The 115,343-nt window shown below is 41.9% G+C and carries 118 protein-coding genes and 1 other RNA gene (1 of these 119 running past the window's edge); 75 read left to right on the top strand and 44 right to left on the bottom strand.

Annotated elements, in window-relative coordinates; genetic code table 11:
• Positions 1 to 563, top strand: the 3' portion of a protein-coding gene (locus tag LCH52_05875; protein MCA0388007.1) for an LD-carboxypeptidase. 361 nt of this gene lie to the left of the window's left edge; 563 of the gene's 924 nt are visible here — the last part of the coding sequence; its start codon lies beyond the left edge, outside the window; the stop codon is at positions 561 to 563.
• On the opposite strand, the gene purE is transcribed toward LCH52_05875, so the two are convergent.
• From purE to prmC, 6 genes are read right to left on the bottom strand one after another with little or no spacing between them, the layout of a single operon-like run.
• Positions 560 to 1,057: a 5-(carboxyamino)imidazole ribonucleotide mutase gene (gene purE, locus LCH52_05870; GenBank protein MCA0388006.1), complete on the bottom strand. Its 498-nt coding sequence runs from the start codon at positions 1,055 to 1,057 to the stop codon at positions 560 to 562. The genes LCH52_05875 and purE overlap by 4 nt on opposite strands.
• Entirely contained in the window at positions 1,058 to 2,194 is a 1,137-nt protein-coding gene (locus LCH52_05865; protein ID MCA0388005.1) for a 5-(carboxyamino)imidazole ribonucleotide synthase, read from the bottom strand. It lies immediately after the preceding gene.
• A gap of 6 nt (positions 2,195 to 2,200) precedes the next feature.
• The gene (locus LCH52_05860) at positions 2,201 to 4,708 is read right to left on the bottom strand and encodes a DNA internalization-related competence protein ComEC/Rec2 (GenBank protein MCA0388004.1); all 2,508 of its coding nucleotides are present in this window, start codon (positions 4,706 to 4,708) and stop codon (positions 2,201 to 2,203) included.
• Positions 4,689 to 5,633 (bottom strand): metalloenzyme, encoded by a 945-nt coding sequence (locus tag LCH52_05855; protein MCA0388003.1) that lies wholly within the window; start codon positions 5,631 to 5,633, stop codon positions 4,689 to 4,691. The genes LCH52_05860 and LCH52_05855 overlap by 20 nt, the downstream gene beginning before the upstream one ends.
• A 1-nt stretch (position 5,634) precedes the next feature.
• Positions 5,635 to 6,084: a D-tyrosyl-tRNA(Tyr) deacylase gene (dtd, locus tag LCH52_05850; GenBank protein ID MCA0388002.1), complete on the bottom strand. Its 450-nt coding sequence runs from the start codon at positions 6,082 to 6,084 to the stop codon at positions 5,635 to 5,637.
• Complete coding sequence (gene prmC / locus LCH52_05845) at positions 6,081 to 6,944, bottom strand: peptide chain release factor N(5)-glutamine methyltransferase (protein MCA0388001.1); 864 nt, start codon at positions 6,942 to 6,944, stop codon at positions 6,081 to 6,083. The genes dtd and prmC overlap by 4 nt, the downstream gene beginning before the upstream one ends.
• 121 nt (positions 6,945 to 7,065) lie before the next feature.
• On the opposite strand from prmC, the gene LCH52_05840 reads away from it, so the two are divergent.
• Genes LCH52_05840 through ispE form a run of 4 tightly spaced genes read left to right on the top strand, consistent with a single transcriptional unit; the run spans position 7,066 to position 11,132 of the window.
• Complete coding sequence (locus LCH52_05840; protein MCA0388000.1) at positions 7,066 to 8,076, top strand: glycosyltransferase family 9 protein; 1,011 nt, start codon at positions 7,066 to 7,068, stop codon at positions 8,074 to 8,076.
• Complete coding sequence (locus LCH52_05835) at positions 8,063 to 9,163, top strand: hypothetical protein (GenBank protein ID MCA0387999.1); 1,101 nt, start codon at positions 8,063 to 8,065, stop codon at positions 9,161 to 9,163. Before LCH52_05840 ends, LCH52_05835 begins: the two co-directional genes overlap by 14 nt.
• Positions 9,144 to 10,265, top strand: coding sequence for a glycosyltransferase family 9 protein (locus LCH52_05830; protein MCA0387998.1), 1,122 nt, complete (start codon positions 9,144 to 9,146; stop codon positions 10,263 to 10,265). The genes LCH52_05835 and LCH52_05830 overlap by 20 nt, the downstream gene beginning before the upstream one ends.
• A gap of 33 nt (positions 10,266 to 10,298) precedes the next feature.
• A complete protein-coding gene (gene ispE, locus LCH52_05825) occupies positions 10,299 to 11,132 on the top strand; it encodes a 4-(cytidine 5'-diphospho)-2-C-methyl-D-erythritol kinase (protein ID MCA0387997.1) in 834 nt (277 codons plus the stop codon).
• Between the two features lie 12 nt (positions 11,133 to 11,144).
• On the opposite strand, the gene LCH52_05820 is transcribed toward ispE, so the two are convergent.
• On the bottom strand, positions 11,145 to 12,128 hold the full coding sequence (locus tag LCH52_05820; GenBank protein MCA0387996.1) for a dihydroorotate dehydrogenase-like protein: 984 nt from the start codon (positions 12,126 to 12,128) through the stop codon (positions 11,145 to 11,147).
• Between the two features lie 19 nt (positions 12,129 to 12,147).
• Positions 12,148 to 13,128, bottom strand: coding sequence for a cation diffusion facilitator family transporter (locus LCH52_05815; GenBank protein MCA0387995.1), 981 nt, complete (start codon positions 13,126 to 13,128; stop codon positions 12,148 to 12,150).
• Between the two features lie 212 nt (positions 13,129 to 13,340).
• Here LCH52_05815 and LCH52_05810 point away from each other — a divergent pair, with 212 nt between their 5' ends.
• Positions 13,341 to 14,594: a choice-of-anchor J domain-containing protein gene (locus LCH52_05810; protein MCA0387994.1), complete on the top strand. Its 1,254-nt coding sequence runs from the start codon at positions 13,341 to 13,343 to the stop codon at positions 14,592 to 14,594.
• A 167-nt stretch (positions 14,595 to 14,761) separates the two neighbouring features.
• Positions 14,762 to 16,357, top strand: a complete 1,596-nt coding sequence (locus tag LCH52_05805; protein ID MCA0387993.1) for an amidohydrolase — start codon at positions 14,762 to 14,764, stop codon at positions 16,355 to 16,357.
• A 64-nt stretch (positions 16,358 to 16,421) separates the two neighbouring features.
• Here LCH52_05805 and prmA read toward each other — a convergent pair whose 3' ends face one another.
• Positions 16,422 to 17,273: a 50S ribosomal protein L11 methyltransferase gene (gene prmA / locus LCH52_05800; GenBank protein MCA0387992.1), complete on the bottom strand. Its 852-nt coding sequence runs from the start codon at positions 17,271 to 17,273 to the stop codon at positions 16,422 to 16,424.
• 108 nt (positions 17,274 to 17,381) lie between these two features.
• Here prmA and LCH52_05795 point away from each other — a divergent pair, with 108 nt between their 5' ends.
• The 7 genes from LCH52_05795 to LCH52_05765 are packed head-to-tail and all read left to right on the top strand — an operon-like array spanning position 17,382 to position 27,964.
• Positions 17,382 to 20,435, top strand: a complete 3,054-nt coding sequence (locus tag LCH52_05795; protein MCA0387991.1) for a TonB-dependent receptor — start codon at positions 17,382 to 17,384, stop codon at positions 20,433 to 20,435.
• A 22-nt stretch (positions 20,436 to 20,457) separates the two neighbouring features.
• Entirely contained in the window at positions 20,458 to 22,494 is a 2,037-nt protein-coding gene (locus tag LCH52_05790) for a hypothetical protein (GenBank protein ID MCA0387990.1), read from the top strand.
• Positions 22,495 to 22,502: 8 nt separating this feature from the next.
• Positions 22,503 to 23,441 (top strand): PorV/PorQ family protein, encoded by a 939-nt coding sequence (locus LCH52_05785; GenBank protein MCA0387989.1) that lies wholly within the window; start codon positions 22,503 to 22,505, stop codon positions 23,439 to 23,441.
• Between the two features lie 10 nt (positions 23,442 to 23,451).
• Complete coding sequence (locus LCH52_05780) at positions 23,452 to 24,171, top strand: outer membrane beta-barrel protein (protein MCA0387988.1); 720 nt, start codon at positions 23,452 to 23,454, stop codon at positions 24,169 to 24,171.
• 7 nt (positions 24,172 to 24,178) lie between these two features.
• Entirely contained in the window at positions 24,179 to 24,874 is a 696-nt protein-coding gene (locus LCH52_05775) for a hypothetical protein (protein MCA0387987.1), read from the top strand.
• On the top strand, positions 24,874 to 26,076 hold the full coding sequence (locus tag LCH52_05770; protein MCA0387986.1) for a family 10 glycosylhydrolase: 1,203 nt from the start codon (positions 24,874 to 24,876) through the stop codon (positions 26,074 to 26,076). Before LCH52_05775 ends, LCH52_05770 begins: the two co-directional genes overlap by 1 nt.
• Positions 26,077 to 26,080: 4 nt before the next feature.
• Entirely contained in the window at positions 26,081 to 27,964 is a 1,884-nt protein-coding gene (locus LCH52_05765) for a family 10 glycosylhydrolase (protein MCA0387985.1), read from the top strand.
• A gap of 61 nt (positions 27,965 to 28,025) precedes the next feature.
• On the opposite strand, the gene LCH52_05760 is transcribed toward LCH52_05765, so the two are convergent.
• Positions 28,026 to 28,640: a DedA family protein gene (locus LCH52_05760; protein MCA0387984.1), complete on the bottom strand. Its 615-nt coding sequence runs from the start codon at positions 28,638 to 28,640 to the stop codon at positions 28,026 to 28,028.
• An 83-nt stretch (positions 28,641 to 28,723) separates the two neighbouring features.
• Between LCH52_05760 and LCH52_05755 the strand changes: the two genes are divergently transcribed.
• Positions 28,724 to 29,845, top strand: coding sequence for a DUF5009 domain-containing protein (locus LCH52_05755; GenBank protein ID MCA0387983.1), 1,122 nt, complete (start codon positions 28,724 to 28,726; stop codon positions 29,843 to 29,845).
• Between the two features lie 2 nt (positions 29,846 to 29,847).
• Here the strand turns inward: LCH52_05755 and menD are convergent, their stop codons facing one another.
• From menD to LCH52_05705, 10 genes are all read right to left on the bottom strand, one after another.
• The gene (gene menD, locus LCH52_05750; GenBank protein ID MCA0387982.1) at positions 29,848 to 31,593 is read right to left on the bottom strand and encodes a 2-succinyl-5-enolpyruvyl-6-hydroxy-3-cyclohexene-1-carboxylic-acid synthase; all 1,746 of its coding nucleotides are present in this window, start codon (positions 31,591 to 31,593) and stop codon (positions 29,848 to 29,850) included.
• Positions 31,577 to 32,920 (bottom strand): chorismate-binding protein, encoded by a 1,344-nt coding sequence (locus LCH52_05745; protein ID MCA0387981.1) that lies wholly within the window; start codon positions 32,918 to 32,920, stop codon positions 31,577 to 31,579. The genes menD and LCH52_05745 overlap by 17 nt, the downstream gene beginning before the upstream one ends.
• A 6-nt stretch (positions 32,921 to 32,926) precedes the next feature.
• Complete coding sequence (locus LCH52_05740; GenBank protein MCA0387980.1) at positions 32,927 to 33,901, bottom strand: two-component sensor histidine kinase; 975 nt, start codon at positions 33,899 to 33,901, stop codon at positions 32,927 to 32,929.
• 34 nt (positions 33,902 to 33,935) lie between these two features.
• Positions 33,936 to 34,631 (bottom strand): response regulator transcription factor, encoded by a 696-nt coding sequence (locus LCH52_05735; protein ID MCA0387979.1) that lies wholly within the window; start codon positions 34,629 to 34,631, stop codon positions 33,936 to 33,938.
• Between the two features lie 2 nt (positions 34,632 to 34,633).
• Positions 34,634 to 35,635, bottom strand: a complete 1,002-nt coding sequence (locus LCH52_05730; protein ID MCA0387978.1) for a Gfo/Idh/MocA family oxidoreductase — start codon at positions 35,633 to 35,635, stop codon at positions 34,634 to 34,636.
• A complete protein-coding gene (dxs, locus tag LCH52_05725; protein ID MCA0387977.1) occupies positions 35,635 to 37,554 on the bottom strand; it encodes a 1-deoxy-D-xylulose-5-phosphate synthase in 1,920 nt (639 codons plus the stop codon). Before dxs ends, LCH52_05730 begins: the two co-directional genes overlap by 1 nt.
• A gap of 39 nt (positions 37,555 to 37,593) precedes the next feature.
• Positions 37,594 to 37,806 carry an exodeoxyribonuclease VII small subunit gene (gene xseB, locus LCH52_05720; protein MCA0387976.1) on the bottom strand — a complete coding sequence of 71 codons (213 nt, stop codon included), beginning with the start codon at positions 37,804 to 37,806 and terminating at the stop codon, positions 37,594 to 37,596.
• Positions 37,799 to 38,989 (bottom strand): exodeoxyribonuclease VII large subunit, encoded by a 1,191-nt coding sequence (xseA, locus tag LCH52_05715; protein MCA0387975.1) that lies wholly within the window; start codon positions 38,987 to 38,989, stop codon positions 37,799 to 37,801. Before xseA ends, xseB begins: the two co-directional genes overlap by 8 nt.
• Before the next feature lie 35 nt (positions 38,990 to 39,024).
• The gene (locus LCH52_05710) at positions 39,025 to 41,553 is read right to left on the bottom strand and encodes a TonB-dependent receptor (GenBank protein MCA0387974.1); all 2,529 of its coding nucleotides are present in this window, start codon (positions 41,551 to 41,553) and stop codon (positions 39,025 to 39,027) included.
• Between the two features lie 81 nt (positions 41,554 to 41,634).
• Entirely contained in the window at positions 41,635 to 42,537 is a 903-nt protein-coding gene (locus LCH52_05705; protein ID MCA0387973.1) for a hypothetical protein, read from the bottom strand.
• A gap of 178 nt (positions 42,538 to 42,715) precedes the next feature.
• Between LCH52_05705 and LCH52_05700 the strand changes: the two genes are divergently transcribed.
• The 14 genes from LCH52_05700 (at position 42,716) to LCH52_05635 (ending at position 55,839) form a co-directional block, all read left to right on the top strand.
• Positions 42,716 to 43,060, top strand: coding sequence for a hypothetical protein (locus LCH52_05700; protein ID MCA0387972.1), 345 nt, complete (start codon positions 42,716 to 42,718; stop codon positions 43,058 to 43,060).
• Between the two features lie 202 nt (positions 43,061 to 43,262).
• A complete protein-coding gene (locus LCH52_05695) occupies positions 43,263 to 44,558 on the top strand; it encodes a hypothetical protein (protein MCA0387971.1) in 1,296 nt (431 codons plus the stop codon).
• A gap of 11 nt (positions 44,559 to 44,569) precedes the next feature.
• Entirely contained in the window at positions 44,570 to 45,118 is a 549-nt protein-coding gene (locus LCH52_05690; GenBank protein MCA0387970.1) for a hypothetical protein, read from the top strand.
• Entirely contained in the window at positions 45,115 to 46,530 is a 1,416-nt protein-coding gene (locus LCH52_05685) for an outer membrane protein transport protein (protein ID MCA0387969.1), read from the top strand. The genes LCH52_05690 and LCH52_05685 overlap by 4 nt, the downstream gene beginning before the upstream one ends.
• Before the next feature lie 125 nt (positions 46,531 to 46,655).
• Complete coding sequence (gene rsgA / locus LCH52_05680; GenBank protein MCA0387968.1) at positions 46,656 to 47,504, top strand: ribosome small subunit-dependent GTPase A; 849 nt, start codon at positions 46,656 to 46,658, stop codon at positions 47,502 to 47,504.
• A 142-nt stretch (positions 47,505 to 47,646) separates the two neighbouring features.
• Positions 47,647 to 48,042, top strand: coding sequence for a hypothetical protein (locus LCH52_05675; GenBank protein ID MCA0387967.1), 396 nt, complete (start codon positions 47,647 to 47,649; stop codon positions 48,040 to 48,042).
• 181 nt (positions 48,043 to 48,223) lie between these two features.
• Positions 48,224 to 49,327, top strand: coding sequence for a SpoIID/LytB domain-containing protein (locus tag LCH52_05670; protein MCA0387966.1), 1,104 nt, complete (start codon positions 48,224 to 48,226; stop codon positions 49,325 to 49,327).
• Positions 49,317 to 49,895, top strand: a complete 579-nt coding sequence (locus tag LCH52_05665) for a Maf family protein (GenBank protein ID MCA0387965.1) — start codon at positions 49,317 to 49,319, stop codon at positions 49,893 to 49,895. The genes LCH52_05670 and LCH52_05665 overlap by 11 nt, the downstream gene beginning before the upstream one ends.
• On the top strand, positions 49,892 to 50,860 hold the full coding sequence (locus LCH52_05660) for a flippase-like domain-containing protein (protein ID MCA0387964.1): 969 nt from the start codon (positions 49,892 to 49,894) through the stop codon (positions 50,858 to 50,860). Before LCH52_05665 ends, LCH52_05660 begins: the two co-directional genes overlap by 4 nt.
• Positions 50,860 to 52,113 (top strand): isocitrate dehydrogenase (NADP(+)), encoded by a 1,254-nt coding sequence (gene icd / locus LCH52_05655; protein MCA0387963.1) that lies wholly within the window; start codon positions 50,860 to 50,862, stop codon positions 52,111 to 52,113. Before LCH52_05660 ends, icd begins: the two co-directional genes overlap by 1 nt.
• Before the next feature lie 242 nt (positions 52,114 to 52,355).
• Positions 52,356 to 52,694 (top strand): YtxH domain-containing protein, encoded by a 339-nt coding sequence (locus LCH52_05650; GenBank protein MCA0387962.1) that lies wholly within the window; start codon positions 52,356 to 52,358, stop codon positions 52,692 to 52,694.
• Between the two features lie 23 nt (positions 52,695 to 52,717).
• Complete coding sequence (locus tag LCH52_05645) at positions 52,718 to 53,104, top strand: hypothetical protein (GenBank protein MCA0387961.1); 387 nt, start codon at positions 52,718 to 52,720, stop codon at positions 53,102 to 53,104.
• Between the two features lie 12 nt (positions 53,105 to 53,116).
• Positions 53,117 to 55,207: an elongation factor G gene (fusA, locus tag LCH52_05640; GenBank protein ID MCA0387960.1), complete on the top strand. Its 2,091-nt coding sequence runs from the start codon at positions 53,117 to 53,119 to the stop codon at positions 55,205 to 55,207.
• A gap of 131 nt (positions 55,208 to 55,338) precedes the next feature.
• Positions 55,339 to 55,839, top strand: coding sequence for an HIT domain-containing protein (locus LCH52_05635; protein MCA0387959.1), 501 nt, complete (start codon positions 55,339 to 55,341; stop codon positions 55,837 to 55,839).
• A gap of 90 nt (positions 55,840 to 55,929) precedes the next feature.
• Here the strand turns inward: LCH52_05635 and LCH52_05630 are convergent, their stop codons facing one another.
• Positions 55,930 to 57,018: a T9SS type A sorting domain-containing protein gene (locus LCH52_05630; protein ID MCA0387958.1), complete on the bottom strand. Its 1,089-nt coding sequence runs from the start codon at positions 57,016 to 57,018 to the stop codon at positions 55,930 to 55,932.
• Positions 57,019 to 57,139: 121 nt separating this feature from the next.
• Positions 57,140 to 57,472 (bottom strand): DUF4286 family protein, encoded by a 333-nt coding sequence (locus tag LCH52_05625; GenBank protein MCA0387957.1) that lies wholly within the window; start codon positions 57,470 to 57,472, stop codon positions 57,140 to 57,142.
• Between the two features lie 290 nt (positions 57,473 to 57,762).
• On the opposite strand from LCH52_05625, the gene LCH52_05620 reads away from it, so the two are divergent.
• Positions 57,763 to 58,779 (top strand): site-specific integrase, encoded by a 1,017-nt coding sequence (locus LCH52_05620; GenBank protein ID MCA0387956.1) that lies wholly within the window; start codon positions 57,763 to 57,765, stop codon positions 58,777 to 58,779.
• Positions 58,780 to 58,781: 2 nt separating this feature from the next.
• Here the strand turns inward: LCH52_05620 and LCH52_05615 are convergent, their stop codons facing one another.
• From LCH52_05615 to LCH52_05595, 5 genes are all read right to left on the bottom strand, one after another.
• Entirely contained in the window at positions 58,782 to 58,994 is a 213-nt protein-coding gene (locus LCH52_05615; GenBank protein ID MCA0387955.1) for a hypothetical protein, read from the bottom strand.
• 59 nt (positions 58,995 to 59,053) lie between these two features.
• A complete protein-coding gene (locus LCH52_05610) occupies positions 59,054 to 59,320 on the bottom strand; it encodes a hypothetical protein (protein ID MCA0387954.1) in 267 nt (88 codons plus the stop codon).
• 170 nt (positions 59,321 to 59,490) lie between these two features.
• Positions 59,491 to 60,360 carry a hypothetical protein gene (locus LCH52_05605; protein MCA0387953.1) on the bottom strand — a complete coding sequence of 290 codons (870 nt, stop codon included), beginning with the start codon at positions 60,358 to 60,360 and terminating at the stop codon, positions 59,491 to 59,493.
• Positions 60,361 to 60,445: 85 nt separating this feature from the next.
• The gene (locus tag LCH52_05600; protein ID MCA0387952.1) at positions 60,446 to 60,775 is read right to left on the bottom strand and encodes a hypothetical protein; all 330 of its coding nucleotides are present in this window, start codon (positions 60,773 to 60,775) and stop codon (positions 60,446 to 60,448) included.
• Between the two features lie 22 nt (positions 60,776 to 60,797).
• Entirely contained in the window at positions 60,798 to 61,472 is a 675-nt protein-coding gene (locus LCH52_05595; GenBank protein ID MCA0387951.1) for a helix-turn-helix domain-containing protein, read from the bottom strand.
• Positions 61,473 to 61,590: 118 nt separating this feature from the next.
• On the opposite strand from LCH52_05595, the gene LCH52_05590 reads away from it, so the two are divergent.
• Entirely contained in the window at positions 61,591 to 61,809 is a 219-nt protein-coding gene (locus tag LCH52_05590; GenBank protein MCA0387950.1) for a hypothetical protein, read from the top strand.
• A 210-nt stretch (positions 61,810 to 62,019) separates the two neighbouring features.
• On the opposite strand, the gene LCH52_05585 is transcribed toward LCH52_05590, so the two are convergent.
• Complete coding sequence (locus LCH52_05585; protein ID MCA0387949.1) at positions 62,020 to 62,448, bottom strand: hypothetical protein; 429 nt, start codon at positions 62,446 to 62,448, stop codon at positions 62,020 to 62,022.
• An 87-nt stretch (positions 62,449 to 62,535) separates the two neighbouring features.
• Between LCH52_05585 and LCH52_05580 the strand changes: the two genes are divergently transcribed.
• A complete protein-coding gene (locus LCH52_05580) occupies positions 62,536 to 62,763 on the top strand; it encodes a hypothetical protein (GenBank protein MCA0387948.1) in 228 nt (75 codons plus the stop codon).
• On the opposite strand, the gene LCH52_05575 is transcribed toward LCH52_05580, so the two are convergent.
• Complete coding sequence (locus tag LCH52_05575) at positions 62,760 to 62,975, bottom strand: hypothetical protein (GenBank protein ID MCA0387947.1); 216 nt, start codon at positions 62,973 to 62,975, stop codon at positions 62,760 to 62,762. The two genes, LCH52_05580 and LCH52_05575, sit on opposite strands and share 4 nt — an antisense overlap.
• Before the next feature lie 182 nt (positions 62,976 to 63,157).
• On the opposite strand from LCH52_05575, the gene LCH52_05570 reads away from it, so the two are divergent.
• The 36 genes from LCH52_05570 (at position 63,158) to LCH52_05395 (ending at position 89,738) form a co-directional block, all read left to right on the top strand.
• A complete protein-coding gene (locus LCH52_05570) occupies positions 63,158 to 63,535 on the top strand; it encodes a hypothetical protein (GenBank protein MCA0387946.1) in 378 nt (125 codons plus the stop codon).
• 1 nt (position 63,536) lies between these two features.
• A complete protein-coding gene (locus LCH52_05565) occupies positions 63,537 to 63,812 on the top strand; it encodes a helix-turn-helix domain-containing protein (GenBank protein ID MCA0387945.1) in 276 nt (91 codons plus the stop codon).
• A 1-nt stretch (position 63,813) separates the two neighbouring features.
• The gene (locus LCH52_05560; protein MCA0387944.1) at positions 63,814 to 64,206 is read left to right on the top strand and encodes a hypothetical protein; all 393 of its coding nucleotides are present in this window, start codon (positions 63,814 to 63,816) and stop codon (positions 64,204 to 64,206) included.
• Positions 64,190 to 64,456, top strand: a complete 267-nt coding sequence (locus tag LCH52_05555; protein MCA0387943.1) for a hypothetical protein — start codon at positions 64,190 to 64,192, stop codon at positions 64,454 to 64,456. Before LCH52_05560 ends, LCH52_05555 begins: the two co-directional genes overlap by 17 nt.
• A complete protein-coding gene (locus LCH52_05550; GenBank protein ID MCA0387942.1) occupies positions 64,446 to 64,676 on the top strand; it encodes a hypothetical protein in 231 nt (76 codons plus the stop codon). The genes LCH52_05555 and LCH52_05550 overlap by 11 nt, the downstream gene beginning before the upstream one ends.
• A gap of 1 nt (position 64,677) precedes the next feature.
• On the top strand, positions 64,678 to 64,818 hold the full coding sequence (locus LCH52_05545; protein ID MCA0387941.1) for a hypothetical protein: 141 nt from the start codon (positions 64,678 to 64,680) through the stop codon (positions 64,816 to 64,818).
• A 173-nt stretch (positions 64,819 to 64,991) separates the two neighbouring features.
• Positions 64,992 to 66,122 carry a toprim domain-containing protein gene (locus tag LCH52_05540; GenBank protein MCA0387940.1) on the top strand — a complete coding sequence of 377 codons (1,131 nt, stop codon included), beginning with the start codon at positions 64,992 to 64,994 and terminating at the stop codon, positions 66,120 to 66,122.
• Positions 66,115 to 67,386 (top strand): virulence-associated E family protein, encoded by a 1,272-nt coding sequence (locus LCH52_05535; GenBank protein ID MCA0387939.1) that lies wholly within the window; start codon positions 66,115 to 66,117, stop codon positions 67,384 to 67,386. The genes LCH52_05540 and LCH52_05535 overlap by 8 nt, the downstream gene beginning before the upstream one ends.
• Positions 67,387 to 67,634: 248 nt before the next feature.
• Positions 67,635 to 68,243 (top strand): hypothetical protein, encoded by a 609-nt coding sequence (locus tag LCH52_05530; GenBank protein MCA0387938.1) that lies wholly within the window; start codon positions 67,635 to 67,637, stop codon positions 68,241 to 68,243.
• Positions 68,244 to 68,368: 125 nt separating this feature from the next.
• Positions 68,369 to 68,914, top strand: coding sequence for a hypothetical protein (locus tag LCH52_05525; GenBank protein MCA0387937.1), 546 nt, complete (start codon positions 68,369 to 68,371; stop codon positions 68,912 to 68,914).
• Entirely contained in the window at positions 68,859 to 70,802 is a 1,944-nt protein-coding gene (locus LCH52_05520; protein ID MCA0387936.1) for a phage terminase large subunit family protein, read from the top strand. Before LCH52_05525 ends, LCH52_05520 begins: the two co-directional genes overlap by 56 nt.
• A gap of 10 nt (positions 70,803 to 70,812) precedes the next feature.
• The gene (locus LCH52_05515) at positions 70,813 to 71,025 is read left to right on the top strand and encodes a hypothetical protein (GenBank protein MCA0387935.1); all 213 of its coding nucleotides are present in this window, start codon (positions 70,813 to 70,815) and stop codon (positions 71,023 to 71,025) included.
• Between the two features lie 174 nt (positions 71,026 to 71,199).
• Entirely contained in the window at positions 71,200 to 71,457 is a 258-nt protein-coding gene (locus LCH52_05510; GenBank protein ID MCA0387934.1) for a hypothetical protein, read from the top strand.
• A 1-nt stretch (position 71,458) separates the two neighbouring features.
• Positions 71,459 to 71,836 carry a hypothetical protein gene (locus LCH52_05505; protein MCA0387933.1) on the top strand — a complete coding sequence of 126 codons (378 nt, stop codon included), beginning with the start codon at positions 71,459 to 71,461 and terminating at the stop codon, positions 71,834 to 71,836.
• A 256-nt stretch (positions 71,837 to 72,092) separates the two neighbouring features.
• Complete coding sequence (locus LCH52_05500) at positions 72,093 to 72,578, top strand: hypothetical protein (GenBank protein MCA0387932.1); 486 nt, start codon at positions 72,093 to 72,095, stop codon at positions 72,576 to 72,578.
• Between the two features lie 13 nt (positions 72,579 to 72,591).
• Positions 72,592 to 73,044 (top strand): hypothetical protein, encoded by a 453-nt coding sequence (locus LCH52_05495; protein MCA0387931.1) that lies wholly within the window; start codon positions 72,592 to 72,594, stop codon positions 73,042 to 73,044.
• 7 nt (positions 73,045 to 73,051) lie between these two features.
• Positions 73,052 to 74,842 carry a phage major capsid protein gene (locus LCH52_05490; protein MCA0387930.1) on the top strand — a complete coding sequence of 597 codons (1,791 nt, stop codon included), beginning with the start codon at positions 73,052 to 73,054 and terminating at the stop codon, positions 74,840 to 74,842.
• Between the two features lie 79 nt (positions 74,843 to 74,921).
• A complete protein-coding gene (locus LCH52_05485; GenBank protein MCA0387929.1) occupies positions 74,922 to 75,269 on the top strand; it encodes a hypothetical protein in 348 nt (115 codons plus the stop codon).
• 1 nt (position 75,270) lies between these two features.
• Positions 75,271 to 75,924 carry an N-acetylmuramoyl-L-alanine amidase gene (locus tag LCH52_05480; GenBank protein MCA0387928.1) on the top strand — a complete coding sequence of 218 codons (654 nt, stop codon included), beginning with the start codon at positions 75,271 to 75,273 and terminating at the stop codon, positions 75,922 to 75,924.
• Positions 75,921 to 76,364: a hypothetical protein gene (locus LCH52_05475; GenBank protein ID MCA0387927.1), complete on the top strand. Its 444-nt coding sequence runs from the start codon at positions 75,921 to 75,923 to the stop codon at positions 76,362 to 76,364. The genes LCH52_05480 and LCH52_05475 overlap by 4 nt, the downstream gene beginning before the upstream one ends.
• Complete coding sequence (locus LCH52_05470; GenBank protein ID MCA0387926.1) at positions 76,354 to 76,566, top strand: hypothetical protein; 213 nt, start codon at positions 76,354 to 76,356, stop codon at positions 76,564 to 76,566. Before LCH52_05475 ends, LCH52_05470 begins: the two co-directional genes overlap by 11 nt.
• Positions 76,559 to 77,056: a hypothetical protein gene (locus LCH52_05465; protein MCA0387925.1), complete on the top strand. Its 498-nt coding sequence runs from the start codon at positions 76,559 to 76,561 to the stop codon at positions 77,054 to 77,056. Before LCH52_05470 ends, LCH52_05465 begins: the two co-directional genes overlap by 8 nt.
• Positions 77,056 to 78,492, top strand: a complete 1,437-nt coding sequence (locus LCH52_05460) for a phage portal protein (protein ID MCA0387924.1) — start codon at positions 77,056 to 77,058, stop codon at positions 78,490 to 78,492. Before LCH52_05465 ends, LCH52_05460 begins: the two co-directional genes overlap by 1 nt.
• Positions 78,479 to 78,961: a hypothetical protein gene (locus LCH52_05455; protein MCA0387923.1), complete on the top strand. Its 483-nt coding sequence runs from the start codon at positions 78,479 to 78,481 to the stop codon at positions 78,959 to 78,961. Before LCH52_05460 ends, LCH52_05455 begins: the two co-directional genes overlap by 14 nt.
• Positions 78,958 to 79,254: a hypothetical protein gene (locus LCH52_05450; protein ID MCA0387922.1), complete on the top strand. Its 297-nt coding sequence runs from the start codon at positions 78,958 to 78,960 to the stop codon at positions 79,252 to 79,254. Before LCH52_05455 ends, LCH52_05450 begins: the two co-directional genes overlap by 4 nt.
• A gap of 13 nt (positions 79,255 to 79,267) precedes the next feature.
• Entirely contained in the window at positions 79,268 to 80,215 is a 948-nt protein-coding gene (locus LCH52_05445) for a hypothetical protein (protein MCA0387921.1), read from the top strand.
• Positions 80,216 to 80,224: 9 nt separating this feature from the next.
• Positions 80,225 to 80,725 carry a hypothetical protein gene (locus LCH52_05440; protein MCA0387920.1) on the top strand — a complete coding sequence of 167 codons (501 nt, stop codon included), beginning with the start codon at positions 80,225 to 80,227 and terminating at the stop codon, positions 80,723 to 80,725.
• Between the two features lie 3 nt (positions 80,726 to 80,728).
• Entirely contained in the window at positions 80,729 to 81,022 is a 294-nt protein-coding gene (locus LCH52_05435; protein ID MCA0387919.1) for a hypothetical protein, read from the top strand.
• Entirely contained in the window at positions 81,022 to 82,566 is a 1,545-nt protein-coding gene (locus LCH52_05430) for a hypothetical protein (protein MCA0387918.1), read from the top strand. The genes LCH52_05435 and LCH52_05430 overlap by 1 nt, the downstream gene beginning before the upstream one ends.
• Positions 82,566 to 82,790: a hypothetical protein gene (locus LCH52_05425; protein MCA0387917.1), complete on the top strand. Its 225-nt coding sequence runs from the start codon at positions 82,566 to 82,568 to the stop codon at positions 82,788 to 82,790. The genes LCH52_05430 and LCH52_05425 overlap by 1 nt, the downstream gene beginning before the upstream one ends.
• Position 82,791: 1 nt before the next feature.
• Positions 82,792 to 83,115 carry a hypothetical protein gene (locus tag LCH52_05420; protein ID MCA0387916.1) on the top strand — a complete coding sequence of 108 codons (324 nt, stop codon included), beginning with the start codon at positions 82,792 to 82,794 and terminating at the stop codon, positions 83,113 to 83,115.
• A gap of 8 nt (positions 83,116 to 83,123) precedes the next feature.
• The gene (locus tag LCH52_05415; GenBank protein MCA0387915.1) at positions 83,124 to 83,333 is read left to right on the top strand and encodes a hypothetical protein; all 210 of its coding nucleotides are present in this window, start codon (positions 83,124 to 83,126) and stop codon (positions 83,331 to 83,333) included.
• Positions 83,330 to 86,428: a hypothetical protein gene (locus LCH52_05410; GenBank protein MCA0387914.1), complete on the top strand. Its 3,099-nt coding sequence runs from the start codon at positions 83,330 to 83,332 to the stop codon at positions 86,426 to 86,428. The genes LCH52_05415 and LCH52_05410 overlap by 4 nt, the downstream gene beginning before the upstream one ends.
• On the top strand, positions 86,425 to 87,813 hold the full coding sequence (locus LCH52_05405; protein MCA0387913.1) for a hypothetical protein: 1,389 nt from the start codon (positions 86,425 to 86,427) through the stop codon (positions 87,811 to 87,813). The genes LCH52_05410 and LCH52_05405 overlap by 4 nt, the downstream gene beginning before the upstream one ends.
• Positions 87,814 to 88,034: 221 nt before the next feature.
• Positions 88,035 to 88,529, top strand: a complete 495-nt coding sequence (gene coaD / locus LCH52_05400) for a pantetheine-phosphate adenylyltransferase (protein MCA0387912.1) — start codon at positions 88,035 to 88,037, stop codon at positions 88,527 to 88,529.
• A 15-nt stretch (positions 88,530 to 88,544) separates the two neighbouring features.
• Positions 88,545 to 89,738, top strand: coding sequence for a pyridoxal phosphate-dependent aminotransferase (locus LCH52_05395; GenBank protein ID MCA0387911.1), 1,194 nt, complete (start codon positions 88,545 to 88,547; stop codon positions 89,736 to 89,738).
• Between the two features lie 5 nt (positions 89,739 to 89,743).
• Here LCH52_05395 and aroE read toward each other — a convergent pair whose 3' ends face one another.
• Genes aroE through pruA form a run of 4 tightly spaced genes read right to left on the bottom strand, consistent with a single transcriptional unit; the run spans position 89,744 to position 94,868 of the window.
• Positions 89,744 to 90,610, bottom strand: a complete 867-nt coding sequence (gene aroE / locus LCH52_05390; protein ID MCA0387910.1) for a shikimate dehydrogenase — start codon at positions 90,608 to 90,610, stop codon at positions 89,744 to 89,746.
• A complete protein-coding gene (locus LCH52_05385; protein ID MCA0387909.1) occupies positions 90,610 to 92,043 on the bottom strand; it encodes a tetratricopeptide repeat protein in 1,434 nt (477 codons plus the stop codon). The genes aroE and LCH52_05385 overlap by 1 nt, the downstream gene beginning before the upstream one ends.
• Before the next feature lie 49 nt (positions 92,044 to 92,092).
• The gene (gene sucC, locus LCH52_05380; protein MCA0387908.1) at positions 92,093 to 93,265 is read right to left on the bottom strand and encodes an ADP-forming succinate--CoA ligase subunit beta; all 1,173 of its coding nucleotides are present in this window, start codon (positions 93,263 to 93,265) and stop codon (positions 92,093 to 92,095) included.
• A gap of 52 nt (positions 93,266 to 93,317) precedes the next feature.
• Positions 93,318 to 94,868, bottom strand: coding sequence for an L-glutamate gamma-semialdehyde dehydrogenase (pruA, locus tag LCH52_05375; protein ID MCA0387907.1), 1,551 nt, complete (start codon positions 94,866 to 94,868; stop codon positions 93,318 to 93,320).
• Between the two features lie 208 nt (positions 94,869 to 95,076).
• Between pruA and ffs the strand changes: the two genes are divergently transcribed.
• Positions 95,077 to 95,167: signal recognition particle sRNA small type (gene ffs, locus LCH52_05370), an RNA gene on the top strand.
• On the opposite strand, the gene LCH52_05365 is transcribed toward ffs, so the two are convergent.
• The 6 genes from LCH52_05365 to glgC all read right to left on the bottom strand — a co-directional run bounded on the left by LCH52_05365 (position 95,166) and on the right by glgC (position 102,230).
• The gene (locus tag LCH52_05365; GenBank protein MCA0387906.1) at positions 95,166 to 95,645 is read right to left on the bottom strand and encodes a histidine phosphatase family protein; all 480 of its coding nucleotides are present in this window, start codon (positions 95,643 to 95,645) and stop codon (positions 95,166 to 95,168) included. The genes ffs and LCH52_05365 overlap by 2 nt on opposite strands.
• Before the next feature lie 13 nt (positions 95,646 to 95,658).
• Positions 95,659 to 96,816: a hypothetical protein gene (locus tag LCH52_05360; protein MCA0387905.1), complete on the bottom strand. Its 1,158-nt coding sequence runs from the start codon at positions 96,814 to 96,816 to the stop codon at positions 95,659 to 95,661.
• A complete protein-coding gene (locus tag LCH52_05355) occupies positions 96,791 to 97,720 on the bottom strand; it encodes a L,D-transpeptidase (protein ID MCA0387904.1) in 930 nt (309 codons plus the stop codon). Before LCH52_05355 ends, LCH52_05360 begins: the two co-directional genes overlap by 26 nt.
• Positions 97,717 to 99,537: an excinuclease ABC subunit UvrC gene (gene uvrC / locus LCH52_05350; GenBank protein ID MCA0387903.1), complete on the bottom strand. Its 1,821-nt coding sequence runs from the start codon at positions 99,535 to 99,537 to the stop codon at positions 97,717 to 97,719. The genes LCH52_05355 and uvrC overlap by 4 nt, the downstream gene beginning before the upstream one ends.
• Before the next feature lie 143 nt (positions 99,538 to 99,680).
• On the bottom strand, positions 99,681 to 100,925 hold the full coding sequence (locus LCH52_05345) for a hypothetical protein (protein MCA0387902.1): 1,245 nt from the start codon (positions 100,923 to 100,925) through the stop codon (positions 99,681 to 99,683).
• Between the two features lie 66 nt (positions 100,926 to 100,991).
• The gene (glgC, locus tag LCH52_05340; protein MCA0387901.1) at positions 100,992 to 102,230 is read right to left on the bottom strand and encodes a glucose-1-phosphate adenylyltransferase; all 1,239 of its coding nucleotides are present in this window, start codon (positions 102,228 to 102,230) and stop codon (positions 100,992 to 100,994) included.
• 202 nt (positions 102,231 to 102,432) lie between these two features.
• On the opposite strand from glgC, the gene ychF reads away from it, so the two are divergent.
• The 3 genes from ychF to LCH52_05325 are packed head-to-tail and all read left to right on the top strand — an operon-like array spanning position 102,433 to position 107,347.
• Complete coding sequence (ychF, locus tag LCH52_05335; protein MCA0387900.1) at positions 102,433 to 103,497, top strand: redox-regulated ATPase YchF; 1,065 nt, start codon at positions 102,433 to 102,435, stop codon at positions 103,495 to 103,497.
• A gap of 16 nt (positions 103,498 to 103,513) precedes the next feature.
• Positions 103,514 to 105,358, top strand: coding sequence for a translational GTPase TypA (gene typA, locus LCH52_05330; GenBank protein MCA0387899.1), 1,845 nt, complete (start codon positions 103,514 to 103,516; stop codon positions 105,356 to 105,358).
• 6 nt (positions 105,359 to 105,364) lie between these two features.
• Complete coding sequence (locus LCH52_05325; protein MCA0387898.1) at positions 105,365 to 107,347, top strand: PAS domain S-box protein; 1,983 nt, start codon at positions 105,365 to 105,367, stop codon at positions 107,345 to 107,347.
• Here LCH52_05325 and LCH52_05320 read toward each other — a convergent pair.
• Complete coding sequence (locus LCH52_05320) at positions 107,344 to 107,796, bottom strand: hypothetical protein (GenBank protein ID MCA0387897.1); 453 nt, start codon at positions 107,794 to 107,796, stop codon at positions 107,344 to 107,346. The genes LCH52_05325 and LCH52_05320 overlap by 4 nt on opposite strands.
• Positions 107,797 to 107,866: 70 nt before the next feature.
• Between LCH52_05320 and LCH52_05315 the strand changes: the two genes are divergently transcribed.
• From LCH52_05315 to LCH52_05305, 3 genes are read left to right on the top strand one after another with little or no spacing between them, the layout of a single operon-like run.
• The gene (locus LCH52_05315; GenBank protein ID MCA0387896.1) at positions 107,867 to 108,634 is read left to right on the top strand and encodes a DUF3298 and DUF4163 domain-containing protein; all 768 of its coding nucleotides are present in this window, start codon (positions 107,867 to 107,869) and stop codon (positions 108,632 to 108,634) included.
• A gap of 46 nt (positions 108,635 to 108,680) precedes the next feature.
• Positions 108,681 to 110,762: a thioredoxin domain-containing protein gene (locus tag LCH52_05310; protein MCA0387895.1), complete on the top strand. Its 2,082-nt coding sequence runs from the start codon at positions 108,681 to 108,683 to the stop codon at positions 110,760 to 110,762.
• A 60-nt stretch (positions 110,763 to 110,822) separates the two neighbouring features.
• Positions 110,823 to 112,067: a T9SS type A sorting domain-containing protein gene (locus LCH52_05305; protein MCA0387894.1), complete on the top strand. Its 1,245-nt coding sequence runs from the start codon at positions 110,823 to 110,825 to the stop codon at positions 112,065 to 112,067.
• A gap of 63 nt (positions 112,068 to 112,130) precedes the next feature.
• Here the strand turns inward: LCH52_05305 and LCH52_05300 are convergent, their stop codons facing one another.
• The 4 genes from LCH52_05300 to LCH52_05285 form a co-directional block, all read right to left on the bottom strand.
• Positions 112,131 to 113,243 carry an ATP-dependent 6-phosphofructokinase gene (locus tag LCH52_05300; GenBank protein ID MCA0387893.1) on the bottom strand — a complete coding sequence of 371 codons (1,113 nt, stop codon included), beginning with the start codon at positions 113,241 to 113,243 and terminating at the stop codon, positions 112,131 to 112,133.
• Positions 113,244 to 113,281: 38 nt separating this feature from the next.
• Positions 113,282 to 113,632 carry a VOC family protein gene (locus LCH52_05295; GenBank protein ID MCA0387892.1) on the bottom strand — a complete coding sequence of 117 codons (351 nt, stop codon included), beginning with the start codon at positions 113,630 to 113,632 and terminating at the stop codon, positions 113,282 to 113,284.
• A gap of 194 nt (positions 113,633 to 113,826) precedes the next feature.
• Positions 113,827 to 114,255 (bottom strand): OsmC family protein, encoded by a 429-nt coding sequence (locus LCH52_05290; protein MCA0387891.1) that lies wholly within the window; start codon positions 114,253 to 114,255, stop codon positions 113,827 to 113,829.
• A 306-nt stretch (positions 114,256 to 114,561) separates the two neighbouring features.
• Positions 114,562 to 115,343 (bottom strand): transposase (locus LCH52_05285; GenBank protein ID MCA0387890.1); only part of this gene is annotated, 782 nt, incomplete at its 5' end.

The raw sequence follows: 115,343 nt of genomic DNA, 5'->3' as shown, positions 1-115,343 counted from the left end.
AAACTGGTCTGGTATCGTTCGCAGCACCAATGGCAGCAGTCGATTTTGCGGGTGAAACAAGCGAATATACTTTGAAAAGTTTTTTTGACATAGTTGAAGCCGGGAAAAGCGGGGAAGTGATCCCACCAAACGGGACTGCCATGTCAGGAAACCGGAAGGGCGCGGCATGCGGAAAGATTTACGGTGGCAATCTCGCCGTTTATTGCTCCATGCTGGGAAGTGAATATTTACCGGATCCAACCGGTAAAATTTTCTTTTTTGAGGATGTTTCAGAACCTCCCTACAGGATCGACCGTTTTCTGAATCAACTCTTTCTAAACGGATATTTCGAAAAAGCGGCAGGATTTATTTTTGGTCAGTTTACTGACGGAGATCCCGGAGACGGACCAACACTTACCCAGTCAGAGGTATTTGAGCATTACATTTCTAATATTAACAAGCCGGTGATAACCAATTTCCCGTTTGGTCATGTAAAGGATCTTTACACAATACCTTTCGGGATTGAAGTGGAGATAGATTCAGACTCGGGTCTCGTTGTTTATAAGGAGAGTGCCGTCAGCTAAGTTGTCAGATTTTTGTTTCTCGTAACCACCATTTCGCTGAGGGAGTTCTTGTATTTGATGATTTTTTGCAACAGAGAGCTGTCGGATGTTGCGAGTATCTGAGCAGCGAGAATTCCTGCATTTTTTGCCTGATCTATTGCAACAGTAGCCACGGGCACTCCACCGGGCATTTGAACAATCGACATCAGTGAATCGAGTCCGTCAAGCGATTTTAATTTTACAGGTACGCCGATAACAGGAAGCGGGGAATAAGCCGCGGTCATACCCGGAAGGTGTGCTGCGCCACCTGCACCTGCAATAATCACCTTAATACCCCTAAGATGAGCATTAGAAGCGTATTCTGCCATTAATTCCGGAGTTCTGTGTGCGGATACGATATTGATCTCATACTCTATCCCAAAAATTTCGAGAACAGTAGCAGCTTCTTTCATGACCGGAAGGTCAGAATCGCTGCCCATTATAATACCTACGAGTGGTGCGGCTGATTTTGTCATTTAAGGCTTTCCAATTTTAATTTTGTTTTCGAGTTTTTCGAGTTCAAGTCGTGTTCGGGCAATATTCTCTCCAGTTTTGGTAAGATGGCCCATTTTTCTTCCTTTTCGTGATTCCGACTTGCCATAAAAGTGGAGATGAACTGATGAATCAAATAAAATTTCGTCGTAGTTGAATATCCTACCCTCACCATCCGCTTTTCCGAGAGTATTCACCATCACCGCACAATTCTTCAACAGCGAAGTGTTTCCCAAAGGGAGCTCAAGGATGGCTCTGATGTGATTTTCAAATTGTGATGTTACACATCCTTCTATTGAATAGTGCCCTGAATTGTGAGGTCTGGGAGCTATTTCATTTATATAAATTTCGTTAGCCTCTGTCAGAAAAAGCTCGACACCAAATATACCTTTTCCGTGGACACTTCTTATGGCATTCACCGCTGTATCCAAAATCCGCGATTCCGTCGCCTTGCTTATCTCTGCCGGAGCGAGTACGAATTTGCAGATGTGATTTTCCTGAATGGTTTCAACAACAGGATAGACCGCAACTTCATGAGTATTTATTGCAACCATTACTGCAAGTTCCTTGGAAAACCGTATGACTTCTTCAGCCATTACTGCCGAGTGTCTTGAAGAAAGTTTCTTCATCCCCTCAAGAAAATCCTGTTCGGTCCTGACAAAGTGGTTCCCGTAACCATCATATCCCATCTTTCTTGATTTCAGGATGAATTCAGAACCAAAAACAGAGTTCAGGTCTGAATAATTATCTGAATCTGAAACAGGTAGAAAACGGGGGACAGGCAGACCTGCAGCCTGAAAAGTCATTTTCTGAGTAAGTTTGTCTTGAATAAGTCCAATCGTCTCCGGAGTCGGATATACTTCTTTCCCCAGTGATTTTAAAAACCGTAACCTGTCGGGGTTAATGAATTCATTTTCCAAAGTTATAATATCGCAGGCATCAGCGAAATTGCTTAGAGCTGCGTCATCATCTATCGATCCTGCAAAGTCCAGTTTTGTCATCATACCAGCAGGAGAGTCAAGTTTGGCATCATACACAGCAACTTTAAAGCCGAGTCTGTATGCTGCCATGGCAGACATTCGTGCGAGCTGACCACCACCCAAAAAACCTATTGTATACACTTCCGGCTATCTCCAGTCAATTTTATGCAATTTTTTTTCATCATCAATTTCAACAATTATACATCCTTCAAGGTCAGTTCGTAAAATCGAACATCCCGAATTCTCAAGCCTTTCTATTACAAGGGGGTGTGGAAGATTATACCTGTTCGCTACACCGGCGCTGATTATTGCAACCTTTGGTCTTACTGCATCCAGGAAGAGATTCGTCGTTGCTGAATTGCTGCCGTGGTGACTAACTTTTAACAAATCACAATTCAAATTTATATTATTTTTGATTAACTTCCTTTCTCCAACTCTGTCAAGATCACCCGTAAACAACATTTTTAAGTTATTCACAGAAATACTTAAAACCATGCTTCTTCGGTTGCTTTCACTGTTTTCATCCAAAGAATCAGTGTGGATCAGTGATTTTATGGTGAATTCACCTGTTCTAAGAATTTCTCCCTCTCTAAAAACTGTCGGAGTAATAAATTTTGAAAAGAGTGCAAAAAGCGACAGAGCAGAAATGTCAGATGAATCGGGAGGGGGCAGGAACAGTTTTTTTATTATACCCTGCCTCAGAAGGGTCACCATTCCTCCGGCATGATCGGTATCGTAGTGGGAGATAAAAGCAATGTCGATTGAGTCGACTCCCAGTCGTTTGAGTGTGGGGAAAACCGTTGATTTTCCTGCATCATACCGTTCAGTAAGAACACCTGCATCTATCAGAACCGTTTTTCCTGATTTGTCTTTAAGGAGATAACAATCGCCCTGACCGGTGTCTATTGCCACCAGGTGTGACGCGGTTTTGCTTAACCCTGTGGCTGCAAATGCAGAGTGAGTAAAAACCATTATGAGTAAGGAAATTATGACAGATGACAACCTCCATTTCAGATCCCTTTTTCTTGAAAAGATCATAATCAGGACGAAAATCAAGAGATAAAAGACAATTCCTTCTTCAAATGAAAAATTTTGCAGTTCCATTTTGCCCCAATTTGTATCTTTTAAGGCGAGGATTGTAATATTCAAGAGCTTATTGAGCAGCCCGGAAACTGAAGCAAAGAGGCCCGCCAAAGAAGCGGAAAAAACGGAAACAAACAGTGTCAATAGGCCATTTAGTAACATAACCGAGGATACCGGAACAGCCACAATATTTGCGGGTAACGAGAGGAAGGTAATCTTTCCGAAGTAAATGAGTAAAAACGGTAACATCCCAAGTTGAACGAAAAAAGTCACAATCACGAGTTCTGATAAATTTCTGAAAACAAATGAATCAAAAAACGAGTGTGCTTTTCTATAGACCTCCTCCTTTTTTGATTTAAGAATTGAGCTTAGGGAAAATCTGAAAGATGAGTAGATTGATTCTGCAATAAAAAGGCTTGCCACGGCGGCGGCTGAAAGTTGAAAACTGGTGCTGAAAAGATCCTGAGGATTAAGCAGCAGAATTATAAAAACAGAGATTGCAAGGGTATTCCATCGGTTTGTCGGTCGTCCGGAAAATTTTAAAATGGAGTGGACTGAGAACATTATCACCGCCCTTAACACGGTAACCTGAAATTGAGTGAGCATAAGGAAAAGAAACAATATTATCAAGCGGGCAATTATATCGAACCATCTGCTGCGGGGTTTTATTTTTTGAAAGAGAAGTAGCGTTAAAAGATAAATGATACCGACATTGAAACCAGAAACCGCCAGAATATGAGCAATTCCGGTATCGATGTAAGTATTAACTGTCTCTTCATCGATTTCGCTCCTGTCAGCAATGATCAACCCTTTTAGAATGGCAGCAGTTGCGGGATCATGCAGTGAGTCGAGTATTTCGGCAATACTTTTTCTCAGATCGAAGATGTTTCCGGTTATAAAATCCTTTTCTCCTGAAATTTCAATTACTGAGTCGGAATAAACTGAGAAAGTTCCGGAAATCATTTCATTCTTCAGATATGCAGCATAATCAAATCCACCAGGGTTTCGTTTACCCTGTGGAAGAGTAAATGTGCCAAATAGATGGACATTTCTGCCGGGTTTGAGATTTTGTTTCACATAGTTAAAGACTTCCGGTTCTGCATCTCTTATTTTAAATATAAGTTTGGGAGCAGGGTCGTAAGTATGAGAGACTCTTTTTTTGTTTTTCTTCCCATTTTGATTAAATTGTGATGAATCGAAACTTGCTGATGTTACCTCACCGGTGAAAATGAAGTTTTCCCTGTTCATCTCTCTCACTTCATTAATTTTTGCATACACCTCCATACCCGATTTTCTTGGTGTGTTAAACGGGTTCAACATAAGCGAATCATTGGAAATCTTTAATGCTGAGATACCAAACCCGAATCCCGACAGGAATGCAAAAAGCAATACGATTTTTTCAAGATTTCTTAACTTAAGAAGGAAAAAAAGTGTGGTTGAAATGACAAAAAGAGGAATTGAGAACCAGAGGGGGAAAGGTGAAACATTTGCGATTATTATCCCAAAACAAAGTGTTATTGTGAAAGGGATAGCCGGAAAATATTTTATATCATCAAGACTCAGTTTTTTCATTTTCTTTCAATTTTCGAAAGATGAAAGGGGTTATATCAGACAGGTTTTTTATTTCATTTTGTGCATCTGAGGCATATTTTCCGGAGGCGATGAACATCGCCGGATTCTTTGTATGTGTCTTTATCGAGATGTCTTCGAAGTTTCCATGATCTGAGCAGACAAGAAGGGTATCGTTTTCATTGTCGAGATTCATCAGGAGGTGCAGCAGAAACCTGTCGATAATTTCACATATTTCTTCGATCTTTCCATCATATCTCCGGTGACCGGCATAGTCAGTGAGATAGTATTCGAAAACAGAAATGTCCGCTTTTCGCGAATTTCTTAAAAATATCTTTCCTGCTTCTTCCGGAGTGATTTCAGGCAGTTTTGAACCAAGTTTTTGCCTCCAGCGATAGTTTGTTACTTCGGCGGTAAGTGCTTGTTTATCATATACTTGTCTTGAATTGTTGAATGCTCTTTCTGAGGAGATCATACAGTGAGCAGTTACATTCAACCGTTTTGGCTTCTTACGCAAATAGTTAAAAAACGGACGGGGATATGCGTTCAGAAATTTGAAATTATAGCCATTGGAGATGGCATTTTTGAACAGATTTGACTCATAAATTCTGTCGACTTGAGACAGAGGTGCATAAGGACCAAAGTGACCTCCAAATGATTCTATGGCGTCATATCCACCAAAAATGGAAAGTTGTCCGGTTCCACTCTGTGGAAAACCGGGGTATCCATGAGAAGCATCCACGGGGAACAGCGCCGCTCTACCTGCTGACAAAGGCACATTCTCCAAATGTGGTATTTGGGTGAAAAATTCAGAAAAGACTTTGAAGGGATAAGAGAAAAATGGATTTTTGTCGAGATCCGGTTCACCAATGCCCACACCATCGATGAAAAACAGTAAAATTGACCCGTTACATTTTTTTCCGTCCATTTTACTTCGATTCAACAATCAGGGTCACAGGACCGTCGTTAATTATTTTTACCGTCATCATGGCAGCAAACACACCTGTTTTTACTTTTTCACTTCCCAGGTTTTGTCTCATTCTTTCAACGAATGCTTCATAAAGAGTATTTGCGACATCAGGTTTTGCTGCTTTTGTGAAATTTGGACGGTTACCTTTTGCGGTCTCACCATACAGCGTAAATTGAGAGATAATGAGCACCTCACCCTGTGTTTCTTTTATGGAGATGTTCATTTTACCCTCTGAATCCTCGAAAATACGGAGGTTGGAGCATTTATCGGCGGTGAAGAGAACATCACTTGGCGTGTCTCCTTCCTTTACACCCAACAGAATCACCATACCCGGTCCTGTTTCTGCCGTATAGGCAGGTTCTTCGATATAAACTCCGGCTTCCGAGACTCTTTGCACGAGTGCTATCATTTTGATTTTACCCCTCTGATAAACCGGCTGATGCGATTATAATCCTTGTAGATCTCGATAGCCGAGTAACCTTCGCTCTCCATCATTTCCTTCAGCAAAGTGTCCTGTCCAAGCGCCATCTCGAGATATACTTTCCCGTTCATTTTGAGAATCTCTCCGGCGTTTTTAATAATTTCCGAGTGAAACTTGTAACCATCTGAAAAATCTGTAACAGCTATCGAAGGCTCGTATCGAAGCACTTCTTCTTGTACCGTTTTGTAGTCAAGTTCCGATACATACGGCGGGTTTGAGATGACAAGATCGAAAATCCGGTTCGGTTCTCCACTGTAGTGGAAAAAATCAAACATATCGGAGTTGATAAAGGAGATGTTTTCCACACCGTTGTCGACTGCATTTTTTTTTGCGATCTGAATTGACTCATTGCTGATCTCCAAAGCGGTAACTTCAGAACCGGGGAGTGATCTGGCAAGCGCAATCGAAATGTTGCCACTTCCACAACCCAGATCGAGTATTTTCAGGTTTGGAATATCTTTGTTTTCGTTGACGATGATCTCGACGAGGAGTTCGGTCTCCTGTCTGGGGATCAGTACTGCGGGGGTAACTGTGAGATTTAATCCGAAAAATTCAACATTTCCGACAATGTACTGAAGCGGTTCAAATTTAATTCGCCTCCTGATAAAATCCCTGTATTTTTCCAGTTCATTCTCCTTAAGAGGACGGTCGAACATAAGATACAGGTCTAGTCTTCTGCAATTCAAAACATTTGCCATTAACAGATCGGCATTCAGTCTTGGCGATTCAATACCTTTTTCGTTTAAAAAAGTGGTGGATTTGTCTAAAATTTCCAGTACAGTGGGCATTGGGCTCTTCAATAATTGTATAACTAATTCAGAATTTATAGATTTGCAACGGTGAAATATATGAACAAGGTTAAGAAAATCAGCCATGCTAACTCCGAAATCTCCTGTAAAGAAAATATTATTGATAAAATTCAAAGGAATTGGCGATGTAATCCTGAGCACGGTTGTGCTAAAGAACATCAGGGCGATGTATCCGGATGCAAAAATTGATTTCCTGACCGAAAAACCTTCTGCTCCGTTATTGACCGAAATACCTTTGATCAATGAGGTTTTTGTCTATAATACAAAGAACAAATTTGAAATCGTAAAACAGATACTTGCAGTACGAAAGAACAGATACGATCTTGTGCTCGACCTTTATTCGAATCCAAAATCTGCACAACTGACATTTGCGAGTGGTGCCAGGTTCAGAGCAGGTTTTCCCTACAGAGGGAGGAAATATGCATATAACCTTTTTGGACCTGAAGAGAGAGGAATTCACCACGCGGGTGATCTTCATCTAAAGTTCCTCGAGAAAATCGGGATTCCCGTAAGGCACAGAGCACAATACATCGTAATACCCGGGGAAGCCAAAAACTTTGCAAGAAACTATTTCAATACAACCGACACCGGTAAAAATTTTGTTGCTCTTGTTCCGGGCGGTGGCTGGGAATCTAAAAGATGTGATCCTGTTAAGTTTGCGGAGATCGGGAATGCTGTTTATGACAGATTTGGGGTAAAGTGCCTGATACTTTGGGGTAAAGGGGACCTTGAGGAAGCTGAAGAAATAAAGAAATTCATGGGGGAGAGGGCTTTCCTTGCACCAAAAACGACATTCATTGAGATGGGTGCTGTAGCTGAGTTCTGCAAATTTGCCGTTGCCAACGACAGCGGGCCCATGCACCTTATTTCATCACTCGGAGTCCCAGTGCTGGCTCTGCATGGTCCAACAGACCCGTCACTGCAGGGACCATTTGGGAAAAATCATGAAACTGTACGATTGGATGAACTGGACTGTATCTGCTGTAATCTTCTTGTTTGCAATCGAAAACATGAATGTTTTCTTGATCTGCCCCTGGAGAGGATTATGTCGAAGATTGATGTCCTCATCAACAAAAACCAAATAAACATGAATACAGATGAAAAAAATTGAAATATTCTTTAAAAATCTATTTTTAAAGTGGATTCTTTTTATCGGGAAAAGAAAAAAAGAAACCGGTAAAATCGTGTTAAATGAGGGAGATAAGATCCTGTGTGTCAGATTAAACAGGATTGGGGATGCTTTAGTGGTTACCCCGCTGCTCCACAAAATAAAAAAAATTACCGGGTGCAGTATTTCAGTATTGGCTGACCGGCACAACCACTTTGTTTTCAGAAACAATCCCGACATCGACGAGGTGATCATTTTTGAGAAGGGAAGTAAAGGGACAAAAAAGATTATCAGGCAGGTCAAAAAATCGGGTTTTAAAGCTGTACTGGATCTGCATGACGATGTCTCTGTAACGGTCAGTTTTCTTCTTACGAAGTTGAAAACTGAATATATTGCCGGGTTGGAAAAGGGGAACGGTGCGATATATACCCACCTGGCACCCAGACTAAGTTCCATCGATCATCATGTTATAGAACGATCTCTCGGACTGGCTGACTTATTCGAAGTTACGACCGGTATGGATCCGGATGAAAACATCGAAGACCTTAGCCGGATCAGATATTTTCCGACCAAAGAGAATATTTCGGTCACCAAAAAATATTTTGAGTCAAAATTTGAACCGGGAAAATTCGTAGTTGGAATCAATATTTCAGCAGGGAGTCTGGCAAGATACTGGGGTACAGAAAATTTCAGACACCTGGTGAAGTATCTTAAAGAAAAAAATATTGAATATCTTTTGTTATGTTCGACCAGAGATATTAAATTGAGCCTCGAAATTGATCCATATTCCGAGAGAACCTACTATACACCGGATTTTGGTGAGTTTTGTGCCATGATCGGGAGAATAAACCTCTTGTTTAGTCCTGATACGGCAACAGTTCACCTGGCTTCCATTTATGGTGTACCTGTTTTTGGGTTATATGTAAAATATGACACCGAGGATGTTATCTGGTATCCGTATAATACGCGTTACGACGCGGTTGTAACCAGGGAGCCCACTTTAAAATTCGTACAGTGGCATAAAGTAATTGAAAAATTCGAACCATTTCTAAATCGTGAAGTAAAGACCTATGAAGATTCCAAATTGTAAAAACTTCAACGGATATAAACCGTGTTTCCCCGGATATAACTGCCTTGAACAAGGATGCAAAGAAGATAACCCGATAGGTGTGAAGATACTTATCATCAATCTGGATGCGATGGGCGATGTAATTATGACAACCGCCCAGTTGCCGTTGCTTAAGAAAAAATATCCTGTTTCTTCAATTTATTGGGTCACCGACAAGATTTCTGCCCCGTTGCTTGAGAATAATCCTTTGTTGGAAAGAGTTTTCGTTTACAATTTTGAATCCCTGAATGTAATGAGGAACATGCAGTTTGATTTTGCAGCCAATCTCGACAAATCTCACAGGGCGTGCGCACTCCTTAATTCAATTCATGCAAATGAAAAGAAGGGATTCGGACTGAATCCTGACGGAAAAATTGTTCCCGTAAATGACGGAGCGTGGTATAACTACCGGCTTGGGCTGGATGATCATCTAAAATTCAGGGTGAACAGACGCACGAAACAGGAATATGTAGCTGAAACACTCGATTTGGAATACGAAAGAACCAGATATGTTTTCGAATTAACCGAAAAAGAGAAGGAGAAGGTAGAGAGCTTAAGGAAACGCTTCAGTTTCAATAAAAAAGAGATAGTTATCGGATTTAATACAGGCTGTTCCACCCTTTTTCCGAACAAAAAAATGAGGGTCGACCAGCACATCAAGATTATCGACAGATTGTTGAAAGAGACAGATTACAGGATAATACTTCTTGGGGGTCCCGAGGATGCAGAAAGAAACAAAGAGATAGCAAATGCATTTCCTCTCGAAGTCATCAGTACTCCCACAAATGAAGGCGTTCGTATGGGTGCTGTCTATGAGGCATTGGCAGACATAATCGTGACAGGTGATTCATTTGGGATGCATCTGGGTATTGCACTTGAAAAATATATTGTTTCCTGGTTTGGTTTAAGTTGCTGGACAGAGATCGATCTTTATGGTCACGGAGTAATGTTCTATCCGAAAGATCTTGAGTGTGCCCCGTGCTGGAAGAAAAGCTGTCCTTACAAGCTGGAATGCATCGATCAAATTGATCTTGATGGAATGTATAATTCCGTAATTGACGCAGCCTCCAGGTTGATTAAATAGCTTTAAGAGGGAGCATTTCCGGGATATCACAGAATGAAGCTAATAATAAACTCACCTGCAAAAATAAATTTTGGACTTTTCATCACGCAAAAACGCGCAGATGGTTTTCATAACATTGAAACGATTTTTTACCCGTTGGAGTTGTGTGACCAGATCATAATGCGGGAATGTGATCACCTTCTGATAGAGACAGACAGTCCTGACCTGAATATTGATATTGAAAACAATCTCATTTTTAAAGCAGTAAAACTGATGGAATCGAAGACAGGCAGGCAGCTTAATTGCAGGATAAGTCTGGAAAAAAGAATTCCGATGGGAGCCGGTCTTGGAGGGGGATCCTCAAATGCTGCATCGGTTTTACTTGGTTTGAATGACCTTTTTGATCTCAAATATACAAAGGAAGATTTACGCGGGTTTGGAGCGGAACTTGGTTCTGATGTGCCGTTTTTTATTCATCCGGTTCCTTCATTCGGATCAGGCAGGGGTGAGATACTCACACCTCTGGATTTTGAACTCGCGGGTGTGATGGTTGTTGTAAACCCGGGTATTCATGTTGCAACGGGACCCGCTTATAAAAACTGTAAACCGGGGAAAGCACCATTCAACCTGCTTGAGTTAAATCAGCAAAAGTCATATGATTACAACAAGTTACAGCAAATGATTAAAAACGCATTTGAAGAGACGGTTTTTATTGACCACCCGGAAATCGGCGGACTTAAAGAGTTGTTCTATAAAGAGAGTGCAGAATTTGCTCTAATGAGTGGCAGTGGTTCGACTGTTTTTGGGATTTTTGACAGTATAAAAAAAGCGGAAGAATTCGCAAAAACTCTTCCGCAAAATTATTTTGTTTATTTCGAGGAACTTTAGAAAAAGAGGATTCTACTCCACTTTAGTAATTTTTTCCATGAATTGCGAGCGCATATAGTAGTTCGCAATCCCTTCTGCATCCTGAGAGAAACTCAATTTCCCTTTTAAGCTATCGAGTTTATCGATATTGTGTTCTCCCATCCATTTTTCAATATTCTTCAGAATTTCTGAAACAACCGAAGGTCCTTTTTGGTAGATTACAGAAGCAAGTTGCACAGTGGATGCGCCGGCAAGCAGGAATTTAATGATTTCTTCGTGGCTTTTGGCTCCCGTGGAAGCGCTCAGGCTGCACTTCACCTGTCTGTAGAGTATCGCAATCCATCTCAATGGTACAAAAAATTCGTGTCTGTCACTGAATTCAAATGTCGTTTTAAATTTAAATGTGTTGATGTCAATATCAAGATCTGTGAATCGGTTGAAAAGGACAATTCCGTTTACACCGTTCCGTTCTAGGGATGAGACAAAGTTTGGGAGACTGCTGAAATTCTGTCCTATTTTGATTGCAACCGGTATTTTTACGGTATTTTTAACACCTTTCACAATATCAAGATATATCTTTTCGATATTCGGAGATGCAAAATTTTTCGACGATGCATAATTAAACACATTCAATTCGATGGCATCAGCTCCAGCTGCTTCAAGTTGTTCAGAGAACCGGAACCACCAGTCGGCACTTACACAATTGATACTTGCTATTACCGGAACCGACAATTTTGATTTTGCTGTTGAGACAAGTTCACAATAATCCTTCAACCCAAAGTATTTATCATGTTCGTAACCGAAATATTCATAAATCTCGGGGTGATAATTTTCGGCAGGATCCAGTTTTTGCGATTTGGGAAGAGACTCCTCAAAGAAACTCTTTAGAACCACAGCACCAATTCCGTTATCCTGTAATTTTACGAGATTATCAAGAGTTTTCGTTTGGCCGGAAGATGCAGCAATTACCGGATTTTTAAGTTTTAGATTCAGATAATTTACACTAAGATCAGGCATATACAGTCCTGTTTAATAGTTAAGTTAAAAATTCATAAATTGGTCGACCGGCAGTTTTTTCCTCGTTCCAGTCAAAATTAACCGAATATGGTTCGGTTCTGTCTGTACAATTTGCATACGAACAGTATTTACATAATTTTGGCTGGCAATAATCGAAGTGTATTTTTACATCAGACTCGCTGAATTTTTCCCGCAGGTCATTCTTGATTCTCGTTTCTTCATCGTGTGACTCTTTAATGGTCCGGTAGAAGGGGAGAATCAGATGAAAATCGATAGATATGAAACTGCCTGATCGTCTGCATCTTAGTTCATGGACATCAATCCAGTCTTCTTTTCGAAGAGAGACAATTTCTTTTGATACCTTGGTAACAGTCCCTGGATCGGCTTCATGCATCAGTCCACCAAAGGCTTCTCTTAGCAGTTTGTAGCCAGTATAGATAATATTCATACCAACAAAAATTGCAAAAAGTGGGTCAATGATTGCGAAATCTGTAAAGTAAACTATGGTTAAACCAATAATCACACCCAGACTCGTATATGAATCTGTCAGCACATGTTTACCATCAGCAATCAGAGTGATCGAGTTTGTTTTTTTTCCGGTACGAATAAGGAAAAGCCCTAAAAAGAGGTTGATCAGACCGGCAAAGGCAATGATTCCCATACCGATATCCAGTTTTTTGATCTCCGGAGGATAGATAATATCCATAGTGGCATAGTAGATTATCCCGATTGCTGCAATCAGGATTAAGAGCCCCTCAACTCCGGCTGAAAAATATTCCATATTGCCGTGACCGTACGGATGTTCCTTGTCAGGTGGCTTTGAAGAATAGATTATGCTGAAAAGTGCCATGGAAGTGGCAGCGATATGAACAACTGATTCGAGGGCGTCAGAAAAGATGGCTGCGGAATCTGTGAGGAGGTAGGCACCAAATTTCATAATTAACATGGAGATACCGACAAAAAGAGATATCTGACCGGCTTTTAATCTTTGAGCGTACATAATATTTGCAATAAATCTTTAAATAGACCGATACGAATGTAGCTATAAAATCAAAAATAAACGAAATTAATAGAAAAATCTTTAAAAAATTTGGACAAATAAAAAAAAAGCCGTAATATTAGCAGCGGAATTTATTTGAAATTCCAACTGACAAGAACTGCGAACGAATTTATATCAATCAATAATCTCATCATCAATCAAAGGAACAATCCATGAAAAAAATCTTCAGTATTTTCATGTTAACCGTTTTTGTTTTCACTTATGCTCAGGCACAGCAAAAAGCTGAAAATACAAAAAGAGGCGCAAAATCCGAAGCTCCTGAATTTATCAAAGGACCATGGGCAGAGAGCACCAACTCAATCAATGAGAACTTCGAAGGTGCAACATTCCCACCAGCCGGATGGGCAAAACTGACACCTGACGGTGGCACAGGCTGGTCAAACGGCATTGTTGGAACAACCCCAATTCCAGGATGGAACGGCGGTACTGTCATTAACTACCCGGGTAACGGAGGAACAGGCATGGCTTTTATGTCATATCAGTTCGGTGGTGCCACATCCAACGATTCATGGTTAATCACACCACAGCTTCTGAATGTTCAGGCTGGTGATTCATTGAAATTCTGGTTCAGAAAATTCGGAACATATGCTGACAATCTTGATATAAAGATTTCGACAACAACCAATTCTTCGACTGCTGCTTTCACAGTAAACCTTGTTACTCTCGCTCTTACTGCTGCTGACTCAGGCTGGTCATTGAAATCTTATGCTTTGGTTCCTGCAGTTCCTGCCGGATCAAACATCTACATTGCTTTCAGAGAAAGAGTTACCGACAACCTCAACGACGGTGCAGCATTCTTTATTGATGATGTACAAGCAGGTGGCGGTGTTGTTCCAGTTGAATTTGTTTCCTTTAATGCAGCTTCAGTTGGTTCAGATGTTCAGCTTAGCTGGTCAACTGCAACAGAAACCAACAATCAGGGTTTCTTTGTTGAAAGAAAAACCGCTAACGGTGAATTTGCAAATATCGGATTTATCGCCGGCGCAGGTTCTTCCACCTCAAACAGAGAATACAGCTTTACAGATAAAGGCGTGAATGTTGGTACATATACATACAGACTGAAACAGGTTGATTTTGACGGAACATCCGCATACTCAAAATCAGTTGAAGTTGATGTAGCTGCTCCAAACACATATTCACTTAGCCAGAACTATCCTAACCCGTTCAACCCTTCAACCAAGATCAGCTTTAGCCTCGCTTCAGATGCAAAAGTTACTCTTTCTGTATTCAATGTACTTGGTCAGGAAGTTGCAACACTCGTAAACGGTAACATCTCAGCCGGCGTTCACAGTGTAAACTTTGATGCCTCAGCTCTCGTTTCCGGTCTTTACATTGCAAAAATCAATGCTATCGGTGTTGATGGACAGAATTTTGTTTCGAACATCAAAATGATGCTTAACAAATAAAAATTCTTTCTTAAAGATTGAAAAGGCTGCCCGAAACGGCAGCCTTTTTTTATGCCATTTTTTGCAGAATTTGCTTAAATTAGACTTTCCCAACAAAAAACATTCTTAACATGCGACAACTGATTTTATTCTTTGTATTTATTCTTTCAGTCGAAGGAGTCTGCCAGATGCCACGAGTTTTATATAAGAACGGTATAATCTACACTGGTGACAGTCAAAAGAAATTCGTGGAATGCGTTGTCACCGAGGCGAACAGGATTGTTTACACCGGAGATTTGAGAGAGGTAAATAAACAGTTTCCACAAATCGAAACGACAATTGATCTTCAGGGTGCCCTTATGCTTCCAGGATTGACAGATAACCATGTCCACTTTACCGCAGGTGGATTTTATCTTGGGGGACTGGATCTCAGACCTGCAAAGTCGACATCAGAATTTAAATCACTGTTGAAAGCATATGTCGCTAAAAAGGAAAAAGGGGAATGGATCACCGGTGGTGACTGGGATCATGAAGCATGGGAAGTGAAAAATCTCCCGACAAAAGAGATGATAGATGAATTTACCGGAGATAATCCCGTTTTTATAAACAGGTTTGACGGGCACCTTGCACTTGCAAACAGTGCTGCACTTCGCCTTGCAGGCATAAATTCCAAAACTCCTGTTCCTGCCGGGGGAGAGATTGTCCTCGACAAAACCACGGGAGAGCCAACAGGGATACTTAAAGACAACGCTATGGACCTTGTTTCGAAGTTGATTCCTGCTTCATCGCCAAAAGAGATGGAATCCGCCCTGACTCTCGCACTCCAGGAAGCTGCAAGACTTGGTGTAACCATGGTGCACGATATAACCTACAGAAACGATCTGAGGGTATATCAAAAATTTGAGAAAGAGGGAAAACTTTCATGCAGAATATATTGCAGACTGCCGATTGCTGAAGTAAGAAAGCACTCGGAACTTGGTATCGAAAACGGGTTTGGTAGCGATTTTCTGAAGATTGGTTCGTTAAAGGCTTTTGCAGATGGTTCTTTGGGTTCATCCACAGCCTGGTTCTTTGATCCTTATGAAAGTGATCACTCAACCTGTGGTTTGCCTATGGAGATTGTCACTACTGACAGCCTAAGAGTCTGGTCACTCGAGGCTGACAAAGCGGGATTACAGCTCTCAATTCATGCGATAGGGGACAGGGCTAACAGTTTCGTTCTGGATATGTTTGAAGAAATTGTTAAAACCAACCCCGCAAGAGACAGAAGATTCAGGATAGAACATGCTCAACATCTGAGAGTGGAGGATGTTAAAAGATTTAAGGAACTGGGTGTGATTGCCTCTGCTCAGCCTTATCATTGCATCGATGATGGTGTCTGGGCACACAAAAGAATTGGAAAGAAAAGAATTTCCTCATCCTACCGATTCAAACAGATGATAGATGAAGGAGTAAATCTCTGTTTTGGTTCTGACTGGACAGTTGCTCCACTGAATCCATTGTCAGGAATTTATGCTGCTGTGACAAGAAGAACACTTGACGGCAAGAACCCCGAGGGCTGGATACCCGACCAAAAAATAAGTGTTGAGGATGCGGTAAGAGGTTATACCATTAACAATGCTTATGCCGCTTTTATGGAGGATAAACTCGGTACAATTGAAACGGGGAAGTATGCCGATTTTACAATTTTGGACCGGAATATATTCAAAATTGATCTTGAGGAAATTAAAGAAACTAAAGTTCTTTACACAATTGTTGACGGCAGGATTGTCTACAAAAGATAGGTCATCGATTTAAGGGAAAGAGTTAAAGCCGGATATCTTTAACTCTTTCCTGATGAAACTGAATTTATAAAGCCAATTCCATGACGAGGCTGATCCACTCGTTCTCGCCCGTTTTCTCAATCAACCTGTAACCAAGGGATTCATATGCCGGCATAATAATCTCTTCATCGGTAATCAGAAGACCTGAGAGGATAAGGGTTCCACCGGGTTTTTGTCTTTTCTGCAATTCCCCGGCTATAACCAGAAGCACATCTCTTTGAATATTCGCAAGAATCAGATCAAAATTATTTTCAGAAATGTCGCTTGTCTCGCATATCCTGATTTCAACCTGCTCTTCAACATTGTTCAACTTTACATTTTCAATACCGTTCTCGAGACACCAGTCATCGTTGTCAAATGCGATTGCTTTTTTGCTTCCGAGTTTCACGGCTGCTATTGCAAGTATTGCAGTTCCGGCACCTGCATCGAGAACGAATTCCCTGTTGTGACCATATTTTTCGAGGAGAGAAAGAATCAGTCTTGTTGTTTCGTGCTCTCCTGTTCCAAATGACATTTTCGGATCAATTTCTATCACAATCTCATTTTCGGCAGGGGTATAGTCCACAAAAGTAGGCTTAATTGCGAAGTGTTTGCCGGCTTTCAGCACTTTTAGATTTTTCTGCCACTCCTCGTTCCAGTTTTTCTGGAGCTCTTTGGTTACGGAAATATCAAATTTTTCAACGATATTCGAGGAGAGAAGATCATTCATTCCTGACCTTAACTGATCGATCACGCCGTCGGGCAATTCAGAGAAGAAAAGCCTTGTGGTGTTGTTTTCGAAATTAATACCGTCTGGATTGAACATCCAAAGAAAGGCTGCATCCTCATCATTCAATGCGGGATCAGAAATGATATCTACTTGATAAAAATATTTCATAATTGTAAAAAGTGCTTGTTAGTTAAGGAATAAATTTGGAGATTTAGATACTGATAATTATTTATTTTTAAATGAAAATATTTCATAATATGTAGAAACGAAGACACTATGGAGAATAATCTACACTATTATCGGGAAAAAAGACAATTTGTGCCGGCTAAAATACTATTTTTATTGATACTTTTAACGGGAGTATCATTAGTCCACGCACAAAGAGGAAAGCTGTCAGGCGAAATTAAAGATGCACAGACGGGCGACAGGCTTCCCGGAGTGGCTGTCAGGATTGACGGAACCACTCTTGGTGGCGTATCAGACCTGAACGGGAAATTTTTCGTTCTGAATATTCCGGCAGGCAAGTACACAGTTACTGCCAGTTATGTCGGATATGCAAAGTACATTGTCTCCAATGTTGATATCAATGTTGACCGAACCACCGAACTTGATATCAAGCTCAAACAATCTACGATGGAGATGGATGAAGTGATCGTCGTCGCTGAAAAGCCGAAGATCATAAAAGATCAAACCTCCTCCTCATCCACAATTGACGATGAACAAATATCTGCAGCTCCTATTGAAGGATTAAGGGGTATCCTTGACCTTACTGCCGGTTTCCAGAAAAATGAAAAAGGAACCTACTCTGTAAGAGGTTCCGGTTCATATGAGGTGAATTACCAGATTAACGGGGTTGATCAAATAAATTCCACCACTACTTCACCCGGATCTTTTGGAGTTGAAAAAGCCAATAACTCCTGGAAATATGATGTAAATCCTATCGGTGTTCAGCAGATGCAGTTGATATCCGGTGGTTTTTCCGCGGAATATGGAAATGCTCAAGCCGGTGTTGTGAAAGTTGTTCTTAAGGAAGGTTCACCACGCCTATCGGGTGAGGTCAGGGTTGAATACAGACCACCCGGTCAGTACCACTTCGGAAAATATATCTATGATCCTTCCACTTACGAGTGGCAGAGGTGGGGCAATATCGACCGGTGGATGGCGTACAAAGATTCTTCGTTTTTCCTTCAGGATCTCGGAATCACTTCCGAAGGGAGATACAAATGGCTTTATGATAAAGTGAAAAACGGTACAGCCACTCCGGATCAGGTTGCAGCGTGGAATGAAGTTTTGAATCGTGAAATAAACTGGGCTTTCAATACCTGGCTAAACAACCACATGCCCGGTGACAACAATCCCCTTGGCGTTTATGACTACAGAGAACGCGGATATGCAAGAGTGATGGTCGGTTTTGGCGGTCCGTTAGGGAAAAATCCTGACAAACTGAAGTTTTTCTTCTCAGGTGAGTATAAAAAGAATCCAACAAGACTGCCAACCGCAGAGAAAGATCAGATTTTTCAGAATTACATCCTGAACCTTACCTGGACACCACTTTCTGCTCATAAATTTAAACTCATGCTCGGATATCAGAATTACCGTGGTGGTATCTGGTCAGGTTCTGATGACATAAGATGGTCGGGTCTGGCTTTTTCACCTCCCTCCACTTCTTACAAATATTATGTTTTGATTGATCCGATCAGAACTGAACAGACTGTAACGCAAAGTCTTAATTATGTTTATACCATCGACGCAAAGTCGTTCTTTGAGGCCACCATTACACATATGAGCGAGAAGTATGAACTGCCCTACGAATATCTGACAAGCTATTCTCAGGAAAGAGACAGATTGGACAGTTTGTATGACAGGCAGGGGAATCTGCTTAAAGCAGGTGCCTGGTGGGATACTCAATATTTCAGAGCTCCCGATGCATTCAGTACTCTGTATTATCAGGATACAAGGACAGAATACCTTGCATCCAATCTCGATTTTACAAGTCAGATAAACCAGGGAAACCTCTTAAAAGCCGGATTAAGATTCTATTACTGGGATCTCTACAATAATGGAGTAAATTCCCGTTTCAAAGCAAATGCCCTTGTAGCAACGACAGGCGTTGCAGAATATTACACTGCAAAACCATACAACATCGCCTTCTACATTCAGGATAAAATGGAATATGAAGGAATGATAGCCAACATCGGTGTCAGGGCAGAAGCATACAATTTTGGTGCAGATGTACCGGTCGACCCCTTCAATATCGTATACATCGGAACCGAGGGACCTGAGAACGGTAACCTGAATACCGAAAAATCAAAAACTTATTTTATGTTGCTTCCCCGTGTCGGACTTTCATTCCCGATTGGAGAAAACACTGCCTTCAGGCTACAGTATGGTCATTTTACCTCCATGCCTACCTTTAGTCAGGCTCTCTCGAACCGTGGCAATAAAGGTATAACCGGTTTCGGTAATGCCAACCTTGAGCCCAAGAAGACCATTCAATATGAATTCGGACTTCAGCAGGTGATTGATGATGATAACAGAATCGACATGGCTCTCTATTATAATGACAGAGTGACCCAAATCGGACTTCTCCGTTACGCAGCCTTTACAGGAACCGTGTTGAACAGTCCCTCTGCCTACACATCAGATAACACACCGTTGTTCAACTACACCACATTTTCGAACAATGCCTTTGGAGCCACACTTGGTTTCGAGATTTCACTCGAGAAAGTAAATGCCAGAAACTGGATGTACAGGCTGACTTACAGCATTTCACAGACATCGGAAGGAAATTACGGACCTCAGGTAATATACCCCGTTACTTCTGCTGCAGGTGAATCGAGAGACTATACCGGTGAGTTTATTTCAGGCAACGACAGAACCCATAATTTCAGGGCATTGCTTCAGTACAACTGGGGCACAGGTGAGGGACCTGAACTGTTTGGTATAAATCTGCTTGAAAACTCAAGTATAAGTTTTACTTATTCTGTTCAGTCGGGTACACCTTTCACTTATCGCACCTCTTTCGACCTGAAGGATGTAGTGAATAACAGAAGGTATCCTCTTGAATCGATGTTTGATCTTAATTTCACAAAGAATGTGGTGCTCGAAGGGGGTTACAGATTCGTAATCGGACTCAGAGTCATGAACCTGTTCGAGAACAAATGGCTTACACCTGTATCAGGAAATGATCTTATTAACTGGGTTGACTATGGAACCACAATCGACCAGCCGGGCAATGATCCCTACAGGATAAGCTATATTTCATCATTCTATAAAGCTTACAGAAATGTTCCAAGACAGGTGTATCTGACACTTGGATTTGGATTCTAACAATAAAGGCAGTGAAATAAAGATGAACAACATAAAGATTAAATTAACAGTATTTCTTTTAATTGCGACCACCGGTTTGATGGCACAAGTGGAATCTCCACTTCTCATTTTTAACCGTGGTTCCCTTTGGCATTCACTCTCTCCGTCAAAATCGGGTCCTGCTTACAATAACTGGGCTCCAACCGGACCTACATTGGACTGGCCCGGATTCGATGCTTCGTGGATCGGTGAAAACATTGGCGGTACCGCCAGTCATATGGCTACGGGCGGCTTTTGGATCGGTGCCAAAAATAAAAAAGACTCGGTGATTACAGTTGAAGACTGGGCAATTTACGGCTCTACAGTCTCCACAGAACAGTCATCAAAATATACTCTGAAAACCCACAGGAAGCTCTTTCCGAATGGTGAAAACTACTGGCTACAGGCTAATCCTCTCGTCGGTGAAGAAGTGATAGAGTCGGTTTGGGAATACAACCCCAATTATTACACTCCAAGCCAGGAAGACGAACTTCAGTTGCCAATGAGAGTGGTGAGACGGGCTCATCAGTGGAGCGGTTCGAAGAGAGATGAAAATTACATTTTGTACGAATATTATTTCATTAACATCTCTGACGAAATAAAAGCTGCATATCCGCAGAAGAAGGTTTCTGATACACTTTATGGAGTCCAGATGCTTCTTACATATGCGATGCAGGCAAATTCCCGCTCATGGCGTGTACTGTTTCCGCAGGAGACAAATGGAGCGAGGAACACAAAAGTTGTCTATGATCGTGTGAACAAGATGTTTCAGGCAGAGAACGCCAATTATGGCTTTACGAATTCATTAGGCAGGGTTGTAAACGGCAATCCGCAGGGAGAATGGCTTGCACCCGGTTACGCGGGCGTAAAGCTTATTTACTCTTCTCCTGACTCATCAGGAATTGCAACCAGAGTTGATGAAACAAAAGTTGGCTGGTCACAAGGTGAGGCTACACTCGATCTGAGTGGTCCCTTCAATGGTGTCTCCGGATTCAACGAAGTAAAGTATCAGGTTCTTAAGTATCCGACAAATGCATTCCGGTTTGTTCAGTTTCCCAGAAATCTCACGGATACCACCTTCATTAATAACGCGAGGAAATGGTCATTGATGTCTTTGGGTCCCTGGACAATGAAGCCTAAGGACACTATTAAGATTGTATTGGCAGAAATCGTTGCGGGAATGGATTATTCCTATGCTCTTGACAAGTCGATTTCCCCAAGCCTGATCTTCAATTTAAGCTATACCCAGAATTTTATTCCGGCGATGAGAAGGGCGCAGTTGACCTATGAAAACAAGTTCAACCACCCCGATCCACCTGCGGCACCAAAATTCAATGTCAATTTTTACTCGGGAGCCGATCGGAAAGTTGCTAATGTGGTGACATGGGACAACAGTTCTGAATCCCTCCCTGATCCCGATGACGGTCTGTTTGATCTCGCGGGGTACAGGATTTACAGATCCGACTTCCTGCCGATGGGTCCCTGGACACAGATTGCAGACATAAAAAAAGGTGATGCCGGCTACATTTCAGGCAATAAATACACATTCATCGACTCAACGGTACAAATCGGAACAGGTTATTATTACTCGATCACAGCTTACGACACAGGAAAGGTGAACTGGGCAATCAATCCGACTCAGAGATTCCCTGAAACGGGAAATACCGTACGGGTGCCTGCCATGGAATCGTCACTGTTTGCCAACAGGACGACCAGACCATTTCTTGCCACACTTCCTGCCCCGAACAGCGTGAATGAGGTACTTGTGGTTCCCAATCCGTTCGTAATTGGTGAAGGATCAAGCCAGCCCGGAGAGTCTGACCAGATTCAGTTTGTGAATGTGCCGAATCCATGTACCATAAGAATTTACAGCGTCAGGGGCGACCTCGTAAAAACGATTGCAGTCAGCGATGCCAGAGGTGGAATCGTTACTTGGAATCAGGTTACAGATTTTGGTCAGTATGTCGAAAGCGGCGTTTATATTTTCCATATTGAATCACAGTATGGAAACTCAACCGGTAAATTCGCAATTATAAGGTGAGCGCTGATATGAAAATTAGAACAATAATATTTTTTGTGATGCTCTGCTCGCTTTTGAACTACGGGCAGGAATTTAAGAAGACCGCAACTGCAGGATTTGTGTTTCTGCAACTGCCGGTAACTGCGAGAAGCGCCTCACTCGGTGAGTCCTCTGTCGCTTTGGCAGATATGGGTTCTGCATCCTTTTTTACCAACCCTGCCGGGATGGGATTCAATGAGAAGCAGCATTCATTTTCAGCTTCCTACTCTCCCTGGATAGCGGAAATCAAACACTATGCTGCAGCATACTCGATCAACACTGATTTTGGCGTTATTGCTCTCGGTGCACTCGCTGTGGATTATGGTACGATGCCGAAGACCAAAAGGACTGCGGGACAAAAAGTCTACGAAGTCATTGGTAATTTCAGCGCCAATGCCATTGCCGTGGGATTAAGTTATTCCCGGGCTCTTACAGACAAATTCTCGTTTGGTGTTACCGTAAAATATGTAAGAGAGGGGATTGATGACTATTCAGCGAGCAACATCCTGTTCGATGGAGGAGTGTTGTATTACACAGGACTTTCTTCTCTCAGGATCGGAGCTTCCATCCAAAACTTTGGGGTGGAGACCAAGTACATTAATGATCCATTCAAGATGCCATCAGTACTTAAACTTGGACTTGCAGCCGAACTTCTTGGTGATATGAAATCGGAATACCGGGTTACCGGGATAGTAGAGGCATTGCATCCTAATGATGGTGATGAAAAAATGAATGCCGGTCTCGAAGTTGGCTGGAAGAATATGGTTTTTCTGCGGGGTGGCTATAAATTCTTCTACGATGAAGAAACCTGGAGCTTTGGTGTTGGTTTGACTCCTTCGGCTCAAATTCCGGTCGGTGTTGATTTTTCATTTGCCGACTATGGAAGGCTTGGAAATATTCTCCGTTTTACTCTTAATCTGAATTATTAGGGAGGAGAAAATGAAATCAAGAATTTTACTTTTGTGCATTATCTCGCTGGTTGTGTCACCGGCACTTTTTGCCCAGCTAACCACCATCGAAACCACAGGATCATTTTCGACAGCAGGTTCACTTAAAAATGCCGTAACCAAAGCCAGTGGTTTTGGGGGCGGTATAAAAGTGAATTTTAAGACATTTGATAATTTTTATGTCTCTCTCTCTGCCGGTTATCAGTCATTTTCGATCGACCAGGATTCCGCATTAACACAGTGGAAGTGGTACTTTTGGGATAACAGGTACTACGGAAGCATACGGGCTGATCTTACCGATACAGCAAAGTATCAGTTAGTCCTTACTCCAAACCAGGGAATCAGCAGCATCCCTGTTTCTGTACTCATTGGTTATGAGACAAAGTTGGGCGATTTAAAAATAAAGCCATATGCAGGAGCGGGTATCTTTTTCTTCACGCGCTGGTTTTATGTTGTGGAAGACTGGACCAAGAAATTGACTAAACTTAATTCAACTTTCAACTACAACTATCGGAACTTCGCTCCTTCCAAGCAGGGTAACCCGATAATGTTGCACGGAGGAATATCCCTGGAATATCCATTGATCGATTTTGTCAATTTGACGGGTGAGTTTAATTACACTCATTTCGTTGAGACTGACGGGATGGGTTATTCGGAACTTCCATTCGGAAACAATTTAAACTTTAAATTCGGTTTATCATTCAGTTATTGATCAGATTATGAAAAAGATATTTACAATACTACTACTGCTGTCAACAGGATTGCTCGCACAGGGCAAATATTTTGCGGGTGCCGGTTACTCCTACCTCACTCCCGTTGGTGAGCTGAAGAACCGGTTTAGTCCTGGTTATGGTGCCTCGGTGTTCTTCGGAAAGGATATGTCTGCCAAATGGACTTTAAGCGGAAAGCTTGAGTATCTGGTCTTCGATAAGATAAACGAAGATAAGATGAACATCAAACGGGAATACCTGATTGGAACACAAAATAAATCATTCACTTACCCGATAAAGTCCCTGAAAATGGATTTGAAGGCTTACGGAGCGTCTTTTCAGGCTGACTACCATATTTTACGGGATACATGGTATGATGTTAAATTGAATCTTGGTTTTGGTATCTACAAATGGAATTTCAGCAGAGGAAGTTACTCTGATTCACTTTTTGCCCCTGATACAGCTGGAGTCAGCAAACTGCAGGAAGCTCTTCAGGTACCGACTCTCGATCAGGATGACTGGAGCGGAACATTCAATGTTGGGGCTGAATTTGGAGTTCAGATTGTTGATCCGTTGTGGTTTTCAATTTCCGCTGGCTATAAAAACATTCTCGGTGAATTGTGGTCGACACTGAAACTCGATTTTGAGAATGTGGCTTCAATGCAGATGATCGACATAAAAGCCACGCTTAGAGCGAGGTTTTAGTGGTTCGTGAACTTTTTCGCTTGTCTCTTGCTCTGTTTCTCGCTTTGCTAATCCAGGGTTGCAGCTCCTACTCAGACACTTCCCAAGGGAGCGGGGGAAGTGGTGGTGCACCACCTCCACCCGCAACTGAGCGAACCGGAGTTCCGGCTGTCAGGGGAGTCTGGTTGACCAATGTTGACAGCAAGGTTCTCAATTCACGGGAAGGAATAAAAGAGGCGGTAACTCTTTGCAAAAAGCTCGGGATAAACACAATTTTTTCCGTAGTTTGGAACAAAGGATTCACTCTCTACCCGAGCAAGGTAATGAAGAACACTTTCGGCATTGAAATTGATACTGCACTAACCGGAAGGGATCCTTTAAAGGAACTCATTGAAGAAGCTCATGCTCAGAATATTAAGGTTTTCGCATGGTTTGAGTTTGGATTTGCTTCCTCTTTCAAACTGGGTGGTGGCCATCTTCTTCAGGCAAAACCGGAGTGGGCGTCGAAGGACAAACAGGGAAACCTGACCATGAAAAACGGTTTTGAATGGATGAACGGATTTCATCCCGATGTCCAAAGTTTCATGCTCTCACTAATTGCCGAAGTGGTTGCAAACTATGAAGTCGACGGTATCCAGGGAGACGATAGACTGCCCGCAATGCCAAGTGAAGCAGGTTATGACATTTACACGACCAACCTGTACAAACAACAAAACAATGGAGCATTGCCTCCCGAAGACTCAAAAAATGAGAAATGGGTTCAGTGGCGTGCGAACATCCTGACAGAATTTGGAGGGAAAATATTTAAAACTGTGAAAGCGATAAATCCAAAGTGTATCGTTTCCATGTCTCCAAGTATCTACCCCTGGAGTAAGGAGGAATACCTTCAGGACTGGCCCGAGTGGGTACTAAGGGGTTATGTTGAGCTCCTCTGTCCTCAGGTGTACAGATATAAAATTGAAGAATATTCAAGCACACTCTCTGAGGCTTATTTGACCTGGCTCCCCAAGGGATATGAAAATATATTCTTTCCGGGAGTTCTCATCAAAGTTGGAGGTTACCAACCAACGGATGAGCTTTTTGTTCAGATGATTGAAGAGAACAGGAAACTTGGAATTCAGGGAGAAGTCTTTTTCTTCTATGAAGGCATTAAGAAATACTCTGATTTATTGAAAAATGAGATTTATACTGAGAGAGTCGATTTTCCGAAATTATTAAAGTGAGTTTATGATCAAGAAGTTGTTAGTTGTTTTGATTGTTTTACCTTTTGTCCTCTTGGCACAGCCTAAAAAGGAGATGAGGGCAGTTTGGATCACGAATGTTGACAGCGATGTCCTTTTTGACGATGCAAAAATTGCATCTGCAATGGACTACCTTGCATCAATCGGAATAAATGTTGTTTTCCCGGTGGTTTGGAATAAAGGATACACTCTCTATCCGAGCAGGATAATGGATTCAATTTTTCAGAAACCGATCATTCCTCAGTTTGCCGGCAGAGACCCCCTTAAAAAAATTATTATCGAAGCTCACAGAAATGGTATCGAAGTGATACCATGGTTCGAGTTTGGTTTCTCTTGTGGTTATTCCGAAAATGGCGGACATATACTCGCAACAAAGCCCTCCTGGGCAGCGAAAAAATATAACGGTGAACTGGTTGTAAAAAACGGTTTTGACTGGATGGCGGGAACCAACCCCGAGGTTCAGGATTTTCTTATCTCACTGACAACCGAAGTACTCGACAATTACGAGGTTGACGGAGTTCAGGGAGACGACAGACTGCCCGCAATGCCATTTGAGGGAGGGTACGACAGTACCACTGTGGCAATCTATAAACTTGAGAATTCCGGACAGAATCCACCTGCTAATGAATATGATGCAAACTGGAAAAAGTGGCGGGCAAATAAACTCAGCAGCTTTTTGAAAAGATGGCGCGACAGTGTAAAAACACGAAGCGAGAACTACATTCTGTCAGTTGCTCCAAGTGTTTACCCATGGGGTTATGACAACTATCTTCAGGATTCCAAGGCATGGATGGACTCTTCACTTCTGGATAATTTTATTCCTCAACTCTACCGTCAGGATATTATTTCGTATCGTTACGAGCTTGGTCAGGCATTGACTTATATACCGGCGGGTAAAAAGAATATTTTCTTTGCGGGTGTACTGGCAAAAGCCGGCTCATATGTCGTGAATCAGCAACTGCTGAAAGACTGCATACAGGAAAACAGATTTCAGGGTGTGAATGGGGAAAGTCTTTTCTTTTATGAGGCTCTAAAAGCCAATAACGGAGCACTTGGAGATACACTCAAACGGATTTACAGGGAGAGGGCTACGCTTCCTTACCGGGGAGACAATCTCTGGCGACCGAAGGCTTCCATAATTAACGAAGACAGCTCTTCCAACACAATGAGGAAGGGTAACTGGGAGCAGGTAAGCGTCCTGGGATACAATCCCAAAATATACTGGACTAAAGATACAAGTTATGCATCTTTTGAATGGCAGTTTGATGTTGCGGTTCCGGCATGGTACAGCCTGTATGCTTATTTTATCCCCAATTTTACTTTCACAGACAGTGCTTACTATACAATGTACAGCAACAATGATTCGCTAAAGTTTCTCTTCAGCCAGCGTAGTACCGCGAACAAATCATGGATAAAACTCGGTGATGTCTATGTCACTCCCGGTAAAAAGACCGTACTTAAAGTTGATAACAGTTTTGTGGAAAACGGGAAGTACCTGATAGCAGATGCGACAATGCTTATTTTGAACAGAAAATTATCACCCAATATCGTCGTTACCTCAACTGAAAATGACAATGTAACCGACGACGACGAGATCCCGTCAGGTTTTTCTTTGCAACAAAATTATCCGAATCCGTTTAATCCTGAGACAAGAATTCCGTATTCACTTTCAGCAGGATCAGTTGTTTCACTCGATATTTACGACATCACAGGAAGTTTGGTTGTGAAGCTGACTGAAGGATTTAAGCAGGCAGGAAAACATGAGATTGTGTTCGATGCGGCAAAGTATTCGTTACCAAGTGGTGTCTATTTTTACCGGTTATCGACGGGGGAAACAAGGATCACGCGAAAAATGGTTCTTTTGAAATAGAGATAAAAAAAAGGATATCGGTCGATTTAACGATATCCTTTTTTTAATTTAGAACGGACTGTCAGATCGCAAATTTTATTACAACAAAGCCACCGATTAGCAGCAGTGTAAATCCGATTGCGAGCCAGTCAAAATATTTGTCAATGAATGCCTTAATCGGTTCACCATATTTCCATAAAAGAGTGGCAACAAGGAAGAATCTTGCCCCACGGCTTATGACTGATGCAAGCATAAACATTACAAAATTTACATCGAATGCACCTGCAGCAATGGTGAAAACCTTATAGGGGATAGGGGTGAATCCGGCGGTAAAGACGATCCAAAAATTATATTGTTCGAACAGTTTTTGGATGTCGTAAAAAAGTGCATGAGTGAAACTTGGGATGTAAGCAAAAAAGAAGTTTGCAACTCCGGAGAATTCTCCCGGGGATGACCACCATACCAGGAAACCGATAAGGTACCCGGCAATTCCTCCGAGGACTGAACCAATCGTACAGTTCAGGGCAAATTTGAAGGCTTTGGCTTTAGCTCCAAGCACAAGTGCTATTAGAAGAGCATCCGGGGGAATCGGGAAAAATGAGGATTCTGCAAAGGCAATAAGGAACAATGCTACAGGACCGTAGGGAGTGTCCGCCCAGTGCAGCATCCAGTCATATAATCGTCTAATGTATTTCATAAGGCTCGAAATTATTTTTATACAAACTTCTAATATGCTAAAACGATGGCATATAGACAACTTAACGAACAACCGGAAACAAAATGGAAGAAGTAAAAACCACGCGCCTGATTTCTCTTGATATTTTTAGAGGAATCACAATTGCCGGAATGATAATGGTGAACAATCCCGGCTCATGGAGTGCTATTTATCCACCCTTGAAACATGCCGAATGGCATGGATGTACACCAACAGACTGGATTTTCCCGTTTTTTCTTTTCATTGTCGGTGTGGCAGTTACCCTGTCGCTGACAAAACGAAAAGAAAGAGGCGACGATCAGAATAAACTCATTCTGAACATTTTCAGAAGAGGATCGATGATTTTTCTCGTTGGTCTGTTTCTCAATGCCTTCCCTTATTTCAATATTGCAGAACTCCGTATTCCTGGAGTTTTACAAAGAATAGGAATAGTATATTTTATAACTGCCGTCATTTTTCTTAAAGCCTCGCTTAAAAGTCAGATTTATATCGCAATCGGATTACTGGTGGTTTACTGGCTCGCGATGGCACTGATACCTGTGCCGGGTGTGGGCGATGCTAATTATGAAATGGGGAAAAACCTTGCTGCCTGGGTGGACAGTCAAATTCTCACCGGGCATATGTGGAAAGTGACAAAAACATGGGATCCTGAAGGAGTTCTCTCCACCATCCCCGCGATTTCAACCTGCTTGAGTGGCGTTCTTCTTGGTCATTTTCTACGAACGAAACTCAGCGATGCTGAAAAGGTCTCCTGGATATTTACTGCGGGAGCTTTCCTTATTTTCGCCGGTTCAATCTGGAGTATTTTCTTCCCGTTGAATAAAGGTCTTTGGAGCAGTTCATATGTCGTTTACACAACGGGTGTGGCTTTGATATTCTTCGGCTTTTGTTATTGGATAGCAGATGTTCAAGGTTATAAGAAGTGGGCAAAACCATTCGTCGTTTACGGAATGAATGCAATCACAGTTTTTGCGGGTTCCGGTTTGATGGCGAAAATAATGGGAATGATAAAGGTTACAGGACTGGACGGAAAAGAAATAAATTCAAAGGATTACATTTATCAGGCGTTACTTCTCCCTTACTTCGATCCGATTAACGCATCACTGGTCTTTGCAATACTCTTTATCACATTCTGGCTGGGAATATTGTGGATACTTTATCATTATAAGATATTTATAAAGATATAGATTTAATTGACTTTAAGAGAGGAAATGATATCATTTTTTATGGTATCTTTCCTCTTTTTTGATATTTGGGAGTCAAATTGAATCTCAATCACCCTCGGTGAAGGAGACTCGAAAAAATTATCAACGCTCTCTTTGAATTCGCCAACACTTCCAATCAAATTATAATTGATACCATAAGCCTTCACCAGATTTCCAAAATTCAAACCGGTTTCAGTTTTAAAGTAGGTCGAAAATTCTTCCGATTGTTTATAGACGGGTAGGTATTCAAATATACTGCCACCGCCATTATTAATCAAAATGATTAACAAAGGAATGGAGTATTTCTTAATAAACTGAAGTGAATTTGAATCGTAGTGAAATGCTATATCACCAATAACCAGGACGGTCGGTTGGTTCAACCCTGTTGAAATACCTCCAGCAGTTGCCAAGATACCATCAATTCCACTCGCGCCTCTGCTGACGAGCACAGGATTGTGGAAGAATTCTTTCAGATAGTCGTAATCCCTGACAGGGAGACTGTTTGAAAAAAAGACGGGTGCAGAACTGAATTTATTCAGCAGATGAGCCAGCGATGAAATTGCCTCCAATTCAGAGGAGATTTTATCCTCGCCAAACTGCTTCCCCAATTGAGCAGAGAATTGTGAATCAAAAGACTGGAGCAAATTGTGAAAGGCGGTTCTTTTCTCTGGAGGATCTGTTAAAAGACTGTCAAGAATTTTAATTGCTTCTTCATTCGAAAGCCTTGCAGTCTCCCTTTGTTCGGAGAACTCCCCAAAACCTTCACCTTTTTGACTGATCTTTAGTATTTCCTTTTCAAACCTGTCAAGGAATCTTTCAATGTTTTTGGATGTGAAATTGCGTCCAAAAATAATGATTTTATCGATATCAAGTTTTTTAACAAATTCTGCTGACTGAAGGAGATTACCAAAATTCCTGATCATTCCGGGTTCGAGTATCACCGGGTTAAGGAGTGGTGACTCAACACAAACCGGTATTGAATATTTTTGACTTAACCGCAAGCAATCCTGAATAAAGTCATCAGAATAGTTATCGTTTCCGAGCAAAATGAGGATGTTACTGTTTCTGGAAATATCAAATTCATTCCCGGGACGATATTCAAGGTCTTTATAAAAATTTAAAACCTTCTGTTTAGAAACGGAGTCTCTCAGTCTTGATTCAGTTTCATCGTCGATTTCCACATTGAAGGTATCAGGCTCCAAAGGCTTTTCGAAAGGAAGATTGATATGAACGGGACCAGGATAGGGGAACAGCGAGTTACTCCAAGCAGTACCGAGTTCGAAAATTGTTTCCAAAAATCCCGATTCTGAAGGATTATCTACCTTTAAATTATAGAAGAATTCACAATTGGAATTAAAAATTCCGATCTGGTTAATTGTTTGGTTCGAGCCGGTATTTAAAAGCCTTGAAGGTCTGTCGGCTGTAAGAATAATCAACGGAATTTGAGAGTTATATGCCTCGATTATAGCAGGGTATAATTCTGCAACAGCAGTTCCCGATGTACACACAATTGCCACAGGTTCTCTCGTAATTTTTGCAATCCCCAATGCAAAAAATGCGGAAGCTCTTTCATCTATTATCAGATGTTTTTTTATTGAGTCATTTGCTGCAAAGGCGAGTGTAATTGGCGTATTTCGCGAACCAGGGGATATACACACATGTTTGAGTCCTAATTCCTTTAGGGTACTGACAATAATTGAAGAAAAGAAATAATTAAGATTGGTTTTCATCGAGAAACAGTGCAGTGAGTGGAATGAACTTCAGTTCTGTCTCGGAATATTCACTTTGCGGGTCGGATTCACCAACAATGCCGCCTCCTGCATAAAGTGTTGCAGACCCTTCATCAATATATCCGCAGCGGATGGAAACAAAAAATTCTGTTACACCCCCGGCAGAAGTGTAGCCCAAAACTCCGCCGTAGAGATCGCGCGGTTTCCCCTCTATTTTGTTAATTATCCGTGCAGCTTCCATTTTTGGCTCACCACAAAGTGCAGGTGTGGGGAAGAGAAGATTCAAAGGCACGAGAGGTGCTATCTCTTTATCAACAATTGCAGTTACAGGAGTCCTTAAGTGAGTCACATTCGAAAGTCTTTTGGTTGTAGGCATCTCATCGTATCTTATGTCATCGGATATTTTTCTTAGATTTGAGACGATAAAATCCCTCACAATCATGTGCTCCAGAAGGTTTTTTGAAGAACCAAGTAATTCATCTTCCAGAGTATCCTGTAAACGGGGTTTCTCGGAAGATCTGATAGAACCGGCCAATGCTTCAGCCGTAAGTTTACCGCTCTGCAGTTTAAAAAGCTTTTCAGGGGTTGCGCAAAGGAAATATCTACCTGAGTAATTGGTAAGGATAATTGTACACTCCGGATAAGAGAGTGCGAGTGATGATACGGCAGCTTCAAAATCAAAATCACCTGAGAATTTAATTTTCCTTTCTCTCGAGATAACTCCTTTTGAAATTTTTCCTGCAGCTATTTCGGCTTTCATTTCAGAAATTTTATATGCAAATATTTCAAAAGATTCATCGTTAATTCCCTCAACAAATATTTGCTGCTTTGTCCGGGGAGAGAAGTCGCTATTAAAATCTGGAGGTGAAAAGAAATTGTGGATGAATTCCGGTATGGTCTCGTCACCATCAGGCGTGTTCAGCCTGATATGATATTTATTTCCTTTTCTTCTGATCACAGAAACGGGCATTATCCAGCGTGAAAAGAGTGAGTTTTCCGAACTGTGCCAAGGGAAAGAAATGTAAGAAAAGAAATCGGGAAGCGGTGAGCCGGAATGGCTGAAATCTTCGACCGCTTTTGGTAATACAAGCTTCTGTAAACCGTTATAATCATCCACTGAAATATCTTCAACGATCCCAAATGCAATTATTTCAGAATCTTCTTCCGGTGAGGCTACATAGAATGTCGCTAAATCGGGATCATTGAGCAGGGAAGACAGTTTTCTTCCTGAGTGTTCTGTCTCGAATATGCGTGCGGTAATTTTGTTTATTGAACAGAACCTTCGGGATTCTTTTAATTCGAAAACCCGGTCCTTGATGTCTCTCATAATAGTCTATTTTTTAAGTCTGAAGTAAAAAGTGGAGCCTTCGCCAAATTTGCTTTCAACTTCGATTTTTGAATCATGTGCTTCGAGAATATGCTTAACAATCGCAAGCCCCAAACCGGTTCCGCCGACATCTCTCGATCTTGCCTTATCTATGCGATAAAATCTTTCAAAGATACGGGAAAGATCCTCGGAATGAATGCCGACACCTGAATCTTTCACTTTGATGATACAATCGCTCTCTTCTTCCTCAACAATTATTTCAACTTTTCCTTCGTTCGTGTATTTCACAGCATTCTGAAGCAAGTTGACCATTACCTGACGAAATCTCGCTTTGTCACTGTAAATTTGTAAACCCTTTCTTACAGGGTGAAGGAGCAGCTCGATATTATCATTTTCGATTGTTGGTTCAAACTCGTCCAACAACTCATCGAGTGAGTTTTTCAGGTTAAAATATCTGAAACTCATCTTCATCTGACCGGATTCAATCAAAGAGATGTCGATCAAATCGTTCAGGAGGTTGCTCAGATTTCCCGTGTGCTCATAAGCCTTTCTCAGGAAATGCATATTTACTTTGGGATCTGCTATCGCCCCATTTAAAAGCGTTTCGATGTATCCACTGATGGCAAAAATGGGTGTTTTCAATTCATGGGAAACATTTCCCAGAAACTCTTTCCTCATTTGTTCAAGTTTTTTGAGATAGATAAAATCGGACTGAATTTTTTTTACCATCTCATTCATTTCAAGCTGGATATCTTCAAGACCCTCGTTCAAAACAAGTTCGGCTGTAAGGTCAATCTCCTTGGAAGCAATCAAATTCAGAGTTTGCTTTATATTGGAAAGATCAGACTGTCTTTTTTTACCAATATAATAAAAGAAGAAAGCAAGCGAAACAAGACCCGGGAGGAGCATAAAGATGGAATCGAGTTTGAGAATGAATACACACAACGACAACAAAAGGAAGATGCCTAGCGAATAGATCATTTCCTCCGTGTATCGTGACGCAGCACGAAGGCTGTTAATCAAGCTCTTTGAACCGGTATCCGACACCCTTGACAGTCTCTATGAGATCCTGAAATGCACCCAGTTTTTCCCTTATTTTTCTTACATGAACATCGACAGTTCTTTCAACTACGAACACATCGGAACCCCATACATATTTAAGCAGAGCAGTTCTGCTGTGAACGATACCCGGACTGTTCAGGAGGAAAAAAAGAAGTTCAAATTCTTTTCTCGGAAAAATCTTTTCCTCAGAATCAACAACCACAATGTATTTATCACGGTCAATCTCTATGGGCCCGTATTTGATAAGGTTTGCGGCATCCTCAAAACTGAATTCTGCCCTGGTGGAGTTTCTGAGAGTGGCTTTGATTCTGGCGACAAGTTTGGTAGGGGAAATTGGTTTTGTAATGAAGTCATTGGCACCAAGTTCCAGGCCTTTTATCTCATCATACTCACTTGATTTGGCAGTAAGGAAAATAACGGGAGTTTTTTCAGTTGCTTTGTTGGCTCGTATCTTACGACAGACTTCATACCCGTCAAGTTTTGGCATCATTATATCAAGCAAAACGAGATCAGGGTCGTGACTCATCATCTTCAGTCCTTCTTCACCATCGGTTGCAGAAATTACTTCGAATCCATCTTCTTCCAAATTGTATTTGATGAACTCAATAATATCTTTTTCGTCCTCAATGATGAGTATTTTAGTTGCCATTGTTAAACCAAGACCTCTTTTCTGGTGGAAGCTGACAAATACATGTTTTGGATAATTTTTAATCGTGCGACCGAATCTTCTGCAGAGGAGAGTACAGGGTTAAGTCCTTTTATTGCACCAATGAAATGATTCAGTTCATTCTGATATGATTTTTCCAGATGGGCTTTCCTGTTGTCATTCAGCATTGGTTTCAACTCGACATCCTGCCCGTCAATATTTTTGATAATCCTGAGAGGATTAATCAGAGCATTCCCTTTAGTACAGTAGATTTCCAAATCGAAAGTATTCTTTTGAGAAGCGATCGCCCAGGATGATTCGAGGTAAATCATCGAGTTTGACTTGGCTCTAATCATACTTACGGAGGAATCCTCAACATTTTTAGTGTTAATGAAAAAATTATGGGTAGAGACCGAAAGTATCTCGGGAAAATTAAGAAACCACAGTGCTACATCAAGCAAAACAATGCCAAGGTCAAAAATTACACCTCCTCCGGATTCATCTTTTTTGGTAAACCATTTTGCAGAACTTGACTGGGACTTGAACCAGGAACACTTAACAAAGAATGGATCGCCAAGTTCTCCTGAGTTGATGATACCCTTCAGGAGCATGATGTCCGGTCTGTATCTCATGTTCATCCCCACCATTGCTATGAGCCCCTTTTCTTTGGCGGTGTCAGCAATTTTTTGTGCTTCTTCAATGGTTCTGGCAAGGGGTTTTTCAACAAGTATGTGTTTACCTGCATTGAGACAATCCAGAGCTATCTGCATGTGTGATTTTGTAGGAGTGGCAATTATAACTGCATCAATCTCTACCTGCTCCAGCATTTTATGATAATCAGTAAACGCATGGTTCACCTTGAATTTTGAGGCAACCTCAAGCAGTGCGTTTTTATTAATATCAGCAATGGCTGTGATCTCGACCTCTTTGTTTCGGAAGAGGTCGGGGAGGTGTATCAGTTGGGAAATACCGCCCAGCCCGATTATGCCGAATTTTATTTTTGACATCAGACTAAAACCTTGTTTATATGGTTATCTATTTCAACAAAATCAGTGATTCTTTTCAGGATACCTTCGGGGTCGATTTCGAGGATTCTGTGAAGTTCAGCCTGAGTACCGTGGTCAACAAATTTATCCGGGAGTCCGATGCGCAGTATATCATTTTTATACCCTTTGTCAACAAAGTATTCCGCAACAGCAGAACCGAAACCACCTACAATGGTGTTCTCTTCGAGAGTGACGATTTTTTTATGAGTTGTCGAAATCTCATCGAGAAGTTTCTCGTCGAGCGGTTTGATGAATCGCATGTTAACAAGTTTTGCAGAAATGCCGGCAGCTTCGAGCTTGGGGAGCGTTTTGACTGCATAATCTACCATTGACCCAACAGCGAGAATGGCTACATCATTTCCTTCTTCCAAAACCTCAGCTTTGCCGACCTCATACTCAACAAATTCATCACTGAGGGGTACACCAAGCGCGTTTCCTCTTGGGTATCTTATTGCAACGGGACCGCCCTTCAGTTTTGTGGCGGTGTAAAGCATGTTCCTTAATTCATTTTCATCTTTCGGAGCCATTAATACAAGATGTGGAATCATTCTCAGGAATGTAAGATCGAGTGTTCCGTGATGAGTCGGACCATCTGCACCTACAAGTCCCGCTCTGTCGAGCACAAATACGACATGCAGTTTTTGCAATGCTATGTCATGAATTATTTGATCAATTGCCCTTTGGATAAAGGTCGAGTAAATGGCAACAACGGGAATGACACCCTGAGTTGCCAAACCGGCAGCAAAAGTAACACCATGTTCCTCAGCAATACCTACATCATAATAGTTTTCCGGACAATTTTTTTGCAGAATATTAAGGCCTGTCCCGTCGGGCATGGCAGCAGTAACTCCAACAATTTTAGGGTTTGCTTTTACAAGTTCAACAAGAGCCTCACCGAAAATTGTTGTATAGGCAGGTGGAGCACCCTCTTTTTTGTAGGCGACTCCGGTAACCTTGTCAAAAGGTGTGGAAGCGTGAAGCCGTTGTACATGTTTTTCAGCAGGGGCGTAGCCCTTTCCTTTTTCCGTGTTAGCGTGAATAAGGATGGGTCCCGTTAAATTCTTTGCAGCTTCAAAAACTTTAACGAGCTGATGGACATTGTGACCGTTTACCGGTCCGAAATATCTGAACCCGAGAGCTTCGAAAAGCATGCCGGGGGTCACTATTGATTTGATACCCCCTTCAACCCTGCCGACAACTTTTCTCAATCTGTCTCCAAAGTTGTCCATTTTACCGGTTAAATCCCAAACATAACCCTTAAATTTATTGTAATCGGGACTCGTAATAATCGAAGTAAAATAGTTGGAAAACTGCCATACATTTTGCGCTATAGACATATTGTTATCGTTTAGCACGACAATAAGATTCGAGTGGAGCATACCGGCATTGTTCATTGCTTCGTAAGCCATGCCACCTGTCATTGCACCATCACCGATGACTGCAATAACTTTCCGGTTTGTATTCATGTATTTATTGGCTTCAGCAATACCGAGTGCAGCGGAAATAGAGGTTGAAGCATGACCTGCACCGAATGCATCATACTCGCTTTCATTTCTCTTCAGAAATCCGGAAAGCCCGTTTAATTGTCTGATAGTGGGGAGCAGTTCTTTTCTTCCGGTCAGAATTTTATGCGGATATGCCTGATGACCTGTATCCCAAACGATTTGATCTTCGGGTGTATTGAAAACTTTGTGCATCGCGACGGTAAGTTCTACTGCTCCGAGTCCGCCACCGAAATGACCACCGACTACAGAAATAACATCTACCATATATTGTCTGACATCGGTACACAGTTGCCGCAGTTCAGGGATGGAAAAGTCTCTGAAATCAGCAGGAACATTTACCTTTGAAAGAGCAGGGTAGTTGTTCATATCAACCATTCTTATTCTCCAAAAAATAGATTAAAACATTGGTGATCATTAATATGATTTAAAGGAATTTTTCAATTCCGTGATTTTAAGTTCAGCTTGTTTGAGCGAAGAGAGACACTCCTGAGAAAGTTTCATGCCTTCTTCGTAAAGCAGAATCGCCTGTTCAAGATCCAGATCAGGATCCTCCAACAGCGAGGATATTTGCTCAATCCTCTCGAGTTTAATTTTAAATTGCGACACTTCGCTGGTATTGTTACTCATCTTTACCTTTAATAAGAATTTTTCCGTCAAAAAAGTTCAAGTCGAAAGATTTTTCTTTGTCGAGCCCGGTGGAAAGTTTTACAAATTTCCCATCCTGTGTAACATAGACGAATCCCTTTTTAAGAATTCGTTTGTGATCATTTGATTTCAAATGGAGCAATGCCGAATTTACTCTGTTTTTAAAATCCTTGACGAGATTGTTTATATTATTGTCGATTTGCATCAGAGCAAAATCGAGTCGCTGACTGTTGAATTTAATAAGGCTTAGAGGAGCCGACATCACCGGAGATTCAACAAATCTGTAAACCCGTTCCTGTTTTGATTTAAAGTTTGCAAGTGTTCTGTTTTCAATCGTTTGAGAGAGGTTTTTTACTGCCGATAAAACCTCGTTGAAATCAGGAGTGACGAGTTCCATAGCTGCAGTGGGAGTGGCTGCTCTCAAATCGGCGACAAAATCTGAAATGGTGAAATCAACTTCATGACCGACAGCCGAGATTACAGGAATGCGCGAACGGGCAATAGCTCTTGCTGTTGTCTCTTCATTGAAAGCCCACAAATCTTCAAGACTGCCTCCACCTCTGCCGACAATAATTACTTCGATATCATCATATTTATTAAGTTGATCAATGGCTTCGGCGATACTTTGAGCGGCACCTTCACCCTGAACCCTGGCTGAGGCGAGAACCAGCTCGACCATCGGGAATCTTCTGTTGGCAACAGCGATGATATCCTGCCAGGCGGCACCGGTAGAAGAGGTGACCACTCCGATTTTGGAAGGAAATGAACCAACCGGGTTCTTCCGTGAGGCATCAAAAAGCCCCTCTTTGCCGAGCTTTTCCTTTAGAAATTCGAACGCAACCTGCAGATCACCAACCCCGACATTTTTCATAGTCTGAACATCAAGCTGATAACTGCCTCTGGGTGCGTAAACCGTCACGGGCCCGCTACAGATCACCTGCATTCCATCTTTTGGAGTAAACCCAAGCTTCCTGTTGTTACTGCTCCACATCGAACAGGAGATGGAAGCATCGGAATCTTTCAGTGTAAAATACCAGTGTCCCGAGGAATGAGCTTTGAAGTTGGATATTTCACCAATAATTGTCTCATTCCGGAACCCCATCTCCAGGGTTGCCTTGATTTCGAGAGTCAGTTTAGTTACAGATTTGTATTGCGGGAGTTGCATAAATATTTAAAAAATGAAACTATAATAATACGAAATTAAAACTTTATGCTAAAACCCAGAGTGGGAAGAATTGGAAACATGGAGGTCGGTCTGACACCCAGTTTTTTATCCTCCGTTACATAATAATTATAGCCAATAATGTTTGATTTGTTGTATACATTTATAACATCAAGATAGAAACTCCAGTCGAGACCCCAGAACCGGGCGAGTGCGGTTACCCTTACATCAAGCCTGTGGTATTCCGGTTTTCTCGAGTTGAACCGGTTTCTGTCCTCGAATGCCACATCGTAGATGACTTCCGAAAAACTTCCGTTGGCACTTCTTCTGACAGCGAGGATGGGGGAGTCGAGTTGACGGTCTCCGTCGGTATCCATAAAAATAACCCTGGGAGCAACTCCCTCGGGAGTTGTCAGAGGAAATCCTGAACCATATTGCCATCTGACACCCAGATTCCACGATTTGGCAAACTGGTAATCGAGCACGATGTTTATTGTATGTCTTTGGTCAAATCTGAATGGCACGGTAAAATTTCTCTCGAATCGATCAGCCACGGCAAATGAATATGAAATCCATCCGCTGATTTTGGAATTTCTGTCAAGGTTTTTCTTTGCAAGCATCACTTCCAGTCCGTAAGATTCACCATAGGAATCGTTTACAGGAATCTGGGTGAGTGAATCTGACTGCACCCTAACCGGTCTCGTCCAACCGGAACTTGAGTTTGGATCCTGTCCCGGAATCCGTTCGGTGTAGAAACGGGTGCCGGTAACTATTTTTGGAACCACCAGATTATGAAAATCCTTGTAGTAGGCTTCCACTTTCAGATTCCATTCGAAGGAAAGCCATCTTTCAACACCCAGGATATAATGAATCGCTTTGGATGCTTCCAGTGTTTCAGTATTTTGACGGGAAAAATCGTAGAGAACTCCTGCATCCTGAAGTTTTTCGTAACCGGGGGACTGATAGAATATACCCCAGGAAGCCCTTATCGTTGTAAGGTCATCGTATGCCCATGAAGCTGATATTCTTGGGGCTATGTATGATTTTTCAAGAATCTGATAATTATCGAATCGAAGTCCTGCACTTATGTAAAACCTTTCCCACAGATTAAATCTGTTTTGAAGATATGCTCTGTAGCGATAATAGGTTTTTGTGTCGTTTAGATCGTCGATTGAGGAACGAAAATTTGGATTTGCTGAGAACAAAGCCCGAAGCTGGGGGTCAAATTCAAAGTCAAATGCAAGGGTGGTTGTCAGACGGTCGAGCCCAAAACCAGCCTCGAGAAGATTGTTGTTTCCCCAAAGCAGGTTGAGTTTCGAGTCCCATGAGTATTTTTCAAAAATAAATTCTGACTTAAACTTAAAGTTCAGGAGATAGGGGCTTAGTGTATCAGAATCGAATCCTTTAAAACTTTCTCTGTTCAAAGATGGATCAAGGACTTCCGAGTCAAACCCGGCATCGCCGCTGTTTTTATACCAGGAAAGGGTTGACTGAAAAAACAGATCCGAGTTCGGTGCATAATCCCATGTCAAACCGATAACATCGTTTCTCGTAACATTATTAACCGAGATGCTGTCCGGTGAAACACGGTCCTTACCTGAGACGATATTTACACCATCTGCGGAGTAAATTCCAAAAAGTTTGATTTTATGTCCATCGAAAGGACCGAAGGTAAATTTTGCCTGAATATCATAAAAATTGGGGAAAGCCGAGTCGTCCTCGATAAGTCCGGCACTTTTTGCGAAAGGTTCGAGAATCAAATCATAATATGTTCTTCTGCTGTTTATCAACCAGCTCCCTTTAATGTTAAAGGGATTTTTTCCCTCGAGTACCAGATTAGCATTGGTGATGGAAGCATTTAGACTTCCGGTAATGCCTTTTTTTGTTGAACCCTCTCTGTTTGATACTTCGAGGACTGCTGAAAGCCGGTCACCGTAATTTGTCGGAAAACCACCTGTAATAAGAGTGATATCTGAAACTGCATCGGGATTGAACATGCTGATGAATCCATAAAGCCGGTAGGGATTGAAAACCTCGACATTGTCCATGATTATCAGATTCTGGTCGGGACCTGAACCTCTTACAACGAGCTGAGAGGAAAAATCGTTTGGGGCTACAATTCCGGGGAGAGCCTGGAGAGTTCTGAGAACATCCTCACCGGCACCGGGGAGTACCTTAGCCTGTTCGGGTTCAAGTTCGATTACACTCGTTTCAGTGTCGGAAGCATCCCGCGATTTCTCTGAAATGACAACTTCATCGAGCAGAATATTAGTTTCGGAGAGGGAAATATTTGCTGTGAGTGTTTTTCCCGCTTCTATCAGAATGCTCTTCTCAACCATTGAAAAGCCAATGTACGAAAAAGAGATAGTCTTTTTTCCCGCCGGGATGTTTTTTATTTCATAATAACCATCAAGGTCAGTGACAGCACCAAGTCTGGTATCTTTGATTTTTACAGTTACTCCCGGTAAAGGTTTGCCCTGACTTGAGACTACGCCTTTAACGCTTCCAGATTGAGCTAAAAGTGAGACTACAGATAAAATAGAGATAAAAGCAAATTTCTTAAGCATGGTTCCTCGATTATGATACACATCATATGTTATAACACATGACTGATAACATAAATTCCAAAGTCATCAGCTTTCTTTTGCTTAAAAGGAGAAGGTCAGAAAATAGGAAGTGAGACCTATGTTTATGTCAAAATGATTCAAGATTTCAGCTGAAGGGAAGAAGTTGTATCTTGCTTTCAGATTAAAATTAATCACTCTGAAAATATCGAAAAATCCGAAGGAAATTTCAGGGGAAATACCATTTACACCGAGAAAGTTGGTCGTGTAGCTTATTCCCGGAGCCGCGTATTTTATAATTGGAATTTCAAACGGAAATTTTAGACCTGTGAAAAAGCGATTCCTGAAATCAATGTCAGGTGTGTGAGCGTATTCCAAAGAAAGCGCCATCCAAGGGAGCTCTGAGATCGCACTTTGAAAAACAACTACAGGGATTTCTTTAAAGAATGAGAATCTGCTCTCATTTTTGAAAAGGGAAGTACCGACAGAAGGTACAAGAAAAGCAATTCCACCGAGCGTACAATCTGTAAGGTAACCAAGCCATGTTCCTTCAATCTGAGGTTCGAAAGGTAACTTTATTTCAAACTCCTCACTCGAACTCTTGTTCCCCAATGCATCCTCAACATAAATTATTGTTTTCAACAATTGGGAAGAAGCCTTCACATTTGAAACATCCGTGGTAAACCGAAAACTTTCACCAAGGGTGTCGGATACGACAAATCGCTGTTTCCCTTCAAAAACGACTGTTGCTTTTGCAGGTGAAGTGGTGAAGAAATAGATAACGATTTCATTTTTCTCTTCTTCCCTAACATATGACTCAATCACATAAACTCCAACGGAGTCTTCAACAAAAACGGTACTCGTATCTGACCCTGCTACAAGTGAGTCCTGTCCTTCCGGTACGGATGAAGAATCGGGGTTTTCCTGCGCAAAGTTTGTTGTGAACAGGAGAAAAATAAATACAGCTATAAACTTCAAAGTTTTCATTTTGTATCGATCAAATTTTCAAAATTGAGAATTGAGTAAAAGTATTACCGAAAAAGAGAATTATTTCCCGGGCAAATTACCCAAAATCTGTATAAAAACGCAAAATATCTTTAAAAAATAATACCTCAAAGAGTTTGGCATAAAATTCGCTTATAAAAAAGCAACAAGCATGAAGAAAATGAAAAACATACTTTTTTATTCACCAGATCTTAGTTTTTGTGCCAGTGTGCTGATGTACTTTGAGAAGAAGTACGCAGTTACCACGACAAATGATTTTGATCAAATCGAAAAATTTCTGAAGAGTTCAGATTTCGACATGCTTATTATTGACTGCCAGCCGAATGAGAAGATCGAAAATCTCATCAAGAATATACAACCCATGCCCATCATAATGACATATGTATTCACAAGGAATATTTTGTCGCTGGAATCCCAGATTCGCAGCTATGTAAATGCCATTCTTTACAAGCCATTTGATTTTGAAGAAATGTCGGGAAAAATCGACATTTTGATGGCAAATTAGCACTTCCAACCCGTTTTTACCCTTTTTATTGGGAATCCAATTGATATATTAAACCATTGGATAATTGTAATTTGTTCAATAAATTAAACAGTTGTTTGTTTTATTGAACAATGTGCAATTCGTTGATGTTTGAATTTAGAAGAAACAAGGCACAAATGATCAGGCACGATATTTGCTGAATCATTTAAAAAAAGGAGCCGTCATGAAAACCACGATTTTTATACCAGTTTTATTGTTCGCCTTTTGGGCTACGGGCTGCTACACCCAGTTTGAAGTGCAGCGACCCGAAACCAAGGAGGTAGAGATTGAAGTAGTCCAAAGAGACTCTGATGATTCCGTCTCTGAAATTGATGATACTACAGTCGTCTCCAAAATTGAAACTGACACCGACTACGACATAACCATCAAAAGATATAAATATGTGGAACAGGATGATTACTGGACCCGTCCGGTAGTCTCCGTCAATATTGGTTACGGCTACGGTTATGTTTGGGATAATTTTTGTTATGATCCTTTTTGGGCATGGTATTACAATCCATACATCTATTATCCAAGATGGGTTTATCATCCGTGGTACTACTGGTATGACCCCTATCCTTATTACTATGGCTGGAACTACGGCTACGGGCATCATTATGGCGGACATTACGGTTACAACGATGGTTTCTCGAAATACAAATATCGTGACAGAGATATCAGTTCCATTCGTGGCAGAGATGGAGGCAGAGGATCGAGAGGATCTGGAGGTGACGGATCAGGTGCGAGAACTCCCGGAATCACCGGAGGCAATGATCAGGCTGCAAAACGCTCAGGCGTAAGGAATGACGGTTCACGAAACGGTTCAGGAGCCACAGATGATGAAGTGAAAACTGAACGCAAACGGGGTGGTTTTGATACCTGGAACCGGGATGAGGAACCTGTGGTAAAAAGAAATTCCGGCAGGGAAGTTACTAAACGGGATGTCCGTTCGGGTGACAGAACCGATGGTACGGGAAACGATACCAAAAAAATTGAAAAAAGGTCAACTGACAGAAATGACGGTGAATCACCTGCAGTTACCCGCAAAAGAGATAACCGCAATGACGGCGAGAAAAAGGGTAACAACAACTCGGGAACCAGAAAATCAACCCGGGAGACAAAAAAGAATGACAATTCAGGCAGTACAGGAAGGGAAACAAAACGACCTTCGAGAAATGACGGTGACAACAACAGTTCCGGTAAAACCTACAAATCACCATCAAGAAATGACGGTAACTCCAGCGGATCAGGAAATTCGGGAAAATCGTATAAATCACCATCAAGAAATGACGGTAACTCCAGCGGATCAGGAAGTTCTGGAAGAAGTAACAGGGGCTCAAGCAGAAATGACGGCGGATCGGGCAGCGGGAGTTACAGGTCACCTTCTTCCTCCTCAGGAAGCAGTGGTCATTCATCAGGTTCGTCCCGTTCCAATTCAGGATCGAGCTCAGGCAGCAGCAGACGGTCGGGTTCGAGATAACGAGGTTTAATATGAAAAATTTGATTTTGATATTCCTTTTGCTCTTTTCTCCTCTCGTTTTGAGCGGTTGTTATACGATAGTTGACACCGGACAGAGTCTTTCTGAAGAGGAGATAACCGAGATAGAAAGAGACTACGATGAAGAGGATTATGTCCAATCTTACTATTCGGGTAATTATTTTGGCGGATATTCAAGCTACCACGGGCTTCCCTGGTGGTACTCCATCACCCCGGTGACAGTGGGTTCAAGCGGCTCGTTGGATGGAAATGATGCCGAATCTCCGGTTACAAGAAAAAGAGACAGGGAGAAGACAAATCTTAGAAATCGTGACGGCGGAAGAAATTCTTCGGGTGAATATTCCGGAGCTACGACTACCAGAAGCGGTTCGGGAAGTTCGAGCGGTAATTCGGGTTCAACAACCCCGACTACCACTTCCACTTCAACAGCTCCGGCAAAAAAATCATCCAATAGTGATGACAACAGTAACAGCAGAAGCGGTAATTCCGGTGATAATAAAAACAGTTCAGGGCGGACCAATTCAGGAGGCGGAAGAAAATGAAAAAATTGATGATATTATTTCTTTTTTCTACGGGTTTGATTTTCTCTCAGACTGTTAATGACGCTGTCAGGCTTGCGATGCCCGGATTCGGATCCGGAGCCAGGTCGATCGGAATGGGAAACGCTTTCGTGGCGATGAGCGATGACGGATTGGGTATGAATTCCAACCCAGCCGGCATTGCGTTGGTCAGAAGGTTCGAGCTTGGAACAGGATTCAAGTACTCAAGTACAGGCAATAATACCACATTCTTCGGAAATCAGAACAGTGTGAACAATTCTGCAGCACTTCTGGATAATTTTTCAATTCTTATCCCGGTTCCCACTTTGAGAGGAAGTCTCGTTCTCGGAACTTCCTACAATAATGTACATGACTTTTCCGGTAAGCTGGCTTTCAACGGTTTTAACGCTGGCAGCAATTCCATGATTCAGAATCTGAACAGCTATTCGAACATTCCTTTCGAGCTTTATCTTACTGATGATAATTCGGTCACGAAAATCAATGGAAGACTCAATCAGTCAGGGACAAGACTTCAGACTGGCTCAACCGGCGTCTGGAATTTCTCGGCAGCGTATGAGGCTTATAAAAATCTCTTTCTCGGTGTCACAATAGGTATCGGACGGGGAGATTATGAAAATAATTTTGATCTTCGTGAAAAAGATGTCAATGGTGTTTATGAAGGAAATGAACTGGCTCCGGGAAATGCCTTTACCAAACAGTTCAGAACATTTGACTATAAAACAATGCTAAACTGGGATGTAAGTTTCTACGACATAAAATTAGGAATGCTTTATCAAGTGAGGGACCTGGCAAGAGTCGGAGTTGCCGTCGAAATGCCTACAACCTACACCATCAAGGAAAAATATGGTGTTGAAGCTTCGTCTTCCTGGGGTAATGGAAGAGTGGTTTCTGTTGATCCCGCTGATTATGCCAGTGATGTTGAATATGAGATTTCGAAACCGTTTAAGTTTACTGGTGGTGTTTCAGTCAATTTCAGAGGACTGATTATTTCCGGACAGGCATCATTTATGGATTACTCGCAGACAAAATTCAGAGATATTTCAGGACTTGGAAATTCATTCGTCAGTGGTCTCAATAAAGATGTGCAGGCAACTCTCAGGGCGGTACTCAATTACAATTTCGGTGCGGAATACACAATCCCTGTCATTGATGCACGGGTAAGAGCGGGATATTTCACTTTGAAATCACCCTATAAAGAGGATCCTTCAGAATATGACAGAAAATTCCTGACTTTTGGGTTTGGCTATCTGCTCGACGGAGAATTGTCTTTTGATGTGGCTTACATGTATGGCTGGTGGAAAGATTTTGGTGAAAACTACGGGTTTAATCAGTCAAGAACCCTTCAGGATATAACTTATCACAATGCTGTTTTTGGTGTTTCTTTCCGTTTCTAAATCCGGAGTTTCCCATTAAGGGTCTGCTTATCAGGATTGAGGGCCAAAGCCACTGGGTGATGCCTGAAAGAGAAAACCGGGTCATCAGGTGTGTTCTTCGAGGCAGGTTCAAGCACGACCTCCGAATGAAAAAGGACAAGCTCCTGCTTACTGACATTGCGGTTGTAGGAGATTTCGTAGAATTTGACTTGATAGATGACACCTCGGGTGTGATTTTTGCCGTTGATTCAAGAAAAAATTACATTTCACGAAAAGCACCTAAAATCAAAGGTTCAACTCTAAGGGGGGAACGCCTCGAACAGGTAATCGCTGCCAATATAGATCAGATTTTTATTATCTGTTCATTTGGAGTGCCACCATTCAACAACAAGGCTCTCGACAGATTTCTTGTGATTGCCGAAAGTTCAAATATTCATCCGGTAATTGTGTTTAACAAGCTGGATCTTGTTGAAATACCCGAGGAACCAGAACTTTGGGCTGAACTGTACACCGGTTTGGGATATGAATTGTATGCTGTCTCGGCATTGACAGGGGAGGGAATTGATGACTTAAGAACACGATTTACCGGAAGGAAGAGTCTGTTTTGGGGACACTCTGGTGTGGGCAAGTCATCTCTGATAAATGCGCTTTTCCCTGAACTCAATCTTGCGACCGGGGATATAAGCGCCTATTCACAAAGGGGAAAGCACACCACTGTTATTGTTAACATGAACAGAATTGACAATGATACCTTCCTTATTGATACTCCCGGTATCAGGGAAATCGCCCCCTTCGGTATTCAAAAAGATGATTTAAGCCACTATTTTGTCGAGTTTGCAGATCATCTCCAAAAATGTAAATATAAACCGTGTACTCATCTGCATGAACCCGGCTGCGGAGTAATTGAAGCTGTCGAAAGGGAGGAGATATCTCCCGAAAGATACGACAGCTATCTTCGGCTTTTGGATAACATTGAAGAGGATATGGTATATTGAGATTCAGAATTTCGGAACTTCAGGACCCCGGAGCTTCAGAACTGCTGATTTTCTGAAGTACTGAAGTATTTTACATCACACGAGATAAAAAAATATTTCTTTTTCTCTTTGATTTTTGTTGTAAACCCATTATATTGCATGTATGAAAGTAAAAGTAATTTTTCTCGCACTCCTTTTTTCTATCGGCACGCTTGTAGCCGGCGCATTTCTCGACTTTTTCTATGCAAAAAGTGAAGACGGGAAAGTGAAGGTTGAATGGAAAACCACCTCTGAAAGCAATCTCAGAGAGTTTACCATTGAGAGAAGAACGCACAACACCCCTTTCACAGAAGTTACCACTGTAAGACCAAAAGGTAACAACTCCTACTATGTCTATTATGACGAAGGTGCCTACAAAACCACCGATGTCATATATGTTTACCGTCTCAGAATAAATGACAGGGATAATTCGGCTTCTTATTCAAAAGAAGTGTCGGTCAGTCATTCAGTTTCAGGTTTCAAGAAGACCTGGGGCAGCATAAAGGCAATGTTCCGTTAGAATAAACGATAAATTGGTTCCTTTCCCTCTCAAATCCCAACAAAGAATCCTCTTTTACCTCCTTTTAGTATTTCCTTTTCTATTTTCTTCCTGTGCAACAACAATCAGGAGTTCATCGGGAAAGATTCCCGGGCAAAACAGCAACAATTCCACGTCAAAATTAAGGCAAAACATTCGTGTATTGCTGGATGAAGAGGTTAAGGAATTTTCCTTTAAACTGGATATTGATGCAGAATTTCTTGTGGGTGAAGAGAGAAAAGGGGTTATAAATGATGGTGAAAAAATTGTTGTCAGTTCCGCAAAAGGCGTTGTAAATATTACATTACCATCCGGCGCGATCTCTGCTCCGTTTGTTAAAATGAAACCTGCCAACAACCAGGAATTTATAAATTTCCATAAAAAATCTTACAGGGGTGAACTCTGGTTTTTGGCTCAGGGATCAAAGACTTTTGTTGTTAATTATCTCGATCTTGAAGACTACCTCCTTGGCGTGGTCCCTCTTGAGATAGGGTTGAAAGACAATCATTTTTTCGAAGCTTTGAAATGTGCAGCAGTTGCGGGAAGGACCTTTGCCTTAAATCGTATTGTTGAGAAGAGAGCTTTTTTTGATGTGACTGATGGAGTGAAGGATCAGGCATATGGTGGACTTGATGTCGAAACAGGAATTGACAGCAGGGCTGTTAGGGAGACCGAAGGTCTGATTTTGACCTATAATAAAAAACCTGCGCTCGTCTTTTACCACGCCAATTGTGGCGGGCATACCGAGGATATTGCGAATGTATTTGGTCCTGTTGATCTCCCGTACCTTAAAGGGGTTCCTGACGGAGATCCGCCATACTGCGAAAAATCACCCTCGTACCGCTGGACAGAGACCTACACTCCGTTCGAAATCATAAGATATCTTTTTGACGCTCAGTTAATCAAGTCAAAAAACCTTGTTCTTGAGGGACTTGAGATAAAAGAGCGCTACAGATCGGGACGGGCAAAAGGACTTGTTGTCAATATAAGGGATCAGAAACCATTTTTAATCCCCGGTTCAAAGATCAGGGATGTTATTAAGAGCAAAAAGGATAATTCCATCCTCCGAAGTTCCAATTTCACTATTGAATTGATTGAAAAGGAGGGGATTCTTAGCAAGATAGTCTTTACAGGCAAGGGTAATGGTCATGGAGTTGGTATGTGCCAATGGGGAGCGTTAAATCAAAGCCGTAGCAAAACACCATTTACCGAAATTCTCTTACACTATTTCCCGGGTACTGAAATAACTCAAGTTTATGATAATTGATATAGAAGTGGTTCTCGCATCCGCCTCACCAAGAAGGCGTTTTCTCCTCGGTCAGATAGTCCGTAAACTGGAATTTATTTCCCTTGATACCGATGAGTCGTTTGATGCGGAGGTTCCCAGGAAGGAAGTGGCGACACTTCTCGCAAAACGGAAAATGGATGATGCGCTTGGACGCGGCATAGAGGGTATTATAGTTACTGCGGACACAATAGTGGTTTTAAACAATGAAATACTCGGAAAACCGGCAGATGCAACTGAAGCAAAAAAGATGCTGGGTATGCTTAGTGGAAATGAACATGTTGTTGTCACGGGATTTTCTGTCCTGAATACAAAAAACGGAAAGCGGATCGATTCAGCAGTGGAAACCAAGGTGAAGTTTACTCACCTTACAGAAGAAGAAATAGATGGTTATGTTGCAACAGGAAGTTCATTCGACAAAGCTGGCGGGTACGGTGTACAGGATGGCTACGGTTCCATATTCATGGAGAGTATTTCGGGGTGTTATTACAATGTGATGGGTCTTCCCACTAATGCCGTTTACAAGGCTCTTAAGAAAGTTTTGAAGTGAAAAACTACAAGCAAAAGATCATCATTTCAATAATCGCATCGGTGATCATATATCTGGGTTTTTCGATTTATGCCGACCTCGACAAGGTGTTAAAGGCACTTTCAGGATTCAGCCTTTATCTGATTCCGGTAATACTTTTACTGGTATTTGCAAATTACATATTCCGTTTTATCAAATGGCACTATTACCTGGGCCTGATAGGGGTTAAGATTGGAGCAGGGGAGTCGTTTCTCATTTTTCTAAGCGGGTTTGTATTAAGCGTAACTCCGGGAAAGATGGGAGAAGTCTTGAAATCTTTTCTTTTGAAAGAGAGAACGGGGGTTGCCGTCAGCAGAACCGCTCCGGTGATTTTTGCAGAGAGGGTAACTGACATGACTGCTCTGATGATAATCGCTTTGGTGGGAGCGATGAGTTTTAACTACGGGAGGGTGTTCGCTATAGGAGCGATCGTTGCATTCATAGTTATGATCGTTGTGATTTCGAACCGTAAACTTTCATTGGGGATAATTGATTTACTGGGGAAAATCGGGTTTTTGAAGAAGATTATTCCTCACCTTCATGAGTTGTACGAAAGTGCGTATATACTGTTAAAACCCAAGCCGATTTTTCTAATGACGATATTCAGTTTATTGTCGTGGTTTTTCGAATGTTATGCGTATTTTTTGATTTTGGAAGATTTTTCTGTTGATGTTTCGCTGTTCAGAGCATCATTCTATTATTCATTCGCAACAGTTGCAGGAGCCTTGTCGTTTCTGCCCGGGGGACTTGGAGCTGCGGATGCACTTTTTACACTGTTCATTCAGTCCCTTGGGAAGTCTGAAGCCATTGCTGTTTCTTCGACGATACTGATCAGAGTGGCAACACTCTGGTTCGCTGTAATCGTCGGACTGGTTGCTTTTGGCTTGTTTCAGAGGCGCTCAGGGAAAATCGATTTAAACAAACTTAATGAGAAGGAGGTCAGCTAATGGGAAACTACAAACACATTAAAGTTCCCGCTTTTGGTGAAAAAATTACGGTTGATAAAGGGAAACTGGTAGTGCCCGATAATCCGGTGTTGTTATATATTGAAGGGGATGGTACAGGTCCTGATATTTGGAAAGCATCACAGACAGTATTTGACGCAGCGGTGGAAAAAGCGTACGGCGGAAAGAAAAAAGTTGCCTGGGCTGAAATATTTGCAGGTGAAAAATCTCTCGCAGTATATGGTGAAAACGAATGGCTCCCAGAAGAAACACTGCAGGCGATTGAAGAGTATCTCGTGGCAATCAAAGGACCGCTTACCACACCCGTTGGTGGCGGAATCAGAAGCCTTAATGTTACTCTAAGACAGAGACTCGATCTTTTTGCCTGTGTCCGTCCGGTTAAATATTACACCGGAACCCCAAGCCCTGTTAAAACTCCTGAAAAACTCGATATCGTCCTCTTTAGAGAGAACACGGAGGATGTGTATGCCGGAGTTGAATTCAAAGCGGGCTCACCTGAAGCGAATGAAATAATCGAACTTATTAATAAAAAGTTCGGAAAAAATATTCGTCCTGAATCAGGAATCGGCGTAAAACCAATGTCAGCTTTTGGTTCAAAAAGGTTAATAAAGAAAGCCATTGAATACGCACTTGATCATGGCAGAAAAAGTGTAACCCTCGTGCACAAAGGTAATATCATGAAATTTACCGAAGGCTCATTCAAAGAGTGGGGTTATGAAGTTGCCAAGGAAGAATTCGGAAATGTGACCGTGACAGAAGATGAAGTATGGTCAACTTATGGTGGTAAAGTACCTGAAGGCAAACTGCTAATTAAGGACAGAATAGCTGACAGCATGTTCCAGCAGGTTCTTCTGAGACCAGATGAGTATGATGTGGTAGCTACTCCAAACCTTAATGGTGATTACCTTTCGGATGCGGCTGCAGCGCAGGTTGGCGGACTCGGCATAGCTCCGGGCGCAAATCTCAGCTACTCGATCGGACTGTTTGAAGCCACACACGGTACTGCACCAAAATATGCAAATCTCGACAAGATCAATCCCGGTTCAGTTATTCTTTCCGGTGTGATGATGTTTGATTATCTTGGTTGGACTGAAGTTGCCAGACTTATCGAATCAGCACTTCAAAAAACCATTTCGAGCAAAGTGGTTACCTACGACTTTGCAAGACTGATGGATGGTGCCAGGGAAGTGAAAACCAGCGAATTCGCAAACGAAATAGTAAAAAACATGGGTTGATTTCCGGATTCGAGGATCCTTCTGAACCCTTAAATCCATTAATCACACTATTTTTTCAAAAAGGAGGCTTCGGTCTCCTTTTTTTATTTGACGGTATCTTAATAACTATTATTTTTGACAGTATTATATATTTTTATTTTTAAGGAACATCAAAGAATGTCTTTGATTTTATTTCAAAATGGAAGTATATTATAATACAATTAAAAAATTGTTGTAAACCCATAAAAAAATTGGAGGTAGCAATGTCAAGTGACAAAGATCTAAGCAAAGGATTACTTTTGGGCTTATTGGCCGGTGGATTGGTAGGCGCTTCGTTAGCTCTGCTTTTCGCTCCCAAGAGTGGCAAAGAACTCCGCAAGGACATTCAAGACAAGGCGGATGACTTCAAAAAAGAAGCTGAAAACCAGTTGGTAAAAGCCAAGGAAAAAGCACAGGAAGTGCTGAACGAAGGCAAGAAAAAAGGTCAGCAGATAATTGAAGATGCAAAGAAAAAAGCAGAGGAAATCAAATCCGATGCTGAAAAACTGATGAAAGGTGCAAAGGAAAAACCGGCAGCAGAACAGGAAACTGAACACGCCTAACAATTAATTTGAAAGATTAGCTTATGTTAACGGAGATTTTTCAGGTAATCCTTTATTTGTGTGCTTCGGCTCTGTGTATCGCTCTTATCATCTATTTGAAAAAGCTGACCGTAAGTGTTCAGCAGATGCAGGAAGATATCGGACAGTTGAAGGACAGAATGGAACCTTTAATTGACTCAGTGAAAACACTCTCTGACTCGTTGAATCAGACTTCAAGTGAAATACAGCAACAACTTGATAAAACGGGTTGGATAGTGGATCAGGTCAAAATGAGACTGGAAAGTCTTTTTGGTTTCGAAGAGAAGGTCAAGGAAAGCCTTGAGTCTCCTGTTGAAAAGTTATTATCTAATTTAACGGCTCTGAGAGGTGGCATTTCTGCCATCTTCAGAGCTTTTTTTGTAAAGAAATAAAGGAGATCATCTGTGAAAGATTATACTCCGGAAGTCCTCCGGAACATCGGTCTTTTTGGTCATGCCAGTGCCGGAAAGACAACATTTAACGAACTGGCATTGTTTATTGGCGGTGAAACCACCCGTATCGGCAAAATCGAAGAAGGAAATACAATCTCAGACTACACAGCTAATGAAGTCGAAAGAAAAATTTCCATCTCTCTGTCAGCATGCCACCTCGAATGGAAAAACACAAAATTGAATATCATAGATGTGCCTGGCACATCAGATTTCGAAGGCGAAGTGCTTGCAGGTGCCAAGGTTGTCGATACGGGTGTCATTTTTGTAAAAGCAGTTGAAGGTGTTGAAGTAGGGACCGAACATGCCTGGGAATATCTGAAGGCAGACGGCAAACCCGCAGCAGTTGTTATAAATAAGATTGATCATGAAAGATCGGATTTTAAGAGAATAGTAGAACAGGCAAATGACAGACTTTCGCACGGAGTGGTGGTCGTCACTTTCCCTGCCAAGGAAGGACTTCAGTTCGACACTGTAGTTGATGTGCTGAAAATGAAAGCGTACAAATATGGTGCGCCCGGTTCAAAATCAGTAACTGAAATTGACATCCCTGCCGATGTAAAAGCTCAGGCAGAGGAGTACAGGACAATACTTATAGAAAAAGTTGCCGAAGCTGACGAAGATTTAATGAATAATTATTTCGAGAACGGGGATCTTACCCCCGAAGAGGCAACAAAAGGTTTAAAAATAGCAATCAGAAATGGTGATCTCGTACCTGTCTTTGCTACAGCAGCAACCAAGGGCATCGGTATCAACAATTTTCTCGATTTTGCAGTTGATTACTTCCCTTCACCTGCTGAAATGCCACCTGCAAAAGGTTTGCTTGGTGATGGCAAGGAAGTTGAAATTGTCGCCAATAAAGATGGTGAGCCTGTATTATTTATCTTTAAGATCATTGCCGAGCAACATGTCGGTGAACTTTCCCTGTTCAGAGTGTATTCGGGTACTTTGAAACCCGGTATGGATTTGATCAACCAGAACAGCGGTAAACCTGAAAGACTAAACCAGTTTTTCATGTTAAATGGTCACAACAGAAAAGAAATTCCAAATCTGGTATGCGGCGACATTGGTGCAGTTGTTAAATTGAAAGACTCGCACACAAATAATACTCTTAGCTCAAAGAATTATTCGGTTAAGGTTAAACCGATCGAGTTCCAGGAACCTTCGATCAGAGGAGCTATCATCCCGAAAGCAAAAGGAGATGAAGATAAAATTGCTGCATGTCTTCATGCACTTCATGAAGAAGACCCTTCTTTCAATGTGAGATTTGATCCTGAAATTGGACAGACTATAATCACCGGTCAGGGTCAGACCCAGCTTACTCTTGCAGTAAAAAGACTAAAAGAGAGATATAATGTTGAAGTGGATCTGGTTCAGCCAAGAATCCCTTACAGAGAAACAATCAAAGGAAGAGTTGACAGCGTCGATTACCGCCATAAAAAGCAATCAGGTGGTCGCGGACAGTTTGCTCATGTATTCTTTAAGATGGAACCCGTCGAAAGAGGCAAGGGATTCGAATTCGTAAACGCCATTGTTGGTGGTGTTGTTCCGGGCAGATTCATTCCTGCGGTTGAAAAAGGTATCGTCGAACAGATGGAAAAAGGTGTAATAGCCGGTTACAATGTAGTCGATGTTAAAGTGACACTTTTTGATGGTAAATTCCACGATGTGGATTCTGATGAAATGTCATTCAAACTCGCTTCTTCGCAATGCTTCAAAAAAGCTTTTGCGACTGCAAAACCTGTACTGCTTGAGCCTATTTACGAAGTTACGGTTAAGGTGCCCGAGGAGTTCATGGGTGATGTAATGAGCGATTTCACTTCGAGACGCGGAAGAATTCTCGGGATGGAATCAGACGGACATTTCCAGATTCTGAAGGCAAATGTACCGCTTTCGTCCCTCTACAAGTATTCAGTCGATCTTCGCGGTATCACTGCCGGAAGAGGCACTCATAAAGAGAGATTCTCATTCTATGAGGAAGTCCCGAAAGAACAGGAAGTCAAGATTATCGAAGAATACAACAAGTCACGACAGGAAGAAGATTAAACTTCAACCTTACAGTCATTCTGAAGAGGCTGTTCATTCGGGCAGCCTTTTTTTATGCCCGGGAATCAATGGTGGAAATGGTTTCAATATCACTATTTTTGTGCTTTAATATAAATTAAATGAGGTAATTGATGGAAAAGATGTGGTCTCCATGGCGTTCACAATATATTGAATCTTTCAAGGATAAGAAGAGTGATGCAAAGGGGTGTGTATTTTGCGGATCGATGAATGAGAGTCTGGATGATGACCAGTCACTGGTTGTTTTCAAAGGAGAAAAAACTTTTACTGTTTTGAATCTCTACCCTTACAATAACGGTCATCTGATGGTGGTGCCTTACAGACATATTTCAGATATCGCAGAATTGACAATGGAGGAGATGACCGAAGTATTAGCAACAATACAAAGGCTGGTTGGGGCTTTGCGAGCAACGAGTAATCCTGAAGGATTTAATATTGGAGCCAATCTGGGTAAAGTTTCAGGTGCGGGAATTGCGGATCACATCCATTTTCATATAGTACCGAGATGGAACGGGGATACCAATTTCATGCCGGTCATAGGAAGTGTGAAGGTTCTATCACAGGATTTGTTGAACACAAAACTTCAACTTCAAAAAGAACTTGGGATAATCTAACTTCGAGTTTAGTCGCACGGGAAGTGAAAATGAACAACATTCGGAGACCGGGTTGTTTTTCTCTTCCCGTCCGGAAAACTTTTCACATTACTATTTCAACAAAACCATTCGTCCAGTTTTTGAGGTACCTGCTGCTTCAAGCCTGTAAAAATATACACCACTCGACAGGTTGGTCCCGTCAAAACTGATCCTGTGCTCACCTACCTGCCTGTACTCATTCAGCAAAACTGAAACCTCATTTCCAAGATTATCATACACCTTTAGAGTTACTGCTGCGTCTTTAGGAATGAAGAATTTAATGGTTGTCACCGGATTGAACGGGTTAGGGAAATTTTGTAGAAGCTCAAAACCACGAATTTCACCGGAATTCTCATCTTCGACAGAAACCGGAGAAATTGGCGGAATCACCACCTCAAACCTGCCGGGGAAAGTGAAAGAACCTTGTCCGATCACAGAGAGATCAAGCCGCGATGATGGTGCAAAAGTTTTAACCACCCAGTTTCCGGGGGCTACATAGTGGGTATCAGGGATTGAAATCAGGGTTATGGGAAGTATCGGGATAAGGATGTAACTCACCGAATACGAAAGAACGAATTTTTTACAATTGAAATCACCAATTTCAGTCGATACCGGTCCATCTGCCACCCGTTTTGCTCTTACCTGAAATCTGAGCGGGACAGAAACGGAATCGATGGTGATATTGGTATCTTTCTGAAACAGCGTATAGTTGGTGTTTAAAGAGTTAGCGAATTTATATGTGGAATACCAGCCTTCGAGAGATGAAAGCAGTCCAAGGAAACCCGCCAGATTGCTGTCTAAAAGGGTTGTATCAGCCAAGCCTAAAAGACTGCCTAGATTACCTATCCCAAAATAAGTTTTACCCTCGGTACCTTGCAGCGAAACATAAGAAGTATCGATGTATGGTTGGAACGGGACGGTCAGGTAGATTCCCGTTTTCCCGAGAATATATTTTGATTGAAATCCTTTGTAGCTGGTTTCACCGGCAAGGGAATCGATCGAAAAGGTTGTAAGAGAATCTATTTCCCGGTTCAATGAGTCGAGAATCGCAGTTTTAGTGTACCATTTGAATCCATTGGTAGCAGGAAAGTAATCTGTAGCCTGCTGAGCAAATGCCAGCATAGGAAGACACAAAAACAGAAATATTTTAAAGTAGCGCATGAGAGTCCGGATTTTTAAAAGCATCGGAAATATTAAAAGTATTAATCCGCAAAATAGCGAATAAATAGATGAAATCAGCGGAAAAAAGGGGAGTGGTGTTTTTCATCACTCCCCGTTGTCATTAGAATTTTACTTTGCCTTCAGGTATTCTGAGAGGAGCTCCGACGAATCTTTTGGCTTCAAAGGAACCGCCGAATTTTTTTTCATGCTCTGCCATCAAACCGGGTGCATCGTTTTCACGGTATTTCCTGAGTGTCTCCACAGATTCACATTCGTAAACAACGAGAAACTCAACTTTTTGATTTGTCGGCATTGGATCGATAATCTGCTGGAAGTAACAATTTTTAAAGTGACCTGTCTTAACCACATCAGGAATATGGGTTTCCATCATCCACTGAATCCAGTCGGTCTGAACTGAAGTATTCACAGAAATTTGAACATAATAATAAATCATTTGGGGTCTCCCGTGTTGTTCCGAAATTAAAAGAAAGTGTATTACATAAATATTTATTATATTTGAAGCTAACTTAAGCTGTGTAAACCCGCCTCAAATCCTCTAAATTGTTGTTTTTTATGCTATTTAGCTTGCAAGTGCAACTATTTCAACATGCTATTTATTACCATTATTTCCCGTCTTTTTCGTATTTTTGAGTACCGGCATTGAGCACAATAGTTGAGTACCGGACATTTTCAAACAGGTACATTGAGTACCGGATTTTTCAACCCGAAATACAGGTGCGTTGTATGATAAAGGTAATCCAAAGAAAACGGAAAAATGGTGTATATCTCTACCTCGATATCTACTATAAACGGCAAAGAACCACCAAAGCAACCGGTTTCAAGCTGACCGGAAACAGTTCTGTCGACAAAAAAATCATGCAGCAGGCAGAAAAGACTGCGGCTATGATGACGATAAAATTGTCGGAGAACGATTTCAATCTTAACAGTATCAAAAGGAACGGACAGAATTTCCTTGAATTCTTTTCCAAGTTGATTGCTGATCACCCGGAACACAAATTCAAAAAATATGCACTTCTAAATTTACAAAAATTTACTTACGGAAAATTGCTTTTCCATGAGATCGATGAAGAATTCTGGAAACGATTCAAAAGATTCATGGAGATGAAAGAGCTAAAACCGAATACGATCACTCACACGCTCTACATCCTGAAGTTCGTTCTTAATCAGGCAGTAAAGAGCAAGTATATTCCGTCGAACCCGCTCAAGGGTGTGAAGGGGAAAGTCTATCAGAGCGACAGACGGTTCCTCACATTCAAGGAAGTGGCGAAACTCCGTGCAACCGACTGCTTTGAAAACCCTGAAATAAAAGATGCATTCCTCTTTAGCTGCTATACCGGTCTCAGACTTTCCGACATCGAGCGACTGACAAGAAGTGATATCAGGGAGGGGAGTATCAGAATCATCCAGAAGAAGACGAAGAACCTTGTTACAATTCCTTTGGGTCCCGATGCTCTGAATCTGCTGGAGGGGAGACCCGAAACAGGCAGGTTGTTTAATCTGCCGAATAGAACGGTGATGTCAAAAATTGTGCGGTACTGGACTCGTAGTGCGGGGATTGAGGATGTCACATTTCATTGTGCAAGGCATACATTTGCAACCCTGGCACTGAATGCCAATATGCGTTTGGAGGTTGTCAGCTCGGTACTGGGGCACAGCGATCTAAAGACAACAAAGATCTATGCACGCCTGTTGGATGAAGCAAAGATAGAGGACATGAAGAAGTTCCCGAGTTTCGAGTGAGATCAGGAACGGATCCAGTCGAAGAACAGGTTAAACAAAATGAATGTTGTTACCCACGAGATAATGGTGAGAGCTGCCTTCGATTCAGTTCTGAACTTCGGTACAATTACCGGCGGGTCACTCTCCTTCAGGCGGTACTTCATAAAGATTGCACCCAGCCAGAAAATCCCGGTAAATAAAAATGCGAGTATTGCTGCTATTTCTGAGTAGTTCATTGGTTCACTCTTCTATCTTGTCATTTCCGCCATGATCAAATTTCGAGATCAGTTTCAGGTTATTTTTCATCGATCTCTTTACCACCGGCAAGATGAATAAATATTTTAGCAAATCTTATAGTTGTTGAAAATGCAAGAACGGTAAGACTGAAAATAAATAGGTGCATCGTCCAGTTTAATGAAGCATCTTTTATTTGTAAAATATAGTACACTAATATTATCAGATGCAGGCTAATGTTCCAAACTACCGCCTCTATCAGATATTTTTTCAAATCTTTTTTGATAGACTTAAACAGTTCAAGTCTTGCAACTCGTAAAGTGTTCAAACTGCTAATCATTCCGTAGAGTGTCAGCAGGAAACCTGAAAAGATTGCACTCGTATTGAGAAGTTGATCCAGTACTTTTGTATTGAAAGTTTTTCCAAAATCGAATTGGAATGAAAGTACAAGAATTAAACCAACCAATGTTAAAAGATAGGGTAAATACCTCTCAATTATCAGGTTTTTTGTAGGTTTAGATTTTGAATTAGTCGTGGTAAGTTCTCCTCATATTTGTCGATGACTTGTTTTAAAAAATCTTCTCGTAATAAGGTACTAATATTATTTCTCCCACGCAAATAGTCAAGGTCAAAAGTCATCTTATGTGAAATAAGATCAACTAATTGTGATTTACCTTCACCATCTTTATAGGTTAGATGCAATGACTTTATTTGATTTTTATAAGTGTCGCGATCACTCATCACTTCTTTGATAAATTTAATTACACTTTTTCTGGTGAGCGATTTTCCTCTATCTGCAGAAAACTTAACATCCAATGTGGCTGCACCGAACTTTTCAGCAGCTTTAGAAAGTTCTTTAGCTGACATATCTTTTGAAAAAAGGTGTGTCCCTGAATTGGATAATTTGATCTCCATGTTTGAGATGTCTTTTCCTGCTAAATTTTTTTGCATAAGATTAACATCTAAAATCACAATGGGATCAACAGTGACTTTGTTGTGTTCTGCGAGGTAACCAATGCATCCCAGTGGTGAAACGCCTGGTCTCGTACCTTGGTAAACAAATACATTCCTTTCAATGTCATATAAAAACGCTGATCCATATACAACCCCCTCATCCGTATTTAAGTCAAGAGGACCTCGCTGACGATTTGTGAGATTATATTTCCCGGGTAAATTTTGATCATAAATCAGTCCCATAATGCCGGTGATATACTTTTCAGTGTGATTTATCTCCAGAAGCGATGCAAATCCTGTTTCGGTTTTACTGTTTGGCAGATTGGTCGATTTGAACAAATCCAGAATATTGTCTTCATCATTTGTTTGAAGTAGGAAATAATTAAATTTATAAACTATCTTATTCGGCACCATCAAATTTTCACTCCGGTAAATATGTAGTTGATTTTAAGTAAGAGTGGCATATCCTGCTCTTTAAGTCTTGATTTCTTATTCATCTTCACTCCCCGGTCTTGGTCTTCTCCTCGTCTTCGTCACCATAATTATCAAAGGTTTGGTGGTACAGTGCTTCACGGATCTGGAAAAGGAATATGAAGAGCTTTTCTACGGCTGCGATAGACAGGACTAAAAATGCTCCTGCAATAATCAGTATCACAATCGGGAATAACTCGACGCCGCCCGAGCGGTTTAACATGAAGGGGACAGATACTGCTATGATGAACAAAAATACTACGACATACTTGAGTGTTGCCAGTGTGTCAATGATGGTTTCTGGAGTTTCCAATAAAAGGGGTTTATCCTGGTCTTCAAGTCTTGGTTTCTTATTCATTTTTACTCTCCTGTTTGGTTTTTTATTTCCTCCGTCCCCTGGGTTGATGGTAAACCACCCGAAAGATGTATTCAAGCTGATCGGGGGTGATGAAGATGGAAGGGTGCGAAGGGTTAAGTGATCTAAGTTCGATACCGTCTTTTGAGATGAAGAACTGTTTTACCATGTGGCGGGTTGAAGTAAGCTTCACCACAACAAGATCTCCCGGGGTGACGGTCTCCACGGGGTCAACTAAAAGCAAGTCTCCTGCCTGAATGCTCTGATCGGGGTCGTCGCAGGTCATGCTGTCTCCCTCAACTTCCACGAGAAAACAGTTTTTCCTCACAAAGTTGACGGGGTAATACTCCACTATGTTCTCCTGGTGAGCATTCGCCGAAAAATCTCCCGCCGTTACCTTGTCGATCAGCGGGTAGAGCACTGCATGTGCCGGCTTTGCATCACTCCCTTTTAAGGTCTTCAAATCGGTTACCGGTGGTGTAAAACTGCTCTCCTCGCCTGTAAGCAACCAGTCAAGAGTGACATTGCCTATCTTGGCAATTTTTATAAGATCAGGATATTTCGGCTTGCTGACATTTGTTTCATAATTGCCGATGGAACTTCTTGATATTCCAGTTATGGATGCAAATTCTTCTTGATTCACACCCAATATTTCTCTGATTCTTTTTATGCGTTCATTTAAATGGTCAATATTTGACATTAATTTAATTTATTTTAACAAAGTTCTTGTTTTTCTCAAGAATCTTGTTTATTATTGCAACCAGATTCTTGACATTTATTATGTAATACAAATCAACAAACAAAGAGACAATATAAGAATGCAGACAGAAATAACAAAATCATCGTCACTGACAAAGGACAGCCGTATCCAGGTGGCGATCAGCAGGGAGTTGCATTATTTGGTTTCTGTGGAAGCAGCGAAGCGACGGTTAAAGGTAAAGGACTTGATCACCCATTTCCTCGAGGCAGGATTGAGTCAGCTTGGAGTAGAAACAAGCGTGTTAAAAGGGGAAGTGGAACAAGAGGAGGTAGCGTGATGGGAGAGTCATATTTAGCTGTATTAATTACCATATATGTATTTGTAAGTATCGTAATAAAAATATTATCTATTAAATATCTTTTTTTTGATGGAGTTCGAGAAATCGTTGAACTTCATGAAAAATATGTAGCACTCTATAATAAACTCGGCAATATTGAAAAACTGATATTAGATAAGTCTAAAGACACCATGATGGATCAGATCGTAGCTATCTATTCAAAGGGTTTGAATCCCAACGCTGATCGTTAGGCCTGTTTATAGATACTTTTTTGGAGCCGGTGTCTTCAAAATTACAACCTCGTTCTTTTAATTTATTGATAATTTCCATAGTCTCTGCGTTTTGCAGTATGACTTTTTCAAGAGCTGGTCGTTCAGATACTCGTTCACAAACAGTACAGTAATAAATACCTGTTAATTGGTCCTTGATGTAACGAGTAGCTAAAAGCACTCTTGTTTCAGTTCTACAATTGGTGCAATGATATCCCGGGTCATTCTGAAGTAGTTCAATTTTTAGCATGCGTTCATGAACATTAGTGAGAAGGTTTGTGAAGCTATAAAGCATTTTACGGTTTTGAAATAACCACCAAATAAAAGACCAGATACTTTTAACAACTTTCTGTTCTGGTAGAATATCCATTTTTTCCTCCGGGGTTTGTTTTGTGAAAATTAGCTATCACAAAGATACAAATCCCGGGGAAGTTAAAAACATAAAGGAAGTAGCGTCATGGAAGATGAAAACATTTATGAATCTTTACCTGAACTGGTGGAGACAGATGCCCAGCCGGGGAAATCGATATCGTATGATATCGTTGATGTCCCCGAACTGGGTGTAAAAGTAGTCAAAATTGAAGGCAGACTATTCATGTTAAAAGGTAAAATGCTTTTACCATTGGATGGTCGCCGTGGAATTAAAATTGAAGAAGATACAATCACCCTGAGTTGGGGAAGTTAAATACCTTCTATTAGTCCGGCATCGGGGGTGTATCCAATATCAGAAGAAAACTTTTTGAAATCTTTAGAAATCTCAAAGTATAATTTTGGGTCGATATTCAAAGAACAAATCTGATATTCGATCATTTTCATAAGGATCGTGTTAGTATCAGACACTTTATCGATCAGTTCCTGTTGCAGGTCTTTAAGTTCCTGAAATTGTTCATCGTTCATTTTTTCCTCCGGGGTTTGTTTTGTGAAAATTGTGCATCACAAAAATACAAATCCCGGGGAAGTTATACAGAGTTCAATGGGGAGTTAATGCCCCTTAAATAATGGGTGGTGAGAGTGGATTATTAAGTTGTTAGCACTCTTAATTGTCCCACCACCCGAATTTTGAAAGAAAGAATTTAGTGATGATTTGCAGATACCATAACCATCAAAAAACACTTAATCTAAAATATATTCCCGTAGCTGAAACTATTTTGGTGAGTGATGAAAGTTCCTTGTTTTCGATTTTGAAGAGGAACGGGATAAAGATACTCAGGATCCTGATCAGGCGCGGAGTTTACCATCTGCGGTTGAGATTCCCAAACGGAATGACATGCGAGTTCACAAGCGATAAATTACAGTCGGATGATCTGATAACGAGAATCATATCGACACTTAATGAAATAAAAATCACACCAAATCGCCGGCAGTTTAGCCGCGAGGCAACCGGTCTCCAAACAAGCGAGAACCCGGTAAAGACCTCGACGGAGCTGCCGGTTTTTTATTTTAAACCGGGTGCATAACATGAAAAAGAAACTTGAAGATCGCTGGGTCGATAACAAGACCCTTCTATCCTTAATGCTTGAAGTGAAGGATCTCCTGCTGGAGAAACTTGAATCCGAGGAACCCCTCGATATTGAAGGCATGGCGAAGTACCTGAAGATGAAGAAGCAAACCGTGTACAATAAAATTCATACCGGTGAACTTCCTGTCTTCAAAAAAGGCGGCAAAAACTACAGTTATCCCTCCCTGCTTAACAAGTGGATAAAGGGAGAAAACTATTACAATCTGGATATTTAACATGACAGCACTTGAAGAGATCAGAAACATATTGTGGGAGAACGGCATATCGCCGACAGATCTGTGCCGGAATATGCACGGGATGTATCCGCAAAAGCTTTACTACATCCTGAATCACGGGACAAAGATAAGTCACAATGTCTATACTGACATTATGAAAGCTCTCAACGAGATGGGTGTGGATGTTGATCAGCCGGCTCCCCGTCTAAATCTTGTGGGGAAATGTAACCGGATCAATGAAAACATCGTGAAATTGCAGGGTGATATCATCAATGCCGAATCAGATTCCGTGATTGATGAAAGGGAGAAGCGGCACATCCTTAAAGAGATCCGCGACATAAAAGAGAAGCTGAACAAATTAGAGGAGAATTTGGTAAATGACACGAAATTCTGACAAAGCATTCAGGTTTGACTACCGGATAGAAGTTTCCAAGGATTATCTGACGGTCCTCTTTTATACTCCCTATTTGCACATGATGCCCTCGAAGTCATTTATTTTCAGGGAAACGGGTGACAGAGACTACAAGCTCCTCTCGGGTAACCAGTGCAGCAATCCGCAGTTTGTTCAGGGAAGTATCTATCCGTTTTCTTCCATCAAAAGGGTATGCGACACCTGGTTAAACGAGGTGGGTAATGCGAATTGAATTTTACGACCTGCACAAACCGGTGAAGGTAAAAGAGAAAATCACCGATACCAACGGGAATCTCATTTGCTACAAATATACCTTTGGTGAGATCCTTGGAGTTAATATGTCACTGGATCACTTCAAGCTGAGTATCTCATACTCTGTTAAATCGTTCGATGGTGACATTCTTACAGCTTCATGTGAAGATATTTTTCCTGTAAAAGAAAGGAACAACTGAAATGGAAGTTTTTTTGATAATCGCTTTGGTGCTTGTATTTAACGGACTGGTGCTTGCCTTCCTTAAAGGGGCATCATCATATGAATACACCAGGATCCTCGAACAAAAGCTTTACGACAGGAAACATAATCCTGATCTTTGATATCTTTGAGGTTAATGAGCACATTGAGCACTCCGCCCTGGACAGATAAATTTGTTTACGAAATGGCGGAGATTGCCGAATGAATGAATATATACTCGGTTTTCTTCTTGGGGTAATTGTTACCTGTGTTATTCTGTTTATCGTGTTTGTGGTTTCTTATCAGGGGTCTGTCCGTGATTGAACAGATAAAATCAAGTTTGCGTATCCTCGAACTGTTATCCCGCTGCGGTGTCCCTGTAAACCGTGGCGGGTTTATTTCTTCTCCCGGTCGTGAAGAGAAAACGCCGAGTTGCAAGATCTATCCGAAGAGTGACAGTTTTTATGACTTCTCCACCTCCAAAGGTGGTGATGTTATTGATCTTTACTGTTTGCTATACAATAAAGAGCGGAAACAGGGCATAGCAGAGTTATTCAGCATGATTGGCGGAAAGTATTCACCTGCACCCCAATTGCCTCCTAATCAGCTAAAAAAGCGTATGGAGCTCGATTTGAATGTAATTCTTTCCGATGAAGAAAAGGAAATCTATTACGAGCGTTTTGGTATGACGGATGACGGCACCTATGCACTTAACCAGGTGAAGCATCACAGGATGGAGCAAAACAAAGAGGTGTTTGAGGCTCTCTACTCTTTCTGCCTGCAGATCGGATGGGAACTCGATGCAAAGCTCTACATGAATGAAAGAAGGAAACTGTGTGCTGAAACTCTGCAACAGTTCAAATGCTTCTTCATAAAAGATTACAAGAGGGTATCAGAGTACCTTAAACAGAAATTTGGGAAAGACCGGCTTATAAGAAGCGGGTTGTTTAATGAGAAAGTAAACCTAATCTTCTTCCGTCACAGGATTATGATCAGTTACCTGCACATGGGTAAAATCGTTTATCTTCGTGGCAGGTATTACGGCGTTGATGGTGAAAAGGAGAAAGCACCATCCGATGCAAGCAAGTACATAGGACTAAGGGATGACGGTCTGGGCGTGAATACTCCGCGAAGATTCTACAACTGGGATGTGGTTGCTTCGATGGGTAAAGGAGAAAAGCTTTATATAGTTGAAGGGGAATTCGATACAATGGTTATGGCACAGATGGGTTATAACTGTATCGGCGTCCCGGGTACCGGCACTGTCAATCTGGAAAAGCTTGACAGACTTACCGGTTTCGAGGTTGTTATAATGGTCGACTCGGATGAACCGGGTAAGAAGTTACAGGCAAAATTAATTAAACGCTTCGCAGAGCTTGGCAAACAGGTAGCTATTAAAGCTCTGCCGAACAAGGATATAACAGATTTCGTGGTGCAATATGGATAACGCAAAACAGGCGCTCGAGGCAATTCCGGAAAAGAAGGTGACACTCTCACTGCAACCGACTAAACGGAATGTGAACCTCGATGTAAAAGAATATCTTGAAAGTGTGTACGGGTTCAGGTATAACACAGTGATGCAGATGGTCGAGTTTACTGACGGGAAATCTCCATGGAAGTTTTTTCAGGCACGGGACTTTGACAAGATTTACAGTAAGCTGATGATAGCGGACATCCGGATAGCAAAGGATGTTCTTAAGGCGGTTATACAAGGGGAGTTGGCGCAGGACTTCAATCCGTTTAATGACTATATCCTCTCTCTCCCGAAGTGGGACGGTAAGGAATACATCAACGACTTCCTTTCGATGGTGGTGCTTGATGAGGCTGAATCGAGAGAGAGTTTTGAAAACAACTTTACCAAGTGGATGGTTGCTTTGGTGGCGGGTCTGATAGACGATAAGGTGGTGAATCATCAGTGCTTTGTGATTCAGGGGGAACAGGGGATATTCAAGACCACCTGGCTAAACTCGATTGTGCCTGAACACTTGCGGGATGACTATCTGTACTCTCAACCGTTTGATTTTCATAACAAGGATCATCAAAAGTATCTCGGGCAAAAGATGCTGATCAACCTGGATGAAATGAGCAGCTATGACAGAGCGGACATGAACCAATTGAAGAGTGCACTTACTTCACCCACGGTCACTTTAAGACAGGCTTATGCCGCCTTTGACAGTTGCTGGACACGGCGGGCTTCTTTCTGCGGGAGCATTAACCAGCAGTACTTTCTTGCAGATGAGACAGGTAACAGGAGGTTTATCGTGCACAAGGTTAAAGGTATCAACTTCAGGCAGTTTGATGTCTCTGCCCTCTACGCTCAAGCCTATGCACTCTTTAAGGCGGGTTTCAGGTTTTGGTTCAACGGGGAAGACATCAAGAAGATTGAGGAACAGAATGATAACTTCCGGAAGGTAAGTATAGAAGAGGACCTTATCACCCAGTGGCTCAGCATACCTGACCCGAGTGACATGTTCTATACCGACTTCATGACTGTAACTGAGATCAATCAACTTCTTCTCGAAAAGCTCGGCGGTAAGGTGAACATGAACGAAGTTACAACCAAAAGGATAGGGATGATAATGAATAAGCTGGGGTTTGAAAGCTCTGTCAAGTGGATACCCGGCATTAAAAAGCATGCACGGGGTTACAAAGTGATGAAGAATCAATCTGCTTATGTAAGGAGAACGGATGAAACAATAACGACATTTTAGCAAATATTACAGATTACTTGATGAATCTGTAATGAATGTTACAGATTTATCAAAAACTAACCTCTTTATTTACAAGGGGTTAATCCGTTGTTACAGATATTACAGATATTACAACAAAAATACAGGGTTCAAACTATATATAAGTATAAGTTTAAAACATACTTTAAAACTGTAACATCTGTAACAATTGAAAAGCAGATAACGAATCAGAATCTTAAACAAATGAAAATAAAGAAAGAGAAATCATAATGAGTCAACCACTATTCAAACAACTGGAGATCACGGTGAAGCAGGCAAACAGGCGAGCTATGAACCGTGCCGGTCGTAAAGCACTGAGGGAAGTGCAAAACCTTGTGATGAGCAGATTCAACATGAGACTCTCTGATCTTAACAACAAGACCCGACTAAGAACCAGCATCAAAGATGACGACACATTCAGGATCATTATGCCGGCATTGCCTGTGTCCGCTTCACTCTTTCGACCGGTACAAACCTATAGCTCAGGTGAGCGTAAGAAATTTGTAACAGGTGCGGGGAACAAAAAGAAACTTAAGGAGAGCGGTGTGCAAAAGCGAAACAGGGATTTCGTAGACAGAACTACAATCGAATACATTCGTGGCAGGCGTGAAGAGGTGAAGCAACCGGGCGGCATGAAACCCTTCATCGCAAAGATGAAGAGCGGACACCTCGGAGTGTTCTACCGCATCGGGAAGAAAAGACTCGGCATCAAAGAGTACGGTATGGGTTCGGTGGCAGGTCTGATCAGCAGCAGGATAGCAATGGATGAACTGACAGCAAAGTTTCAGGAAAACTATGTTAAAGAACTCGATCGCCTGCTAAAGGAGTCGGGAAATTGACAAGGTACTTCCACAGGTTTTCATTAGCGGGGACGCTCAACCGCAACATTTGTAAATTTTCAATACGAAATAGTTCGTTTTCGCTTCGTTTTAGCGGTTTTTAATTAAAAGTGAAGTACTAAATCATGAGTGATGACAATAAAAATATAAACAAGATCAGTCTTCCTGTCGATCTTCTGTTCATTTCAAACTTCTTTGACAGAGATGAACGCACTATCCAGCTTTGGGTACAGAAGGGAATGCCTCGTGAGCAGCGTGGAAATTACGATCTTGTAGCCTGCACCAGGTGGCTGATCAGGGAGTTGAGGCAGGAAAACGAAGAGTTAAAATCAGGTGATCAGACTCTCAGCCGGCTTCGCAAAGTTGAGCAGGAAATGAGGAACGAAGAAAGAGAGATCAAGCTGAAGAAACTTCGGGGTGAGTACATCGAAGTGGAGCTGGTGAAGAGCACCTGGGTGACGATGGGGAAAGTAATCGTTAAGTTTCTTGAGGGTCTCGCTGTGAAAATAAACCGGCGGGTGAACGGAGACAGCATCACCCTTGCAGCAATCCATGAAGAAATCAACCTGATTCGTGAGGACATATCGAAACTTAAACCCGGATATTTTACAGACATTGAAGACGAAGATGATAGCGGATCAGAGACAGAAGATAACGAACTTAATTTCTGAGTTTCAGAAATCCCTTCAACTGCCACCTGATCTCTTGCCGAGCGAGTGGGCAGACAGGAATTATATTCTTCCTGAAACCTCGAACATGCCGGGACCATGGAGAACCGATAACACTCCTCACCTGAAGTTCATTATGGACAGCTATGTGAATCCCGAAGTAGAGGAGATCACGGTGATGGGTTCGGCACAGATCGGTAAGACAAGCTTTCTTCTGATCATTATTGGCTACACCATCGACATCATTCCCCAGCCGGTGCTTATGCTCCTTCCGACTTTGGATGTAGCCCGCAGCTTCTCTGATACAAAGCTCCGTGAAACCATCGATGATACTCCGGTACTGAAGCAAAAAGTAAGGGCAAAAAGGGGGAGAGGTGAAGAGGGGAATAAACTTTTCATGCTCTATCCGGGCGGTTATCTGAAGATGGTGGGAGGCAATTCACCTCACGGTTTGAGACAGATGTCGATCCCGATCATCATCTCTGACGATATCAACTCTCTTGAACCGGGACAACAGAGGGAAGGGGATCCGATACTTAGAGCTGAGAAGCGTGCACAGACCTTTGAGGGGAGACGCAAAAAGATCCGCTGCAGCACACCGACGAGAAAGAACATCGACAGGATTGAAAAATTCTACAAGCAGGGAAGCCAGCACAAGTACCATGTGCCGTGTCCAAAGTGTGGTACCATGCAGATATTGAAGTGGGAAAATGTAACCTGGGAGAAAGAGCTTGACATGTTCGGGGAACCGGTTGAACACTTTCCGGAGACAGCCCGTATCAAGTGTATCGATTGCGGGCACGGGATCACCGAAGGGGAACGGCAGCAGATGCTGAAACGGGGAACCTGGGTTGCTGATAATCCGAAGGTGACATCACATCTTTCCTTCCATATCAACGAGCTGAGCAGCACCCTGAGCTCGCTTAAAACGATTGTGAACAGTTACATAAAGGCACAGGGAAATGAAGAGAGCTATGAAGCTTTTGTGAATACCACACTTGGTGAATCGTATGAGGTGAAACACGAAGTTGAGTATGACTCCGATCAGTTGATGGAGAGAATTGAAAACTATATGACCGATGAAAATCCTTTCGTTCCCGAGGGTGTGCTTGTCCTTACGATGGGTGTGGATGTTCAGGTTGACCGTCTTGAAGCACAGGTTTGCGGATGGGGGGAAGGGGAGGAATGCTGGGTGCTTGGATACTTCAAGATTTACGGTGACATAGATGACCGGAAAGTGTATGACGAGCTGGATAATTTGAGGAAGCAGACCTGGAAAAGAGCTGATGGAATGCTCCTGAAAATATCCCTCACCCTGATCGACTCAGGATACCAGGGAAAGATGAAGATGGTTTATGACTACTGCTTCCGGAGACGCTTTGACGGAGTAAGACCGAGCAAGGGTGTCGGTCGTTACGCGGCGCCCCTGACATCGTCAAGCAAGGTTTATGATGACAGACTGACTCTGGTGAGAGTTGGTACCAACGAGGCGAAGTCGCATCTCTATGAAACAAGATTGAAAATTACGGAACCGGGACCGAAGTATATCCACTTTACAGAAGAGTACTGCGATGATGAATACTTCAAACAACTTGCTTCCGAGGTTGGCATCATCCGGAAAAGCGGCATGGTCACCTACACGGTTTATGTGAAGAAGGATGGTGAAAAACGGAATGAAGCTCTTGATACCTGGTTGCTTAACTATGCAGCGATCAGCATACAACCGGTTAACTGGAATGCGTTAAAAAAGAGAATTGAACTGAAGCGGGGAAAACTTCCTTCCGAAGAGACAGAAGAAGTGAAAGCAGACCTTGCAAAAAAGGAAGTTAAACCGAAACCTGTGCAACGGATATTACCCCGTCGTCAAGGTGGATTTGTGAACAACTGGTAAATGGGATGGTATGAGGATTGATATTAAAGAACCGCATGATGAAAAGCTTCTGCAGGATGCACAGAGGATGGGTATGAGTCCTACCCAGTATATCTGTTACCTGCTCGATAATATCGAGGTTGAAGAGCCGAAACAACAGAAGCTCGTAATCACTAAACCATCACCGAAAGTTAAACGGAAATCAGGCGGCAGCACATGGGATGCAAATTTTCTAAACAAGTAATTAACAGGATCAGCAACAAACAGAAAGGGTCTCACAACGAAGGGATAAGATTTATCAGTCAGCCAAATGATTTACGGGTACCGCCCGGTACTCGAACTAACTAACAATTTTGGGCGGTGGTGACATTTATTTTTTCCGACGAACACCGCCCGTTATATCCGTGAGCAAAAAAAAATGAAAAGATATGAAGTATCTAATCAAATGTTGGACACCGCCGTATCACAGATTGCAGAAATACTTTACTTGACTGAAGAAGCAGAGCTGCAAACAAGATTCATCATTCCTCTTCAAGTAAGGTTTTGTAATAATATGTGGCTGTATGAAGGGTTTGATGTAAAAAAGAAGTTTAATGTATCCTTAGTATTAGGCAGGATATTGGATGTCAAAATGCCTAACGAAATTATATTTACAAATAATTATTTAAAGCAATAAGATGACTAAAGACAAACAGATATCTCAATTTACAAACGAGGTTTTAGATCAGTTCTATCCCGCCTTCAAGCTTGCTTTTCTTAAGCGAAATGCGAAACACGGCACCAGACCTCTCGTCAGCTTGCATGAAGCTTACGGTATCTGTGCCGAGGAACTACATGAAGTAATGGATGCCATATGGAAACATTACCCAAAGGATCATGTTGCAAAAGAATTCCTTGATCTTGCAGTTGCAGCTTTCTTTGCCTATTACAGCTTCCATGAAGATTTTGATGAGATAATAAAAATTGAATCCGTGTTGGAATCTGAAGCACATTGGAAAGCAAAATTGGGAGAGAAAGATTACAAAAATGAGGAAAGACCAACTTTCCCTCCTTAAAGAAAAATGTATCATAACGATACACTTTTCTAAAAATCCCGCAAAAAATATTTTTTTCGTGTTTCAAATTTCCTCAAAATTACCCCGTTTTCTTTCCGCTTCCTTTTTGCCCCGAAAATCTAAAAAAATTGGTAAATTGTCCCCTTTTTAGTAACCCGTTTACTGTAGTAAACTGCCAATTTACTGCAGTACTACTGCATTTAAATTGATGTTTTTGCACTATATTTTAGTGGGTAGAATTTTGAAAGAATAATTAATGAAGTTTTACCCCGGCGACAGCATATCGCTCGAGGTGCCAACAGACCTTGTTGGTACCTGCAACTTCCAGTTTAGCGGACCCACCGCCATCACTGAAAAGACGGCATCTCCATCTGCCGGCGGATATTCCCTTACCCTTACTACTTCCCAGACCAACTCCCTTACTGCCGGAGAATATTTCTACCGTGCCTATGTGACTGTCGGTTCCGACAAGACCACTGTGCTCGAAGGATCATTCTTCATCAAAGTACTCGGTCAGAAGAGCAACAACAAAATTGCGCTTGAAGCTATCGAGGCAGCACTTCTAAGGCAGGCATCGAGAGAGCAGTTGAAAGTGTATGTCGGCAAAACCCAGATTGAGTACATGACACACGATCAGCTTATAACCTCGAGAGCGAAGTTGCAGGCACTGGTTGATGCAGAAGCAAGACAGGAGAACGGGAAGCAAAGCTTTGGAACAAAAAAAATCTACATTCAATTCTAAGAAAGGTTTCAAGATGAAACGAATATTAATCTTCACGCTGCTGTTTTTCATCCCGACAATTGCCCTGGTAAATGCCCAGACAATGAAAGTTGAAAATATAACCGGTGGCAGACTGATCACGGTCACAGCTTCCGTTGATTCAACGGATACCTTGAGCACGAAAGCTTTCGGCTTGGGTAATTTCCAGAATTACGACTGGGACACTTATCCCTTCAGCTTCAGCTATCTGCTTGCATCAGCATCAGGCAAACCGTACATACGGACCAAGGTGGAAGGAAGCTACGATAACTCTACCTGGTTTATAGTGGACACACTCTTTGCGGACTCTGCGGAAACATTCACGAAGAGTACTGCAAATCTGAACAAGGGGAAATATCCTTACTACCGGTTTAAGATTATTGGCTACACCGGCAACAGGAAAGATGCCACTTTGAAACTTTGGTTCTACGCATACAGAAGAGACTAAAAGAGAAATGAATAAAAATTTCAAAGACCTTGTCGGCAAACCTCAAAGGTCACACGGACAAAGAGCCGAGCTAAACGAATCAAAGATCGACAGGGAAAACAGGACCATAACGATGCCTGTTTCCTCCGAGAGAGAAATTGATTTTGGATGGTACAGAGAGATACTGGTACACGATCAGGAATCAGTAAACCTCGAACGGCTGAAGGATGGAGCAAATGTGCTCTTGAACCACCAGGCTAACAACCTGATAGGAGTGGTTGAAGATGCCTTCATCGGCGATGACAAAAGACTGTATGCAACCGTAAGATTCAGTAAAGGATCTCTCGGTGAAGAGGTGTTCAATGATGTGATTGACGGGATCCGCAGGAATGTTTCAATTGGATATGACTTCGGATATGACGATTATGAGGAAGTGTCGGAACACCCCGATGCGAAAAAGAGCGACTCACCTTTATTCAGGATATTCAGATGGACTCCTCTGGAAGTGAGCATCGTATCGGTGCCGGCAGATCATACAGTCGGAGTAGGCAGATCAATTAATACCGGTGACATATCAACCGGGGAAGAACCGGATACGAAAGAACAAGATTTTACAAACAATAACGAATTAAATAAACCGGAGATAACAATGCCAGATATTGATATAGCCGCCGAAGAGAGACAAAAAACAACCGAAGAAATTCGAGCTCTTGGCACTTCACACAATCTGCCCTACGATTTTGCAATCCAGGGAAACTACACAATTGAACAGTACAGAGGGTATGTGCTTCAACACATTCCCAGTTCGAAACCATTGAGCACCGAGGCTCATCTTGATGAAGAGAACCTGAGGGAATATTCACTTTCGAGAGGTATCAGATCAATCCTTAATGGTGATGATTGCTTCGAGAAAGAAGTACACAACGAGCTCTCGAAGAAATTTGACAAAAGATCAAAAGGTCTTCTCGTGCCACAAAATCTTTTCACATCCAAAAGAGGGAAAAGAGCAGCAGTTGCAACAGGCAACAAATTTGTAGGTACCGATTTCAGAGGTGATCTTTTCATTGATGCTCTCGCACCTGAAAACATTCTCGACCTCATTGGCGTAAACATGATGAACGGACTTGTTGGCAACATCGAGATCCCGAAACTGAACAGTGATCTCGGATTTGGCTGGGCAGCAAGTGAAATAGCTGCTGTAGCCGAGGGAACACTTGATGACGGACAGGTTCAGATGTCACCCAAAAAGGGGGGTGTTTTCACCGAGCTTTCGAGAAGACTTTTGAATCAGTCTGATCTCAACATCGAGCTGATTGTAAGAAATTCAATTTTCAGATCGCTTGAGAATACTCTCGCCAAAGTTCTTCACGAAGGATCTGCCACCATCTCGGGCATTAAAGATTTAGTGAATGCAACCAAGGTAACTGCCGCAGACACCAACAGAAACAAGCTGATTCAGTTCAAAGCCGCTGTGAAGCAACTTAACGCATCGGGGCTGAGAATGTACTGGGTAGGGAACAGTAATGTTATGGCGACACTTCAAAGCAGACCGGTTGTAGAAGGGCAGGCGATATTCCTTTGTTCGGATGACAACAAGATTATTTCCCGCGATGCCCTTGAATTCTCACCTATTTCAGACGGACACCTCTTTTATGGCAACTATGAGAATGTCTATATAGGCACATGGGGACCATACGAGATATTGACGAACCCTTACATCAAGGACACTGAGGGTCTCGTAAGACTCACAATGAACGCCGATACTGACATCGCTTTTGCACACGAGGAATCGTTTGCATGGGCAGATGACATAAGCTAATATCATACCGCTACCGTCCGGTGGTCTGACGCACCCGGAACTGCCGGACGGTTTTTATTAACGAAAACAGGAATATAAAATGTTTATTGATCTTGCGATACTCTTTTTGGGTGGCATACTCATTGCAGAATCAGAAAAGATATACAGGAATATTTACAAGCTTGGCGGACACAACTCGGTATGGTTCCCAAATTCAAAATGGTACATCTCGAATAACTGGAAATATGAAAATAAAATTTTGGATTTCGTGATGAAGTATCTCGCAGCTCCGTTCAAAGATGGTTTCCACTTAACAAAATCTGCAGGTATTCTTCTGCTTTGTCTGGTGGCATCGGAGTTTGATTTGATTACCGTCATCATTTTTTATGTTGTTTTCAGCTTGGGCTTCACGGTTAGATATCACATTGAAAACAAGAGGTGGAGTTGATATGAATTTATTAAAAAGAATCGCTTACAAGTTAGTCGGCAGATATTTAAAATATGGTGAATATGTTGACCAGATAACAAAGAAAAACGCTCTCACATTTCACTTTACTGCGGGTTACGGAGATGCCATAGCAACCGGTAACTACTTCGATCAGCAACCCGGAAAAGTCGCAACTACCTATGCCTGCGGGCGTGACGGAGTGATTGCGGAATTATTTGCACCTGCGTATTGGGCGTTTCATTTGGGTTCAACTCTCTTTAATGAGATGCGAACGATTGGGATAGAGATTCAAAACATCGGGCCACTCTGGAACAGAAACGGTGTTATGGTGGATTGCTACGGGAATATATACAAGGGTGAGTATGTCAGTTTTAAGACTCCATTCAAAGGAGTTTTTCACTGGGCGACTTTCACCGAAGCTCAATACGAGAATGTGGGAAAATGGGCGGCTGAGCGTTGTTTGGCATTCGGGATCCCGCCAATAATCAACACTAATCTGGACTATGTTGAGAACAATGAAAAGCTCGTTGGAATCACGACGCACACGCATTTTCGCAAAGATAAGTATGACATCGGGCCGGCATGGGACTGGAACCGGTTTAAAATCTATTTTGACGCTGAATATAACCGGTTAAAAGCGGAGGCAGGCAAATGACAGAATCATTTATCTTATCCGTTTTGAGCGGCGCTGTAGTATTGATCACAGCGATGCTCGCTTTCTTCCTGAAGTTCATGTGGGATAAAGCGGAAAAATATAGCAGTGTTATTGAAAAAGTAAAAAACGATCAGACCGAGATTCAAAAAGATTATCTCAACAGATTTGCTACGGTAAACACAGACATCGATACTCTTGGCAGGAGATTTGAGGAAAGGTTTGATGAATTAAAAGGGGTGTTGGAAAACCATTTTTTTTCCCGGCATACCGAGATTGTAGAGAAACTTACTGCAATATCAGACGATGTACAGAAGATGAAAAACCGGGTGATGCAAAACGAGATAAACAGGAATAACGCTGACCGGGAATTTAGGAATGAATGGTTACCGGTGCTCAACTGGGCAAAGTCCCAAATGGAAAGGAACATACATGATTCCTAAAATCGGATTCAGAAAGTTTGCAGCTTTTCTCCTTTCACTATTCGTGTATGTGATACTGTTCCTGACGGTCGTGATCACCGGCAAAATTAATTCTCCCGAGGTACCGACTTTTGCTTTTCAGCTTGGCGTAGGGATCGCATCCGTTACCGGTGCATTCTATGCCGGCAATGTACTTTCAAAAAAGGCAGGTCAGGATGGATAAAGGATTTTGGGTGGTGCTTATGCTTATCGCTCTGATTGTGGCAGTACTGGTTTTTACGAAAGTAAAACGAGTGCCCGGGAAGGAAACAAAAGAATTTAAGACAGGCAAGCAGGACACTGTATTTGTCCAGGGCAAACCTGATACCGTTTTCTTTTCCCGTGTGTTTGAAAAGATCGTTCATGTACCTGTCGAAAAAATAATCAGGTACGGCAGCGACAGTTCAAAAGTAGATACCACATTCTCTCTTCAGGATGGTGAGATTGATCTCGGGGTTACCACTTACCCTGCTGTCGATTCCCTAAAATTTGATATAGAGTTACTCACAGTAAACCGGGAGATTGTGAGGGTTGACACTGTAAAGCTTACCAGGGTTGACACCCTTGTGATCACCAGGGAAACAGTAATTGAACCTGCATGGTATGAATCCTGGTGGTTTGGATCGTTAGTTACAGCCGGTGCAGGCATAACCTTAATATTGACAGGTAAATGATGTTCTCCTGGATTAAAAACAGATTTCGCAAAACAATCGGGAAAACCCGCAATTTCGCTGCCGCCGCCGCAACCAGATTTGTATCCGACTGGCTTGTCTCTTACAAGTCAATTGATGCCGATCTTAAAGGTGACATAGCAAAGATCAGAATGAGAGCGAGGGATCTCGAAAAGAATTCGGAGATTGCTTCGAGATACTTTGGCATCCTCGAGACGAATCTTGTCGGTACCAACGGATACATGCTTCAAATGAAGATTAAAAAGGGGGATGTCTTCGATGAAGCAACCAACAGAGAGATTGAAGCTCAATGGAAAAAATGGTGTCGTTCTTCCAGTGTTGACGGGCGTATGAGTTTCAGAGAAATCTGTAAAGCGGCTGCAAGAGGGATACCAAGGGACGGTGAGTTCTTTGTGAGAATTGTTAAGGACACCGAAAGAAATCCTTACGGAATAAGTCTGCAAGTGATAGATCCCGCCCTGATCGACGACCAGTACAACGAAGTTCTCCCTAACGGCAACATAGTTCGCCTTGGCATTGAAATGGATGGATTCAGAAAACCGGTTGCCTACTATGTCACCGAAAAAAATCCCCGTGCTGAAATGATGGGGATGTCTCTCGATACGCGTGTGAGAGTGCGAGTTCCTGCCGAAGAGATAATTCATCTCTATAAGATGCACAGACCTGACCAGACCAGAGGATGGAGCTGGCTTGCACCGGTTATGCTTGCGCTTAGAATTTTGAACGGCTACATTGAAGGGGCGCTGGTGAATTCACGGGCAGGTGCTGCCAAGATGGGTTTCTATCAGACAGAGGATCCGAAAGTACTCGGACTCGGTGAGGAGGATGCGACGGTTGAGACAACAAAGACGGAACCGGGTACGATAGAAGTATTACCTGTCGGTGTCAAATTTATCGGCTACAATCCTGAATACCCTCAGGCACAGTTTGCTCCATTCACAAAAAGAATCATGATGCTTATTGCATCCGGGCTCAACATCTCTTATGTATCTCTCTCGCAGGATCTTGAAGCTGTGAATTACAGCTCCATTCGATACGGTACACAAGAGGAGCGGGAAAATTTCAAAGATGCTCAGGAAATGATTATTGAAAAATTCGTTACCAGAGTTTTTGAAGAGTGGTTGAAGATGTCCCTTACTCTCGGGAAAATGAATCTTGGATTGAGGAATTTTGAGAGATTGAATCAACCGTCGTTTGTGGGACCAAGGTGGCAGTGGGTCGACCCGCTGAAAGAAATTAACGCAAATATCAACGCCATCAATGCGGGGATCAAAAGCAGATCGGAAGTGATTGCCGAAAATGGAAGGGACTTCTACGAAGTGATGGATGAGATTGCGAAGGAGAACAGTTACATGATCGAAAAGGGAATTATCCCTGCCACGACAAACCTTCTGCAGGCACCAAATGAAGCGGCATAACATAGTATCGAGCATCATCGACAAGCTGAAAACTGTGACTGTTGAGAACGGTTACTACAGCGATTTCTCGAATTGTGTCTATAGCTGGAAACCCGGACAGATAGCACAGGGGACAGATCTCTGGGTTGAGGTTCAGGATGCCTCCAGTGAGTTGGGTGACAGGATAAATCTGCCTAACCTCGAGATCAAATTGAGTCTCAATATTGTCGTGTTTTGTGCTTCGGGAACCGACACACCCGAGCTGATCAGGAAGGCAATGGATGATATTTACAGAGTTTTGATAAACAACAGGGAGTATCTCATCACCACTTACGGCAGCGTGAAAATGAATTTCACAGGTGACGACATGGAAGTGTTCGAAGAGGATATTATTGCCGGAGTTGGAATTGTCGGGATGATGCTTGGATATTACGAGCTCTACTCACCGGCAGTTCCTTTGCCACCACCCGTTGTACCGGAAGGAGATTGATTGTGATTGACTTGAGCTGTGCCTTTAATTCGGGTCTTGAAGAAGAGATATTTATTGAACTGACGAAGATCAAGGGGATTATAGATGTCGACTACATCGGCAGTAACGGCGGGTTTAAGAACGCCCTGGGGAAGATGGAGACATACGAGATCACCTGCTTTATTCAGAGTGCCGACTTAAGTAAAGTTGCCCTGGGTGACACCGTGACAGTTAGAGGGAAAGAGTATAAAATCAAAGAAATAATTAATGAACAGACCGACATTGTCGTTTTGAGATTTGGACAAAAAACCTGACAGGAGTTAGAAAATGAGTACAAGTATTGTTGGCTTAAAAAGAATCATGCTTTGGAAGAAAGGGGTAGTGCCACCCTATTCGGATCCCGCACTTGCAGCGATCTCACTTGATGTGAGAAAATCATCAAACCTGGTGAAGACAGATGAAACCGTGAAAGATACCAAGGGAAGGGACCTTAAAAACTGGGCAAGGTATAAGGCAGAGGTTGAGTCGTATAACATCGACAGACCACTCTGGTATTACCTTTTGGAGCACCTTAGGAGAAATGGTGTTGATTGTGAGTTCCTTGCCGAGGCTACGGCTGTAACCGATTTCGATCCGCTTACACGGACATTCGGCGGATGCTTCAGATTCGACGGACAGAGGTTCATGGGACTGGATGTAGAGTATCAGATGACAAAGGATGAAAGGATTGCGAAGCTTTCATTTGAAGTGAAAATGCCGAAAGTACTTAGCCAGCTCCTGCTCGACGATGCTGTAACAAATGAACCGTTAAGTTTTATCGGGCTGGATGAATATTCACCTTCACAGATGAACAGTCCATACCTTGACAGTGTGAAGTTTGGGGAGGGATCAGGCACGGTTCTGTTTGATATAGAGAATCTTCTCGACATGAATTTCACCATGAAGACCAAGGGGAGAAAATCAATCTACGACAGAACAATCTGTGACTTCATTTCAGTTGAAGGGCAGTTCACTGTTGCCGAGGCGAACAAAGACAAGTTGCAGGCATGGGAGAATCTTCTTGACGCAAATCCCCGAATTGTTATCAAACAGAATAACGGTGGCGGGAAGTATGAGGAGCACATCTTCAATGCGAAAGTTCTTTCCCTTAAATCCGACTTCGAGATTTCGGATGAGAAACGGGAAGTGAAGATCGTACTTGCAGGAGATGTACCGGTTACTCTGATTGACAAGGCAACCGGCAGCTATGGCAGTAAATACACTTATTACATATAGGAGAGAGAAATGACAACTGAAAATTTTTCAACACCCGTGATTGACGGTTCATCAGCACAATCATTCGAAATCGATGATACCGGGGCGGTACTTGCCGACAAGATGATTGCCGTGGTTTACACACAGGGAATTGCACTTCTTTCCAAAAAGTCTTCTGCTTTGAATGGTAGTGATACCGAAATAGAGGTAAAAGACGGAACGAGTTATATCATGAAATTCACTGTAGATGACTGTCAGACAATGGCGGCAAAAGGGAACCTTACCTACAAGCTTTTCAAAATGACCGATGGTGAAACCACTGCTATGTTCGGAGGTACCCTCGCCAGTGGCACACCCACTGAAGCGGTAATACCTGTGCTCGGTCAAAAAAAAAGCATATACTACAAAGACGCGGAAACAACCGCAAGTCTAAGTGATTACGAAAATGGTGATCTGCTTTATGATCCCTCGACGAATGATCTTAAACTTAAGGATGACAACGAATGGAAAACAATCTTCAATGGAGCATAAAATATGACTGACATAGGTGTTGATAACATATCGACAAAGAATGTGAAGTACACCCCACCTGCAGGACAATACTGGTGGTGCATCGAGTTCAATGAAGATACGATACTTGCCGAGATCGAATACAAGACCGGCTATCCTGTTGGCTCCGGTGAAGCTGCAACAAAGAAGAACGCCGACTCTACCATCGGTAACTGCATTACCCATTATCAGGGTAAGACGCTCTATGGGAAGATTGTTGGCGTGAAGATACACGCAAGTTCACCTGCCGGGCATATAACCTGCAGGAGGGCAGTTTAATGAACTCACGGGACCATAACACCCCGAAGCTGAAGCGGAAGAAGTATCTTCCGCTTCTGCATCAGTACGCGCTCCAGTTCAATGGAACTGACGAATATCTGACCAGGGAGCTACCGACCAACCTGCTTACAGGCAATCAGAATGATTTCTACCCCGCAGGATCCCGACCAGCAGGATGGTTGGAAGGTTCAGGGGAAACATGGAATCAGGTGGGGATATCCGGCTCGACAACTTCGATGGTGCTGAAGCTTGCCGGGTCTTCTGCCCGCGCTATCTACGGTGGACTGACGATCGGCCAGAAATATAAGATGCGGATCCGATGGTATGGTGATTCCGCCTTGAATATCGGTTCGGTTGCAGGATCCGGAGACTACTTTATTATCGCCGCCACCACCCAGTGGAACACGGTTATTGTAACATTTACCGCTGTGAGTACCAGTATCTCTTTCGGCATTGCCTCCGGCACGGGATACATCGATTTCTTCAACTTCACTCCTGACTGGAAGCTCGATCTGAACGAAAGTTGGGAGTTAATCAAGCACTCGAATAACCGCACTTTTGCCGATACTGCAATTGATTGGGTTGGAAGTGGAAACCATTCCGCAGCAAGAAGTACTGTCGATAAGTACGAAGGTGTAGCTTCACTTCTCATCTCAGCAAGTGGAGCAGGGGATTTTACGACAAACTATGTTTCGTTACCCATTACGGCATTTGAGAGCCTCGCTGTGGGGAATAAATACACTTGGGAAAAATTTCTTAAAAGCGATACAGCAAGTAGAACTTTAAGTTTTCGTATTGGTACAAAAACTGTAACAAGTACAATAATAAGTACTACGGCATGGACAAAAGTTGTACTTAATTTTTTATGGGAAACAGCAGACGCAACAGCTTTAAACGCAGGTGAAGTTCCAAAAATGTATCTGTCTGGCGCTGGTAATTGCTATGTTGATGGGATTTCACTTACACAGGCTTATGATTCCGTTGAAGCATATACGATTAAACCTAATACTCTGGCAACTCAAACAATACTTAATCATGATGGTTTCAATTACACAGAACTTCGCTCAGATGGATATATAAGAACCAATATTGGTGTTACAGGAAATCTAGCGGTAAATAATGTTCTAACCACTTACACAGCAAATACATTTTCAAATGTATTTGTTTCAAAAAATAGAACCGATAAATTAAAAATCACCAAAAACGGTGTTACCGATGCGGGAGTTGTTTGTAGTGGTGTAGGGAAAATAATTTACACATTAAAAACAAACCTAGGGGCAAATAATGCAAACGCTGAAAAATTTGCTGGATTATTAGGAGCTAAGCAAATAATCCGTTTCAACAACATATCTCAAAGCGACTTCAATCCAACCACCTACAAAATAGGTCAACCTATTACAGGCGGTGGAGCGGAGGTGGTACTCTGGTTAGACCCGAAAAATGGAAGCAGTATAGCTAATATGTTGCAGGATTATTCCGGATATGGGAACAATCTCTCTGCCGTAAACATGGATTTGACAAACAGAATAGTTATGAGGAAATAATGGTAACAATAACCAAAGAAACCGGTACGATCGAAGTCAGCAACACCCGGGGGAAAGAATTCCGCGCGGGTGACATTGTAGTACCCATGAGCAAAGGAGTTGGTTTCATCGCGAATCTGCCACCTGAGTTCTTTGAGAAGAACTTTACAGTTGAAGTGATCTGCGAAAAAATAGAGTATGTACCAAACACAGAATTACCAGAACAACCAATAATAGAGGAATAAAATGTACGCGATTGGCGAGCGGACCTACCCTAAAATTGAAAAGATAAAGCTGAAGCAGTACAAGAAACTGAGGAAACTTCTGGGGAAATTGCCCGGGGAAGATCTTAAGAATGAACTGCTCTTTCTGTTGGATAACGATCTGATAGAAGAGGTGCTTTGCGTGATATTTGAAGAGACTGACAAAACACTTTTTGAGGAGATCGATGACGAAACCCTGGTGAGGATTGTTACTGATTTTTTCGACTCAAAGATGAAGTTGATGGAGAGTTTCACTCAAAGATTCGAAAGCTTTCAGGGAGAGAGCGGACTGAGCTTGCAAAACTAAAACGAATAGTGAAGGATGAAGCAAGATACTTCAAACTGAATTATTTGGATGAGATAGAAGACATGGAGTTTTATTTGAGTGACGGTGACCCCACCAGGTGCCGGGAAATGGATGAAACCAACATGGAACTCATCTACAAGTTTTACTACCGCAAGAGAGAAAACAAACTTAACGAATTAATTTCATCTGTAGAACAATTGGAAAAGAGCAGTAAATGAACGAAGTGGTAATCACCTTAAAAAGTAATGCTGAAAGACTTGAAAAGGAATTGGAGAAGGCGGGTAACGCCTTTTCCAATTTATTGAAATCGGCGTCGAAAAGAGTTGAAGTGGCGATATCCACCCGAACCGCCGAAGCAAACATAAAACGAACTTCGAATATGTTTGATAATTTTGCGGGGCGTGTGATTGCTCTTAATCAGAGTCTTGAAGTGGCAAAGAGTCTTATACTCGGTTTTAGTGACGATGTGAAAGCATCTGCTACTTTAGGGGTGTTAAGGGATAACTTTAAGGGGACTGCCGAAGATATCAAACTGTTTCAGCAGGCGACGGCTGGGACTGTGAAAGAGGCAACACTTCTTGAACTGAGCAATCAGGCAACGGAACTCGGGGTCACTCTTCAAGATCAGGCAGTACTCTTCAACATTGCAGAGGATGCCGCTGACAAATTCGGTGGAAGTACTGACGACAATTTCAAGGCTCTGGTATTCACCACTGAGGGAGCTACAAGAGCATTAAAAAATCTCGGAATCCAGAAGGATGTATATGAAAAGAAACTCTCCGATCTGGCGGCTGCCGAAGGGAAAACGGTTGATCAGCTTGACGGCGAAGCGGAAAAGCGACTGAGGGTTAGAGCTGTAATTGAACTTACCGGGCAGACGCTTGATGATGTGGCTAAAAAACAGAGAGACAACGCCGATACACTTGAAGAGATGGGGGTAAGTTTTCAGGGTGTAAAAGAAAAAATAGCCGAGGGATTTTTACCCGTTATAAAAACTGTCGGAGAAATTATAATCGCTTTTAACAACTGGGTACAAGGTTTGTCAGCAAGCTTGAGAGTTGCAATAGGTGTAATAGGGTTTGTTACTACTGCTTTTCTTCTTCTCGGAAACACACTGAGTACAAAGTTTTATATGGTTACCCTGGTTACCGGGGCAGTGATAACGCTGATGACAGCATTACGAGAGGGTAAACCGGTAATAGCGTTTCTTTCTTCACTGGTCGCTGCTCTTGGTGTATCAGTTATGATATTGAGAACATCTTTTATAAGCATGGCACACGGATGGGTATTTAACCTTTCAAAAATGTCAACATCTCTTGGTCTTGCAAGGGTACAACTAAAATTGGCTGCGATGGAAGGCAGATTGTTTGCAGGAGCGATGACTGCGGCGGGTATGTCAGTGAAAGCGTTCTTCGCGTCTTTGGGTCCGATAGGATGGATCATGTTGGGTTTGAGTGCGGTTGCCACCATCTGGGCAACTCTCAGCGAAAATATTGACGAGGCAAAACAAAAGACGGAAGATTATGAGAAAACACTTGAAAGAAAGGCAACCACCGATAACACAGAGGTTGTTGCTTTGCAGGCGAAAAAGGTTGGATATAATTTGTTGGCAAATGAGCTTTCGAAGACGAATGCCAAGAGTGAAGAGAGGAATGTCCTCGCATCAAGGATATCGAAGGAGTACCCCGATCTGATTAAAAATATCAATCTTAATACGGCATCTGAAAAGGAACTGGGAATTTGGAAAGATTGGGTCAACAAGCAGTTTGACATGAGAATCAAGTTAATGATTCTAGAAAAGAAGGCGGCTCTGGTAACAGAGGATATCGCTAAGAAGGAACTCGAACTAATTGACCTCCCCAAAAGCAAAGTAGATGTTCCAACTCCGGTTTATGGCTTTTACGGAAACTATAATAAAGCTGACATTGCATATGCAAAAAATAACAATTTAGAAATAGATAAGAAAATTTCGAATATCCAGAACGAACTCAGTGACAAAAACAAACTTTTGGAAGATATCACTAAAAAAGCAGACGCAATGAAAGCTACGGTGGTGACAGGTTCCTCAGGCCCTTCAGGGGCAGGGGGCGGGAGCAAGGAAAAACCCTCGGTACTTAAGGGATATGAACAAAACCTTTCCGATCTTGAAGAAGAGAGAAGAAAAACCGACATTGAAAACATTAAGTCGGATGAAGAGACCAAGTACCAAATAGAACTCGCTTACCTGAAAAAGAAAAAAGATCTCGCAGATCAGGCAATGAAATTGACCGGTCTCACTCAGGATGAAAAGAACCGTCTCGAACTTGCTTCCCTGGACTTGCATAAACAGATACTCGAATCTGAAATAAAGCACGGCAAAGAGGCACTTGATAAACAATTCAAGGCAGATGCCGAAGCTCTAAAAAGAAAACAGGATCTGGAGGAAGCGGAATCAGATGGTAAAGACCTCACCAGACTTCAGGAATTGGAAAATGAGAAGCTGCATCTGGAACAGAAGCTCGCTCTCTACCGGCAATATGGCAAGGATGTTTCTGACATCGAGCATGAGATCGCTTTAAATTTGCTTAAAACAAAGAATGCGAGGATTGAAAAAGAAAAAGAAGACTTAAAGAAAAAAGATGATTTTGAAAAGATGCTTTTTGATTCTCAAGTAATGAGCGAGGCAAAACAATTTGATGTTATGAGGCAGAAGAATGATGAATGGTTGAGCGAAAAACTGAAAGAATATGAACTCACCGAACAGCAAAGGGCCGAGCTCTACAGAACGCATGAAGAGAAGAACTCCGAGGTAAATGAAAAGGAAAGCGAGTACCGGCTTGGAAAAACAAGGGAGATACTCTCTAATATGAAAGGTATTTTTGCCGAGAATACTGTGGCATATAAAGCATTTGCGATAGCTAATGCTACCATCGGCACCTATGAAGCTGCTGTGACGGCTCTGAAGGCAGGTCCGATATTAGGACCAATTCTTATGGGAACTATTATCGCCGCAGGACTCGGTCAGGTGGCAAACATCATAGCAACCGAAGTGCCCGGTTATGCAAAAGGCGGGGCAGTTGTTGGGGAGAACGGACCTGAAATAATCACACCGATGCAGGACTATGCATCCGGACAGGTTCTCCTTGCAACAGAGACAGCAAACGCGGTTCAAAGGGCGATGTTGCAGAAAGACGGTTTGATGATTTCAGGGAGCAATTCCGATCTGATGCGAGCTCTCAAAGAGTGGCCTTATAAGGTAAGGTTTGATCTTGGACTTGACAGTCTTAAAGGATCCTTGGAGCGAATAAATTACCGGGACGGGCTGGCAATATGAGCATACTTAAAGCGACGGGACAAATACCGGGCGGTTCACCCTCATCTCCGATGAAGCTACTGTATTATATCTCCTTTAGTGACCCGTGGAGCAGTGATCTGGAAGCTGATCTGCTGGAAGCATCCTCGTTCAGCTACGGAGGGGATGATACTGATATCATTAGTATCATGCCCGGGAACTACACTTTTAAGGTCAGGATTGCGGATAAAACGCTATACAGCGACTATGTTAATTTATTCAGCGGATATGATGCCAGGGTTTCAGTACGGTTTTATACCGGTACAAGCTACACAGTAATTCACCACAGCAAAGTTGACAAGTACAATGTGATTTATACCGATTTTGAGCAGACGATTGAGGTGAAGGTTTACGATCTGATGGCTCTGATGAAGGAGTGGGATCCGGACTGGAACACTACTTACATGGGAATACTACCCAACACTTTAAACGGGCGTGCATGGGTGGATCCCGCAATAGGTGACGAGAATGTCTGGATAAATATCACCCGGTTTTTGAACGATTTGATCAACAGAACGGAACTCCCGGGGACTGTCACGGGACCCGGATATAAAGATTACGACCTCACGAGAACCTTTATCAGTGCAACCGGTTATATGCCTCCATCCGATTTCATCACACAGGACAGCGGAGCGGGGATAATAAGCTGGCTTTATGTTCCTATTGTCAATTTCTTTAATGGTGCTTTCAAAAACTACAAGGATGTGATCAAAAGCTTAATGATTACGCTCTGCAGTGGCTTGGTGGTTTACAGGGGGAAAGCGTATCTATTACCGATGTATTACAGGGGATACTCTGCCGGTGGAGTAATTGACATTGTTACGACAATCTACAAACACAACTATCTTTCGCTTCCGGAGACAAAATTTAAGAAACCGATAAAGGCGTTGAAAGTGCACGAGATGAATGAAACCGGCGCCACTTCGTTTGACGGGTACGATTTTTATCCTGATGAGGAGACCTGGAACATTGCAGACAGCAGCGACCAAAGAGATCTGTATATCGCCACTCCCTGCAGTCCGACTGATATGGTGAGTTACCTGGGAACCAGTTTGAGTAAGAATCTTGCCGCCTGGTATTCGGGGGACGCCAATGATCTGGTGAGACGGGTGAGAACCGATTCGATAAAGTTCTATGTTAACGGAGCATATACGGGAGCAAACAACTTCTGGAATCACAGTAAAACAATTCTCTATAATCTGCTCTCACAAAATAAACGAACGGTAAGACTGACAGTATCCGGGCTTAATTATCCTCCGTACAAATATTACCAGCTTGAGCACGATCCTTCAAGAACATACAGAATATTGAACAGTAAAGAAGATTTTTTTGAGAATGTAACCGAGCTCGAGCTCGTGGAATGTTGAAGAACTTGTGTACAATTTACTCAAGTTTAGACCTGATTTCGTTCATATTTCGTATATTTGACCCCAATTAATGGCACTTTTCTTGCCTAAGAAATGGATAAAATGAGCATAAGTTGAGCTTTTTGAGTACCGCCATACCTAAATTATTTAGATGTAACGGTTTCCGAAGGGTCAAACTACTATATTTGAGATCAACAAAAAGTTTAGAAAAAAAGATCATAATGTCTTCAAAAAAGAGTAAAATAGCGATATACCCGGGCACTTTTGACCCGGTTACAAACGGTCATCTCGACATCGTGCTGCGTGCAATTGAAATATTTGACAAAGTGTATGTTAGTATTGGAATCAATCCGGCAAAAACACCTCTTTTCACAGTTGATGAGCGACTGGAGCTGTTAAACCGGAGTCTTCAAGGTGTGGATCGTGTAGAGACGAGTACCTACTCCGGTCTGCTCGTGGCACATGCTCTTGAAAAAGGGGCTGTGGCGGTGATTAGAGGATTAAGGGCACTCTCGGATTTTGAATATGAGTTTCAGCTCGCTCTCATGAACAGAAAGCTTGCAGAAGATATCAGCACTGTTTTTTTAATGCCACATGAGAAATACACCTATGTGAACTCTTCATTAATAAGAAACCTTGCCATGTTGGGGCAGGATGTTTCAGATTTTGTTCCTTCTCCGGTGCAGGACGCACTTCGGCAGAAATTTTCCAAATAAACACGGGAGCTTATTGTGTTTGAATTGTCTAAATTAATCTCGACTGTTGAAGGCAGTGCAACACTTGCCATTACAGCACTGGTTAAAAAATTAAAAGCGGAAGGAAAGGATGTTCTAAGTTTCAGCGCCGGTGAACCTGATTTTCCGACTCCATCATTTATAAAAGAAGCTGCAATAGATGCAATAAATAAAAATTTTACATATTACACACCTAATGTTGGCACACCTGATCTGCTTGCCGCGATTGTTTCAAAATTTAAAAAAGACAATGATCTTGAATACACACCTCAGGAGATACTTGTATCCAACGGTGCGAAACATTCACTTTATAATGTCCTGATGGCGGTCTGCAATCCAGGAGATGAGGTCATTTACCAGTCACCCTACTGGGTAAGTTATCCTGAGATGGTTAAACTTGTTCAGGGGGTCTCGGTTGTGATTCATGCCGGGACAGAGAGTGGATATAAAATCACCCCCGATCAATTGAGATCTGCAATCACTCCAAAAACCAAAGTGTTTATTTTCAATTCTCCTTCCAATCCCACAGGGGCTACTTACACACCGGAAGAAATTATGGCTTTGGGTGAAGTGCTGGCAGACAAAAATATTCTGATTCTGTCGGATGAAATCTATGAGAAGATCATCTTCGATGGCATAAAGCATTATTCCATTGCTCAATATCCCGGATTGAAAGATAAAACTGTGGTTGTGAACGGACTGTCAAAAGCCTACTCGATGACCGGGTGGAGAATAGGATATGCTGCGGGACCGAAGTATATCATTGATGAGGCTGCAAAAATTCAGAGTCACAGTACATCCAACGCATGTTCTGTCTCTCAGAAAGCTGCCACGGCTGCATTGAACGGACCGACTGATGATCTCGAAATGATGGCGAAAAAATTTGAAGAGAGAAGAAATCTCATAATGAGCGAGATGGTTAAAATTCCCGGGGTCAAATGTCCGACACCGGGAGGGGCGTTCTATGTTTTCTTCGATGTTTCAGAGTATTACGGCAGGCAGTATAATGGTACTGCAATTGACTCATCTTCAGACATGTGTACCTATCTTCTTGCTGAAGTGAATATCGGACTTGTACCGGGAGATGCCTTCGGAAATGATGACTGTGTCAGAATGTCTTTTGCCTGTTCAGATGCAAATATTCTGGAAGGAATCAGACGGTTGAAAGCCGGGCTGGCAAATCTAAAATAACAATATTAAAACTGTGGAAGGAGTTTTTTTACTTCTTCCACAGGCATATCCTTGCCTGTCCAGATTTTGAACGATTCTGCTGCCTGGAATAACAGCATGTACAACCCGTTAAGTGTGAGACAACCTGCCTTTTCAGCGACTTCAAGGAATTTTGTTTTCGCCGGATTATAAATCAAATCAAAAACCACAGTCTCCCTGTTGAGCGCCTCAAGGGGGATATCCACTATCTCATTCACATCTGGATGCATTCCAATCGAAGTGGTATTAATGATAATTCCTGAATTATTTATCGCTTCCTTCATATGTTTATCATCGAAGGGAATTACGCGAAACTTTACACCTTTGAACAGGGTCAAGTAATTTAAAACGAGTAGAGAGGCGTTTTGAAGAGTACGGTTTGTGATGATAATATCTTTGATTTTGAAATCCACGATCAGAGAATAGATTACAGCCGAGGCTGATCCACCCGCACCCAGAACCAGAGCCGGTTGTCCCGTAAAGAGGTCTGAATAGAGCTCCAATGACTTTGAAAAGCCTGTAATATCGGTGTTGAATCCCTTTAATAAACCGTTTCTGTTTACTATTGTGTTTGCAGCACCGGTGTATTTCACTTCGAGACTGAGTTCATCGAGGAATGGCAGAATCCTTCTTTTATGGGGTAATGAAAGGTTAAAACCTCTAATATTTAACGCCCTCATCCCGGAAAGTGCCGCTTCAAGATTTTCGGGCAGCACATCGAAAGCATGGTAAGCAAAGTCGAGCCCCAGAATCTTCGCTGCGGTATTATGGATTGACGGTGAAAAAGAGTGCTTCGAAGGATGCGAAAGCAAACCGGTCAGAACAGTATCCGGGGTGAATGAAGAATTTCCCACTATTTCTCTATCAAATCGCCAAACAGGCTTTGGAATACCCTCGAATAGTAGACGATGGGATTCTTTTTCTTAAAATCAGCCAGCAACGACCTGTCAAACTTGAATGCAGTCCGCAGGTAGGCGAGACCCTGTTTATTATTTCCAAGTTTATAGGCGAGTCGCGACAGGAGGAAAAATGATCTGCCATTCATTGGTTTGTGAGAGAGCGATTTTACTACACAAAGAAAAGCATGGTGCGGATTCTTATAGTCAAGCTTGATTTCAGCGAGCTGGTGCCAGGTAAGAGCGTTTTCCGCATCGATTGAGAGGATATCCTCAAAGTGAGAGATGTACTCTTTGTCATCATCACCGAGTCTGAATCCCCACTTGCCAAAGCTGCCCCACAGTCCTTTTCCGTCTTTCGTGGAATAAACGAGCGCATCCCTGAAGTCTCTTAAGGAATCCTGGTAGTCGCCGGTTTTCAGGTAGCAGTAAGCTCTTTCGATATAAGCTGCAGAAAACTTTCTGTCAGCTTCAATAGCCTTGGTAAAAAATTCTGCGGCTGCAAAAAAGTCCTGTTTCAGGATTGAGATTTCTCCCAGTTTAAACAGAATTGTGAAGTTCTCCGGGTGAAACAGGAGGGCGGTATTCAACGATTCAAGAGCAATTTTGTATTTGCGCAAGCCGATGTTTAATTCAACGAACGAAAATAGGGAAGAGAGGTTTAGCGGATCGAGAGCCATGGAAGTGCTGAATGCATTCAGCGCTCTTTCAACCCGGTTAAGCCTTTCCAGAATCTGTCCTTTAAACATCCAGCCATCGGAACATTTAGGTTCCAGTTCGAGATATTTTTCTATCGTGTCCATCGCAAATGCCTGATTGTTGATATCACGATAGCAGTGTGCCAGAAGAAAAAGGATATCCGGATCTTCAGGGTCGAGAGAAACTGCTTTTTTAAGGAATTTTATCGCTTTGTGATATTTCCCGATTCTCTTGTAAATGATGCCATAAGAGAAAAATGTTCTGGAGTCGTTTTTATCGACCTCATAGGCAGTCTTAAGGTACCCGGTGGCTTCCTTCAATCTGTTGAGATTGATACAAACCATTGCCTTTTCGATCAGGATGGAAGTATTATTCGGGTTAAGCGACAGTGCTTTACTCAAACTGCGATAAGCCAAAGCGGGTTCATTCATCCTGAACAGACAAAAACCCGCTCTGTAATAGTTTTCATAGTTGAAAGGATTGGCAGCAATCAAATCTTTAACAAGCTCGAGTACTTCCTCGTAGCGGTAATTATCAAGAAGAATTTCGATTGAATTGTCGATATATTCAATAGCCTCTTCCTTGAGATCGCCAGAGAGCATGAGTTTGCACTTTTCAATGATCTCTTTCAGGAAATTCTCGCTGAAATCATCCCGTTCAAAATCATAACTGTTTCTCTCAAAATCTGACATTCAAATCCTTTTCAAAATAACGATACAAATAAAAGATACGCAATAAATATTAATTATTCATTGCCAAAACACGGGTAATTTTCTCTGCCGCATCTGCGAGAGTGGAAGCAGGAATCAGGCTGAGACCTGATTTTGCGAGCATTTCTCTTGCTTCTTTGGCATTTGTTCCTTCGAGACGAACAACTATTGGCAGCGAAATTTCAATTTCCTTTGCAGCATTGATAACACCCTCAGCAACACGGTCACATCTTACAATACCACCAAAGATATTGATAAGAATTGCCTTCACATTCGGATCTGAAAGGATGATCTTAAACCCGTTGGAAACTGTTTCTTTGTTGGCACCGCCACCGACATCAAGGAAGTTGGCAGGTTCGCCACCGGCAAGTTTAATGATATCCATTGTACCCATCGCCAGCCCAGCACCATTGACCATGCAACCGACATTTCCATCGAGTTTGATGTAATTCAGGTTGTATCTTGAAGCTTCAACCTCAAGCGGATCTTCTTCGTCGATATCGCGATATTCCATTATGTCGCGGTGACGGAAAAGGGCATTGTCATCAAAGTTCATTTTTGCATCAAGAGCCATTACATCACCTTCTTTGGTGACAACCAGCGGGTTGATCTCTGCAAGTGAAGCATCAGTAGAATCGTAAGCCTTATAGAGTGCAAGGAGGAAATTGACAGCATTTTTGTGTTGCACTCCGCTTAATCCGAGAGCAAATGCAATCTTTCTTGCCTGATAAGGACGAAGTCCGATAGACGGTTCGATGGTCTCCTTGATAATTTTTTCGGGAGATTCTTCAGCCACCTTTTCAATTTCCATACCACCTTCGGTTGATGCCATAAGAACATTCTTTGAAATGGCACGGTCGAGAGTGATTCCGATATAGAGTTCTTTTTCTATGTTTATCCCTTGTTCAACGAGCAGTCTTTTAACGATTCTGCCTTCGGGACCTGTCTGGTGGGTAATCAGGTTCATTCCAAGCATGGCTTTTGAATATTCATAAACCTCATGCAGTGATTTCGCAACCTTCACACCACCGCCTTTTCCTCTTCCGCCTGCGTGAATCTGTGCTTTCACAACCCATACACTTCCACCAAGTTCTTCTTTGGCAACTTTGACGGCTTCTTCAGGGGTGAAGACGGGGAAACCTTTAGGAACCGCAACATTAAATTTTCTCAGGATTTCTTTTGCCTGATATTCATGAATTTTCATTTATAAACCTGTGATTAATTTAACAAAAGGGGAGTGAGTCACTCCCCGCCAATTATCCAATTTTTTCACTCATTGTTTTAGCCTGGAGGAAGAGGAGCAGGTAATCTCTGCCGCCGGCTTTCGAGTCGGTTCCCGACATGTTAAATCCACCAAAAGGATGTCCGCCGACCATGGCACCTGTACATTTTCTGTTCAGGTAAAGGTTTCCTATCAGGAGTTCCTTTTTAGCACGATTCAGTTTCTCGCGATCGTTTGAATAGACCGCGCCTGTCAGACCGTAAATGGTATTATTGCAAATCTTAAGTGATTCATCGAAATTCGGTGATTTAATCAGTGCAAGAACAGGTCCGAAGATTTCTTCCTGCGATATACGAGCCATCGGATCGATATCAGCAAAGACTGTTGGTTTTATGTAATAGCCGTTACCTTCAGCTTTTTCACCGCCGGCAATAAGTCTGCCTTCAGTTTTACCGATTTCGATATACTTAAGGATTCCTCTTTCAGCCGAAGCACTGGCTACTGGACCCATTCTGAAATTATCTTCAGCCGGTCCTATTTTAATGGTGTCTACGCGCTCTTTAATCTTTTGAACCATGACATCATAAACTTTTTCGTCGATGATGGCTCTTGAACAGGCGCTGCATTTCTGACCCTGATATCCAAATGCTGCAGCAACAATACCGTCAGCAGCGTCATCAAGATTACAATCCGCATCGATGACAATACTGTCTTTTCCACCCATCTCGGCGACAACTCTTTTCAGCCAGATTTGTCCCGGTTGAACTTTAGCTGCCAGCTCATAGATGTGAATACCGACTTCCATAGAACCGGTAAATGAGATAAATCTAACTTTCGGATGTGCGACAAGTGTATCGCCAACTTCTCCGCCGGAACCCGGGAGGAAGTTGAGAACGCCATCGGGGACACCCGCTTCTTTCATAATTTCATAGTAAAGCCGTCCCATCATCGGGGTATCGGATGAAGGCTTCAGAACTATTGTATTACCCGATACAATGGCTGCTGAAGACATGCCGGCGAGAATAGCAAACGGGAAATTCCATGGTGGAATGATCACACCAACACCAAGTGGAATATACACAAGTTCATTTGCTTCACCGGGCATGGGGGTAATTGGCTGCTTTTCTGCATATCTAAGCATTTCGCGACCGTAGAATTCCATGAAGTCTATTGCTTCAGCGGTGTCAGCATCAGCCTCGCCGTAATTTTTACCGGCTTCGAGTACCATCCAGGCGTTGATTTCAAGTTTCCTTCTGCGAGTTATTTCAGCAGCTCTAAAGAGAAGTGCTGCTCTTTCAGCAGGTTCCACATATTTCCAGGTTTCGAAAGCCTTCAGAGCTTCATCCACTGCCTGGTTAGCCAGATCCACATCACCTTTGCTAAAGGTTGCGATAAGTTCATCTGTGTTTGATGGACTGAATGAGTTAAAAGTTCTCTCGGTAACCACTTCTTTTCCGCCGATAATCAACGGATACGATTTGCCGAGTTGTTTCTTCACTTCATTAATTGCATTCTTCTGCAAGTCGAAGTTTTCTTTTTTTGTGAAGTCTATATAAGATTCATTTTTAAAGGGGGGAATATTCATTTGATCTCCTGTGAAAAAATATTTTTCCATTTTTAAAATTAACCTTTAAAAGTGTAAGTGCCAAAGAAAAACAGTTCCCCTTCAGGAGTTATTAATTGTGAGTTTTGAATCAGGAGTTGACAGGGGAAAGAAGGGGAGGGTTTTATTGATTTATCGGTTTTGACAGAATAAAAAATAATGGTTATATTGGGGTCTGATTTTTATTGATTTTGGCTCTGCTAACAGGTGAGTGCCCAACCCCGTCAGGTCCGGAAGGAAGCAGCGGTAAGCATGTATCTTGTGTAGCCAGAGCCTTTTTTATTTTTCAAAGATATCAGGTGGAACGATAAAATGAAGTCTGCCTGTGCCGGGTCGCATCTTGCCAGGGAAGACAACTTTGGCAATGGTACCGGGTTTAAAGTAGATATCCATCGATCCTGATCCGGTGGAATTCATAACCAGTAGTGAAGTTTCCGGTTCATGCATTATTATTGCTACATTTTCTTCTTTGAATGAGTTTACCATCGCATAAATATCGGCTATCGGCGCTCCACTTCGCAATTCCGCTGCCACTTCCTTTTTTACTCCATTGTCCGATAGTTCTGCCAGAATATCCATGGTCTGTCTCGTTCTTAGTGCCGGGGATGATATGATAAGGTCGAGTTCCGGAATTGAATTTGACAATCCTTCTATCGTTGAAGTGAATTGAGCCTTTCCTTCCGGAGTGATCTGTCTATCACCTCCGGGACCGGTGCCCAAATATTCTGCCTCTGTGTGTCTAATTATATAAAGGTTCATTCGTAATTCCTGATTACTGGAAACAATTAAGATTAACGGAGTTAATCATGTAGTAGATGAGCGGATAGTTGTTGTTATAGAACGACTCATTGCACTTGATCGTAACCAGAAATTCCTCATTTTCGCATTTAACCAGTAAGTGTTGAATCACCTGATCTTCTTGTTTAATCAGTTTGGAGTTGTACAGTGAATAATTGAATTCATTGCTTAACAGTGAAAAATTGATATCTTTGATGAAAACTCTCACAGGGCTGTTTTTCTCGAGATCGAAAATAAATACCTGAATATCTTTTTTCTCCCGTGTTGCCATCGTCCCGGTGACTTTTCCATCAAAGAGTGACTTTATCTCGATACCGTTCTTTATTTCCCACTTCTCAGGGAGGTACATTCGCATTAAATCAAATCTGGTGTTGTAATATTTTGGCAGTTCCTCGCTGATTTCGGCAATTTTTTCTTTTGTCTGAAAACCGTTAAGGTAGCCCGATAAAAACTCCTGCCATTTGGTTGCCTTAGACGAAAACTCTCCCTGATCGGTGTAGTCGATTTTCACAGGTTTGAAATCTGACTTATTGCCGTAAAGTTTAAATGAAAGAGAAGCGGGTTGCCCTTTCACAGCATTGAAGGACATTTTTGCCAGCAGGGAAGGAGAAGAAACCTCGATATAATTTTCGAAAGCGAGGGATGCCTTCCCGTTTTTAATGTCATAAATTTTCAGGTATTCCACATTTACGATACTTTTAACCGAGTACTTCTGAAGGACTGCAAAAAATTCTTTGTCATCAACGAAAAGTTTTTTGTAGTTGAGTGAACCGGGTACATTTTTATCGTGCAGCAAAAGCCCAAGAGTGTCGTTGTATATCAGAAACTTGTTATGGTCTGCATTTTTATGCTGGAGTGTGACAGCGTAGTATGTTTTACCATCCAGAATCATACTGTCAATTTCCGTCTTGCGATAATATTTCGCATCGAGAATGTTAAATTCGAAGGGGTCTCTTAATCTTGCTTCGGCCCTTTCATCACCATTTATGTAACTGTCAAATAGAGCAATAATCTCTTTCCCGGAAACTCTTTTTACCTCATGTTTGGGCTCCGGTTTACCACACCCCGAAAATAACGATGCAATTACAAAGAAAAGACTTAATATACTAAGGCTTAAGTTGGATTTTTTCATCTGGTTTTGGTTTTAGTGTATCTGCTGGACCGGATTTAGCCGTATCTTTTACGGGCTGGACTTCTGCCGGTTCAAAGACAGGGGATTTAGGCATAAAATCTTTTGTCAGTGTATTGTCTTCAAAAGTGGTTTTATAGAGCAGTAATTTTGAATCGGGGATTCTTGAAATGTCACCAATCGGAACTCCTGCCATTCCGAGATTCACGTTGTCAATTACAATTTTTCGTGAGAACAATCTGTCAAAATTGCCGCTATAGAGGTCGCTCAGTCTGTTTTGAACGAGTGCAGGTATCTCTTTTGCCGACGGAGTATAGATATAAGGGTCATTTGGTTCCACAAATGAAATGGTAATGGCGTTGTTATCGCCGGTTTTAACGAGCACGGGGGAGCCGAACTCAACTAAAGAATAAGCAATCTTAATATCTTCATTGGAAGTTCTTACACATCCGTGTGAGCTTGGTTGTTTCCCGAGGAAAATATAGTATCCGTTTCCATCAAGACCGTGGAGTCCGATTCCGTAGTTGAACTGCATCCAGTAGTAGAGGTTACAGTTAAAATCTTTTGAGACTGCCACATCCTGTTTTGAGAAAATGGCAAATACACCCTCGTTCGTTAGAACGCCCTGGGAAATGGTGTTCGTGCCTGTGGACACAGGAAAATTGAATCTTTCACCTGTTTTCATAATCACAGCCGCATGCTGGGTTTTCAAGTCAATTTCTATATATGACTTTCTGGTGGTATATAGAGTATCCTTGATTTTCTTATCGAGATACCGGAGATAACTTATGTCCACTTTTCTGTGAAGAGGTTTTTGATACACGGGCTTTGGTATCTCAGCCATCGAGAGTGCAATCAGGATTGAGAAGAAAGAGAGAAAAACAAGTAATTTAGTAAGAGTCGTCATTTTGTTTCCCGAAAATAGTTATAGACCAGTCCGGCCTTCTTGTCGCCGACAACTCTGGCGAGTGAGTCAAGGCTGGCTTTTTCAATTTCTTTTACACTGCCAAGTTCTGATAAGAGTCTGGTAGCAAGTTTTTCACCAATTCCGTCGATTTCGAGCAGTTGAGTAGTAAAAGTTCTTTTACTCCTCTTTAATCTATGAAAAGTTATTGCAAAACGATGTGCTTCATCTCTCACCTGTTGCAACAGTTTGAGAGCGGAGGAAGTTTTGGGTATAATCACCGGGTCAGGGTCTTTTGGAAGGAAGACCTCTTCAAGTCTTTTTGCCAGTCCAATAATTTCAAAATTCTTTAGCCCGAGTAATCTGAGAGCATAAACAGCAGTCGAAAGTTGACCTTTTCCTCCGTCCACCATAATAAGATCGGGAAGTTGTTCCTTTTCCTTTATCAATCTGGAATATCTGCGGGTAATAACCTCTTCCATGCTGGCAAAATCGTCAGGTCCGCTTACAGTTTTAATCGCAAACTTTCTGTAGAGTGATTTTTTTGGTTTTCCGTCAACAAACACCACCATGCTCGCAACTGTATCAGTACCCTGCAGGTTGGAGATGTCAAAGCACTCTATATGTCTCGGTATCTTTTTGAGATATAAATCTCTTTGAAGTGCAGCGAGAGTGAACGGGATATTCCCTTCCTTTTTGACTTTTTGGAGCTGAATTTCTTTCAGTTGAAGTGCTGCATTTTCTCCGCTCATCTCCACAAGAGATTTCAAATCACCTCTTTTTGGAGTAAAAATTCTGATCTTTTTTCCTGAACGATACTGAAGGAGAGAAGTAATTTCTTCCAGTTCAGCAGGCTCCACACCTGTAATAAGTTCAGAAGGTATATCGATGAAATCGTTGTAAAACTGTTTGATGAATGCGGCATAAATCTCTGTAAGGTCACCTTCTGATGCATTTTGGAGGTGAAATTCCTTTTTCCCGATCAGTTTTCCCGCACGGATATTCAGGACGGAACAAGCGGCATCCTTTGCTTCATTTGCAATTGCTATGATATCCCTGTCGACTTCATCTTCACTTACAATCTTCTGCTTTTCTGAAAATGCCTGAATTTTTTCGAGTCTGTCTCTGTAGTCAGCAGCTTTTTCAAACTCAAGATTCGCTGCGGCCTCGCTCATTGAAGACTTAAAATCCCTGATCAAATCATCTATTCTTCCCTTAAGAAGTTTGATGACCTGATTTACCATAAGATTGTATTCTGCGAGAGATTGATATCCCACACAGGGTCCATCGCATTTTTTGATGTGATAGTCGAGGCAAACCTTATACTTTGAGTTTTGAATCGATTCGGTGGTCAATGGCAGTTTGCAGCTTCGAATCTTAAAAATCTGGGTGATCATCCTCAGGGCTGCACGCATACTTTTTACATCGGTATATGGTCCAAAATATTGTGAGCCATCCTTGTAGACTTTTCTGGTTGGATAAATTCTGGGAAATTGTTCCGCGGTTACTTTTATAAAAGGATAAGTTTTATCATCCTTCAGGTTGATATTGTAGCGGGGTTTTAGTTTTTTGATCAGATTGTTTTCGAGTACAAGCGCCTCAATTTCACTTGTAGTGACGATAAATTCAACATCCGCAGCCTTCGAGACCATCAATTCGATTCTGTAGCTGGGGTTCTTTCCTGTAAAGTAGGATTTGACTCTGTTCTTAAGATTTTTAGCTTTGCCCACATACAGCACCTTCCCTGTGTCATCTTTAAACTGATACACTCCAGGGTTGTCAGGAAGATTTTGCAGTGCTGTTTCCAGAGCTTCTTTCATTCTTAAGGATAATTATTAGAAGAAAGCAAATATAATAAAATTGTAGTATGATTAAAAATGATAAAGGGTTAAATAATGAAGTAAAAAGAAAATGGCTGCCACTTTTATAAAAAGGAGCAGCCATTTAAATAGAAGTAAATAAATTAGAAAGCGTAACTGGCTGAGATGTAACCAAATGAATTGACGGTTCCGGTAGAAAGGTTTCTTAGACCCTGTCGGAGCATCTCCTCATTGACTGTTGCATCAAGATTGAAATTCCCGAGCTTGAATCCCATTCCGAGAGTCAGACCTGTTCTGTCGAATCCTGTTTGAACAACTTCATTTTTGGTGGATGAGGTAACAGCAAATTCCCGTTTTACTTTGTTAGTCGAAACCTGGTAACCGATTCTGGCTTTCATCCAATCCGTGAAGTTGAATTCGCCACCAAGGTTCCAGACAGGGAAGAGAAAATCGGTATTTGCGAGTTCAGGAGCTGTTGAGGTCGCCTTTTCTGTCATCGACTGATACATCATCGAAACACCACCGGCAAGAAGAAGACTACCCGAGCGATAATTGATCCCAAGTCCGGCTGTCAGGAGTGAAAAGGGAGTAAGGTCGGTCGAAGTTCCTCCTGCGTCAACTGTACCCGATTCCATGTAATATGAGACATGAGGGACAAAAGAGAAGCCCTTGCCGATATTATGAAAATATCTGGCGCTCATTCCGAGGGTTGTGCCTGAGACTTTGTTCACAACAGCACCTTCGTATTTGGCATTTGCAAAAATCATGTCAACACTCCCTTCAATGGCATTATCCTTTGAAAAATGTTGAATAATGCCGACGCCAAAACCAATATGTGAAGCACTTGCTTTTTGAGCTGTGCCGGAGGCAGGTGTAAAGTCATTTTGTGTGGAAGAGTAGGCGACTCCGAATCCAAGAATTGTTGCATCTGAAAGTGCGTATGCGCCGAGAATTTCCATGTTGTTGTCGAGCTTCACAGCAGAACGGGAGGTGGAACCAATACCATTAAGAGTGGTTACCATTCTGTTTGCAAACGATACATCTGAAATACCAAAACCTTTGTGATCGTTTCTGGCAAGGATTGCACCGACAGTCAGTTTATTGGTGAGAGAGTAATTAAACCCGCCAAACTGACCATCTCCGTCGTTAACGGAAGCTCCGGAGTAGCCGAAACTGCCCCAAAGGAAATTTGAGTAATATTTAGCGAATGCAGGATTGTATCTCATGTTGATCGGATCGACCATGAAATAATTTAAACCGCCTTCACCGCCCATCGAAAATACACGGGCAAAACCGCCGCTTCTTTCAACGGGTACTATGCCGGATTGTGCATTTAATATACCGGCGAACATTGCTATTAAAACAACCATTGATACTGTATGTTTCATTAGATCATCTCCTTTTAAAGCAAAAAAGGCTGCTTTTTTAGAGCAGCCTTTTCAAAAACACAAAAATTAAGCAAAAACATAATTTTTTGGAATAACAACAATTCCCGTTTCAGTTACTGTAAACCGTTGTTTATCTTTTTCAAGATCAAAACCGATTTCGGTTCCCGGCGGAATGTGTACATTCTTGTCAATAATGGCTCTTCTGATTTTTACATTTCTTCCGATGTTACAATTGTTCATGATCATGGAATCAGTCACATAAGAATAGGAGTTGACGCGCACATTGGCTCCGATGATAGATCTCTCGATAAGACCTCCGGAAACGATTGTGCCATCACAGATCAGCGAGTTGAGGGTACGCCCGATTCTCTCACCCCAGTGAGAAACTGTTTTCGCAGGGGGGAACTGATACTGATAAGTACGAAGAGGCCATTCCATATCATAGAGGTTGAACTCAGGTACCACATTAATCAAGTCCATACTCGCTTCGTAGTAACTCTCGATTGTTCCAATGTCTTTCCAGTAAGGTTTGTTTTTCTTGTTCTCATCCACGAATGGATAAGCAACAACATTTAAACCCTGTTTTATCATATAGGGAATTACATCCTGTCCGAAATCGTTGTTTGGAATATTTTTCGATTCCATTTCGATGAGTACTTCTCTCAGGAGTTTGGCATTGAAAACATAGATTCCCATGTTTACATAGGAATAACCGGGATTACCGGGTATTTCAGGCGGGTTATCAGGTTTTTCGATGAAATTCATAACTTTGGAATTTTCGTCGGTTTCCACTATTCCAAATCTGTCAGCTTCTTCTGTAGGAACAGGCATGCAGGAGAGGGAAAGGTCGGCTTTCACATCGTTGTGGTAGATCAGTTGTTTCAAATAATCCATCTTGTAGATATGGTCACCGCTAAGGATCAAAACCCATTTTCCTCTTTTGTCTCCCTGGAAGAGATTCATATTCTGGTAGATGGCGTTTGCGGTGCCAAGATACCAGTCGCTGCTCATCTTTTTCTGAGGTGGAACTGAATAAATGAATTCCCCGAGTTCAGGATTAAAAATACTCCAGGCTTCATAGATGTGCTGATTCAACGAATCAGATTTGTATTGAACGAGGATGTAGATTTTTCTCAAACCGGAGTTGAGGCAGTTTGAAAGTGCAAAATCTATTATTCTGTATTTCCCTCCGAAGGGGACTGCAGGTTTACTTCTGTAGGCTGTAAGTGGAAACAACCGTTGCCCGACACCACCGGCAAGAATCATGGTGATGGTGTCTCTTAAAATTGACGCTCCCGGAATCATAAGCTACTCTTCTTTTTTTGTCATATGTATGTTTGAAATATACTAAAGTAATTCCAAATCATAAAGCATTTTTCTGCCTGATAAGGTATTATTTTTTTGTAAATTTGTATTCAGTATTACAAAGTTTTTAGGATTTCCCCTCATTTCGCTGCTCCATGGCTTTACTACCGGAAAAAAATTACAAAAAAGGAAAAATTGAACAATGCAAATTGGCTTGATCGGATTGCAAAACTCAGGTAAAACCACCCTCTTTAAAACTCTCGCTGAAGGCTCTTCAGGTATTGAATCGAATCGTGCCGTTGTGAAAGTGCCGGATGACAGGCTGGATGAGCTGACAGGGCTTTTCAATCCGAAAAAAGAAGTCCACGCAACCCTTGAAGTTGTGGATATCCCGGGACTTCAGGTTGGTGACGATGAAAAATTAAAAATCACTTCTGATTTTTTAAATAAGGTAAAAAATAATGATCTCCTCCTTCATGTTGTCAGGGAATTTCCAAACGATTCCGTTTCCCACCCTGAAGGAAGAATTGACCCCATAGCTGACATAGCGTTCCTTGAAACAGAATTTTTGTTAACTGATCTCACAATGGTTGAGAACAGGATAGAAAAACTGAAGAAGGAACTGATGAAGACAAAGACGGATAAACTCATGAAAGAAATGAGTATATTCGAAACTTTTAAGGACCACCTTGAAAACGAAAGACCCCTTAGATCGGTTGATATAGAGGAGAACGATCTCAGACTTTTAAGTGGTTTTCAGTTTCTGACATTAAAACCGATGATTATCGGGATCAACTTTTCGGACGAATCGAAAGAGAAAGTCTCCGGTTTGCTCGAAGAAGTGAAGAAGAAATACCCCTCATTTGAACACAATATCGTTCCATTTTTCGCTCAGTTTGAGATGGAACTGTCACAACTTAGTGATGAAGAGGCTGAGGCATTCAAAGAAGACCTCGGCATCACAGAATCAGCCCTCACAAGAATCCTTCGCAGTTCTTACGAACTGCTCGGTTTGCAGTCATTCTTCACAGTGGGTGAGGATGAGTGCAGGGCATGGACCATAAAGAAAGGATATACAGCACAGCAGTCCGCTGGTGTTATCCATTCCGATTTTTTTAATAAATTCATTCGTGCTGAAGTTGTTCACTATACTGACTACATAGCTCATGGATCATTCCCGAAATGTAAAGAAGCGGGAGTGTGGAGACTGGAAGGTAAGGAATATATAGTGAAAGATGGTGATATATTAAATATCAGGCACAGTTAACCAACAGGAGAAAAATTTGTTCGCACTTGACAAGATAAGAAATATAGCAATTATAGCACATGTTGATCATGGTAAGACCACACTTGTAGATTATATATTAAAACAGACCGGAGCCTTCAGAGACAATCAACAGGTTCAGGGGAGAGTAATGGATTCCAACGACATCGAAAGAGAAAGAGGAATCACTATTCTTGCAAAAAATTTGAGCGTATATTACAAAGACTATAAGATAAATATTATCGATACACCCGGGCACGCCGATTTCGGAGGCGAAGTGGAGAGAACACTCCGAATGGTCGATGGTGTTTTGCTTTTGGTGGATGCAGCGGAGGGGCCACTTCCTCAAACTAAATTCGTTCTGAAAAAATCACTTGAACTGGGTCTTAAACCTGTTGTTGTAATCAATAAAATCGACAGGAAAGACGCCAGACCGGATGAGGTACTTAACGAGATTTTCGATCTTTTTGTAGCTCTTGGAGCAAGTGATGAGCAACTCGATTTTGCATATGTCTATGCAATTGCAAAACAGGGTATTGCAAAGGTCAATCTCGAAGATGAATCACAAACACTCGAACCCCTCCTCGATCTGATTCTTAGCAGAATTGCAGTCCCAACTGCTGTAAGGGAAGAGCCATTCAGAATGCTCATCTCCGCAATCGATTACAACGACTATCTCGGCAGAATCGGAATTGGTAAAATTCACTATGGCCAGGTAAAAATCGGTGATCAGATTGTTCATATCACCCGTGAAGGTGAAAAGCAAAACGCTAAAGTGACCAGACTTTACGAATTTGAAAACATTAAAAGAAAAGAAGTCGATTCAGCATACGCCGGTGATATTGTGGCTATTGCCGGTCTCGAAGATCTCGACATCGGTGATACTCTTTGCGATCCTTCAAAGCCGGAAGTAATAGAATCCCTTGCAGTTGAAGAACCGCGAATTACAATGAATTTCATGGTAAATAATTCTCCCTTTGCCGGTCAGGAAGGGAAATATGTTACCACAAGAAACATAAGTGAGAGACTTTCGAAAGAGTTGAAATCGAATGTCGGACTTCGTGTGGAGATGACAGATTCTCCGGATATTTTTAAGGTAAGCGGAAGAGGAGAACTGCACCTTTCAATTCTTATCGAAAACATGAGAAGGGAAGGTTATGAACTTCAGGTAAGCAGACCGGAGGTTATCCTCAAGAAGATACTTGATGTTGTGAGTGAGCCGATAGAGCATGTAATTATCGATGTCCCCGAGGCATTTGTAGGTACTGTTATCGAGAAACTCGGTAAAAGAAAGGGAGAGATGAAAAACATGATCCCGTTCAATGAAAACACAAGACTCGAGTTCTTTATCCCTTCAAGAGGTTTGATTGGCTACAGAAGTGAATTCATGACCGACACTAAAGGAGAAGGAATTCTTCATCATAATTTCCACTCCTATGAACCATATAAAGGTGAAATTCAAAGCAGATCACGCGGCGCGCTCGTCTCCATGGAAACCGGAATGGCAACAGCCTATTCGATAAACAAACTTCAGGAAAGATCTGTGTTTTTTATAGATCCCGGAACGAGAGTCTATGAAGGAATGGTGGTCGGCGAAAACTCCAGAGAAATGGACATGCCGGTAAATGTCACAAGGGCTAAACAGTTGACGAACTTTAGAGCTTCAGGTACTGATGATGCAATAAGACTTGAGCCTGCAAGAATTCTAAGCCTCGAACAGGCTCTTGAATGGATAACCGATGATGAATTCGTTGAGATTACTCCCGCTTCCATTAGAATCAGAAAAAGATATCTTACTGAGATGGACAGAAAAAATGCCCGCCTTGCACAAAGGCAACTTGACAAAGAGAATAACAATCAATAGATTACTATGAACGAAAATTCCGACATCAAAATAGCTAAATCGGGGACTTTTTTCGAAAAATTTCATAAAAGTCCTGCTCCGATGATGATTATTGATCTTCATAAAAAGTGTTTGATTAAAGAGGCGAACAGCTCCTCTGCGGAATTTTTGGGATTGGGGAAGGAAAATGTTGTCGGGAAGGAATTGCCAAGGATATTGCTCGGTGATGAGTATTCCGACGACAGTTGTATTGCAATCAAGTCAAAATTCCTCGCCGGAAGCATTTCACTCGGATTCAAAGACAGCAGCGGAAGGGAAAAATTTGTGGAAATTTTTTCTGTTCCGGTTTTCTATGAAGACAATTACTACGATCTGGTGATGTTGAAGGACCTGACTGCAACCAAAAGAGAGGAAAAACTGCGAAGAGCAACGAACCTCATCTCTGAAGCTGCAAATGTTTCCTTCGATCTTTTCAAGCTGTATGAAAGCGTTCATCACATCGTATCTGATTTGATGCCTGCGAAAAATTTCTTTATGTCACTCGTGGACGAAGAAAAAAAGACGATATCGTTCCCATACTTTGTGGATGAAATAGACTCACCTGACAGACCGGTCTCACTTCCTGAAAGACCTATTGATTCAAAAACATTAACAAGTTATGTTATCAGAAAGGGGATGCCTCTCCTTTTTGGAAGAACTGACTTTGCCAATCTCGAGAGATTAGGGGTTATTGAACTGTACGGCGGAGACTGCGAAGAGTGGATGGGAGTTCCGTTGAAGAACAATGAAGGGAAGATAATCGGTGTTATTGTTGTTCAGAGATATGATGACAGTACAAGAAAATATGATCAGATTGATGTCGATACACTGAACTTTGTCTCCAACCAGATAGCCATGGCTATTGAATTGAAGAAAAAAGAAGAGATTCTTAAAGAAAGTGAAGCCAGATACCGTTCTTTGATCGAAAATCTGAATGATATTATTTACATCTATGATATCAAAGGTAATCTTCGTTATATAAGCCCCGCAGTGGCAAATTACGGATATTCAGTGGATGAATTAACCGGTAAAAACCTGAATCATATTGTCCATCAGGAAGATATGATCAAGTTCAAAAAGCATACTCTTGAGGTTCTGAAGGGTGATGTCCAGCCGATCACAGTACGACTCTATGACAAACAGGGTGAAATCCATTATTTTCATACAATTAACAGTGTTATTGAAGAGGACGGCAAGAAACTGATCAATGGTACTTTGAGCGATATTACCGAGCGGGTGAAGATTGAAGACGAACTGAAAAGCAGTGAACAGAAGCTGATGGAAGCCAATCACGCAAAAGACCGGTTCTTTTCCATCCTTGCCCACGATCTGAAGAGCCCTTTTACGGGCATACTCGGTTTCTCCGAGTTCCTTCTCAATGATATCGCGGATTTGAGTATGGACGAGATCAGTGAATTTGCCGGCAGAATCAACTCCTCAGCAAAAGCCATTCTCGAATTGCTCAACAATCTTTTGGACTGGTCGAGAATTCAGTCGAACAGGTTAAAATTTGTTCCTGATGAAGTGACTGTTTCACACATTCTTTATAAGGTAAATTCTGTTCTAATGCCTCTGACAATTGAAAAGGGGTTGGAACTGATACTGGATCTGGATGATGAGATAAAGGTGATGGCAGATGAAGACATGCTCCAGACGGTTTTTCGGAACCTGATTTCCAACAGTATCAAGTTTACCCCCAGAGGGGGCAGCATTATTGTTTCGGGAGAGTTAGAGGGTGACCGGATTCGATTTTCTGTAAGTGATTCGGGTGTCGGAATGCCCCCCGAGACCGTTGCCAAACTTTTTAAGATAAATGAACTGGTGACCACATCAGGAACTGAGAATGAAAAGGGAACAGGCTTGGGACTTCTACTGTGCTATGAATTTGTGAAGCGACACGGTGGTGTGCTTGATGTCGAGAGTCGTGTTGGCGAAGGAACCACTTTTAGTTTTACAATTCCTTTGGCTTAATTTTCGTTCTTGCTGTGCAACAATTTATGAAGTTTAACGATTTCATAAACCGGACTTCCTTTGGTTACCGGTAACATTTGCCTTGCGTCAACACTTCCATCCTTGAGATAATCAAAAACTTTGATTTCCTTCTTTTTACTGTCGAAATATGAAGCTTTTTTGATAAAATATTTTGCTTCCTTCAAAGATACTGTGTAAATTATCACTTCAGTAAAATATTTCCCGGCAATGCCCGGTAACGATTGTTCAGAGTTGTATTCTGTTTTTACGGGCTGATCAAAAATATCGCTTTTTGCCAATGCAAGGGAAGAGAGGTCGTAGTAGGTAACAGCAAATTTGTTTTTCGACAGTTCTTTCCAAATCTCTTTAACCGGTGTATTTTGAGCGGAAACCGTGAAGCACAAACTGAACAAAAAAAGACAAAATGCCATGAAATTCTTAACAGCCATCGGTTTTAATCTTTCTTATGATAACCGGATAAAAATTTACTCATCATTTCTCAATCTGTAGAGGAAAAAAATGAAAGCTCAAGCGTTCCTTTTTTATATCGTTTTTTCAATTCTCATTAGTGCACAACCCGTGACTTTTGAGATGAAGACATTCGAAAAAGTTTATAATGGCAAAAATGGGAATAAAGATTCTCTTTTTGTGTTTAAAATTACTTACCCTGAATTTACCGGGAAAGATGGTTTCGTTATTAGTGCTACAAAGATGAATGAGAATGTATCCAACCTTACTATGGGTCAAAAGGAGGGAGAAGGTCTCATGGAGCAGTTTAATTCAATGGTTGCTTTTATTTCAGAGGAAGAGGATTCAGCCTGGTTTTTTGGAAACTGGAGTTTCACCACTCAGATTACGCCCGTGATGATTTCGGACGAGATCATGGCCTTCTATTTCTCACATGACGAGTATATGGGTGGAGCGCACCCTAATTATTTTATGGGGGCACTAAACTTCCTGGTGAAGACAGGCGAGGAAATTACCTTCGATCAAATTTTCATTCCCGGAGCAAAGGACGAGTTAAACAGGTTGGGTGAGGTGATAGTCAGGAAAGAAAGGGAAATACCGGCAAATCAGACACTTACCGACTACGGCTACTGGTTTGAGAATGATAAATTTGAACTGAATGAAAATTTTAGCATTTCCCAGGATGCGATAACATTTACTTTCAATCCTTACGAAGTGGGTCCTTATGCACTTGGTCCTACAGATATCAAATTCCCCTGGTCGAGTATTAAACATCTGGTCAGGAAAGACGGACCACTAGCAAAAACAGCAGGAAAATAACGCATTGACAGCCACAATGCTATTTTTTAGCAGGAGAGTATAGCGCATGACAGAGAAGAAAACCAATCGACTTGCAAATGAGAAAAGTCCATATTTGCTTCAACACCGTTTCAACCCGGTTGACTGGTATCCCTGGTGTGATGAAGCCTTCGAAAAGGCGAAAACAGAAGATAAACCCGTTTTTCTATCAATCGGATATTCCACCTGCCACTGGTGCCATGTAATGGAGCATGAGTCGTTTGAGGATGAGGTAGTGGCAAAGATATTAAACGACAGTTTTATCTCCATCAAAGTGGACCGGGAAGAAAGACCTGATATCGATTCAATATATATGGCAGTCTGTCAGATGATAGCCGGAAGTGGTGGCTGGCCTCTAACGGTGGTTCTGCAACCGGATAAAAAGCCATTTTTTGCCGGTACTTATTTCCCGAAAGAGTCCCGCTACGGCAAGACCGGGCTTATCGATCTCCTGAACAAAATAATCGTTTTATGGAAAGAACGAAGGAGCGAAATAAACGCTTCCGCTGCCCAAATTACACAGGCGTTAAATGAAACGCCCGGCAGAAGCGAATCATCAGATATCCCGGTGGAAGTATTTGATACTGCTTTTTCACAGTTCGTCGAAAGATTCGATCCCGTGCATGGAGGATTCGGTTCTTCACCAAAGTTTCCTTCTCCCCACAATTTGATATTCCTTCTTCACTATTTCGTTAATTCCGGAAATCCCAAGGCATTGGAAATGGCAGAAAAGACCCTGATTTCGATGCGATTGGGAGGTATTTACGATCATCTGGGAGACGGATTTCACCGCTACTCGACTGATGATGAATGGAGATTGCCACATTTCGAAAAGATGCTGTATGATCAGGCGATGTTGATTCTGGCTTACGCAGAAGCCCTCAAAATTACCGGCGACAGCTTTTACTCGGTGACAATCGATGGAATTGTAAAATACCTTCTGAATGATATGAAATCGAAAGAGGGAGGATTCTTCAGTGCTGAGGATGCAGACAGTGACGGGGAGGAAGGAAAGTTCTATGTATGGACCATGGAAGAGCTAAAAGAAATTCTTAAAGATGAATTTGACAATTTTGTCCTTTTGTGCGAGATTGATGAAAGAGGAAATTTCATCGACAAGGTAAGAGGCGGATACACCGGAGAAAATGTTATTTTTCTGGCGGAGCCGCTTGAAAAGATGGCTGGTGAACAAGGTGTGGATCCGGATCATTTCTCCTTAAAATTTGAAGAATACAGGGAAAAACTGTTTGCGGTAAGAAATGAGAGAAACCGGCCGTCACTTGATGACAAAATTCTTACTGACTGGAATGGACTTCTGATGGCTGCCCTCGCATCCGCAGGAAGAGTTTCAAAAAAGCATGAATACATTCTGGAAGCTGAGAGAATTCATCTCTTCATAGAAAGAAAAATGGTCACAAACGGACTCCTTTTCCACCGGTACAGAATGGGCGATTTGGCAATTCCTGCTTTTCTTGACGATTTTGCGTTTTATCAGCTCGGTTTAATCGAGTTGTATCGTGCAACTTTCGATGCTATTTATCTCCTTAGAGCAAGGAATTATGTATCCACCATGCTAAATTACTTTTTGGACAGGAAGAACGGCGGCTTTTTTCAGACATCCGAACTTTCAGATGACCTCCCTGCCAGATGGAAGGATGTTTACGATGGGGCGATTCCATCGGGAAATTCGGTTGCCCTTAAAGTCCTGATTGCACTGTATCATTATCTGGGTGAGCCTTCATTCCTGAACCATGCAGAAGATCTGATTGCAACATTTACTAAAAATATCGAACGGGCACCCTTCGCTAATGCATATTTTCTGCATGCCACGGAGCCTCTGATTTACCCTTCATACGAACTTGTGATTACAGGTGAGGCAGATCATCCCGAGATCAGATCTGCTTTGGTTGAATTGGGCAAACCTGCTTACGAAAATGTATTTGTGATACTGAAAGACAGGAAGAACAGCGAAATTCTGGCAGAAATCGCCCCTTTTACCTCGAGCATGAATGTAACAGAAGGCGGGTGTTTCTTCTATCTGTGCAGTAATTCCGTCTGTGAACTGCCTGTTCCGACTGCAAAGGAACTGTTCTTTAAGATGGAAAAATAAAATTGAATATCCGGCCGGTATTCCTGTTTTTAATTATTAACCTTAACAAATGGATCATACATGAGTATTAAAAGAATGTTATTTATCCTGATTTTATCTTTTTCGACAATCATGTCACAGGATACAATAATATTTATGTCTTACAATCTATTAAATTACCCGGGTACCGATGCTTCCACCAGAAACGGCTACTACAAAACCATAACTCAGGCAGTAAAACCTGATATTCTGGTGGTTCAGGAAATAACCTCACAAATCGGAGTTGATGGATTTTTAGTAAATGTCTTGAAGACTTTCTCGCAGAACTATAACAAAGGTGCGTTCCTTGATGGACCTGACAGTGATAATGCGATATTTTATGACAGCACAAAATTTGATTATTTGAGCAATACAGCCTATCCGACTGAGTTAAGAACAATAAACCTCTTTCAGGTGAGGCATAAAGTTACCCTCGATACGCTCTTTATTTTTTCAGTGCACCTTAAGGCCAGTACCGGTGCAACAAATGAAGCACAGCGGGGCAGGGAAGTCGATGTTTTAAGGGGCGTAACCAACAATTATCCGCCCGGAAGAAACTTCCTTGTTTGCGGTGATTTCAATATTTATGGTTCAACAGAGGCAGCATATCAGAAATTAAAAGCAGTTACTGCCGGTACACAAGGGCATTTTATTGATCCGATAGTGATGTCGGGTACATTCAATCAGTCACAGTATGCAATCCACCACACACAATCACCGAGAACCCGCCAGTTTGGTGGCGGTTCGACAGGCGGAATGGACGACCGATTTGATATGATACTTTTTTCACAGGCGATTTCTGATACAGGTGGTATCGAATATGTAAGAAATTCGAACACTGCATACGGAAACGACGGGCAGCATTTTAACGATTCAATCAACCGTCCTCCAAATACGGCGGTAGGTCAGACGATCGCAAATGCAATTCACTATGCATCCGATCATATTCCGGTTTATCAGAAATTTATATTCAAGCAAACTCCTGTGAGTGTTGAGAACGAGGTGATTCCCGGCTCATTTTATGTTGAGAATGCATATCCAAACCCTTTCAATCCTTCAACAACAATCGGTTGGAATCTGCCTTCAACAGGAATGGTTAAATTGTCTTTTTATAATGCGTTAGGACAGCTTGTTTCAACTGAATCTATGGGCATGACGGCTGCCGGCAAGGGAAGTTATATCTGGGATGCAAGCGGATTGTCATCCGGAATATATTTCGCCAGAGTTGAGTTTCTGTCAGAAACCGGAAGCTATTCGCAGTTTGTTAAATTGAATTTGATGAAGTAAAATAAAAAGAGGCTGCCTGATTTAGAAAACCGGGAAGCCTCTTTTTTTTAATGGAAGGGGGGATTATTCGCCGAAGCAGATACCGAGTTCTCTCGCAGTTCTGACTGTATCACCGTTTGGATCCACCAGTCTGAGTTTACCTATGGCTTGCTCAATTGGTATATAAGTCATTCTAGGCGGTGCACTTGCGACCATCACGCCTGAATGACCTTCCTCAAGAGCTCTGACTGCAGCCGCTCCAAATCTGAGGGAGAGGAGTCTGTCGAAAGTAGTCGGGCTTCCGCCTCTCAGTAAATGTCCAAGTATTGCAGTTCTGACTTCTTTTTTAGTGAGATCCTGAAGCTGGACTGCGACTCTTTCAGCGGCGCCACCGAGTCTTTCGGCTTTACCGGCTTCTTTTTCGATAACTGCATAACCGCCATCTTTCGGGAAGGCACCTTCAGCCACAACAACGATTGCATAATCTTTCTCTTCAGTAAAAGAATTGTGAAGATGTTCTGCAACTTTTTTGATGTCATAGGGGATCTCGGGTATGAGAATAACATCTGCAGAGCCTGAAACACCCGAGTTAAGGGCTATCCAACCGGCATATCTTCCCATCACTTCAACTACGAGTATTCTCTTGTGGGCTTTTGCTGTGTAGTGAAGTCTGTCGATACATTCCGTCGCGAAAGATACTGCAGTATCGAAACCGAAAGTAATGCTTGTTCCGTCAAGATCGTTGTCAATTGTTTTAGGAACACCGACAATTCTGACACCTTTTTTAGCAAATTCATTAGCCATCGAAAGGGAGCCGTCACCGCCGATAGCAACCACTGCATCGATATTATTTCTTTTTAATCCATCAACTATTTCATCTGATCTGTCAACCTCGACAACAGTGCCATTGGCGGTTTTCATAGGAAATTTTAACGGATTCCCTCTGTTTGTTGTGCCGAGTATGGTGCCACCCATCGCTGTGATATCTTTCACGAGCTCCGGGGTAAGTCTGATTAATCCATCTCCGTTAGGATAGTGAGCCGGAAGAAAAACGCCGTTGTAGCCGTCTTTTATTCCATATACTTCCCATCCTCTTTTGATTGCAGCCATTGTTACCGCCTTTATAACGGCGTTCAGTCCGGGGGCATCTCCACCACCGGTGTTAACTGCAATTCGTTTTATTTCTCCATTATTCATAATACATTCCTTTTTGGTTCGATTGTCTATTAATCGAATTAATGAGCTTCGTAAAGCCCGATCTTATTCCCGTCAGGATCTTGAATAACAGCATACCAGCCATAAACAGGGATAACAGTTTTATCCTTGAAGATGGATCCGCCATTATTTTTGATCAGTTTTGTTGTATCCTCTATATCGTCAACCAAAATGTGGAATACAGGTGAATCGCCATGTGTAACTTCTTTAACTTTGCGAACACCAATGGTAGTACCCTGACGACTGTTGCAAAGCAGATATCCATTACCAAACTCTTTTAGGTCCCATCCAAACACGGCTTCAAAAAACTTTTTTGATCTTTCAACATCGGTTGCCGGAATTTCAACATGAGCGATAAGGTGATGCGACATAAATAATCTCCAATTTATATTTGTGTAACAATATCTTAAAAAAGATTTTCTAAAATATAATTATACTAAAATTTGCGATTTTTACAGTAGTGATGGAGTGAGAAAAATTGAAATGATGTGATGGAAGGTTAAAAAAGGGAAAGATTCGGGAAGAAAATCGATCGAGAATCTTCCCGTTTCTTTGCTGAAAATGGTTATTCTTCGTTATGAATTTGGAAGGAATGAGTGATAGTCATGGCTTTTTCGTACATCTTGGTGACCCCACAATACTTGGTCTGGGAGAGTTCAATTGCCCGTTCCACATCTGACTCCTTGATTCCCTTACCCTTAAAGATATATTCGATGTTCATCGAAGTGTAAACTTTCGGATGATCATCAGACATTTCTGCTGTGATGTTAATTTCAAAGGATCTGACATCAATTCTTTTTTTCTGAAGAATTGAAACAACATCACTCCCTGTGCATCCAGCGAGAGCGAGTAACATCAATTCTTTTGGACGAATTCCGGCGTTGCTTCCGCCGAAGTCCTCGGGACCATCCATTGTTATCCAGTGATTTGAGTCGGTTTTACCGACAAAACTGATTCCATTTATTTGTTTTACATAAGCTTTTACTTGTGACATGTATTCTCCAATTAAATAATTTCTTTACAGTTGGATAGTAATATTCAAAAAAAGATTCAAATTATTGAATATGCTTTGAAATTTATAAAACAAAAGTGTAAGTTTAACCCTGAAAAATTTGAAATGGAGCTAAAATGCACGCACTGCTTAAAAAAATGAATTTTAAGAGGCTGTCTCGATAGTAAATATCCAGCAGCCTCTTTTTTTATGTCATTTTTCGTTTTTTTTGAATAACACCGGTAATTGTTCATTAACCAAAGTAACTTTTGTGTTTTTTGATCACAAAAAAAGGGTATTAACCCTTTTTTAAGCAAAATTTGGGGTAAATTCGAACATTTTGCCTAATATTATCTTTCTAAAATTGTGAGCAAAAGCTACCAATCCCAACTCTGTCAGCACACCCTTCTTTCCTCGAAGTGTGAACCTCGTAAATCCCATGTTTTGCTTTATGTTTCCGAAGACCGGCTCCACATCTATCTTTCTCCGTCTGTAGAGTTCTGCTCCGGTCTCTGATTCGAGTATCTCTTCCGCCTTCTGTCTTAGTTCTCTCCCTGTATGACTTATTTCTATAATTCTCTCCCCGGCACCTTTGTGACATGCTCCCCGAAGTGGACATCCCTCACAGTTCTTCGCCTTGTACCTGCTCAACTCAAGTGTGTAACCATTTTCTGTCTTTCTGTACCGTTTTCCTGCATAATCCATTCTCTGACCCATCGGACAGATTAAACAATCCTCTTTTTGATTATAGTAAAGATTCTCATGACTGAACGGATACTTGCTTTTTCTTTTCTTCTTTGCATCATAATAATTGTACTTTATTACTCCCTTTATTCCCTCCTTCTGTAGGAACTGATAATTCTCTTCAGACCCATAACCGGCATCCGCAATTAAGTACTCAGGGCTCTCTCCATATTCCTGCTGTATTCCCTTTACTACATCAGGTAATGTCGTTGTGTCACCGGGTTTCTGGAAAATATCATAACTTACCACTAACTGGTTGTTCGTTGCTATCTCTACATTATAACCCGCTTTTAACTGCCCGTTCATCATGTGATCTTCCTTCATCCGCATGAATGTCGCATCTTTAT

This window comes from Bacteroidota bacterium (assembly GCA_020161395.1).
Taxonomy (GTDB): Bacteria; Bacteroidota; Ignavibacteria; order Ignavibacteriales; family Ignavibacteriaceae; genus UTCHB3.
This window is presented reverse-complemented; position numbering and strand designations above follow the sequence as displayed.

What these genes read in the sequence shown, in the direction of transcription:
- purE (MCA0388006.1), bottom strand. Translation starts at nt 1,057, where the DNA reads ATGACAAAATCAGCCGCACCACTCGTAGGTATTATAATGGGCAGCGAT.
- LCH52_05860 (MCA0388004.1), bottom strand. Translation starts at nt 4,708, where the DNA reads ATGAAAAAACTGAGTCTTGATGATATAAAATATTTTCCGGCTATCCCT.
- LCH52_05855 (MCA0388003.1), bottom strand. Translation starts at nt 5,633, where the DNA reads ATGGACGGAAAAAAATGTAACGGGTCAATTTTACTGTTTTTCATCGAT.
- dtd (MCA0388002.1), bottom strand. Translation starts at nt 6,084, where the DNA reads ATGATAGCACTCGTGCAAAGAGTCTCGGAAGCCGGAGTTTATATCGAA.
- prmC (MCA0388001.1), bottom strand. Translation starts at nt 6,944, where the DNA reads ATGCCCACTGTACTGGAAATTTTAGACAAATCCACCACTTTTTTAAAC.
- LCH52_05835 (MCA0387999.1), top strand. Translation starts at nt 8,063, where the DNA reads ATGAAAAAAATTGAAATATTCTTTAAAAATCTATTTTTAAAGTGGATT.
- LCH52_05830 (MCA0387998.1), top strand. Translation starts at nt 9,144, where the DNA reads ATGAAGATTCCAAATTGTAAAAACTTCAACGGATATAAACCGTGTTTC.
- ispE (MCA0387997.1), top strand. Translation starts at nt 10,299, where the DNA reads ATGAAGCTAATAATAAACTCACCTGCAAAAATAAATTTTGGACTTTTC.
- LCH52_05820 (MCA0387996.1), bottom strand. Translation starts at nt 12,128, where the DNA reads ATGCCTGATCTTAGTGTAAATTATCTGAATCTAAAACTTAAAAATCCG.
- LCH52_05815 (MCA0387995.1), bottom strand. Translation starts at nt 13,128, where the DNA reads ATGTACGCTCAAAGATTAAAAGCCGGTCAGATATCTCTTTTTGTCGGT.
- LCH52_05810 (MCA0387994.1), top strand. Translation starts at nt 13,341, where the DNA reads ATGAAAAAAATCTTCAGTATTTTCATGTTAACCGTTTTTGTTTTCACT.
- LCH52_05805 (MCA0387993.1), top strand. Translation starts at nt 14,762, where the DNA reads ATGCCACGAGTTTTATATAAGAACGGTATAATCTACACTGGTGACAGT.
- prmA (MCA0387992.1), bottom strand. Translation starts at nt 17,273, where the DNA reads ATGAAATATTTTTATCAAGTAGATATCATTTCTGATCCCGCATTGAAT.
- LCH52_05795 (MCA0387991.1), top strand. Translation starts at nt 17,382, where the DNA reads ATGGAGAATAATCTACACTATTATCGGGAAAAAAGACAATTTGTGCCG.
- LCH52_05790 (MCA0387990.1), top strand. Translation starts at nt 20,458, where the DNA reads ATGAACAACATAAAGATTAAATTAACAGTATTTCTTTTAATTGCGACC.
- LCH52_05785 (MCA0387989.1), top strand. Translation starts at nt 22,503, where the DNA reads ATGAAAATTAGAACAATAATATTTTTTGTGATGCTCTGCTCGCTTTTG.
- LCH52_05780 (MCA0387988.1), top strand. Translation starts at nt 23,452, where the DNA reads ATGAAATCAAGAATTTTACTTTTGTGCATTATCTCGCTGGTTGTGTCA.
- LCH52_05775 (MCA0387987.1), top strand. Translation starts at nt 24,179, where the DNA reads ATGAAAAAGATATTTACAATACTACTACTGCTGTCAACAGGATTGCTC.
- LCH52_05765 (MCA0387985.1), top strand. Translation starts at nt 26,081, where the DNA reads ATGATCAAGAAGTTGTTAGTTGTTTTGATTGTTTTACCTTTTGTCCTC.
- LCH52_05760 (MCA0387984.1), bottom strand. Translation starts at nt 28,640, where the DNA reads ATGAAATACATTAGACGATTATATGACTGGATGCTGCACTGGGCGGAC.
- LCH52_05755 (MCA0387983.1), top strand. Translation starts at nt 28,724, where the DNA reads ATGGAAGAAGTAAAAACCACGCGCCTGATTTCTCTTGATATTTTTAGA.
- menD (MCA0387982.1), bottom strand. Translation starts at nt 31,593, where the DNA reads ATGAAAACCAATCTTAATTATTTCTTTTCTTCAATTATTGTCAGTACC.
- LCH52_05745 (MCA0387981.1), bottom strand. Translation starts at nt 32,920, where the DNA reads ATGAGAGACATCAAGGACCGGGTTTTCGAATTAAAAGAATCCCGAAGG.
- LCH52_05740 (MCA0387980.1), bottom strand. Translation starts at nt 33,901, where the DNA reads ATGATCTATTCGCTAGGCATCTTCCTTTTGTTGTCGTTGTGTGTATTC.
- LCH52_05735 (MCA0387979.1), bottom strand. Translation starts at nt 34,631, where the DNA reads ATGGCAACTAAAATACTCATCATTGAGGACGAAAAAGATATTATTGAG.
- LCH52_05730 (MCA0387978.1), bottom strand. Translation starts at nt 35,635, where the DNA reads ATGTCAAAAATAAAATTCGGCATAATCGGGCTGGGCGGTATTTCCCAA.
- dxs (MCA0387977.1), bottom strand. Translation starts at nt 37,554, where the DNA reads ATGGTTGATATGAACAACTACCCTGCTCTTTCAAAGGTAAATGTTCCT.
- xseB (MCA0387976.1), bottom strand. Translation starts at nt 37,806, where the DNA reads ATGAGTAACAATACCAGCGAAGTGTCGCAATTTAAAATTAAACTCGAG.
- xseA (MCA0387975.1), bottom strand. Translation starts at nt 38,989, where the DNA reads ATGCAACTCCCGCAATACAAATCTGTAACTAAACTGACTCTCGAAATC.
- LCH52_05710 (MCA0387974.1), bottom strand. Translation starts at nt 41,553, where the DNA reads ATGCTTAAGAAATTTGCTTTTATCTCTATTTTATCTGTAGTCTCACTT.
- LCH52_05705 (MCA0387973.1), bottom strand. Translation starts at nt 42,537, where the DNA reads ATGAAAACTTTGAAGTTTATAGCTGTATTTATTTTTCTCCTGTTCACA.
- LCH52_05700 (MCA0387972.1), top strand. Translation starts at nt 42,716, where the DNA reads ATGAAAAACATACTTTTTTATTCACCAGATCTTAGTTTTTGTGCCAGT.
- LCH52_05695 (MCA0387971.1), top strand. Translation starts at nt 43,263, where the DNA reads ATGAAAACCACGATTTTTATACCAGTTTTATTGTTCGCCTTTTGGGCT.
- LCH52_05690 (MCA0387970.1), top strand. Translation starts at nt 44,570, where the DNA reads ATGAAAAATTTGATTTTGATATTCCTTTTGCTCTTTTCTCCTCTCGTT.
- LCH52_05685 (MCA0387969.1), top strand. Translation starts at nt 45,115, where the DNA reads ATGAAAAAATTGATGATATTATTTCTTTTTTCTACGGGTTTGATTTTC.
- rsgA (MCA0387968.1), top strand. Translation starts at nt 46,656, where the DNA reads ATGAAAAAGGACAAGCTCCTGCTTACTGACATTGCGGTTGTAGGAGAT.
- LCH52_05675 (MCA0387967.1), top strand. Translation starts at nt 47,647, where the DNA reads ATGAAAGTAAAAGTAATTTTTCTCGCACTCCTTTTTTCTATCGGCACG.
- LCH52_05665 (MCA0387965.1), top strand. Translation starts at nt 49,317, where the DNA reads ATGATAATTGATATAGAAGTGGTTCTCGCATCCGCCTCACCAAGAAGG.
- icd (MCA0387963.1), top strand. Translation starts at nt 50,860, where the DNA reads ATGGGAAACTACAAACACATTAAAGTTCCCGCTTTTGGTGAAAAAATT.
- LCH52_05650 (MCA0387962.1), top strand. Translation starts at nt 52,356, where the DNA reads ATGTCAAGTGACAAAGATCTAAGCAAAGGATTACTTTTGGGCTTATTG.
- LCH52_05645 (MCA0387961.1), top strand. Translation starts at nt 52,718, where the DNA reads ATGTTAACGGAGATTTTTCAGGTAATCCTTTATTTGTGTGCTTCGGCT.
- LCH52_05635 (MCA0387959.1), top strand. Translation starts at nt 55,339, where the DNA reads ATGGAAAAGATGTGGTCTCCATGGCGTTCACAATATATTGAATCTTTC.
- LCH52_05630 (MCA0387958.1), bottom strand. Translation starts at nt 57,018, where the DNA reads ATGCGCTACTTTAAAATATTTCTGTTTTTGTGTCTTCCTATGCTGGCA.
- LCH52_05625 (MCA0387957.1), bottom strand. Translation starts at nt 57,472, where the DNA reads ATGATTTATTATTATGTTCAAATTTCTGTGAATACTTCAGTTCAGACC.
- LCH52_05620 (MCA0387956.1), top strand. Translation starts at nt 57,763, where the DNA reads ATGATAAAGGTAATCCAAAGAAAACGGAAAAATGGTGTATATCTCTAC.
- LCH52_05615 (MCA0387955.1), bottom strand. Translation starts at nt 58,994, where the DNA reads ATGAACTACTCAGAAATAGCAGCAATACTCGCATTTTTATTTACCGGG.
- LCH52_05605 (MCA0387953.1), bottom strand. Translation starts at nt 60,360, where the DNA reads ATGGTGCCGAATAAGATAGTTTATAAATTTAATTATTTCCTACTTCAA.
- LCH52_05600 (MCA0387952.1), bottom strand. Translation starts at nt 60,775, where the DNA reads ATGAATAAGAAACCAAGACTTGAAGACCAGGATAAACCCCTTTTATTG.
- LCH52_05595 (MCA0387951.1), bottom strand. Translation starts at nt 61,472, where the DNA reads ATGTCAAATATTGACCATTTAAATGAACGCATAAAAAGAATCAGAGAA.
- LCH52_05590 (MCA0387950.1), top strand. Translation starts at nt 61,591, where the DNA reads ATGCAGACAGAAATAACAAAATCATCGTCACTGACAAAGGACAGCCGT.
- LCH52_05585 (MCA0387949.1), bottom strand. Translation starts at nt 62,448, where the DNA reads ATGGATATTCTACCAGAACAGAAAGTTGTTAAAAGTATCTGGTCTTTT.
- LCH52_05580 (MCA0387948.1), top strand. Translation starts at nt 62,536, where the DNA reads ATGGAAGATGAAAACATTTATGAATCTTTACCTGAACTGGTGGAGACA.
- LCH52_05575 (MCA0387947.1), bottom strand. Translation starts at nt 62,975, where the DNA reads ATGAACGATGAACAATTTCAGGAACTTAAAGACCTGCAACAGGAACTG.
- LCH52_05570 (MCA0387946.1), top strand. Translation starts at nt 63,158, where the DNA reads ATGATTTGCAGATACCATAACCATCAAAAAACACTTAATCTAAAATAT.
- LCH52_05565 (MCA0387945.1), top strand. Translation starts at nt 63,537, where the DNA reads ATGAAAAAGAAACTTGAAGATCGCTGGGTCGATAACAAGACCCTTCTA.
- LCH52_05560 (MCA0387944.1), top strand. Translation starts at nt 63,814, where the DNA reads ATGACAGCACTTGAAGAGATCAGAAACATATTGTGGGAGAACGGCATA.
- LCH52_05555 (MCA0387943.1), top strand. Translation starts at nt 64,190, where the DNA reads ATGACACGAAATTCTGACAAAGCATTCAGGTTTGACTACCGGATAGAA.
- LCH52_05550 (MCA0387942.1), top strand. Translation starts at nt 64,446, where the DNA reads ATGCGAATTGAATTTTACGACCTGCACAAACCGGTGAAGGTAAAAGAG.
- LCH52_05545 (MCA0387941.1), top strand. Translation starts at nt 64,678, where the DNA reads ATGGAAGTTTTTTTGATAATCGCTTTGGTGCTTGTATTTAACGGACTG.
- LCH52_05535 (MCA0387939.1), top strand. Translation starts at nt 66,115, where the DNA reads ATGGATAACGCAAAACAGGCGCTCGAGGCAATTCCGGAAAAGAAGGTG.
- LCH52_05530 (MCA0387938.1), top strand. Translation starts at nt 67,635, where the DNA reads ATGAGTCAACCACTATTCAAACAACTGGAGATCACGGTGAAGCAGGCA.
- LCH52_05525 (MCA0387937.1), top strand. Translation starts at nt 68,369, where the DNA reads ATGAGTGATGACAATAAAAATATAAACAAGATCAGTCTTCCTGTCGAT.
- LCH52_05515 (MCA0387935.1), top strand. Translation starts at nt 70,813, where the DNA reads ATGAGGATTGATATTAAAGAACCGCATGATGAAAAGCTTCTGCAGGAT.
- LCH52_05510 (MCA0387934.1), top strand. Translation starts at nt 71,200, where the DNA reads ATGAAAAGATATGAAGTATCTAATCAAATGTTGGACACCGCCGTATCA.
- LCH52_05505 (MCA0387933.1), top strand. Translation starts at nt 71,459, where the DNA reads ATGACTAAAGACAAACAGATATCTCAATTTACAAACGAGGTTTTAGAT.
- LCH52_05500 (MCA0387932.1), top strand. Translation starts at nt 72,093, where the DNA reads ATGAAGTTTTACCCCGGCGACAGCATATCGCTCGAGGTGCCAACAGAC.
- LCH52_05495 (MCA0387931.1), top strand. Translation starts at nt 72,592, where the DNA reads ATGAAACGAATATTAATCTTCACGCTGCTGTTTTTCATCCCGACAATT.
- LCH52_05490 (MCA0387930.1), top strand. Translation starts at nt 73,052, where the DNA reads ATGAATAAAAATTTCAAAGACCTTGTCGGCAAACCTCAAAGGTCACAC.
- LCH52_05485 (MCA0387929.1), top strand. Translation starts at nt 74,922, where the DNA reads ATGTTTATTGATCTTGCGATACTCTTTTTGGGTGGCATACTCATTGCA.
- LCH52_05480 (MCA0387928.1), top strand. Translation starts at nt 75,271, where the DNA reads ATGAATTTATTAAAAAGAATCGCTTACAAGTTAGTCGGCAGATATTTA.
- LCH52_05475 (MCA0387927.1), top strand. Translation starts at nt 75,921, where the DNA reads ATGACAGAATCATTTATCTTATCCGTTTTGAGCGGCGCTGTAGTATTG.
- LCH52_05470 (MCA0387926.1), top strand. Translation starts at nt 76,354, where the DNA reads ATGATTCCTAAAATCGGATTCAGAAAGTTTGCAGCTTTTCTCCTTTCA.
- LCH52_05465 (MCA0387925.1), top strand. Translation starts at nt 76,559, where the DNA reads ATGGATAAAGGATTTTGGGTGGTGCTTATGCTTATCGCTCTGATTGTG.
- LCH52_05460 (MCA0387924.1), top strand. Translation starts at nt 77,056, where the DNA reads ATGTTCTCCTGGATTAAAAACAGATTTCGCAAAACAATCGGGAAAACC.
- LCH52_05455 (MCA0387923.1), top strand. Translation starts at nt 78,479, where the DNA reads ATGAAGCGGCATAACATAGTATCGAGCATCATCGACAAGCTGAAAACT.
- LCH52_05445 (MCA0387921.1), top strand. Translation starts at nt 79,268, where the DNA reads ATGAGTACAAGTATTGTTGGCTTAAAAAGAATCATGCTTTGGAAGAAA.
- LCH52_05440 (MCA0387920.1), top strand. Translation starts at nt 80,225, where the DNA reads ATGACAACTGAAAATTTTTCAACACCCGTGATTGACGGTTCATCAGCA.
- LCH52_05435 (MCA0387919.1), top strand. Translation starts at nt 80,729, where the DNA reads ATGACTGACATAGGTGTTGATAACATATCGACAAAGAATGTGAAGTAC.
- LCH52_05430 (MCA0387918.1), top strand. Translation starts at nt 81,022, where the DNA reads ATGAACTCACGGGACCATAACACCCCGAAGCTGAAGCGGAAGAAGTAT.
- LCH52_05425 (MCA0387917.1), top strand. Translation starts at nt 82,566, where the DNA reads ATGGTAACAATAACCAAAGAAACCGGTACGATCGAAGTCAGCAACACC.
- LCH52_05420 (MCA0387916.1), top strand. Translation starts at nt 82,792, where the DNA reads ATGTACGCGATTGGCGAGCGGACCTACCCTAAAATTGAAAAGATAAAG.
- LCH52_05410 (MCA0387914.1), top strand. Translation starts at nt 83,330, where the DNA reads ATGAACGAAGTGGTAATCACCTTAAAAAGTAATGCTGAAAGACTTGAA.
- LCH52_05405 (MCA0387913.1), top strand. Translation starts at nt 86,425, where the DNA reads ATGAGCATACTTAAAGCGACGGGACAAATACCGGGCGGTTCACCCTCA.
- coaD (MCA0387912.1), top strand. Translation starts at nt 88,035, where the DNA reads ATGTCTTCAAAAAAGAGTAAAATAGCGATATACCCGGGCACTTTTGAC.
- LCH52_05385 (MCA0387909.1), bottom strand. Translation starts at nt 92,043, where the DNA reads ATGTCAGATTTTGAGAGAAACAGTTATGATTTTGAACGGGATGATTTC.
- sucC (MCA0387908.1), bottom strand. Translation starts at nt 93,265, where the DNA reads ATGAAAATTCATGAATATCAGGCAAAAGAAATCCTGAGAAAATTTAAT.
- pruA (MCA0387907.1), bottom strand. Translation starts at nt 94,868, where the DNA reads ATGAATATTCCCCCCTTTAAAAATGAATCTTATATAGACTTCACAAAA.
- LCH52_05365 (MCA0387906.1), bottom strand. Translation starts at nt 95,645, where the DNA reads ATGAACCTTTATATAATTAGACACACAGAGGCAGAATATTTGGGCACC.
- LCH52_05360 (MCA0387905.1), bottom strand. Translation starts at nt 96,816, where the DNA reads ATGAAAAAATCCAACTTAAGCCTTAGTATATTAAGTCTTTTCTTTGTA.
- LCH52_05355 (MCA0387904.1), bottom strand. Translation starts at nt 97,720, where the DNA reads ATGACGACTCTTACTAAATTACTTGTTTTTCTCTCTTTCTTCTCAATC.
- uvrC (MCA0387903.1), bottom strand. Translation starts at nt 99,537, where the DNA reads ATGAAAGAAGCTCTGGAAACAGCACTGCAAAATCTTCCTGACAACCCT.
- LCH52_05345 (MCA0387902.1), bottom strand. Translation starts at nt 100,925, where the DNA reads ATGAAACATACAGTATCAATGGTTGTTTTAATAGCAATGTTCGCCGGT.
- glgC (MCA0387901.1), bottom strand. Translation starts at nt 102,230, where the DNA reads ATGATTCCGGGAGCGTCAATTTTAAGAGACACCATCACCATGATTCTT.
- ychF (MCA0387900.1), top strand. Translation starts at nt 102,433, where the DNA reads ATGCAAATTGGCTTGATCGGATTGCAAAACTCAGGTAAAACCACCCTC.
- LCH52_05325 (MCA0387898.1), top strand. Translation starts at nt 105,365, where the DNA reads ATGAACGAAAATTCCGACATCAAAATAGCTAAATCGGGGACTTTTTTC.
- LCH52_05320 (MCA0387897.1), bottom strand. Translation starts at nt 107,796, where the DNA reads ATGGCTGTTAAGAATTTCATGGCATTTTGTCTTTTTTTGTTCAGTTTG.
- LCH52_05315 (MCA0387896.1), top strand. Translation starts at nt 107,867, where the DNA reads ATGAAAGCTCAAGCGTTCCTTTTTTATATCGTTTTTTCAATTCTCATT.
- LCH52_05310 (MCA0387895.1), top strand. Translation starts at nt 108,681, where the DNA reads ATGACAGAGAAGAAAACCAATCGACTTGCAAATGAGAAAAGTCCATAT.
- LCH52_05305 (MCA0387894.1), top strand. Translation starts at nt 110,823, where the DNA reads ATGAGTATTAAAAGAATGTTATTTATCCTGATTTTATCTTTTTCGACA.
- LCH52_05300 (MCA0387893.1), bottom strand. Translation starts at nt 113,243, where the DNA reads ATGAATAATGGAGAAATAAAACGAATTGCAGTTAACACCGGTGGTGGA.
- LCH52_05295 (MCA0387892.1), bottom strand. Translation starts at nt 113,632, where the DNA reads ATGTCGCATCACCTTATCGCTCATGTTGAAATTCCGGCAACCGATGTT.
- LCH52_05290 (MCA0387891.1), bottom strand. Translation starts at nt 114,255, where the DNA reads ATGTCACAAGTAAAAGCTTATGTAAAACAAATAAATGGAATCAGTTTT.